The sequence below is a fragment of the Oricola cellulosilytica genome, assembly GCF_019966575.1.
Classification (GTDB): domain Bacteria; phylum Pseudomonadota; class Alphaproteobacteria; order Rhizobiales; family Rhizobiaceae; genus Oricola; species Oricola cellulosilytica.
Window position 1 is genome coordinate 56,701 of record NZ_JAINFK010000005.1, and the last position, 114,596, is coordinate 171,296.

The 114,596-nt window shown below is 59.1% G+C and carries 116 protein-coding genes and 2 tRNA genes (2 of these 118 only partly in view); 45 read left to right on the forward strand and 73 right to left on the reverse strand.

What is annotated here, in order from left to right:
* Positions 1–166 carry the 3' portion of a preprotein translocase subunit SecG gene (gene secG, locus LC298_RS12640; RefSeq protein WP_131570163.1) on the forward strand. 227 nt of this gene lie to the left of the window's left edge, so 166 of the gene's 393 nt are visible here — the last part of the coding sequence; its start codon lies beyond the left edge, outside the window; the stop codon is at positions 164–166.
* A gap of 95 nt (positions 167–261) precedes the next feature.
* The gene (gene pyrG, locus LC298_RS12645) at positions 262–1,890 is read left to right on the forward strand and encodes a CTP synthase (protein ID WP_131570161.1); all 1,629 of its coding nucleotides are present in this window, start codon (positions 262–264) and stop codon (positions 1,888–1,890) included.
* Positions 1,891–1,924: 34 nt separating this feature from the next.
* Here the strand turns inward: pyrG and LC298_RS12650 are convergent, their stop codons facing one another.
* The 3 genes from LC298_RS12650 to LC298_RS12660 form a co-directional block, all read right to left on the reverse strand.
* Positions 1,925–2,446: a hypothetical protein gene (locus LC298_RS12650; RefSeq protein WP_131570159.1), complete on the reverse strand. Its 522-nt coding sequence runs from the start codon at positions 2,444–2,446 to the stop codon at positions 1,925–1,927.
* 111 nt (positions 2,447–2,557) lie between these two features.
* Positions 2,558–3,025 (reverse strand): hypothetical protein, encoded by a 468-nt coding sequence (locus tag LC298_RS12655; RefSeq protein WP_223385655.1) that lies wholly within the window; start codon positions 3,023–3,025, stop codon positions 2,558–2,560.
* Between the two features lie 56 nt (positions 3,026–3,081).
* Entirely contained in the window at positions 3,082–4,020 is a 939-nt protein-coding gene (locus LC298_RS12660) for an endonuclease/exonuclease/phosphatase family protein (protein ID WP_131570157.1), read from the reverse strand.
* A gap of 71 nt (positions 4,021–4,091) precedes the next feature.
* On the opposite strand from LC298_RS12660, the gene LC298_RS18035 reads away from it, so the two are divergent.
* On the forward strand, positions 4,092–4,220 hold the full coding sequence (locus tag LC298_RS18035) for a hypothetical protein (protein WP_263289184.1): 129 nt from the start codon (positions 4,092–4,094) through the stop codon (positions 4,218–4,220).
* A gap of 33 nt (positions 4,221–4,253) precedes the next feature.
* Here the strand turns inward: LC298_RS18035 and LC298_RS12665 are convergent.
* Positions 4,254–4,329 (reverse strand) — tRNA-Lys (locus LC298_RS12665).
* Between the two features lie 201 nt (positions 4,330–4,530).
* Here LC298_RS12665 and LC298_RS12670 point away from each other — a divergent pair.
* Positions 4,531–5,307, forward strand: a complete 777-nt coding sequence (locus tag LC298_RS12670; RefSeq protein WP_131570155.1) for a cytochrome c biogenesis CcdA family protein — start codon at positions 4,531–4,533, stop codon at positions 5,305–5,307.
* On the opposite strand, the gene LC298_RS12675 is transcribed toward LC298_RS12670, so the two are convergent.
* Positions 5,260–6,231, reverse strand: a complete 972-nt coding sequence (locus LC298_RS12675; RefSeq protein ID WP_131570153.1) for a DMT family transporter — start codon at positions 6,229–6,231, stop codon at positions 5,260–5,262. The two genes, LC298_RS12670 and LC298_RS12675, sit on opposite strands and share 48 nt — an antisense overlap.
* Positions 6,232–6,358: 127 nt before the next feature.
* Between LC298_RS12675 and glmU the strand changes: the two genes are divergently transcribed.
* Positions 6,359–7,711: a bifunctional UDP-N-acetylglucosamine diphosphorylase/glucosamine-1-phosphate N-acetyltransferase GlmU gene (gene glmU, locus LC298_RS12680; protein WP_131570151.1), complete on the forward strand. Its 1,353-nt coding sequence runs from the start codon at positions 6,359–6,361 to the stop codon at positions 7,709–7,711.
* On the opposite strand, the gene recG is transcribed toward glmU, so the two are convergent.
* Entirely contained in the window at positions 7,708–9,816 is a 2,109-nt protein-coding gene (recG, locus tag LC298_RS12685; protein WP_131570149.1) for an ATP-dependent DNA helicase RecG, read from the reverse strand. The genes glmU and recG overlap by 4 nt on opposite strands.
* A 102-nt stretch (positions 9,817–9,918) precedes the next feature.
* On the opposite strand from recG, the gene LC298_RS12690 reads away from it, so the two are divergent.
* Together LC298_RS12690 and mfd are read left to right on the forward strand one after the other, a co-directional pair.
* Entirely contained in the window at positions 9,919–10,227 is a 309-nt protein-coding gene (locus tag LC298_RS12690) for an FAD assembly factor SdhE (protein WP_131570147.1), read from the forward strand.
* Positions 10,228–10,277: 50 nt separating this feature from the next.
* The gene (gene mfd / locus LC298_RS12695) at positions 10,278–13,760 is read left to right on the forward strand and encodes a transcription-repair coupling factor (RefSeq protein WP_428977564.1); all 3,483 of its coding nucleotides are present in this window, start codon (positions 10,278–10,280) and stop codon (positions 13,758–13,760) included.
* 49 nt (positions 13,761–13,809) lie between these two features.
* Here mfd and LC298_RS12700 read toward each other — a convergent pair whose 3' ends face one another.
* Positions 13,810–14,430, reverse strand: a complete 621-nt coding sequence (locus LC298_RS12700; RefSeq protein WP_131570143.1) for an invasion associated locus B family protein — start codon at positions 14,428–14,430, stop codon at positions 13,810–13,812.
* A 235-nt stretch (positions 14,431–14,665) separates the two neighbouring features.
* Here LC298_RS12700 and LC298_RS12705 point away from each other — a divergent pair, with 235 nt between their 5' ends.
* Together LC298_RS12705 and LC298_RS12710 are read left to right on the forward strand one after the other, a co-directional pair.
* Positions 14,666–16,480, forward strand: coding sequence for an extracellular solute-binding protein (locus LC298_RS12705; RefSeq protein ID WP_131570141.1), 1,815 nt, complete (start codon positions 14,666–14,668; stop codon positions 16,478–16,480).
* Positions 16,477–17,154 carry a DsbA family oxidoreductase gene (locus tag LC298_RS12710; RefSeq protein WP_131570139.1) on the forward strand — a complete coding sequence of 226 codons (678 nt, stop codon included), beginning with the start codon at positions 16,477–16,479 and terminating at the stop codon, positions 17,152–17,154. The genes LC298_RS12705 and LC298_RS12710 overlap by 4 nt, the downstream gene beginning before the upstream one ends.
* Positions 17,155–17,165: 11 nt before the next feature.
* Here LC298_RS12710 and hspQ read toward each other — a convergent pair whose 3' ends face one another.
* Entirely contained in the window at positions 17,166–17,498 is a 333-nt protein-coding gene (hspQ, locus tag LC298_RS12715) for a heat shock protein HspQ (protein WP_131570137.1), read from the reverse strand.
* A 128-nt stretch (positions 17,499–17,626) separates the two neighbouring features.
* Here hspQ and LC298_RS12720 point away from each other — a divergent pair, with 128 nt between their 5' ends.
* A complete protein-coding gene (locus LC298_RS12720) occupies positions 17,627–18,595 on the forward strand; it encodes an AEC family transporter (RefSeq protein ID WP_131570135.1) in 969 nt (322 codons plus the stop codon).
* Here LC298_RS12720 and LC298_RS12725 read toward each other — a convergent pair.
* Positions 18,537–19,790 carry a UbiH/UbiF family hydroxylase gene (locus tag LC298_RS12725; protein WP_131570133.1) on the reverse strand — a complete coding sequence of 418 codons (1,254 nt, stop codon included), beginning with the start codon at positions 19,788–19,790 and terminating at the stop codon, positions 18,537–18,539. The two genes, LC298_RS12720 and LC298_RS12725, sit on opposite strands and share 59 nt — an antisense overlap.
* A 224-nt stretch (positions 19,791–20,014) precedes the next feature.
* Between LC298_RS12725 and LC298_RS12730 the strand changes: the two genes are divergently transcribed.
* From LC298_RS12730 to LC298_RS12745, 4 genes are all read left to right on the forward strand, one after another.
* Positions 20,015–21,616, forward strand: coding sequence for an ABC transporter ATP-binding protein (locus tag LC298_RS12730; protein ID WP_223385657.1), 1,602 nt, complete (start codon positions 20,015–20,017; stop codon positions 21,614–21,616).
* Positions 21,613–22,704: an ABC transporter permease gene (locus LC298_RS12735; protein ID WP_131570131.1), complete on the forward strand. Its 1,092-nt coding sequence runs from the start codon at positions 21,613–21,615 to the stop codon at positions 22,702–22,704. The genes LC298_RS12730 and LC298_RS12735 overlap by 4 nt, the downstream gene beginning before the upstream one ends.
* 12 nt (positions 22,705–22,716) lie before the next feature.
* Positions 22,717–23,631: an ABC transporter permease gene (locus tag LC298_RS12740; RefSeq protein WP_131570288.1), complete on the forward strand. Its 915-nt coding sequence runs from the start codon at positions 22,717–22,719 to the stop codon at positions 23,629–23,631.
* A 69-nt stretch (positions 23,632–23,700) separates the two neighbouring features.
* Positions 23,701–24,771, forward strand: coding sequence for a BMP family ABC transporter substrate-binding protein (locus tag LC298_RS12745; RefSeq protein WP_131570128.1), 1,071 nt, complete (start codon positions 23,701–23,703; stop codon positions 24,769–24,771).
* Positions 24,772–24,817: 46 nt separating this feature from the next.
* Here LC298_RS12745 and LC298_RS12750 read toward each other — a convergent pair whose 3' ends face one another.
* From LC298_RS12750 to LC298_RS12765, 4 genes are all read right to left on the reverse strand, one after another.
* Positions 24,818–26,035 (reverse strand): glycosyltransferase family 87 protein, encoded by a 1,218-nt coding sequence (locus tag LC298_RS12750; protein WP_131570126.1) that lies wholly within the window; start codon positions 26,033–26,035, stop codon positions 24,818–24,820.
* A gap of 104 nt (positions 26,036–26,139) precedes the next feature.
* A complete protein-coding gene (gene ggpS, locus LC298_RS12755; RefSeq protein ID WP_131570124.1) occupies positions 26,140–27,642 on the reverse strand; it encodes a glucosylglycerol-phosphate synthase in 1,503 nt (500 codons plus the stop codon).
* 4 nt (positions 27,643–27,646) lie between these two features.
* On the reverse strand, positions 27,647–28,375 hold the full coding sequence (locus LC298_RS12760; protein WP_244596596.1) for an HAD family hydrolase: 729 nt from the start codon (positions 28,373–28,375) through the stop codon (positions 27,647–27,649).
* Between the two features lie 487 nt (positions 28,376–28,862).
* On the reverse strand, positions 28,863–29,933 hold the full coding sequence (locus LC298_RS12765; protein WP_131570122.1) for an alpha/beta fold hydrolase: 1,071 nt from the start codon (positions 29,931–29,933) through the stop codon (positions 28,863–28,865).
* 142 nt (positions 29,934–30,075) lie between these two features.
* Between LC298_RS12765 and LC298_RS12770 the strand changes: the two genes are divergently transcribed.
* Positions 30,076–30,771 carry an HAD family hydrolase gene (locus LC298_RS12770; protein WP_131570120.1) on the forward strand — a complete coding sequence of 232 codons (696 nt, stop codon included), beginning with the start codon at positions 30,076–30,078 and terminating at the stop codon, positions 30,769–30,771.
* Position 30,772: 1 nt separating this feature from the next.
* Complete coding sequence (locus LC298_RS12775; protein ID WP_131570118.1) at positions 30,773–31,729, forward strand: sugar-binding transcriptional regulator; 957 nt, start codon at positions 30,773–30,775, stop codon at positions 31,727–31,729.
* Positions 31,730–31,800: 71 nt separating this feature from the next.
* Here the strand turns inward: LC298_RS12775 and LC298_RS12780 are convergent, their stop codons facing one another.
* Positions 31,801–32,205 (reverse strand): universal stress protein, encoded by a 405-nt coding sequence (locus LC298_RS12780; RefSeq protein ID WP_131570116.1) that lies wholly within the window; start codon positions 32,203–32,205, stop codon positions 31,801–31,803.
* Positions 32,206–32,267: 62 nt separating this feature from the next.
* Complete coding sequence (locus LC298_RS12785) at positions 32,268–33,293, reverse strand: LacI family DNA-binding transcriptional regulator (protein ID WP_131570114.1); 1,026 nt, start codon at positions 33,291–33,293, stop codon at positions 32,268–32,270.
* Between the two features lie 119 nt (positions 33,294–33,412).
* Between LC298_RS12785 and LC298_RS12790 the strand changes: the two genes are divergently transcribed.
* From LC298_RS12790 to LC298_RS12835, 10 genes are all read left to right on the forward strand, one after another.
* Entirely contained in the window at positions 33,413–33,640 is a 228-nt protein-coding gene (locus LC298_RS12790) for a hypothetical protein (protein WP_131570112.1), read from the forward strand.
* On the forward strand, positions 33,640–34,791 hold the full coding sequence (locus tag LC298_RS12795) for a TRAP transporter substrate-binding protein (RefSeq protein WP_131570110.1): 1,152 nt from the start codon (positions 33,640–33,642) through the stop codon (positions 34,789–34,791). Before LC298_RS12790 ends, LC298_RS12795 begins: the two co-directional genes overlap by 1 nt.
* 106 nt (positions 34,792–34,897) lie before the next feature.
* On the forward strand, positions 34,898–35,413 hold the full coding sequence (locus tag LC298_RS12800) for a TRAP transporter small permease (RefSeq protein ID WP_131570108.1): 516 nt from the start codon (positions 34,898–34,900) through the stop codon (positions 35,411–35,413).
* 10 nt (positions 35,414–35,423) lie between these two features.
* Positions 35,424–36,755: a TRAP transporter large permease gene (locus LC298_RS12805; RefSeq protein ID WP_131570106.1), complete on the forward strand. Its 1,332-nt coding sequence runs from the start codon at positions 35,424–35,426 to the stop codon at positions 36,753–36,755.
* A 9-nt stretch (positions 36,756–36,764) separates the two neighbouring features.
* The gene (gene hisD / locus LC298_RS12810) at positions 36,765–38,072 is read left to right on the forward strand and encodes a histidinol dehydrogenase (protein ID WP_131570104.1); all 1,308 of its coding nucleotides are present in this window, start codon (positions 36,765–36,767) and stop codon (positions 38,070–38,072) included.
* A gap of 10 nt (positions 38,073–38,082) precedes the next feature.
* A complete protein-coding gene (locus tag LC298_RS12815) occupies positions 38,083–38,841 on the forward strand; it encodes an SDR family NAD(P)-dependent oxidoreductase (protein WP_131570102.1) in 759 nt (252 codons plus the stop codon).
* Positions 38,838–39,833 (forward strand): alcohol dehydrogenase catalytic domain-containing protein, encoded by a 996-nt coding sequence (locus LC298_RS12820; protein WP_131570100.1) that lies wholly within the window; start codon positions 38,838–38,840, stop codon positions 39,831–39,833. The genes LC298_RS12815 and LC298_RS12820 overlap by 4 nt, the downstream gene beginning before the upstream one ends.
* Positions 39,834–39,849: 16 nt before the next feature.
* Complete coding sequence (locus LC298_RS12825; protein WP_131570098.1) at positions 39,850–40,140, forward strand: UxaA family hydrolase; 291 nt, start codon at positions 39,850–39,852, stop codon at positions 40,138–40,140.
* A gap of 12 nt (positions 40,141–40,152) precedes the next feature.
* Positions 40,153–41,334, forward strand: coding sequence for a UxaA family hydrolase (locus tag LC298_RS12830; RefSeq protein WP_131570096.1), 1,182 nt, complete (start codon positions 40,153–40,155; stop codon positions 41,332–41,334).
* A 62-nt stretch (positions 41,335–41,396) separates the two neighbouring features.
* Positions 41,397–42,404, forward strand: a complete 1,008-nt coding sequence (locus LC298_RS12835) for a YeiH family protein (protein ID WP_131570094.1) — start codon at positions 41,397–41,399, stop codon at positions 42,402–42,404.
* Between the two features lie 408 nt (positions 42,405–42,812).
* Here LC298_RS12835 and LC298_RS12840 read toward each other — a convergent pair.
* Positions 42,813–42,902: transfer RNA gene (locus LC298_RS12840), tRNA-Ser, on the reverse strand.
* 476 nt (positions 42,903–43,378) lie between these two features.
* On the opposite strand from LC298_RS12840, the gene LC298_RS18130 reads away from it, so the two are divergent.
* The 8 genes from LC298_RS18130 to mazG all read left to right on the forward strand — a co-directional run bounded on the left by LC298_RS18130 (position 43,379) and on the right by mazG (position 51,681).
* Entirely contained in the window at positions 43,379–44,248 is an 870-nt protein-coding gene (locus LC298_RS18130) for a septal ring lytic transglycosylase RlpA family protein (protein WP_280176624.1), read from the forward strand.
* A 96-nt stretch (positions 44,249–44,344) separates the two neighbouring features.
* Positions 44,345–45,514 carry a D-alanyl-D-alanine carboxypeptidase family protein gene (locus LC298_RS12850; RefSeq protein WP_131570090.1) on the forward strand — a complete coding sequence of 390 codons (1,170 nt, stop codon included), beginning with the start codon at positions 44,345–44,347 and terminating at the stop codon, positions 45,512–45,514.
* Entirely contained in the window at positions 45,501–46,268 is a 768-nt protein-coding gene (tmk, locus tag LC298_RS12855) for a dTMP kinase (RefSeq protein ID WP_223385659.1), read from the forward strand. The genes LC298_RS12850 and tmk overlap by 14 nt, the downstream gene beginning before the upstream one ends.
* A 4-nt stretch (positions 46,269–46,272) precedes the next feature.
* The gene (locus LC298_RS12860) at positions 46,273–47,331 is read left to right on the forward strand and encodes a DNA polymerase III subunit delta' (RefSeq protein WP_158284787.1); all 1,059 of its coding nucleotides are present in this window, start codon (positions 46,273–46,275) and stop codon (positions 47,329–47,331) included.
* An 81-nt stretch (positions 47,332–47,412) separates the two neighbouring features.
* Positions 47,413–48,957 carry a methionine--tRNA ligase gene (gene metG / locus LC298_RS12865; protein WP_131570084.1) on the forward strand — a complete coding sequence of 515 codons (1,545 nt, stop codon included), beginning with the start codon at positions 47,413–47,415 and terminating at the stop codon, positions 48,955–48,957.
* A 5-nt stretch (positions 48,958–48,962) separates the two neighbouring features.
* On the forward strand, positions 48,963–49,757 hold the full coding sequence (locus LC298_RS12870; protein ID WP_131570082.1) for a TatD family hydrolase: 795 nt from the start codon (positions 48,963–48,965) through the stop codon (positions 49,755–49,757).
* Positions 49,750–50,583, forward strand: coding sequence for an MBL fold metallo-hydrolase (locus LC298_RS12875; RefSeq protein ID WP_131570080.1), 834 nt, complete (start codon positions 49,750–49,752; stop codon positions 50,581–50,583). Before LC298_RS12870 ends, LC298_RS12875 begins: the two co-directional genes overlap by 8 nt.
* A gap of 264 nt (positions 50,584–50,847) precedes the next feature.
* On the forward strand, positions 50,848–51,681 hold the full coding sequence (gene mazG / locus LC298_RS12880; RefSeq protein ID WP_131570078.1) for a nucleoside triphosphate pyrophosphohydrolase: 834 nt from the start codon (positions 50,848–50,850) through the stop codon (positions 51,679–51,681).
* A 4-nt stretch (positions 51,682–51,685) separates the two neighbouring features.
* Here mazG and hflX read toward each other — a convergent pair whose 3' ends face one another.
* The 10 genes from hflX to dusB all read right to left on the reverse strand — a co-directional run bounded on the left by hflX (position 51,686) and on the right by dusB (position 64,593).
* Positions 51,686–52,990: a GTPase HflX gene (gene hflX, locus LC298_RS12885; protein ID WP_428977563.1), complete on the reverse strand. Its 1,305-nt coding sequence runs from the start codon at positions 52,988–52,990 to the stop codon at positions 51,686–51,688.
* 62 nt (positions 52,991–53,052) lie between these two features.
* Positions 53,053–53,304 carry an RNA chaperone Hfq gene (gene hfq / locus LC298_RS12890; protein WP_131570076.1) on the reverse strand — a complete coding sequence of 84 codons (252 nt, stop codon included), beginning with the start codon at positions 53,302–53,304 and terminating at the stop codon, positions 53,053–53,055.
* Between the two features lie 95 nt (positions 53,305–53,399).
* Positions 53,400–54,263 (reverse strand): D-amino-acid transaminase, encoded by an 864-nt coding sequence (locus tag LC298_RS12895; RefSeq protein ID WP_131570074.1) that lies wholly within the window; start codon positions 54,261–54,263, stop codon positions 53,400–53,402.
* 10 nt (positions 54,264–54,273) lie between these two features.
* A complete protein-coding gene (locus tag LC298_RS12900) occupies positions 54,274–55,755 on the reverse strand; it encodes a potassium transporter TrkG (RefSeq protein WP_131570072.1) in 1,482 nt (493 codons plus the stop codon).
* 31 nt (positions 55,756–55,786) lie between these two features.
* Positions 55,787–57,163, reverse strand: coding sequence for a Trk system potassium transporter TrkA (gene trkA / locus LC298_RS12905; protein ID WP_131570070.1), 1,377 nt, complete (start codon positions 57,161–57,163; stop codon positions 55,787–55,789).
* 26 nt (positions 57,164–57,189) lie between these two features.
* The gene (ntrX, locus tag LC298_RS12910; protein ID WP_131570068.1) at positions 57,190–58,551 is read right to left on the reverse strand and encodes a nitrogen assimilation response regulator NtrX; all 1,362 of its coding nucleotides are present in this window, start codon (positions 58,549–58,551) and stop codon (positions 57,190–57,192) included.
* Complete coding sequence (locus tag LC298_RS12915; protein WP_223385681.1) at positions 58,548–60,875, reverse strand: sensor histidine kinase NtrY-like; 2,328 nt, start codon at positions 60,873–60,875, stop codon at positions 58,548–58,550. The genes ntrX and LC298_RS12915 overlap by 4 nt, the downstream gene beginning before the upstream one ends.
* Positions 60,876–60,972: 97 nt before the next feature.
* A complete protein-coding gene (gene ntrC, locus LC298_RS12920) occupies positions 60,973–62,427 on the reverse strand; it encodes a nitrogen regulation protein NR(I) (protein WP_131570064.1) in 1,455 nt (484 codons plus the stop codon).
* Between the two features lie 7 nt (positions 62,428–62,434).
* Positions 62,435–63,568 (reverse strand): two-component system sensor histidine kinase NtrB, encoded by a 1,134-nt coding sequence (locus LC298_RS12925; protein WP_131570062.1) that lies wholly within the window; start codon positions 63,566–63,568, stop codon positions 62,435–62,437.
* Complete coding sequence (dusB, locus tag LC298_RS12930) at positions 63,568–64,593, reverse strand: tRNA dihydrouridine synthase DusB (protein WP_199223314.1); 1,026 nt, start codon at positions 64,591–64,593, stop codon at positions 63,568–63,570. The genes LC298_RS12925 and dusB overlap by 1 nt, the downstream gene beginning before the upstream one ends.
* Positions 64,594–64,743: 150 nt before the next feature.
* Here dusB and LC298_RS12935 point away from each other — a divergent pair, with 150 nt between their 5' ends.
* Entirely contained in the window at positions 64,744–66,015 is a 1,272-nt protein-coding gene (locus LC298_RS12935; protein ID WP_131570058.1) for a bifunctional 2-C-methyl-D-erythritol 4-phosphate cytidylyltransferase/2-C-methyl-D-erythritol 2,4-cyclodiphosphate synthase, read from the forward strand.
* Positions 65,996–66,514: a CinA family protein gene (locus LC298_RS12940; protein ID WP_131570056.1), complete on the forward strand. Its 519-nt coding sequence runs from the start codon at positions 65,996–65,998 to the stop codon at positions 66,512–66,514. The genes LC298_RS12935 and LC298_RS12940 overlap by 20 nt, the downstream gene beginning before the upstream one ends.
* Here LC298_RS12940 and LC298_RS12945 read toward each other — a convergent pair.
* From LC298_RS12945 to LC298_RS13005, 13 genes are all read right to left on the reverse strand, one after another.
* The gene (locus LC298_RS12945; protein ID WP_131570054.1) at positions 66,506–66,973 is read right to left on the reverse strand and encodes a type II toxin-antitoxin system RatA family toxin; all 468 of its coding nucleotides are present in this window, start codon (positions 66,971–66,973) and stop codon (positions 66,506–66,508) included. The genes LC298_RS12940 and LC298_RS12945 overlap by 9 nt on opposite strands.
* Positions 66,974–66,987: 14 nt before the next feature.
* Positions 66,988–67,950, reverse strand: coding sequence for a lipoyl synthase (gene lipA / locus LC298_RS12950; protein WP_131570052.1), 963 nt, complete (start codon positions 67,948–67,950; stop codon positions 66,988–66,990).
* A 125-nt stretch (positions 67,951–68,075) separates the two neighbouring features.
* A complete protein-coding gene (locus tag LC298_RS12955) occupies positions 68,076–68,339 on the reverse strand; it encodes a GlsB/YeaQ/YmgE family stress response membrane protein (RefSeq protein ID WP_131570050.1) in 264 nt (87 codons plus the stop codon).
* A 137-nt stretch (positions 68,340–68,476) separates the two neighbouring features.
* Positions 68,477–69,922: a dihydrolipoyl dehydrogenase gene (gene lpdA / locus LC298_RS12960; protein WP_131570048.1), complete on the reverse strand. Its 1,446-nt coding sequence runs from the start codon at positions 69,920–69,922 to the stop codon at positions 68,477–68,479.
* Between the two features lie 84 nt (positions 69,923–70,006).
* Complete coding sequence (locus LC298_RS12965) at positions 70,007–70,270, reverse strand: HP1242/YdcH family protein (protein ID WP_131570046.1); 264 nt, start codon at positions 70,268–70,270, stop codon at positions 70,007–70,009.
* 74 nt (positions 70,271–70,344) lie between these two features.
* On the reverse strand, positions 70,345–70,983 hold the full coding sequence (locus LC298_RS12970) for an SGNH/GDSL hydrolase family protein (RefSeq protein WP_131570044.1): 639 nt from the start codon (positions 70,981–70,983) through the stop codon (positions 70,345–70,347).
* Between the two features lie 10 nt (positions 70,984–70,993).
* Positions 70,994–72,382 (reverse strand): pyruvate dehydrogenase complex dihydrolipoamide acetyltransferase, encoded by a 1,389-nt coding sequence (locus tag LC298_RS12975; RefSeq protein ID WP_131570041.1) that lies wholly within the window; start codon positions 72,380–72,382, stop codon positions 70,994–70,996.
* Positions 72,383–72,394: 12 nt separating this feature from the next.
* A complete protein-coding gene (locus LC298_RS12980; RefSeq protein WP_131570039.1) occupies positions 72,395–73,807 on the reverse strand; it encodes a pyruvate dehydrogenase complex E1 component subunit beta in 1,413 nt (470 codons plus the stop codon).
* Positions 73,808–73,819: 12 nt separating this feature from the next.
* Positions 73,820–74,860, reverse strand: a complete 1,041-nt coding sequence (gene pdhA, locus LC298_RS12985) for a pyruvate dehydrogenase (acetyl-transferring) E1 component subunit alpha (RefSeq protein ID WP_131570037.1) — start codon at positions 74,858–74,860, stop codon at positions 73,820–73,822.
* 134 nt (positions 74,861–74,994) lie between these two features.
* The gene (locus LC298_RS12990; protein WP_131570035.1) at positions 74,995–75,315 is read right to left on the reverse strand and encodes an FtsB family cell division protein; all 321 of its coding nucleotides are present in this window, start codon (positions 75,313–75,315) and stop codon (positions 74,995–74,997) included.
* Positions 75,316–75,402: 87 nt separating this feature from the next.
* Entirely contained in the window at positions 75,403–76,677 is a 1,275-nt protein-coding gene (eno, locus tag LC298_RS12995; RefSeq protein WP_131570033.1) for a phosphopyruvate hydratase, read from the reverse strand.
* Positions 76,678–76,816: 139 nt separating this feature from the next.
* Positions 76,817–77,680, reverse strand: a complete 864-nt coding sequence (gene kdsA / locus LC298_RS13000; RefSeq protein WP_131570031.1) for a 3-deoxy-8-phosphooctulonate synthase — start codon at positions 77,678–77,680, stop codon at positions 76,817–76,819.
* Positions 77,680–78,588 carry a VOC family protein gene (locus LC298_RS13005; protein WP_131570029.1) on the reverse strand — a complete coding sequence of 303 codons (909 nt, stop codon included), beginning with the start codon at positions 78,586–78,588 and terminating at the stop codon, positions 77,680–77,682. Before LC298_RS13005 ends, kdsA begins: the two co-directional genes overlap by 1 nt.
* Before the next feature lie 94 nt (positions 78,589–78,682).
* Here LC298_RS13005 and LC298_RS13010 point away from each other — a divergent pair, with 94 nt between their 5' ends.
* Positions 78,683–79,108: a DUF4864 domain-containing protein gene (locus LC298_RS13010; RefSeq protein ID WP_131570027.1), complete on the forward strand. Its 426-nt coding sequence runs from the start codon at positions 78,683–78,685 to the stop codon at positions 79,106–79,108.
* 9 nt (positions 79,109–79,117) lie between these two features.
* On the opposite strand, the gene tgt is transcribed toward LC298_RS13010, so the two are convergent.
* The 8 genes from tgt to gyrA all read right to left on the reverse strand — a co-directional run bounded on the left by tgt (position 79,118) and on the right by gyrA (position 87,215).
* Positions 79,118–80,254 (reverse strand): tRNA guanosine(34) transglycosylase Tgt, encoded by a 1,137-nt coding sequence (tgt, locus tag LC298_RS13015; RefSeq protein WP_131570025.1) that lies wholly within the window; start codon positions 80,252–80,254, stop codon positions 79,118–79,120.
* Complete coding sequence (queA, locus tag LC298_RS13020; RefSeq protein WP_131570023.1) at positions 80,251–81,336, reverse strand: tRNA preQ1(34) S-adenosylmethionine ribosyltransferase-isomerase QueA; 1,086 nt, start codon at positions 81,334–81,336, stop codon at positions 80,251–80,253. Before queA ends, tgt begins: the two co-directional genes overlap by 4 nt.
* Before the next feature lie 30 nt (positions 81,337–81,366).
* Complete coding sequence (locus LC298_RS13025; protein WP_131570281.1) at positions 81,367–81,873, reverse strand: peptidylprolyl isomerase; 507 nt, start codon at positions 81,871–81,873, stop codon at positions 81,367–81,369.
* 38 nt (positions 81,874–81,911) lie between these two features.
* Positions 81,912–82,511, reverse strand: a complete 600-nt coding sequence (locus LC298_RS13030) for a peptidylprolyl isomerase (RefSeq protein WP_428977561.1) — start codon at positions 82,509–82,511, stop codon at positions 81,912–81,914.
* 27 nt (positions 82,512–82,538) lie between these two features.
* Positions 82,539–83,033, reverse strand: coding sequence for a pantetheine-phosphate adenylyltransferase (gene coaD, locus LC298_RS13035; protein WP_131570021.1), 495 nt, complete (start codon positions 83,031–83,033; stop codon positions 82,539–82,541).
* A 66-nt stretch (positions 83,034–83,099) separates the two neighbouring features.
* Entirely contained in the window at positions 83,100–83,516 is a 417-nt protein-coding gene (locus LC298_RS13040) for a hypothetical protein (protein WP_131570019.1), read from the reverse strand.
* Positions 83,517–83,725: 209 nt separating this feature from the next.
* Positions 83,726–84,295, reverse strand: a complete 570-nt coding sequence (locus LC298_RS13045) for a LysE family translocator (RefSeq protein WP_131570017.1) — start codon at positions 84,293–84,295, stop codon at positions 83,726–83,728.
* Positions 84,296–84,413: 118 nt separating this feature from the next.
* Positions 84,414–87,215: a DNA gyrase subunit A gene (gene gyrA, locus LC298_RS13050; RefSeq protein WP_223385661.1), complete on the reverse strand. Its 2,802-nt coding sequence runs from the start codon at positions 87,213–87,215 to the stop codon at positions 84,414–84,416.
* A 270-nt stretch (positions 87,216–87,485) separates the two neighbouring features.
* On the opposite strand from gyrA, the gene LC298_RS13055 reads away from it, so the two are divergent.
* On the forward strand, positions 87,486–88,112 hold the full coding sequence (locus LC298_RS13055; protein WP_131570014.1) for a MarC family protein: 627 nt from the start codon (positions 87,486–87,488) through the stop codon (positions 88,110–88,112).
* 131 nt (positions 88,113–88,243) lie between these two features.
* Here LC298_RS13055 and LC298_RS13060 read toward each other — a convergent pair whose 3' ends face one another.
* Both LC298_RS13060 and ssb read right to left on the reverse strand, forming a co-directional pair.
* Positions 88,244–88,495 (reverse strand): hypothetical protein, encoded by a 252-nt coding sequence (locus LC298_RS13060; protein WP_223385662.1) that lies wholly within the window; start codon positions 88,493–88,495, stop codon positions 88,244–88,246.
* A gap of 60 nt (positions 88,496–88,555) precedes the next feature.
* The gene (ssb, locus tag LC298_RS13065; RefSeq protein WP_131570012.1) at positions 88,556–89,032 is read right to left on the reverse strand and encodes a single-stranded DNA-binding protein; all 477 of its coding nucleotides are present in this window, start codon (positions 89,030–89,032) and stop codon (positions 88,556–88,558) included.
* A 251-nt stretch (positions 89,033–89,283) separates the two neighbouring features.
* On the opposite strand from ssb, the gene uvrA reads away from it, so the two are divergent.
* The 3 genes from uvrA to LC298_RS13080 all read left to right on the forward strand — a co-directional run bounded on the left by uvrA (position 89,284) and on the right by LC298_RS13080 (position 93,748).
* Positions 89,284–92,205, forward strand: a complete 2,922-nt coding sequence (gene uvrA / locus LC298_RS13070) for an excinuclease ABC subunit UvrA (RefSeq protein WP_131570010.1) — start codon at positions 89,284–89,286, stop codon at positions 92,203–92,205.
* 179 nt (positions 92,206–92,384) lie between these two features.
* Positions 92,385–92,876, forward strand: coding sequence for an Hsp20/alpha crystallin family protein (locus LC298_RS13075; protein WP_131570008.1), 492 nt, complete (start codon positions 92,385–92,387; stop codon positions 92,874–92,876).
* A gap of 53 nt (positions 92,877–92,929) precedes the next feature.
* Positions 92,930–93,748 carry a DUF72 domain-containing protein gene (locus LC298_RS13080; protein ID WP_131570006.1) on the forward strand — a complete coding sequence of 273 codons (819 nt, stop codon included), beginning with the start codon at positions 92,930–92,932 and terminating at the stop codon, positions 93,746–93,748.
* Here LC298_RS13080 and LC298_RS13085 read toward each other — a convergent pair.
* Positions 93,729–95,252 carry an NAD(P)H-hydrate dehydratase gene (locus tag LC298_RS13085; protein ID WP_131570004.1) on the reverse strand — a complete coding sequence of 508 codons (1,524 nt, stop codon included), beginning with the start codon at positions 95,250–95,252 and terminating at the stop codon, positions 93,729–93,731. The genes LC298_RS13080 and LC298_RS13085 overlap by 20 nt on opposite strands.
* A 211-nt stretch (positions 95,253–95,463) precedes the next feature.
* Here LC298_RS13085 and LC298_RS13090 point away from each other — a divergent pair, with 211 nt between their 5' ends.
* The 4 genes from LC298_RS13090 to LC298_RS13105 all read left to right on the forward strand — a co-directional run bounded on the left by LC298_RS13090 (position 95,464) and on the right by LC298_RS13105 (position 99,539).
* Positions 95,464–95,802 (forward strand): P-II family nitrogen regulator, encoded by a 339-nt coding sequence (locus LC298_RS13090; RefSeq protein ID WP_131570002.1) that lies wholly within the window; start codon positions 95,464–95,466, stop codon positions 95,800–95,802.
* Between the two features lie 52 nt (positions 95,803–95,854).
* Positions 95,855–97,261: a type I glutamate--ammonia ligase gene (glnA, locus tag LC298_RS13095; protein ID WP_131570000.1), complete on the forward strand. Its 1,407-nt coding sequence runs from the start codon at positions 95,855–95,857 to the stop codon at positions 97,259–97,261.
* Between the two features lie 199 nt (positions 97,262–97,460).
* Complete coding sequence (locus LC298_RS13100) at positions 97,461–97,889, forward strand: FKBP-type peptidyl-prolyl cis-trans isomerase (RefSeq protein WP_131569998.1); 429 nt, start codon at positions 97,461–97,463, stop codon at positions 97,887–97,889.
* A gap of 57 nt (positions 97,890–97,946) precedes the next feature.
* Positions 97,947–99,539: an MBL fold metallo-hydrolase RNA specificity domain-containing protein gene (locus LC298_RS13105; protein WP_223385663.1), complete on the forward strand. Its 1,593-nt coding sequence runs from the start codon at positions 97,947–97,949 to the stop codon at positions 99,537–99,539.
* A 20-nt stretch (positions 99,540–99,559) separates the two neighbouring features.
* On the opposite strand, the gene LC298_RS13110 is transcribed toward LC298_RS13105, so the two are convergent.
* The 23 genes from LC298_RS13110 to rpsQ all read right to left on the reverse strand — a co-directional run.
* Positions 99,560–100,570, reverse strand: coding sequence for an RluA family pseudouridine synthase (locus LC298_RS13110; protein ID WP_131569994.1), 1,011 nt, complete (start codon positions 100,568–100,570; stop codon positions 99,560–99,562).
* Positions 100,567–100,941, reverse strand: a complete 375-nt coding sequence (gene crcB, locus LC298_RS13115; protein WP_131569992.1) for a fluoride efflux transporter CrcB — start codon at positions 100,939–100,941, stop codon at positions 100,567–100,569. Before crcB ends, LC298_RS13110 begins: the two co-directional genes overlap by 4 nt.
* 41 nt (positions 100,942–100,982) lie before the next feature.
* The gene (locus LC298_RS13120; protein WP_158284786.1) at positions 100,983–101,537 is read right to left on the reverse strand and encodes a flavodoxin domain-containing protein; all 555 of its coding nucleotides are present in this window, start codon (positions 101,535–101,537) and stop codon (positions 100,983–100,985) included.
* Positions 101,538–101,616: 79 nt separating this feature from the next.
* Positions 101,617–102,444 (reverse strand): aspartyl/asparaginyl beta-hydroxylase domain-containing protein, encoded by an 828-nt coding sequence (locus LC298_RS13125; protein WP_131569988.1) that lies wholly within the window; start codon positions 102,442–102,444, stop codon positions 101,617–101,619.
* A 13-nt stretch (positions 102,445–102,457) separates the two neighbouring features.
* A complete protein-coding gene (locus tag LC298_RS13130; RefSeq protein ID WP_131569986.1) occupies positions 102,458–103,783 on the reverse strand; it encodes a replication-associated recombination protein A in 1,326 nt (441 codons plus the stop codon).
* Positions 103,784–103,791: 8 nt separating this feature from the next.
* Positions 103,792–105,306 (reverse strand): DegQ family serine endoprotease, encoded by a 1,515-nt coding sequence (locus LC298_RS13135; protein ID WP_223385664.1) that lies wholly within the window; start codon positions 105,304–105,306, stop codon positions 103,792–103,794.
* Between the two features lie 96 nt (positions 105,307–105,402).
* Positions 105,403–105,834, reverse strand: coding sequence for a 50S ribosomal protein L17 (gene rplQ / locus LC298_RS13140; RefSeq protein ID WP_131569982.1), 432 nt, complete (start codon positions 105,832–105,834; stop codon positions 105,403–105,405).
* 38 nt (positions 105,835–105,872) lie between these two features.
* On the reverse strand, positions 105,873–106,883 hold the full coding sequence (locus tag LC298_RS13145; RefSeq protein ID WP_131569980.1) for a DNA-directed RNA polymerase subunit alpha: 1,011 nt from the start codon (positions 106,881–106,883) through the stop codon (positions 105,873–105,875).
* A 90-nt stretch (positions 106,884–106,973) separates the two neighbouring features.
* Complete coding sequence (rpsK, locus tag LC298_RS13150) at positions 106,974–107,363, reverse strand: 30S ribosomal protein S11 (protein WP_131569978.1); 390 nt, start codon at positions 107,361–107,363, stop codon at positions 106,974–106,976.
* A gap of 91 nt (positions 107,364–107,454) precedes the next feature.
* Complete coding sequence (gene rpsM, locus LC298_RS13155; protein ID WP_131569976.1) at positions 107,455–107,823, reverse strand: 30S ribosomal protein S13; 369 nt, start codon at positions 107,821–107,823, stop codon at positions 107,455–107,457.
* A gap of 221 nt (positions 107,824–108,044) precedes the next feature.
* Positions 108,045–108,695, reverse strand: coding sequence for an adenylate kinase (locus tag LC298_RS13160; protein WP_131569974.1), 651 nt, complete (start codon positions 108,693–108,695; stop codon positions 108,045–108,047).
* Positions 108,692–110,032, reverse strand: coding sequence for a preprotein translocase subunit SecY (secY, locus tag LC298_RS13165; RefSeq protein ID WP_131569972.1), 1,341 nt, complete (start codon positions 110,030–110,032; stop codon positions 108,692–108,694). Before secY ends, LC298_RS13160 begins: the two co-directional genes overlap by 4 nt.
* A gap of 163 nt (positions 110,033–110,195) precedes the next feature.
* Entirely contained in the window at positions 110,196–110,672 is a 477-nt protein-coding gene (rplO, locus tag LC298_RS13170) for a 50S ribosomal protein L15 (RefSeq protein ID WP_131569970.1), read from the reverse strand.
* 18 nt (positions 110,673–110,690) lie between these two features.
* The gene (gene rpmD, locus LC298_RS13175) at positions 110,691–110,891 is read right to left on the reverse strand and encodes a 50S ribosomal protein L30 (protein WP_131569968.1); all 201 of its coding nucleotides are present in this window, start codon (positions 110,889–110,891) and stop codon (positions 110,691–110,693) included.
* A gap of 63 nt (positions 110,892–110,954) precedes the next feature.
* Positions 110,955–111,524: a 30S ribosomal protein S5 gene (rpsE, locus tag LC298_RS13180; protein ID WP_131569966.1), complete on the reverse strand. Its 570-nt coding sequence runs from the start codon at positions 111,522–111,524 to the stop codon at positions 110,955–110,957.
* Positions 111,525–111,567: 43 nt separating this feature from the next.
* On the reverse strand, positions 111,568–111,930 hold the full coding sequence (rplR, locus tag LC298_RS13185) for a 50S ribosomal protein L18 (protein WP_131569964.1): 363 nt from the start codon (positions 111,928–111,930) through the stop codon (positions 111,568–111,570).
* Positions 111,931–111,942: 12 nt separating this feature from the next.
* Positions 111,943–112,476 (reverse strand): 50S ribosomal protein L6, encoded by a 534-nt coding sequence (gene rplF, locus LC298_RS13190; protein WP_131569962.1) that lies wholly within the window; start codon positions 112,474–112,476, stop codon positions 111,943–111,945.
* A gap of 44 nt (positions 112,477–112,520) precedes the next feature.
* Positions 112,521–112,919 (reverse strand): 30S ribosomal protein S8, encoded by a 399-nt coding sequence (rpsH, locus tag LC298_RS13195; protein ID WP_131569960.1) that lies wholly within the window; start codon positions 112,917–112,919, stop codon positions 112,521–112,523.
* Positions 112,920–112,931: 12 nt separating this feature from the next.
* Positions 112,932–113,237, reverse strand: coding sequence for a 30S ribosomal protein S14 (gene rpsN, locus LC298_RS13200; protein ID WP_131569958.1), 306 nt, complete (start codon positions 113,235–113,237; stop codon positions 112,932–112,934).
* Between the two features lie 28 nt (positions 113,238–113,265).
* Positions 113,266–113,823 (reverse strand): 50S ribosomal protein L5, encoded by a 558-nt coding sequence (rplE, locus tag LC298_RS13205; RefSeq protein WP_131569956.1) that lies wholly within the window; start codon positions 113,821–113,823, stop codon positions 113,266–113,268.
* Positions 113,816–114,127, reverse strand: coding sequence for a 50S ribosomal protein L24 (rplX, locus tag LC298_RS13210; protein ID WP_131569954.1), 312 nt, complete (start codon positions 114,125–114,127; stop codon positions 113,816–113,818). The genes rplE and rplX overlap by 8 nt, the downstream gene beginning before the upstream one ends.
* An 11-nt stretch (positions 114,128–114,138) precedes the next feature.
* Positions 114,139–114,507, reverse strand: a complete 369-nt coding sequence (gene rplN, locus LC298_RS13215) for a 50S ribosomal protein L14 (protein WP_131569952.1) — start codon at positions 114,505–114,507, stop codon at positions 114,139–114,141.
* A 67-nt stretch (positions 114,508–114,574) separates the two neighbouring features.
* Positions 114,575–114,596, reverse strand: partial view of a 30S ribosomal protein S17 gene (rpsQ, locus tag LC298_RS13220; RefSeq protein ID WP_131569950.1) — the end only. It continues 221 nt past the right edge of the window; the window shows 22 of its 243 coding nt (coding positions 222–243); its start codon lies beyond the right edge, outside the window — the gene reads right to left on this strand; it ends in the stop codon at positions 114,575–114,577.

The window sequence follows — 114,596 nt, forward strand, 5'->3', positions numbered from 1 at the left end:
GAACCCGAGCGACATCCTCAATCGCGTTCCCGCGCAGGTTCAGCAAGGTGAAAGCGGCGAGCAGCGCACCGGGGGCGGCGTCCTCGATCTTCTCGGCGGCCAGGACGAGGCCCCGCAGTCCGGTGGCGTCGAGCAACCGGCAGCGCCGGCGGTCCCGAACAACTGACCTGAGACAGACAGATCGCGCCTCGTGTGGGTAAAACCATGCGGGGTGTTTTTTTCTTTGCCTATTTGAAACCGAACCGATAACCGTCAGGTCCCATGGCACGGTATGTATTCATCACTGGTGGCGTGGTTTCCTCGCTTGGAAAAGGCATTGCTTCCGCGGCGCTTGGCGCTCTTCTTCAGGCGCGCGGCTACAGCGTTCGGCTGAAGAAACTCGACCCCTATCTCAACGTCGACCCCGGCACGATGTCGCCATACCAGCATGGCGAGGTTTTTGTGACGGACGACGGTGCGGAAACGGATCTCGATCTCGGCCACTACGAACGGTTCACCGGACGTTCGGCCAACCAGAACGACAACATCACCACCGGCCGAATTTACCAGAACATCATCGCCAAGGAGCGCCGCGGCGATTACCTCGGCGCGACCGTCCAGGTGATTCCCCACGTCACCGACGAGATCAAGAATTTCGTCATCGAGGGCAATGAAGGCTACGATTTCGTTCTCTGCGAAATCGGCGGCACTGTCGGCGATATCGAGGCGATGCCCTTCATGGAAGCGATTCGCCAGCTCGGCAACGACCTGCCGCGCGGCAACGCAGTCTATGTGCACCTGACCCTGATGCCTTACATTCCGGCTGCCGGCGAGTTGAAAACCAAGCCGACGCAGCATTCGGTCAAGGAACTGCGCTCCATCGGCATCGCGCCCGACATCCTGCTGGTGCGCGCGGATCGCCCGATCCCTGAATCGGAGCGAAAGAAGCTCTCATTGTTCTGCAACGTTCGCGAATCGGCGGTCATACAGGCGCTCGATGTGAGCTCGATCTACGACGTGCCCAAGGCCTATCACGAAGAGGGGCTGGACGAGGAGGTTCTGGCCGCGTTCGGCATCGATCCCGCGCCGCAGCCGCGCATGGGCGTGTGGACGGACGTCTCCGACCGTATCCACAATCCCGAAGGCACGGTCACGATAGCGGTGGTCGGGAAATATACCGGCCTCAAGGACGCATACAAATCGCTCATCGAGGCGCTGCATCACGGCGGCATTGCCAACCGGGTCAAGGTCGACATCGAGTGGATCGAGTCGGAGGTCTTCGAAAACGAGGATCCGGCGCCGCATCTGGAGAAAGTGCACGGAATCCTGGTGCCGGGCGGATTTGGCGAACGGGGTTCGGAAGGCAAGATCGCGGCGGCGAAATTCGCCCGCGAACGCAAGGTTCCCTATTTCGGCATCTGTTTCGGTATGCAGATGGCGGTCGTGGAAGCGGCCCGGTCGCTGGCGGGCGTCGAGAATGCCAGTTCGACGGAATTCGGTCCGTCAAAGGAGCCGATCGTCGGCCTAATGACCGAGTGGTTGAAAGGCAACATGCTGGAGAAACGCACCCAAGCGGGAGATCTCGGCGGCACCATGCGTCTCGGCGCCTACAAGGCGCACCTCAAAGCGGGAACGCGTATAGCCGACATCTACGGCGAAACGGACATTTCGGAGCGCCATCGTCATCGCTACGAGGTCAATATCGATTATCGTCAGCGGCTTGAGGATTGCGGGCTGGTCTTCTCCGGGCTTTCACCCGATGGCGTCCTGCCGGAGACAATCGAATACCCCGACCATCCGTGGTTCATCGGCGTTCAGTACCATCCCGAACTGAAATCGAGGCCGTTCGAACCGCATCCCTTGTTCTCCAGCTTCATAGAAGCCGCGCTGGAGCAGAGCAGGCTGGTCTAGAAGGCCGGCCCCAGGCCGAAGCGGAGCGGTTGCCCTAGGGCAGATCGTCGAGAAGCTGTTCGATTCCGGCTATCGGATCGGTGGATGCGGCGTTTTCCGAGTACAGGGTTGAAAGTGCGGTCACCAATTCGGGTTCTGTGCCCGACTGTCCGTCGGCAGCCGCTTCCTCGGCGCCTGCTGGGTCGGAGGTGTTTCCTGCCGCGCCCACGTCGTTGCCGGATGTCTCGCCGGTTTCGCCGGGCGGAATTGGGTCGCCCGCACCGGATACCGGTTCAATGGCGGTCTCCGGTCCATCGGTTGGCGCATCCTCCGGCGGCGCCGGCGCGAGCAGTGGGGAGAGATCGACGTCACTGCCAAACCGCGCAATAGCCGAAGCGACCTTGCCCTGAATATTTGAAGGCAGGTCGGGGTTATTCGCATCCGCAATCGCGGCCTTCGCCATGTGTCCAACGCTCTCGCCGCTCTTGCCCTTGCCGGATTGCAACGGCTCAACCGCCGGCTGTGGCGTCTGGTAGCTGATGCGAACCGAAGTGGATGAGGCGATTAGAGATACCATTTTCTGGGATTCCGCGTTTGCAATCAGTTAACCATGGAGCTGATTCCCTTGCGCAAACCTTAACGAACCGCCTTTCCGCGGCCGCCCACGTTCGTCACAGCCTCGCTGCAATCAGGGCGCGCGTTCCAGACCTTTCTCTCCGCATACATGTCGGCGGGCCAGCCAGACGACCAGAGGCGGAATCGCCAGCCATTGCAAAAGCGGGCTCAGGCCGGTGCCGAAGGGTGGAACGAGCGGCATGAGCTCCGAGTAGGTCCAGCGCAGGCTGACATTCGTGTAGTAGTATTCGAACCCGACGGTGAGCATGATTCCCACACCGAGAAAAACCAGCAATTGTGCGGTTTTCGGCCGGAGATACCAGTGGCGCGATCGTGCCAGCGCGCTGGTTGTCCAGAATGCGATGAGCGCAAACCCGACATCACCGAACGTCGCGGAGGTGCAGACTTTGACGCCATCCCAGTGATTCAATTCTGCCATGCCGGCGTATGTCGGAACCTGCAGAAATTCCCACACGAAATGCAGCAGAAACGAGAACACCGCGATTCCGAATTCCGGTAGTCTGCTGATCTTTCCCATCATCGAACCTGACACCCATCTTTTCAGGCCGTCTGATAACGCCTTCAGTAAGGGGAAGGTCAACCGTTCGGCAGCGAAAGTTCCACTGCGAGGGCGGCGTGGTCGCTGGCGTGCGGACGGTCAACTCCAACCTCTGACAGGCGCTTGCCGGTGAACCGCGTGGCTACGTGCGGCAGTCCCTGGCGGAAGTAGGCCGGCTCCGCTTCCGGATTGAGCCTGGCAAGCGCCGGTGAGGCCAGCAATGCATCCGGACGGGAGTAAATTCCAGCCGATGCCATATGATGCGACCAGCGCCGGCCCGCCGGAACCCGCTCCACTAGGTCGATCGCAAAATGCTCCAGCAGCGGCGCAATGGCGCGTTCATCCGCCACCTCGGTCCGGGGTTCGTTCAGATCGCCGAGGATCATCCAGTATGCGTTGGCCGGATGCGGAAACCGCTGCTCGATGATGCGCCGGACCGCCAGCGCCTCCAGCCGGCGGGTCTCCCAGGCATCCGCCGCGTCGGGGTAGGGCGCCTTGAAATGGCATATGAACAGCGTAAGGCCTCCAATCGACGCTTCAAGGCAATCGCGCCGAAAGACCGGCTCGTCGGCCGACCGGCCGGAGGCTGGTTCAAGCTTCAGATCGCGCGCGGTCGTCGCAGCGTGCGACCTGATGTCGCTCGGCGGAAGCCGGCTCATCAGCGCCACATCGAAACCGCGTCCGTCATTTCCGGGCAAGCAGATGCGATGCGGATAGGGCGCCGTGCCTGTCGGAACCAGAAACCGGTCATGAAAATAATCGAGCGAGGCCCGGTCGAATACTTCCTGCAGCGCGATCACGTCAGCATTGGCAAGCGCGATGATCTCCGCCGTGAGGCGGCGGTCGAGCATGTCGAGCGCGGCGCTGGACGGTCGTCCGTCGTCCGGCACGTCCATGTCCCGGGCGCCGTGCATCGCCACGTGGCCATCCTCCCTGAGAAGGCGCAGATTCTGAACGTTGAAGGTGGCGATTCGCATCGCTCATGCCTTTTCGGATCGGCAACCGCCGGTCGGTTCTCCAAGTGCGCGGTCGATGGTACAATTATTGAATGAAGTTGCTACTTGCTATCGGCGCCCTGGCAATTCTCATTGTCTGGGACCACACGCAAAACAGCGGCGAACTGACCCGATGGGTCATCGGCTGGATCATCGGCCTTGTACGCTCGTCAGGCGTTTAAACGGTCCGGCAAGGGAACGGTGCTTGAAACGATTGGTGAGCGCGCAGGGGCTCGAACCCTGGACCTACTGATTAAAAGTCAGTTGCTCTACCAGCTGAGCTACGCGCTCCCAGACGGCGGGCGCGGCCTGCCGTGAAAACGCGACGTTCATACGTACGCCGCCAAAACCGGTCAACCTCAATTCGTCCCCATTTGTCCGAAAAGTTCGGCGGGCAAACCGCGCGATTTGGTGATTTTGTCGTGAGGCGCTTATGTCATATGAAACTACGGAAACATCTGTCCGTATCAAAAACCGGGATCAGCAGCAGGAATGGCAGTCGATATTTCATATTTGAGCGCGTTCGGTGCCGGGGCCATCTCGTTTCTGTCGCCCTGCGTGCTGCCGCTGGTGCCGCCCTATCTCTGCTATATGGCGGGGGTCTCCGTGGAACAGTTCCGGGGACAGCCCGCCGCGGTGGGGGCAGCTGCGGTCGGAACAGCGCCCGCGGGCTTTGCGGGAGCTCGGCTGCCGTTATTGATCGCGGCGTTTGCCTTCGTCGCCGGGTTCTCGACGGTTTTCGTTGCCCTCGGGGCCGGCGCGAGCACGATCGGCGCGTTGTTGCGCTCCTACCAGGATATCCTCGCCATGATCGCCGGTCTGGTGATCATAGCGATGGGTCTGAATTTCCTGGGTGTGTTCCGGATCGGACTGCTTTCTCGCGAGGCGCGGTTTCAGACGCGCGGCGCTCCCGCCAATCCATTTGCCGCCTATGTCATGGGGCTCGCTTTCGCGTTCGGCTGGACCCCGTGCATCGGACCGGTTCTGGGCCCGATCCTGACGCTTGCCGGTGCACGCGAAAGTGTCGGCGAGGGTGCGTCTCTGCTCGCTGTCTATTCCGCCGGTCTCGGTATTCCATTCCTTCTTGCGGCGCTCTTTTCCGGCGCGTTCATGCGGTTCATGCAGTCCTTCCGGACGCATCTCGGCGCGGTCGAAAAGGTGATAGGCGGGTTTCTGGTGCTGGCCGGCATTCTGTTCCTCACCGGGGGCATGCAGGCCATGTCATTCTGGCTGCTTGAGCGGTTCCCGACTCTGGGAGCCTTGGGCTAGAGCGTTTTTTCTGCCGAGCAGACCCCGGGGAAAAGTTGCGGTAATCACGCCCACCGTCACCAGTGCGATTCCGGCGGCGTGAAAGGGTTCGAAAGCCTCACCGAGAAAAACAATTGCCATCAGCACGCCGTAGGGCGGAAGCAGATACATGAACACCCCGGCAACGGCGGCGCCGAGTCGGCGAACGCCAAACTGATAGGACGAAAACGCCAGCAGAGAGGAGATCAGAATGATCCCGGCTATGGCTGCCCAGCTTTCCCGGCTCTGCGGCATAGCACTTCCCGAAACGAGCTCCAGCGCTGCGATCGGGAGGTTTGCCAGCGCACCGAAAATCGCAACCAGTCCGAAAAGTGGAAGATTGCCGATCCGGCGTAACGGTTCGGAGCGGTAGAGGATCGAATAGCCGGCCCAACTCGCCGCGGCCAGCAGCACCAGCAAATCCCCGACATTCAAGGCAAGCGCCATCGCGTTTTCCAGCGACCCGCGCAGAACGATTGTCGCGACTCCGAAAAAGGCGACCGCGGTTCCGACAATCTCCCGTTTGCTGGTCCTGCGGCCGGCAAAGACCCGCTCAAGTAGCAGGATGAGCACCGGAGAGGTCGTATAGATCAGCGTCGCATTGGTCGCCGTGGTGTGCCGCAAGGCAAGATAGATGCCGCCGCCGCAAACCCCCATTCCCAGAAACCCGAGCACGCTCAGAAGCCTCCAATGCCGCCGCAGCAACTCGGCGGCCTCGTGTCTGGCAGCCAGGAGGACAGGAAGCAGAATCAGCGCCACTGCACTCCAACGCAGAAACGCCAGCAGGAACGGCGCGACGTCGCCCGTCACATAACGGCCGAAAATCAGGTTCGACGAAAAGAAAAGAGGGGCCACCGTCATGACGAGACCGGCGACGAGCGGTGAGGATATCTGTTTGGACGACATACCGCGCCATAGAGCCTTGCCGATTCGCGTGCAAGCACGCGAATCGCACGGTCGCTGCGTGTGGCATCCGGACACGAAACCGGCTATGCGCTCGCTGACACGTGGCGAAGGTTCCGGAGGTTTTTTCATGGCGCGAAGCTGTCTCACCATCATCCTGGCCGCCGGGCAGGGCACGCGCATGAAGTCGCCCCTGCCGAAAGTGTTGCATCCGCTTGCGGGGAAAGCGCTCGTGCAGCATGTGGCCGATGCTGCGATCTCGGCCGGGACGACGAAGATCGCCATGGTGGTCGGCCACGGCGCGGACGAGGTCCGGGAGGCGCTGAACGGGCAATTCGACCAGATGAATTATTTCGTTCAGGATCGGCAACTGGGAACCGGTCACGCCGTGCTGGCCGCGAGATCCGCGATCGCGGAGGGATACGATGACGTTGTGGTCCTTTTTGGCGACACGCCGCTGGTTCGGCCGATAGTTCTTGAGGCAGCCCGCCGGCGGCTTGCGGATGGCGCCGACGTTGTCGTCGTCGGCTTCCGGCCGGAGGATCCGACCGGGTACGGACGCCTGATCGAAAAGGATGGACGCCTCCGCGCAATCCGCGAGGAAAAGGATGCTTCACACGAAGAACGCCTTATAACCTTTTGTAATGGCGGCATAATGGCGTTCTCTGGAACAAGAGTCCTGTCGCTTCTCGATGCCATCGGCAACGACAACGCGAAGGGCGAGTTCTACATGACCGATGCCGTTGAGATCGCCGGTGGACGAGACCTCAAAGTGATGGCGATCGAGGCTTCCGTCGAGGATGTGATGGGGATCAATACGCGCGTCGAACTGGCGGCGGCGGAAGCGGCCTGGCAGCGCCGGCGGCGCGAGGAACTGCTTCTGGAGGGCGTATCGATGACGGCGCCGGAGACGGTATTCCTTCATCACGATACGCAAATCTCCGCTGATGTGACCGTAGAGCCCAACGTCGTATTCGGGCCGGATGTCGAAGTGCGCACCGGTGCGCGCATCCGGTCTTTTTCACATCTGGAGGGCGCGCTGGTGGGCGAGGGCGCCGAAGTCGGGCCCTTTGCACGACTGCGACCGGGCGCCAGTCTCGGCGCCAGGTCGAAGGTCGGTAATTTCTGTGAAGTCAAGAAGGCCGACGTGGGCGCCGGCGCGAAAATCAATCACCTGAGCTACATCGGAGACGCCGTCATCGGCGCTGGCGCCAATATCGGCGCGGGTACGATCACATGCAATTATGACGGCTTCGGCAAGCACCTGACCGAAATCGGCGAGAACGCCTTTGTCGGTTCCAATTCGGCACTGGTCGCGCCGGTCAGCGTGGGAGCGGGTGCCTACATCGCATCCGGCAGCGTCATTACCGCGTCGGTGCCGGCCGATGGCGTGGCCTTCGGAAGGGCGCGTCAGGAGAACAAGGAAGGCCGCGCTCCGGAGCTTCGTGCTCGCTTCGCGGCCGCCAAGGAAGGAAAGAGCTAGCCGGCGCGCAACAGCCGGATCGCCGCGTCACGCTCGAACAGATAGAGCAGAGTCCGCAGTGCCTGTCCGCGCTCCGACGTCAGTTGCGGGTCCTTCTCGATGATCAGGCGGGCATCGTCCCGGGCGATCTCCAGCAAATCGGCGTGATCGGCGATCGAGGCGAGCCTGTATCCCGGCGCGCCGGACTGGCGGGTGCCGAGAATTTCGCCTTCGCCGCGCAGCCTCAGGTCTTCCTCGGCGATACGAAATCCATCCTCCGTCTCTCGCATGATTGCCAGTCGCGCCCGCGCCGTCTCGGCCAGCGGCTCCTTGTAAAGCAGCAGGCAACTGGAAGCGTCCGTGCCGCGCCCCACACGGCCGCGAAGCTGGTGCAGTTGCGCGAGGCCGAACCGTTCGGCGTGTTCGATCACCATGATCGTCGCGTCCGGCACGTCGACCCCCACCTCGATGACCGTCGTGGCGACGAGGATGCGGGTTTCGCCGGATTTGAAGGCATTCATGGCCGCGTCCTTCTCGGCGCCGCTCATGCGGCCATGCACGAGCCCCAAGGGCGCCGTAATCTTGCGGCGCAGGCTGTCGAACCGTTCCTCGACCGACGTGACGTCAAGGTCCTCGCTTTCCTCCACCAGCGGGCAGATCCAGTAGACCTTCCGGCCGTCCTCGATCGCATTGCGCATGCGTTCGACGACCTCGTCGAGACGGTCGAGCGCGACGGCAACTGTCCTGATCGGCTGACGGCCGGCAGGCTTGGAATCCAGCCTCGAGACATCCATGTCGCCATAGGCGGTCAGCACGAGCGTCCGCGGGATCGGCGTCGCCGTCATGACCAGCATGTCTGCGGCCTGGCCCTTGGACGAAAGCAGCAGACGCTGATGCACGCCGAAGCGGTGCTGCTCGTCAACGACAGCGAGGCCGAGATCGCGAAAGGTGACGTTCTCCTGAAACAGCGCGTGCGTGCCGATAAGAACGTCGATTGCACCGCTCCGCAGGTCTGCGAGAATTGCGTCGCGCGACTTGCCCTTCTCGCGACCTGTGAGAATCTCCACCCGCAGACCGGCCGCCTCGGCCAAAGGCCGTATCGAGGCGAGGTGCTGGCGCGCAAGGATTTCCGTCGGCGCCATCAAGGCGGCCTGGGTTCCGGCCTCGATTGCAGTTGCGATCGCGGCAAGGCCGACGACCGTTTTCCCGGACCCGACGTCACCCTGGAGGAGCCGCAACATCCGCTCGGGCTTGGCCATATCGGCCTTGATCTCGGCGATCGAGCGTTCCTGAGCCTCTGTCAACGGATACCCGAACGCATCGCGGATGCGGCTCTCGCGCGCGCCGTCTCCGCGCAGAACCCGGCCGGTCGTCTTCTTCATCTTCCGCCGCATCAGTCCGAGCGCGAGCTGCCCCGCCAGTAGTTCATCATAGGCGACGCGCCGGCGCGCCGGATTTCGAAGATCCACGTCAGCCGCGTCACGCGGCGAATGCAACTGGCTCAATGCATCCTTGAAGGGGAGAAAATTTTCCCGGTCAACGACCTGCGAGTCGATCCACTCCGGCAAGTCCGGGACACGATCCAGCGCTGTGTTTACCGCGCGGCGGAGCACTTTCGGTGGTACGCCGGCGGTCAGCGGATAGACCGGTTCCACCAGCGGCAAATTGGCTGCGTTCGCCTCGCTGACGATGTGATCGGGATGAACCATCGTCGGCCGGCCGTTGAACCATTCCACCCTTCCACTGACGATCATGGCCTCACCGACTGGCATCGACTTTTCCAGCCATGCCGGTTTGGCGTGGAAAAAGACAAAACCGATTTCGCCGGTCTCGTCGTGAGCGAAGACGCGATAGGGGACGTTGCCGCGCCCGCGTGGCGGAGGCTGATGCCGATCGATGCGAACTTTCAGTGTAACGATAGAGCCTTCCGGCGCATTTGCGATGCCCGGCTGCTTCCGCCGGTCGATGATTGCGTGCGGCAAATGAAATGCCAGTGCCAGGATCCGCGGTTCATCAACCTGATCCGGGATTGGAAGCAGGTTGCCCAGTGAAGCGGCGATGCGCGGTCCGATGCCATCCAGCACATCTACCGGCGCGAACAGGGGATCGAGGATCGTCGGGCGCATGGAGGCATCTTTATGCGGCGCCGACGGCCATTCAAGGCTGACATATACCCCCCTTGGCGCTATATCCGCTTCAATCCTTCACAGCACGCAAAGAACACCCTCATGACGCTGTCCGCACCGGAGACAGAACTCGATCTGAACGCACGGCGCCGACGTGCGATATTTCGCGCATGGCACCGCGGAATGAAAGAAATGGATTTCATTCTCGGCCGCTATGCCGATGCCCATGCCGATTCGATGTCGGTCGAGGAGATTCGGGAATTCGAGAGGCTGATGGACGTACTCGACCGCGATCTGTTCAAATGGTTTACGGGCGAATGCACGGTGCCAACCGAGGAAGATACACCGCTTTTCCAGTCGATTCTCCGGTTTCACCGCATCGAACTCAAGACAGGACATCACGAAGAGTGAGCGCCAAGTCAAATAGCAAGGCGAAGAACGCCTGGCTCGACGTTCCGAACATTCCATCGGATGCGGGCAGGGTGACGTTTTCAGAAGTTGCCGCGGGATCCGAGCCATTCGTCCTGAACGCCTTGTTCGGAAAGGAGGCAGCCGCCGGACGGCCACTCGTCTATGTCGCGCGCGACGGCGCGCGCCTCGGTGAACTGGAGCAGGTATTCTCGTTCCTGGCGCCCGATATCCCCGTTCTGACCTTTCCCGCCTGGGACTGCCTTCCCTACGATCGTGTATCGCCGTCCTCGGATGTTTCCGCGCGGAGGCTTTCGGCACTCTCCCGATTTGCCGAACTTGCAGATCGACCGGAGAGCGTACTGGTTCTCACCACCGCCAATGCGGTCTTGCAACGAACGCCGACGCCGGAATCCATAGCGGCGCAGACTCTGCATGTGCGTCCCGGTCATCAGATACGAATGGACGATATCGCCATCACGCTGACGACGGCCGGCTTCGAGCGGGTCCCGACCGTCCGCGAGATCGGCGAGTTCGCCGTCCGTGGCGGCATCCTCGACCTGTTCGCACCGGGCGACGAGGAAGCCATCCGGCTCGATTTCTTCGGCGACACGCTGGAAAGCATACGCTCGTTCGACCCGGCGACCCAGCGTACCACGGGTCAGCGAAAGGAATTCACCCTCAAGCCGGCGAGCGAGATCTCTCTGACTGAAGAAAACGTTGCGCGCTTTCGGCAGGGCTATATCTCCACCTTCGGAGCGCCGACGCGCGATGATGCGCTGTATTCATCGGTCACCAGTCAGCAGCGCTTTGCCGGAATGGAACACTGGCTGCCATTGTTCCACGACAGACTTTCTTCCCTATTCGAAGCCTTGCCCGACGCGCCAGTCATCTTTGAAAGCCTGACCGCCGAAGCAATCGCCGAACGGCGCAAGATGATCGAAGATCACTACGAGGCCCGCAAGGAACACTCCAGCAGCAGCCTCGGGGGGGAGGGCGCGCCGTATAAACCGTTGCCCCCCGACCAACTTTATCTATCTGCCGACGAGGTGATGAATCGCGCATCTACGCGCCTGACGATTGACCTGACGCCGTTCGACGTCCCCGAAACCGCGGGAAAACCGGTCTTTGGTCTTGGAATTTCGTCCGGCCGGAATTTCTCCCTCGAACGCGCCGAGAAGGATGCCAACGTTTTCGAAGCCGCGGCCCGGCACATCGCCGATCTGCGTGCGTCCGAAAAACGTCTGCTCTTGGCCGGTTGGAGCGAAGGATCCCTGACACGCCTGATCCAGATTCTGGAAGAACACGATCTCGAGGGAATTGAACCGGTCTCGAAGGTCGGTACGGCACTGGCGCTGAACCGGACACGCATTCCCGCCGCGATCCTCTCGGTCGAGCATGGTTTCTCGACGCCGGAATTCGCGTTGATCGCCGAGCAGGACATTCTGGGCGATCGGCTAGTGCGTCGCCGCAAGCGCAAGGCTTCGGACTTCATCTCCGAGGCGTCGGCGTTGGCGGCCGGCGACATCGTGGTGCACGTTGATCATGGGATCGGGCAGTTTACCGGTCTGCGCACCATCGAAGCGGCCGGCGCGCCGCATGATTGTCTCGAAATTATCTACGCCAGCGATGGACGGCTTTTTCTTCCCGTCGAAAATATCGAGCTTCTGTCGCGCTATGGCTCCGATTCCAGCACGGCTGTGCTTGACCGCCTCGGCGGCGGCGCCTGGCAGGCCAGAAAGGCGAAGCTCAAGAAACGCCTTCTCGACATGGCTGGCCAGCTCATCAAGATCGCCGCGGCGCGCGAAACGCGAACCGCGCCGGTACTGCGTCCACCGGAAGGGCTCTACGATGAGTTCGCGGCCCGGTTCCCCTATGACGAGACCGAGGATCAGCTGGCGGCGATCGATGCCGCTGTTGACGATCTTCTGGCAGGCAAGCCGATGGACCGTCTGGTCTGCGGCGATGTGGGATTCGGTAAAACCGAGGTGGCGATGCGAGCAGCTTTCGTGGCGGCGTTAAACGGCTTCCAGGTGGCCGTCGTTGTGCCGACCACTCTTCTTGCACGGCAACATTTCCGCTCGTTCTCCGAACGTTTTCGCGGACTGCCCGTCAAAATCGCCCACGCCTCGCGATTAGCGGGCACCAAGGCCCTCGCGGAGGCGAAGAAAGGTATCGCCGATGGCACCGTCGATATCGTGATCGGAACGCACGCGCTGCTCGGGAAGAATGTCAGCTTCAAGAATCTCGGCTTGCTGATCGTCGATGAGGAGCAGCATTTCGGCGTCAAGCATAAGGAACGGCTCAAGGAACTCAAATCGGACGTCCATGTTCTGACGCTGTCGGCTACGCCGATCCCGCGGACACTCCAGCTTGCCCTCACGGGCGTACGTGAATTGTCGCTGATCTCCACCCCGCCGGTCGATCGGCTCGCAATCCGGACATTTGTCTCGCCATTCGACCCCTTGATTATCCGCGAGACCCTTTTGCGAGAGCGCTATCGCGGTGGCCAGAGCTTCTACGTCTGCCCACGCATTTCGGATCTTGACGACGTCAAGGCGTTCCTGGACGAGCACGTCTCCGAGTTGAAGGTGGCGGTCGCGCACGGACAGATGCCGGCCGGCGAACTCGACGACATCATGAACGCCTTCTACGACGGCAGTTACGACGTGCTGTTGTCCACCACAATCGTCGAGTCCGGCCTCGACGTGCCCTCCGCGAACACCATGATCGTCCATCGGGCCGACATGTTCGGTCTTTCGCAGCTATATCAGATCCGGGGGCGCGTAGGGCGTTCCAAAGTGCGCGCCTACGCCCTCCTCACGCTGCCGGCAAACAAGCTGCTTACCAAGACAGCCGAGCGCCGTTTGAAGGTCTTGCAGTCGCTCGATTCGCTAGGCGCCGGCTTCCAGCTAGCCAGCCATGATCTCGATATCCGCGGCGGCGGCAACCTTCTGGGCGAGGAGCAATCTGGACATATCAAGGAAGTGGGCTTCGAACTTTATCAGCAGATGCTCGAGGAAGCGGTTCTCGAGATGAAGGGCGAGATTGTGGATGGGCACGGTCAATGGTCGCCCCAGATCACGGTCGGCACGTCGGTAATGATCCCGGAGGATTACGTCAGCGACCTGCAACTGCGCCTTTCGCTCTACAGGCGACTGGGTGAATTGGAGGAAATTTCCGAAATCGATGCTTTTGGTGCTGAATTGACGGACCGCTTCGGACCGCCGCCGGACGAAGTCGGTCATCTTCTGAAGATCGTCTACATAAAAGCACTCTGCAGGAAAGCGAATATCGAGAAACTCGATGCGGGACCGAAAGGTGCCGTGATTCAGTTCCGAAACAAGGAATTCTCTGATCCGGCGGGACTGATCGCTATGATTGGCGAGCAGGGCTCGATGGCAAAGATTCGACCCGACCAGTCCGTGGTATTCTCTCGGGATTGGCCGACACCGGAAAAACGGCTGAGCGGCAGCGCGGTTCTTGCCACCAAGCTCGCGCGACTGGCAGACGCCGTCACGGCAAAGGCGGCATGAAAACGGGGCGTCGCCGCCCCGCTTATCTCTTGTCAGGTAGCTGAGGAGCCTAGTTGGCCTGCTTGGCCTTTTCCTGCTCTTCCTTCAACTTTTTCTGGAAGTCCGCGCGGCGCTTCTCGATCGCTTCCTGAAGCTGCTGCTGACGGCTCTCGACCTCAGATTGTTCCAGGGGCTCACCGTCGAAAGCGGCGGTGAAACCATCGAGCGACATGGAAATCGGATTGGGCTGATTCTGAAAGTTGATCGAGGTCAGCTTCAACTCACCGCCCCGCTTAAGGGAAGCTACAAATTCATCCGCAAGCGGCGCCTCTGCGATACACCGGTCCGGCAGACAGATCGCGTAGTCGATCTTTCTGGCCTGTCCGTTGTCGATCTGGAGCCCGATACCGGCCGGAATGACCCGTCCGGTCGGAACCGCAATCTGAAAAATGGCGCGATTCACCTTGCCGGTAATCTGAATGAGATTGACTGCCGTCAGAAGCTGACCGGTGTTCGCCGTCCGAATGTTCTGCACGTTGCAGATGTCGTTGTCTTCCTGCTTGGAGCACACCTTGAACCAACCCTGGGGGGGTTGCTGCGCCTGCTGCGCGCTGGCCGGGCTCGCCACAGCCAGGGAGCCGAGGCAAACGCCTGAAACAAGTGAAATGGATTTCCTGAAACTGGCGAGCATGAAGCTGCATCCTTTTCTTTGGTCTTTCGCGGTTCGGCGGAACCGGTGATGTTGAATTGCGGCCTTACCATGGCCACCGGAATGTGCCGCGTTTGATACACATGCTGGTAAGCGAATTCCAGCCCTCCCGCATCACTCATCAAAATGCCGTTGGCGCTGAATCCGCAAGCGGAGTGTGCTAATGCGTCGACTCGGGACGTGTAACGACTCCATGCGACAGAAAAGGGAGACCCGAATGCGCGACAAACTTGGCAAGGCAGCGCTCGTGGCGACGATTTTCTTTGCCTGGGCAGCACCCGCGCTTAATGCCGAGCCAATGCACGGGATCGCGATGCACGGCGAACCCGCGCTACCGGCGGACTTCGAGCATTTTCCCTATGCCAACCCGGACGCACCGACGAGCGGAGACGTCCGCTACGGCGTGCGTGGCACGTTCGATAGTCTCAACCCGTTTCTTCTGAAAAGCATCCGTACCACGGCACGCGGGATCATCGATCCCGAGTACGGCAATCTCGTTTTCGAATCCCTTATGCAGCGTTCGCGCGATGAGCCGTTCACCCTTTACGGACTCATCGCCGAGACGGTGGAAACCGACGACGAACGCACTTGGGCGGAGTTTGCGATTCATCCCGAGGCCAGGTGGTCTGATGGCGTGCCGATAACGCCCGAAGACGTCATCTTCACCTTCGATATTCTGACCGAGAAGGGCCGCCCCCCCTACAACACGCGAATGGACCGCATCGACGCGATCGAGAAGACCGCCGAGCGCAAGGTCAAGTTCACTTTCAATGAAAAGGCCGATCGGGAATTCGTGCTGCTGATCGGAATGATGCCCATTTTGCCGAAGCACGCGATCAACGCGGAGACCTTCGACCAGTCGCCATTAGCGGTGCCGGTCGGCAGCGGACCCTATCTCGTCGACCGGGTCGAGCCGGGTACACGCATCATCTACCGCCGCGATCCCGATTACTGGGGTCGCGACCTTCCCTCAAAGCGGGGATTCGACAATTACGAGTCGATCACCGTGGAGTATTTCCGCGACCAGACGGCTTTATTCGAGGCCTTCAAGAAAGGCATCGTCGACATCTATCCGGAGGGCGACCCGGTAAAGTGGGCGACCGCCTACGATTTTCCCGCAGTCGAGGAAGGTAAAGTCAAGAAGTCGAGCTTCATCTCGGCACGGCCGGAATCGATGTATGCTTTCTTCTTCAATACCCGCAGGGAAGTTTTCGCCGATCGCGACGTGCGCGAAGCACTCGCCAACTTGTTCGATTTCGAATGGGCGAACCGCAACCTGTTTCAGGGCCAGTACAGCCGCACTGCCTCCTTCTGGCAAAACTCCGAGGAATTATCGGCAATCGGTCGCGCCGCCGACGAACGCGAGCGCGCTTTGCTGGCACCTTTTCCAGATGCCGTGCTGCCCGATGTTATGGAAGGAACGTATTTGCCCAACGAGACGGATGGGTCTGGCCGCGACCGGCGAATGCTTCGCCGAGCATTGAAAAAATTGGGCGACGCCGGTTACGCGATTCAGGACGGAAAGCTGGTCAAGGACGGCAAACAGTTGGCCTTCGAAATTATGGTTTCCGGATTGGGCGAGGAAAAGATGGCGCTCGCCTACAAGCGCTCCGCGGAGCTCCTCGGCATTGCGGTGACCGTGCGCAGTGTGGATGACGCGCAGTTTCAAAAGCGCAGACAGACATGGGACTATGACGTTAGCGTCGGCAGCCTTTCTTCGTCGCTTTCTCCCGGAGCCGAGCAGTATTTCCGATGGGGTTCGCAGTCACGCGACGCGGAAGGCACGTTCAACTACTCCGGCGCCTCCGACCCGGCCATCGATGCGATGATCGATGCGATGGTCAACGCGCGCGAGCGCGAAGATTTCGCTGCCGCGGTGCGCGCTCTCGACCGCATCCTGATCTCCGGGCACTACGTTATTCCGCTCTATCACATCCGCGAGAAGTGGGTGGCGCACTGGGAGCACATCCAATACCCTGAATATACGCCCCTTTACGGCTATGAACTTCCGGTCTGGTGGTCGACGAAATGAACGAAATTCCAATCGACATTGTATCGGACGTCATGTGTCCCTGGTGCTTCGTCGGAAAACGCCGGCTGGAAAAGGCCGTGCAAATGGTCGGGACGGATGTCGACGTCCATGTGAACTGGCGACCATATCAGCTTGACCCCACGCTGCCAAAGGAGGGCAAGGATCGCGCAACTTATCTTGCCGAGAAGTTTGGCGGCGCCGACCGGGCAAGGACGCTTTACAGAAACATCGACGAGGCTGGCAAAAAGGACGGCATTTCATTCAGCTTCGATGCGATTACCCTGTCGCCAAACACGCTTGATGCCCATCGCCTCATTCGTTGGTCGCAAAATGCAGGTGCCGATGTTCAGGATCGAGTGGTCGAAAGGCTATTCGAACTTTATTTCATCGAAGGGAAAAATGTCGGCGACCACGCCGTGCTCATCGATGTAGCGAAGGAATGCGGAATGGACGCCGCTGTCGTATCGTCACTGCTTGCGACGGATTCCGACAAGGAGGAAGTAAGGAGGGAGATCGCGGTCGCCCAGTCCATGGGCGTCACGGGAGTCCCATGCTTCATCATCGGACAGAGATATGCTGTGATGGGGGCGCAGGACCCGCAGACGCTGGCGGAAGCGATCATGCGGGTGGCCGACGGATCCGGCGCGGCCGATGAGGCAGCCGCACCGCGATAGGATCGGACCTTCTAGTGCTCGAGACCCGGGCGGATCGCGTAACGCTTATTTTCCGGAACCCAGTCGAATACCTCGTCGACCTGCGGATGCCGGATCGGCTCCCCGGACTCGTCGTTGAGCAAATTCTGCTCGGAAACATACGCGACGTATTCGGTCTCCGCATTCTCGGCGAACAGATGGTAGAACGGCTGATCCTTGCGAGGACGGATTTCCTCCGGAATCGCTTCGTACCAGTCCTCCGAGTTCGCAAACTCGGGGTCCACGTCGAAAATCACGCCGCGGAACGGAAACAGACGGTGGCGAACGACCTCGCCAATGGCAAATCTTGCTGTAGCTGTTTTCATCTCTTGTCTTCCCATGCACATGATGTGTGACAGTATGCGATTGATTTCAAGGTCTTGCGCCGCATATTGACCCGCCCGCGCGCCGGCAATAAGCCCGAAGGCCGGAACTGGACCCGAACGGAGAGAAAATGGGCAACGTCGTCGGGTTGGTTTTGCCGTTTTTCGGGCTGATTCTGCTTGGCTATTTGGTCGCTAAAATAACGCGGCAGCCGCTGGAAGCGCTGGGCTGGATGAACACGTTCATCATCTATCTGGCGTTGCCGGCCCTGTTTTTCAATCTTCTGGCAAGAACCCCGGTGGAGCAACTTACCCAGTGGCGCTTTATCGTGGGGGCGACGTTCGGGACCTACATTGTGTTCTCGCTGATGTTCGTGCTCGCCGTATTGCGCTCAAGAGGGAATATCGCCGAGAGTACGATCAAGGGGTTGGCGGCGGCCTATGGCAATATCGGGTATATGGGACCCGGACTTGCACTTCTGGCCTTTGGAGAAGAGGCGGTTGTGCCCGTCGCACTGATCTTCTGCTTCGACAATACGCTGCACTTCGTGATGGCACCGCTGATGATGGCCTTGTCGGGCAAGGACGGTTCCAGGCAATCGCCGTTGCAACTGGCCGCCGGCGTTATCCGGCGTGTGTTCCTGCATCCGTTTATCCTGGCGACGATTCTCGGGGTTGCCGCGGCGATATTTTCATTCCAACCCCCGCCGCCTGCCCAAACGCTGCTGAACTATCTTGCGAATGCCGCTGCGCCGTGCGCCTTGTTCGCGATGGGCGTCACGCTCGCGTTACGGCCGTTGCGCCGCGTGCCGTCGGACATGATTTTCATCGTCGCGATCAAGCTCTTTGTTCATCCGGTTGTTGTCTATGTCCTGCTGAGTTGGCTCGGCGATTTTCCCGCTGTCTGGATCTTTTCCGCAGTGTTGCTAGCGGCCCTGCCATCGGCGACGAATGTCTTTGTAATTGCTCAGCAATATGGCGTCTGGGTGGAGCGAGCCTCGGCGTCGGTGCTGCTCACGACGGCCGCTTCGGTTATCTCCGTTACGGCGCTGCTTTACGCCATGAAGAATGGCTTGCTTTCGCCCGATCTCTTCCCCTGAGGCCCTTCTCGCCAATAAGCGCGCGCAGGCCAGATCCGGGTTCTATGCCCTCGCGCATGACAAGACCACGAAGGGGCGAGACGGCAGCCAGAATGCCAAGACCCGCTGACCGTCCCAGCTGCACCGGAAGAAAGCCGGTGAGAAGGGAGCGGTTCAAAAGATCGACAATGCCGGTGCGAGTACCGACATCGAGCCGGCGCATGCGGTTGTAACGGTCGGTGACTCGCGCCGCACCGGGATCGGCACCGGCATCCAACAGACAACGCCCCAAATCCATGATGTCACGCATTCCAAGATTCAGGCCCTGGGCCCCGATCGGCGGGAACACGTGCGCGGCCTGACCCGCAAGTACGAGACGTCTAGACGCAAAATGGTCAGAGATCATGCCTGACAGCGGCCATTTCTGTGGCCTTGACACATCACTGACCTCACCAAGGATCGAGTCCAGCCGGTGTTCAATTTCTTCCGCGATTGAAGTCGGGTCGAGCCCCGCGATACGGTCTGCATCTTCCGGCTTCACTACCCAGACAAGGCCTGATCGGCGTCCGCGCATCGGGACTTGTGTAAACGGACCGGTACGGGTGTGAAATTCCGTCGAGATGTTCCGGTGATCGCGCGCATGCGCGAAGGTCAGAACCACAGCGGTTTGCGGATAGGACCATTCGCGCACCGAAATCCCGGCTGCTTGGCGGACGACGGAATGTTTCCCGTCCGCAGCAATCGCGAGCTTTGCGCGAATGTTTTGGCCGTCGGCCAGCGCCACGGTGGCGGAACCTTCGTCGAAGGATGCCGAACTGGCCATTGCATCGATGCGTCGAATAGCGGGCGTTCGTTCAACTGCGGCGGCAAGCGATTGGTTGAGCGCCCCGTTTGGAATGTTGTATCCAAATGCATCGGCATCGATTTCACGAGCATCGAAAGTAACTGTAGGCGCTCGCAACAGCCGTTCCGAGGCGTCGATTATGCGCATTGTCGAAAGGGCGGTTGCAGAGGTTGAGAGACTTGGCCAAACCCCGAAATCCTTCAGCATTTCGATGGCGGGCATCATCAGCGCCGTGGTTCGGTGGTCGTCATCGGTGAAGGTTCCGGTTGGCGCAACCAGAATCACGTCATATCCGTTAGATGCCGCCTCGAGCGCCGCTGCGAGGGCGGTCGGCCCTGCGCCAGTGACGACAATATCCGTTTCAAGCGACATCGTTTTCGTCTCCAGTGTTCTCCAAGGACAATTGGTATCAAGATCGCCATCTGTCTAGTGCCGGCATCGGACGGGCGCCACTGAACGGTTCGCGAAACAACGCAGCGCGAGGACTTGCATCAAATCCAGTGAAAAATGCCGCATTCCCCATTAGCGCGTTTGCGCTTCGGTTTCGAATAAGCTTAGGCTTACGCCGACCTTTCTCAACGCCGGACAGCCTATTCGTGTCGGATACGGACGAGCCCCCAACACTGCAAAACACTCTTCTGAAGGTCGAGGGCATCACCAAGACTTTTGGAACACTCAAGGCAAACGACCGCGTCGACTTCGATATTGTGCCCGGTGAAATTCACGCCTTGCTCGGTGAGAACGGGGCCGGAAAATCCACGCTTGTGAAGATGCTTTTCGGTTCCCTGCAGCCGGACTCGGGAACAATCAAGTGGCGTGGCCAGCCGGTAACGATCTCCGATCCAATGGATGCGCGGGCGCTCGGGATCGGTATGGTTTTCCAACATTTCTCGCTTTTCGAGTCGTTAAGCGCGGCCGAGAACATCGCGCTCTCTCTCGGCGGCGAAGTCTCGCTTTCGCGCACCGCAGCCGAGGCTAAGCGCGTGTCGGATGAATATGGCCTTCCGATCCATCCCGATCGTCTGGTCGGAGAGTTGTCGGTGGGCGAGCGCCAACGCATCGAAATCGTGCGCTGCCTCCTGCAGCAGCCGGAGCTGATCATTCTTGACGAGCCGACGTCGGTTCTCACGCCTCAGGAAGCCGAGAAACTTTTCGCAACGCTCGAAAAGGTTCGCCGAGAAGGAAAGTCCATCCTTTACATCTCGCACCGGCTGGAAGAGGTGCAGCGGCTCTGCGACCGCGCAACGGTGCTGAGGCTCGGACGCGTTGTGGCTCACTGCGACCCGCGAGCGGAGACAGCCAAAAGCCTTGCGGCGATGATGGTGGGCGAAGATATCCATGACGTCGATCGCAGGAAGGCGGTCCCTAAGGAACCGGCAAAACAGCAGCCGGTTCTTGTGATTGACGATCTCAGTCAACCCCCGACAGGACCATTCGCTGTTGCGTTGAGAAATGTTGCGCTGGAAGTTTTTCCCGGGGAGGTGGTCGGCATCGCCGGCATTGCCGGAAATGGTCAATCCGAGTTTTTCGAAGCAGTCAGCGGAGAGCGCCTTCAGGACCGGCCCGAGCGCATCCGCATCAGGGGGAAGAATGCAGGTCATGACGGCCCGAGCGGCCGTCGACGGCTCGGCGCAGCGTTTTCGCCCGAGGAACGGCTGGGCCACGGCGCAGTTCCAGGATTCAGCCTGTCGGAAAATCTGCTTCTGAGCAGGCATGCGACCGACGGCAAGACGTACGTAGGCGCGCTCGGAACCATAAAGTCCCGCGCGCTCACATCCGCTCTCGAGCGGATCGTCCAGGCGCTCGACGTTCGGAAGTCAGAAGCAGACCCGCTTGCATCGTCGCTCTCTGGCGGAAACCTCCAGAAGCTCATTCTCGGTCGCGAGTTCGATCGTGCGCCGGCCTTGCTGATCGCAAATCAGCCGACGTGGGGGGTTGATGCCGGCGCGGCCGCGCACATCCGCCAGGAAGTAATTGATCTCGCCAGGGCAGGGTCCGGTGTTCTCGTGATCAGTCAGGATCTCGACGAACTGCTGGAGATGGCGGACCGCATCGCGGTCATGTCTGATGGCAGGCTCTCGGAAACCATCCCGACGGAAACCGTCACTCGTGAAGCACTCGGCCTGATGATGGGTGGTGCTGGGAACGGGGAGGCCAGCGCGAAGAACTCGCCCATGCTGCCGGAGGGAACGATTTGATGCGCGTCGAACTCGTCCGCCGCCCCCATCCGTCGGCGCTCTATGGCGCGTTGTCACCGTTCCTGGCGCTGCTGATTACCGCCACGCTCGGCGCAATCATGTTCGCAATCCTCGGCAAGGCGCCGCATCTGGCGCTGTATGCCTATTTCATCGAACCGCTGACTGAAGTCTGGTCTCTTCACGAACTCCTGGTGAAGGCGGCGCCTCTCATTCTTATCGCCATCGGACTCTCGGTCTGCTTTCTGTCAAACAACTGGAACATCGGAGCGGAAGGCCAGTTCATCATCGGTGCAATCTTCGGGTCGGTGTTGCCCGTCATGTTTCCGGAGTTTCGGGGTCCATTCGTCCTGCCGATCATGCTTTTGATGGGTATTCTTGGCGGAATGACCTATGCGGCCATCCCGGCGCTTCTAAAGGCGAAGCTCAACACCAACGAGATCCTGTCGAGCCTGATGCTCGTATATGTGGCGCAACTCTTTCTGGATTGGCTTGTACGCGGACCGTGGCGAAACCCTCAGGGTTTCAACTTTCCAGAAAGCAGGAATTTTCACGCCGATGCGGTGCTTCCGGAAGTCATCTCGGCGTCGGGGCGAGCCCACTACGGATTCGTCTTCGCGATCATCGCGGCGGTGGTGATGTGGTACATTCTCAATAGGACGCTCAAGGGCTTCGAGATTCGCGTGATGGGCCAAAGCCCTCGCGCAGGGCGTTTCGCCGGGTTCTCGAGAGCGGGCACGATACTGACAACCTTCCTCATCGCCGGCGGGCTGGCCGGGCTCGCCGGCATCAGCGAAGTCTCGGGTGCCATCGGTCAACTGCGCCCCGTCATTTCACCCGGATACGGCTTCACCGCCATCATCGTCGCGTTTCTTGGACGTTTGAATCCGCTTGGAATTGTCGCCGCGGGGCTTGTTCTGGCGTTGTCCTACCTGGGAGGCGAGGCCGCACAGATTTCGCTTGGCGTCTCCAACAAGGTCGCGAACGTATTCCAGGGGATCCTTTTGTTCAGCGTGCTGGCCTGCGACACGCTCATTCATTACCGCGTACGCATTGCCGGCCGGCCGTCTGCGGAAGGTCAGGGGGTTTAGGTGTCATTCGTGATGATAGAAGCGATCCTGCTGACGATCGCGACAGCTGCAACCCCGTTGTTGCTCGCAGCACTGGGTGAACTGGTCGTCGAGCGTTCAGGTGTCCTCAATCTGGGCGTTGAAGGCATGATGATCATGGGAGCGGTCGCAGGCTTCGGCGCGGCGCAACTGTCCGGCTCGCCATGGGTAGGACTGCTTGCGGCTGTTTGTGCCGGCGCACTGTTTTCAATGCTTTTCGGGTTTTTGACGCTCACCTTAGCGACCAATCAGGTCGCGACCGGTCTGTCGCTGACGATACTTGGCCTCGGACTTTCCGGGATGTTGGGGGAATCCTTTGTCGGCTTGCCCGGACTCAAGCTTCAAGCCTGGGCCATCCCCGGGCTTTCGGAAATTCCGTTGATCGGCAAACTTCTGTTCGCACAGGATCCGATCTTCTACATTTCGATCGCGCTAACGGTGGCCGTCTGGTGGTTCGTATTCTTCACGAGAGCCGGATTGACACTGCGCGCTGTCGGGGACAGTCACGTCTCCGCTCATGCGCTGGGCCTTCGGGTTATCCGTATACGCTATCTTGCCGTGCTGTTCGGGGGAGCATGTGCCGGAATGGCTGGCGGACACCTGTCGCTGGTCTACACGCCGCAATGGACGGAGAATATGACGGCAGGTCGCGGATGGATCGCGCTTGCGCTGGTCGTCTTCGCTTCTTGGCTGCCTTGGCGCCTTGTGGCCGGCGCGTATCTCTTCGGCGCAGTGACCATCGCCCAATTCCACGCCCAGGCCCAGGGAGTTGGCATTCCGTCTCAATTCCTTTCCGCATTGCCTTATCTTGCAACGATTTTCGTTCTGGTCTTGATTTCCTCAAACAGGCGGATGACGATGCGCAACACCCCGGCATCGCTCGGAAAACCGTTCGTGCCGGAGCGTTGAGAGCATTACGGCGTGATCGGCGGCAAAAACCGCGGAAGAGATTGGAACGCGTAAAAGGGAAGGCAACATATGCGTAACACCACCAAATTTGTGCTTGCCGCCGTGGCGGCATTCGGCCTCGCAGGACAAGCGTCGGCAGCCGAAGTCAAAGCTTGCTTTGTTTATGTCGGACCGATCGGCGATTTCGGCTGGTCCTATCAGCACGATCAGGGCCGCTTGGCAGTCGAGGAAGAATTCGGCGATAAGGTCGAGACGGCGTATCTGGAAAGCGTTCCCGAAGGCGCAGATGCCGAGCGCGCAATTGAACGGTTTGCCCGGTCCGGTTGCGACATCATCTTCACGACGTCGTTCGGTTACATGGATCCCACGAACAAGATCGCGGCGAAGTTCCCGGACGTGAAGTTCGAGCACGCGACCGGATACAAGCGGGAAACGCCGAATGTTTCGGTCTACTCGTCGAAGTTTTATCAGGGCCGCTACATACAGGGCCAGATCGCGGCGAAGGTGTCAGAGACCGGTGTCGCAGGCTACATTGCGTCGTTTCCGATCCCGGAGGTGGTGCGCGGCATAAACTCCTTCATTTTAGGCGCGCAGTCGATCGATCCGGACTTCAAGCTCAAGGTCGTCTGGGTGAACACGTGGTTCGATCCGGGCAAGGAAGCGGATGCTGCAAAGGCCCTCATCGATCAAGGGGTCGACATCATCACGCAGCATACAGATTCGACGGCTCCGATGCAGGTGGCCGCCGAGCGGGGGATCAAGGCTTTCGGACAGGCTTCGGACATGGCGAATTTTGGGCCTGAGACGCAGTTGACCTCGATCATCGACGATTGGGCTCCATATTATGTCGAGCGTGTGAAGGCAGTACTCGACGGAACGTGGGAATCCCAGGATGTCTGGCACGGTATGGCTGAGGGTAATGTGGTGATGGCCCCCTACGCCAACATGCCTGACGACGTGAAGGAGATGGCGCAAGAGACCGAGGCCAAGATCACCAGCGGCGAATTCGAGCCCTTCACCGGACCGATCAAGAAGCAGGACGGCTCCGAATGGCTCGCCGAAGGTGAGAAGGCCGATATCGGGACCATGCTCGGTATGAATTTCTACGTCGAGGGAGTCGACGACCAGCTTCCGCAATAAGTTAGCTGAAACATGCACTTACGGAAGGCGCCCCTGCGGCGCCTTTCTATTTGGCCGGTGCAGTGCTCTGCGTTGTGCGCACCGCTCTGGTTGACCCCGGGCTGAACGCGACATGGCCGAACAACAGGCAAAGCACGACCGGAGCGATTGATATTCCCCCGGCCATGAACAACAGAACGACGATCGGGAACAGATACGTCGCTGCCAACAGGGATAGACGGTAGGAAGGAAAGCCATTTCGAAGGCCATCGGATGCAAGAAACGCAACGGCCGGTGCCAACAGGAACAGGTCGTAATTAAGGCTGAACGGTGTGGCGAGAAGCGATCCGATCAGCAGCATGGCGGATCTCTCCTCATGGGAGAAACCCCCGCCGAACCGCCATGCACGAATGACGATCACCGCGACAATCGCACTCACAAGGAGTTGCACCGCCATCGCCGGGATGTCGGGCGCACCGGCCACCCGCATCATTGCGTAGACCGACACCATCTTTTCCCATGCGACATGTCCCTCGCGCAGTGTCTCCATCGCATAACTTCCCTGCGCGAGAAATGCGGAGAAGGTTTCGACGCCGAACAGGATGACCGAGGAGCCGGTAGCAAGCGCCGTCGTCACGGTGGCCGTTGCAAAGGCGCGCCAGTTTGTGGATGAGATGAGGGCGAGCGGAATCAACAGTCCGAGTTGCGGCTTGAAGGTCAGCAGGCCGATAAGGATGCCTGCAACGATCGGTCTCGTTGGCAGAAGCACCAGCGCCCCGCCGAAAAGCGCGGCGGACAGGAATGCGTTTTGCCCGTGCGCGATGGTGAGAAACGTCACCGGAAAGGCAAGCGCGATCAGGATCACTTCCCACCGGTAGCCGGTGATCCGAACAAGCGTCCAGAGCGCCGTTGCGAAGGTCAGCCCCAACCACAAGAAGAGTGACGGGAAATAGCTAAGTGTCCCGAAGGGAACCAGGTAAGCGAGATAAGGCGGGGGATAGAAAAATGCATAGAAGTTCCCGTCGCCGAACACCGCGTTTTGCGCCTGCGCGAAAAGCGGCATCGAATAAGGTACTTCCGGACGCCCGGCGAGAACCTCGCGCGCGGCGACCCAGAAACTGACGTAGTCCGATCCAAATGGCGACCCATTCGGCAAGGCTCCATTGTTGGCGAGGATCACGTATCCTGTCGCAAAAAACGTGACCGCCAGCCCGAGTAGCGGATAGGTTACCAACCTGTCCCTATTAACCCATGCGCCCGATCTGACCGACTCCAGTACCCGCATTGCCCTGCCTGCTGTTTCACACGGATGCTATCCGGTCAGGTTTTAGGCCAAGTTAACTTGGAGGTTGGCCAATATCGGACCCCATCCTTACCCCTCGGAAGCGGTCAGGCGGCAGAGCGTGACTTCTCCGGCCCGCGCACCTCGTCGAACAGACGCTGCTGTTCCCGCGCCCACGCCCTGAGATCATACTTTGAAATGGTTGAGCGGAGTGCCTTCATTCGCTCCTGTCGCTCTGCTGGCACCATCGCAAGAGCCTGATCGATTGCCGAGTCCATCGAGCGGGTCGAGAAAGGGTTGGTGATAACCGCCGACGACATCTCGACCGCCGCGCCAGCGAACTCCGACAAAACAAGGATCCCATCCAGATCAGTTCGGCTGGCCACATACTCCTTCGCCACCAGATTCATTCCGTCGGCCAACGGCGTAATCCAGGCAATGTCTGCCGCCCGGTAATATGCGACGAGGTGCTTGAACGGTACGGCCGTCGAGATCAACGCGAGCGGTTGCCATTCAAACGAACCATATCGGCCATTGATCCGACCCGCGGCCTGTTCAATCTCGTTCTGAATACTCTCATAGGCTGTCATGCTGCGATTTGCGCTGACGGAGACGTGCATGAGCCTGATCTTTCCGTGCAACTCCGGCCGTCTCTCGAGCAGCCGTTCATAGGCGAGAAGCTGATCGATCCCGCCTTTGGTGTAGTCGGTCCTCGAGACGGAGAGGATTAAACGGGAGTCACCCAGCTCGCGCCTGATGACATCGACTTTCTTTTCCGTCTCACGACTGTCGGCCCGCTCGCCGATATAGTCCACATCAACGCCAACCGGGGAGGCGCTGACCGCGATGTGCCTGCCTCGGTGTTCTATCTCGGTGGGTATCGAGCGTTCGACCAACGCCGTGCCGTCCGAGATGAGTTCGGGGGCGACTTGCTCACGTTTGGAAACATTCACATCGAACAGGGAACGGGCCACGGAAACGAAGTTCGCCGCGTAACGCGGTATGTGAAAGCCGACAATGTCTGAAGCAAGAAGGCTTTCGACGATCTCCCGCCGCCAAGGCAACACGTTGAACATGTCCGCAGCCGGGAAAGGGGTATGGTGGTAAAACGATATCCGAAGGTCCGGCCGCAATTGCCGCAGATAACCCGGCACGAGCCACAGATTGTAATCGTGCACCCAGACCATCGCCCCGTCAGACGCTTCCGCGGCTGCAGCCTCGGCAAAGGCCCAGTTCACTTCTCTAAATGTTGGCCAATCGACTGGATCGTAATTGTACTTCTCCTTGAAGGAATGGAGAATCGGCCAAAATGCCTCTTTTGAGGTCACGTGATAAAAACTGGATATTTGTTCGGGAGTTAACGGCAACCGCGAGACACTGTAACGTCCGAAACTGTCGTCGATCTCTACCGTTCGCTGAAAGTCCGGATTGGCCGGATCCTTGGCCTCTTTCCACGCGATCCACGCACCCTTATCGACATTCCCGAAGAAACTCTTCAGCGTCGGTACGATACCGTTTGGACTCTTATTCTCGTGGAATACGGTCTGGCCATCTTTGACGACTTCCTCATAGGGCTGGCGGTGATAGACGATAACGAGATCGGAGGGCATATTCCTATCCTTTCGGAGTCGAGTGCATGCCGAGGGCAGCAACAGCTTCAAGTATTCCGGCGGCGCCAATCGCCTCTGCTTTGTAGACGTGGTCGAGATCGGCGATTTCTTTGAGCAGGGCTTGCTCAGCGCCTCCGACCGCCACGGCAGGCAATCCGCAGGCGAGCATGCTGAGGTCGTTGAGCGTGTCGCCCGCAGCGAGAACCTTTCGCTCATCGATTTCCAGATGGGCGACCAATTTCTTCAGGGAAGGGCCCTTCGAAATACCTTGCGGCAACACGTCAAAGAACCGGCTGTCGGAGATAATGTGATCAAGGCCGAGTTCCGCAATCAGGGCCCCGGCGCGATTGTCGTATTCCGGCATATCGAGATCGTAGCTGACCCGGTATCTGAAGTTTGTCGGCTGCAATGACAGTCCCGGATGATCCCGTAGCGTCTTCCGGACGCGGTCCCCACTGCCGTTCCAAAGGTCGGCAATCTCACGCTCAAGCTCGATGATTGGCTTTATGCCTTCATCAGGGGAGACTTCGGCAATGGTCGTACCAACATCGCCGATCACATATTCAGGCCAGGGCACTCCGCCGGCGCATAAGTCCTCGATGAATTCCGGATCGCGGCCGGTGACGAAAATCAGTCCGACACTAAGCCTGTTTTCCTCGATCCAGTCGTACAGTTCGGCGCGTTCCTTCTCGTTTCCGCCGAGAAATGTTCCGTCGAGGTCGGTCGCGAGCACGAATCGGCGATCCGCTAGCCGTGGCGCGGTATCAGAAGACCCGGAAATTTTCACGTGATTGTCTCCCGAAGCACCGCGACGGGATTTGGGTTCGCCGGACGAAGCGTGATGCCGGAAGGGTATCTCTGCTGGGGTCTTCGCTTCCGGATCTCACGAACGACACTAGCGTTGCGGCCCCAAATGGGGGGATTATTGAGCCCAGCGTTTGTTGCAGCACAAGCCTGCGCGGCCCTCACACCTCCAGAACCTAGCGGAGCGACACTGCCACACGCGGAGCTGGAACCAAAATTCCTCTTCAAGTCTTTGATATTGTTCTCCCATTCCGAACTGAATTTGTCGCGACTGTCCCGCGAGGGTTCTGGCGGTTCTGGCGAAAACCTGCACGCAAGGCCAGCAGAGTCAGTCGCGTCCGCAGGACGTCGGCAATTTGCGGTCATTCATTGTGCATTGCAGCATTATCGCCGAATTCCGGGAATTTGTAAAATGCTCACCCGCACGGCACGCTTACTCGTCCGGGGGCGGGCTGAAGTGAACGCCCAAGTTGCCCAATCAGATCTGCGATATCCCGCCCCCGCGGATCCAACGGTTCAACTTCGGGCGCATGGCGGTTTATCTCTCCCGATGGCTGAATCAGGTTCCGCAACAACTCAGGCGTTTCGATCATTGGCAGATGCCCCGCATTGCAGAGGACGGCATTCGCATTCCTGAGTTCCCTAAGAAGCGTCAACTGATCCTTCGGATCGACGACGCGATCATTCTGCGACACAACAACCGTGACCGGGGTATCGATCCTTGGAAGTTCGGAGGTGACGGAAGTTTTGGAAAGCCATGCAACGACTTGCCTGAGAGCTTCCGGATCGCTTCTGCGAAGATCCCACATCATCGACCTGTCACGGCCGCTGGCTTCAGATTGCGCATCGGCGGCCATCGCGGTCGAAAGCCCGTATCGGTAGGTGGATTCGGAATTCAGCCAGATCTTAAACAGCGTGGAGAACAACGGCGCGCCGATGAGGGGAGCGATTACACCGCGTGCCATCGGGCTGCGTGCAACCGCATTTCGGCCACATGGAAAGGCACCCAGCAGAGTCAGTCTGGAAACAACCTCCGGATAACGCGCCGCAAGCTTGAGAGCGGCGATCGCTCCCGTCGAGTGGGCAATGAGATGCACCGAGCCATGGGCGTGCGCCAAGATGGCATCGCGATAGCTCTCGATGAAGCCGAAATCCTTGAGCAACCGTGCGGTTTCTGTTGCATCTGTCGTCCAGGGATGGTGACCGGGAAGCGGAAGCGCGAGGAAGCGCTCTCGCGGCATGGACCGGATCAGAGTGCGCCAGAGAGATATCGAAGAGACAACGCCGTGAAGCAGAACCGACCCGACGGGTTTCTCGGAATTACCATAAGACCGAACGGGTACGGCGCTGTTCCAAACCGGCACGGGAGGACATGTGACGCCGCTTTTTCCCGACATGACACCAGCGGTCACATCGGCATCACGCGGATTGGAACGCCCGTAAGCCTCAGTTATATTTGCGATTTTCGCGTTCTTAATGTCAGGCATCGTGTTCTTGCGTTAGTAACGTCTGCAGAAGCAAGGCGTCAGGAAAGAAATGGTTCCCGACGCACACGTAGACCGGCTGAACGCACACGTGGACCGGCTGAGAACATATTGACGGAAATCAAAGTCACGAGCATATCGGTGCATGAAGAAAAATGACATTCAGCTTGTGATCTTCGATTGCGATGGGGTTCTCATCGACAGTGAGGCGATCAGCGCAAGAATTCTCATCGAACAGTTGGCGGGCGTCGGCATCGATGTCGATGCGGCGTATGTGCAGCAGAATTTCCTTGGACGCAGTTGGGCCAAGGTTGCTTCCGAGGTGCGATCTGCTCACCATCTCGATCTTTCTTCCGACTTCGAGGAGCGTTACCGGCGCGAGCTGATGACCGCGTTTGAGAACGAGTTGCGGAGTGTGGACGGCGTGGAAACGGTTTTGAACGAGCTGGCGGTTTCCTGCTGCGTCGCTACCAGCAGCAGTCCAAAGCGCGCATTACGCTCACTCGAAATGACAGGATTACTGCCTTATTTTGGCAAGCGCCTCTTCACCGCCTCGGAGGTAGCCAACGGAAAGCCCGCGCCGGATCTGTTTCTACTGGCCGCCGCCTCCTTGGGCTTCCAACCGCAGAACTGCCTTGTGATTGAAGACAGTGTTCCTGGCGTCCAGGCGGCGCGGGCAGCCGGGATGCATGTTTACCGGTTTCTCGGGGGAAGCCATCTGAGAGGCACCGCACCGCCGGTTCGGACGATGCCGGCCGATGTTGTGAATTTTGACAATTGGCGCGATTTCTACGAAATGGCGCCTCAATTGCGAAAGACTGCGAACGTGATCGCGAACTGACATGGCAAGCCGGACAGAAACCGATATCGCGAGGCTCGACGACGCGGCGCGGGCAGGCTGGCTGTATTACGTTGCTGGCAACACACAAGATGAGATTGCGAAGAAGCTCGGCGTTTCGCGCCAATCCGCCCAGCGACTGGTGTCGCTTGCAGTGAGCGAGAAGCTCATCAAGGTGCGGCTTGATCACCCGATCGCCCACTGTATGGAACTCGGCCACCGCTTGAGGGACGAATTCGGTCTCGCTCACTGCGAGATTGTGCCAAGCGATCCGGATGCTCCCTCGTCGATTGTGGGGATTGCGCAGGCGGGCGCCGCCGAGATGGAGCGGCATCTCAAGTCCAAACACCCGAAGATCATCGCCATCGGCACCGGACGGGCGCTCCGCGCATGCGTGGAACAATTGTCGCCGATGGACTGCCCCCAGCACTCGATTGTTTCCCTGCTCGGCAACATGATGTCGGACGGCCTCGCCACTGCCTACAACGTGGTCATTCGAATGGCCGAGCGCGTCAATGCGCGACACTATCCTATGCCGCTTCCGGTTCACGCACGTTCGATCGAAGAGAAGCGCATTCTCCACAATCAGGAACCTGTCCGCAACATCCTGGAGTTGATCCGGCAGGCCGACGTCACCTTTGTCGGCATCGGAAATCTGGATCTCAACGCCCCGATCTTCATTGACGGTTTCCTGAAGCGCGACGAGATCCGCGCCTTGAACGAGGCGGGCGCCGTAGGTGAGATCACGAGTTGGGTTTTCGACAGGGAGGGACACCTGATCGAAGGACTCGCCAACGATCACGTCAACAGCGCGCCGCTTGTGCCGAATTCGCCCAATCCGGTCTTCGGGATAGCCGCCGGCGAATCGAAAGTTGCGGCCATTCGAGGCGCGCTTGTCGGCAAGCTCATTAACGGGCTCATCACGAACGAGCACACGGCGGAGCTTCTGCTGAAAAAGTAGCCCTCGTGTCGCAGTCTATCTAGCGCCGTTGGGAGACAGGTGAAGACCTGCATGGCACGGTCGCTGCCGGCTCACCGCAACACGTGAACGGAACAATGCGCGTGACGGACGATCCGCGCGGCCGTCGAGCCTAGCAGGAAATCGCGAAGACCCGGCTTGTGGGATCCGATGACGATGCAGTCGGCCCCGACATCTTCTGCATATTCCGCCAGCGTCTGACCGGCATGACCTTCGAGCAGAACCGGCGTGACCCCGGGATGGTTTTTCACCCGCTCCTTCAAGATCGATTCGGTCTTGTTGCGGGCCGTCCGCAGATCGTCTTCCGAAAGGTGGAAACGGACAGAGCCCTGCAGGGGCTCGTAGATGTGGACGGCGAGGATCTCGGCTCCGTCATCGGCGAGAACGCTGGCCGCCTCGAGCGCCCGCTCCGAAATTCCATGCTCGAGCGAAAGGGCCACGATTATTTTCTTGTACATCGTCTTTTCCTTTTTGGAGGGTGCGGTTTACGGGACAGCCTGTCGCCCTCCGCCCTTGAATCTCATGGCGTTGTGCCGGGCGGCGGGCCAAGCGAGCCGCGCATGACGATCTCGACGCCGATTTCAACGCGCGGTTCGACGGGTTCGTTCGCGATCAGCCGAAGCAGCACCTGCGCCGCCGCGCTTCCCATGCGCCGGTGCGGTACATGAACTGTCGTCAGCGCAGGCTCCACGAAACTCGCGATATCGATGTCGTCGAAGCCCGTAATCGAGATGTCGCCGGGAACGCCGAGCCCGAGCGCCTTTGCCCGGCTGATCGCGCCGACCGCCAGCACGTCATTGCCGCAAATCACCGCGGTCGGACGCGGGGTTCGTCTTACGAGCCTGTCGAAAGCGGTCGCTCCGTCTTCAAACGTGTAGGGCGCCTCGATGACATCGAACGACTTCACCTCCGATATAGCGCGGCGCATGGCGGATCTAACGCCCTCGACGCGATCGGCGGCCCTGTCGTTCATCGAGGTGACGCCGGCGATCATGGCGATATCGCGGTGTCCCAGTTCGATCACCTTCGATGCTATTTCGGCCGCCGCCCTGAGGTTGTCGAAACCGATGAAATGGTCGGACGTATCGCCCAAATTCCACGCCAGCACATAGGGCGTGCCGCGCTGGCGCAGATAATCGTAGGTTGCCTGGGGGCGGGCCAAACCGATCAGCAGGAGGCCGTCGGCGCCGCGGCCGACAAGCGCCCGGACCTGTTCGGCCTCGCGTTCCGAATCGTAACCCGACCCGGCGACGAGCAGCGTCACGCCGGCTTCCGAGAGCGTTTCCTGGAAAGCCTGCAATCCGCGCGCGAAGATGGCGTTCTCCATCGTCGGAATGACAGCGCCGACTGTCTTGGTGCGCCGGGACGCCAGCGCGCGACCGCCGAAGTCCGGCGTGTAGCCGAGGTCCTTGACAGCACGCATGACCCGTTCGCGGGTGGCGGGGACCACGCGATCCGGCTCGTTCAGGCATCGCGAGACCGTGGCGGTCGAGACGCCAGCGGCCCGGGCGACATCGTTGAGCGTCGGTCGAAAGGTCTCGTTCATTGTCGGAAATCTGCCCTCTTTCGACAATCATGCCGAAAATCTGCCTTTTCACAAATGTAATCGCTTGCATCCTGTCATGTAAGCGCTTACAAAAAGTTTGTCACGTATGGGAGGAACATATGAAGCTTGGAGAAAAGCTGGCGTTCGTCGTGGCCAGCATTCTGTTCGCGATCTTCCTTACCAATGTCATCCTTGGTGCCGCGCGCTTTGGTGTGGTCCTAAGCGATGTGGGCGAAATGCTGGCGCTCTTCGGCGCCTGCATCTTTTTCGTGATCGCCGTGCTTGGGCTGGAGCGCAGGCAGCGTGAATCCGGTCGGACCATTTCCAACCAGGGAGGAGATACCTGATGACTGACAAGAACCCGCGCGAGGCGCTGAAGTCCGCCGAGCGCCGCAACTTTCTCAAGCTCACAGGGCAGGGCGCCTTTACAGCCGCGCTCGTCGCCGGCGCCGCTGGGACGCTGTGGTCGGACGAGGCTGTGGCCCAGACCGCCAAAGAAGAAAAGGAGCGCGAGGCGGCGGCAGCGCACACGATGACGATCGCGACGGCATATGTGCTTGGCGCGTCGCGCAGCTACCCCATCATGCAGCTCGACTTCAAGGAGAACATCCAGAACGCCACTAGCGGTAAGGTCTACGTCAAGCTTGCGCCGGGCGGTCAACTCGGTGCCGGTGGCGCGCTCGCCCAAAAGGTGCAGGGCGGCACGATCCAGGTGGCGCAGCATTCCCTATCGAACTTTGCTCCATTCGCGAGCGCTGTCGATCTTATCAATATGCCGTATTTCTGCGGCTCCAATCAGAGATTTACCAACCTCGTGACCTCCGGCGCCTGGAAGAGTGAGGTACACCCTAAGATCGAGGCCTCTGGTTTCAAGGCGCTGTTCTACGTTGTCATCGATCCGCGGGTCGTCGCTGTTCGCCGAGGCGGCAACAAGGTGCTCACCCCGGGTGACCTCGCGGGGGTCAAGTTCCGCGTTCCGGGGTCCAAGATGCTGCAGCAGTATTACCGGATGGTCGGCGCCAACCCGACGCCAGTCGCGTGGGGCGAAACGCCATCGGCCATCAAGCAGGGCGTCGCCGATGCGCTCGATCCGTCGGTCGGTGCGCTTTACGTGTTCGGGTTCAAGGACATTCTGAGCCATGTGACCTTCACGCAGGCCGTACCCGACAGTCAGGTCTATTCGTGCAATCTCGAATGGTTCAATTCGCTTCCCGGCGACGTGCAGGAAGGGATCGAGTTCGCAAGCGCCATCACGGCCCAGCAGAACCTCGCAAAGGTTCCGGCGGCACGCGCCTATGCGATGGCTGAACTGAGAAAGTCGGGCGTGGAATTCCATACTCTGTCGGACGACCAGCTTGCTGAATGGCAGGAGGCCGGTGGTTATCAGCGCACCGAGTGGGACGAGTTCAAGGTCGAACTGGCCGGGTCTATGGATACTTTTGCCAAGCTCGAGGAAGCGGCCGGCACAATGGGCCGCTACTACGTTCACGACGCCTGACCCACGCCGGGGCCGGCATTGGGCCGGCCCGCAATTTGGACGGATTAAACCCATCGGCCTCAGACCGGCCGGCGCCTGACCGCCCATAGCGGGGGAGGAAGCAGCCATGCCTGGAATTCTCGACGCACTGAACCGAAATGCCGAGCGCTGGGCGCTTCTGGTGTTCTACGTGATGCTGGTGGTGACCATGTTCATCGAGGTCGTTCGCCGGGAGGTGTTCGCCTACTCGTCGATTTGGGGCGAAGAGATCGTCCGCTACTCGTTCATCTACCTCGCGTGGATCGGCGCAGCCGCAGCGGTGAAGGAAAGAGGCCATATCCGGATCGACGTGCTCATGCATTATGTCGGCCCGCGCATCAAGGCTACGCTCTACATCTTTGGCGACCTTGTGATGATGGGCGTCGCCTTGGTCGCGCTCTACTGGTCGTTCGAGACGGTGATGGTCTCGGCCAAGTTCGGCTCGGTCAGCCACGGGCTCCGGGTTTCGATGGTCTGGTTCCTGGCGGCGGTGCCGATTGGATTCGCCCTCGTGATCTTCCGGCTCCTCCAGTCGCTCTTCCGCGACATAAACGATCTTCGTTTCGGCCGCCCCGCGTTCGAAGGCGACAAGCTTTTCGACTGAGGAGACAGGCATGCTCTGGAACCAACTTCAGAACCAGGGCGTCGACCTCGGCTGGGACTTCTACGGCCCCGTCCTGATTTTCGTTGCCCTCGTCGCCTTGGCCGTTCCCGTCTGGGCTGCGATCGGCGCTGCGGCGATCGCGATGCTGGTCTTCTCGCAGGCGCTGCCGCTCAGCCTGGTCGGCGAAAGCCTGTTCGACGGAATCGACGCCTTCGCGCTAACTGCGGTGCCCCTGTTCATCCTCACCGGCGACGTTCTGGTCCGGACCGGCCTGTCGCGGAAGTTCCTCGACGTGGCCGAGGCGCTGACGTGCTGGACCAAAGGCGGCTTCGGATCGGCTACGGTGCTTGTCTGCGGCATGTTCTCTGCAATCTCGGGCTCCGATGCTGCCGGCGCCGCCGCTGTGGGTAGGATGACCATCGACCGGCTGGTCGAGTCGGGCTATCCGCGGCCCTACGCCTGTGCGCTGGTCGCCGCCGGAGCCTGCACCGGCATCCTGATTCCGCCGTCGATCGCCTACATCATCATCGGACTCGTTCTCGGCATCTCGGCGTCGACCCTCTTCCTGGCAGCGCTGATTCCCGGCCTCGCAATCCTCGTCTCGATCCTCGTGACCAACCTCATCATGAACCGGATCTATGCTTGGGAGGGCGGGGGCCAGATGACGTTATCGGAATGGCTTGCCCAATTGGGTCGGGCGCTGAAATCCGGCTGGTACGCGTTCATCGTTCCGGGGATCATTTTCTACGGCATCTTCTCCGGTCGGCTGACGCCCACCGAAGCTGGTGCGACGGCCGTGGTGGTCACCATTATCATGGGGTTCATCCTCAAGACGCTGAAGCTCTCGGACTTCCCGTCTATGCTCGTCAGTTCGGCGAAGGTGAATGGGGTTATCTTGCCCATCATCGCGTTCTCGCTGCCGCTTGCCCAGGCGCTTGCGATCCTTGGTGTGCCGCAGGGCTTCGTCTACTCGGTTACCTCGATAACCGAGAACCCGGCGATCTTGATACTGCTGATGATCTTGATCTTGATCGCGGCGGGCTGCGTGATGGAGACGACACCCAATATCGTGATCCTCGCCCCGATCCTGAAGCCCCTGGCCGATAACATCGGCATGAACGAGATTCAGTTCTGCATTATGATGATCACCGCGCTCGGTGTTGGGTTCATCACGCCGCCTCTGGGCCTCAATCTCTTCGTGGTCTCCGGCCTGACCGGGGAATCGATCCTGAAAATAGCCTACCGCGCCTTTCCCTTCGTCATCTTCATGCTCTGCGTGACGCTGCTGATCGCCTACATCCCGGCGATTTCGACCACGCTCCTGCCTGACATCTACCGCTAGGAGAATTTCATGTCCCGCACCTACCTCAAGAAGGCCGAAAAGACATCGACAAGCGATGCGAGCTCCGTAACCGAGATCGTTCAGAACATTCTGAACGAGATCGAAGCGGGCGGCGAGGACGCGGCCACGCGGTTCGCTGAGAAATTCGATCGCTATACCGGGAACCTGGTCGTGACCCGCGACGAGATCGACGCCGCGTCATCTCAACTGTCGCAAAAGCTGAAGGACGACATCCGCTTCGCGCACGACAATGTACGCAAATTTGCGGAGGCGCAGAAAAAGACGCTCGGCGACGTCGAAGTCGAGATCGTTCCGGGCCTCGTTGCCGGGCAGAAGACGATTCCCTGTCAGGCGGCCGGCTGCTATGTGCCCGGCGGACGCTATAGCCATGTCGCTTCTGCGATCATGACCGTGACGACGGCCAAGGTCGCTGGATGCGATCATATCGCGGTCTGTTCGCCGCCTCGTCCGGATGTAGGCGTTAACCCGGCAATTCTCTATACCGCTGACCTTTGCGGGGCAGACGCGATCCTCGCGATGGGCGGCGTGCAAGGGGTCGCATCCATGGCTTGCGGTCTGTTCGGCTTACCCTCGGCTGACATTCTCGTCGGGCCAGGCAATCAGTTCGTTGCCGAGGCAAAACGGATACTCTTTGGCCGCGTCGGGATCGATATGTTCGCGGGACCGACTGACAGCTTGATCCTTGCGGATGCAACCGCAGACGCGGAGATCGTCGCGGCTGATCTCGTGGGGCAGGCGGAACACGGCTATAACTCCCCCGTCTGGCTCGTGACCGACAACGCCGATCTCGCAAATGCTGTGTCGCTGGCCGTACCGCGCCTGATCTCGACCCTGCCGGATCTCAACCGCGAGAACGCCGAGGCTGCATGGCGCGATTACGCCGAGGTGATCCTTTGCGGTAACCGCGAGGAAATGGCGGCCACCGCCGACGAATACGCGCCCGAGCACTTGAGCGTTCAGGCCGACGATCTCGACTGGTGGCTCGACCGCCTGCAGTGCTATGGCTCGCTGTTTCTCGGTGAACAAACCACGGTCGCGTTCGGTGACAAGGCGTCGGGCACCAACCACGTCCTGCCCACGTCGGGCGCGGCGCGGTACACCGGCGGCCTTTCGGTGCACAAATTCATGAAGATCGTCACATGGCAGCGCGCTACTGCCGACGGTGCGAGACCGGTCGCCGAGGCAACCGCCCGCATCTCCCGCCTCGAGGGAATGGAGGGCCACGCCCGTACGGCAGACATCCGTCTGCACAAATACTTCCCTGGTGAAGTCTTCGACCTGACGGCGACGGAGTAAGGATCCGATCGTGCCAACTCCCTCACTCTTCGATCTGGACGGTCGCGTCGCGTGCGTGACGGGAGCAAGCAGTGGCCTCGGGCGAGCCGCTGCAGCGATGCTCGCGGCAGCCGGTGCGAAAGTGGTCGGCGTTGCGCGCCGGCAGGATGCGCTCCACGAATGGCGGCACGAGACCCATGGTGAAACTGCCGCGTTGGCTGCCGATCTTGGTGACCGGGCCGGTCTGGATAGGATCGCGCAGAGTGTGACCGTACTTTTCGGTCCTCCGGACATCCTAATCAACGCTGCGGGAATAAACATGCGCCAGGCTGCGGACGCCGTGACACCCGACGGGTGGGATTTGACGCTGCATCTCAATTTGACCGTGCCGTTTTTTCTCGCACAGGCCTTCGCCGGCGCGATGAAGGATAAGGGGTGGGGACGGATCGTCAATTTCGCCTCCCTGCAATCGCGCCGGGCGTTTCCCGGAGGGATCGCTTACGGGGCGTCCAAAGGCGGGATAGAGCAACTGACGCGCGCCATGGCGGAGGCGTGGTCGCCGCACGGCATTAACGCCAATGCGCTCGCGCCGGGCTTCTTTCCCACTGAACTTACGGGGCCGGTATTTTCCGATCCCGACCTTGCAGATCGTAATGCGCGTCAAACCTGCATCGGACGCAATGGCGAACTCTCTGATCTCGAGGGACCCTTGCTGTTCCTGTGTTCGAAGGCGTCGGATTACGTCACTGGCCAGGTGTTGTTTGTCGACGGGGGGTTCACGGCCAAATGAAAGCACTCGTCTACACAGGGCCGGAGCAACTCGAATATCGCGACGAACCCGAGGCGTCTCCGGGCGATGGGGAAGTGATGGTGCAGGTCGATGCGGTTGGAATCTGTGGGTCCGACATGCATGCCTATCTCGGGCATGACGATCGCCGTCCGGCGCCTCTGATCCTCGGGCACGAAGCAGCGGGTGTCGTCGTCTCCGGTCCCGATACGGGGCGGCGCGTCACGATCAATCCGTTGGTGACCTGCGGCCAATGTCAGGCGTGCCGGTCGCGGCGCAACAACCTCTGCCCCGATCGCCAGATCATTTCCATGCCACCGCGCCCGGGGGCATTCGCGCAGTTTGTCTCGATGCCCGCTCAAAATCTGGTGACCGTTCCGGACGGTTATTCGTTGGAAACCGCGTCCATGGCGGAGCCGCTGGCATGCGGCTGGCATGCGGTGCGCATGGCGGAATCGGCGTCGGTTATCCCCCTGGCGGAAGCGAAATGCCAGGTGATCGGAGGCGGAGCGATCGGGCTCGGCGCAGCCTTGGCGCTTGTTGCGATGGGTGCAACCGATGTCGCCATCGGCGAGACCAACACGCTCAGGCATCCTGCACTCGAAAACGCGGGGCCCGTCAAGATCTACAATCCACGGAGCGAAGCGGCGGTCGGCGATGGCGAAGCGGATATCGTCATCGACGGCGTCGGTTTCGCCGCGACCCGCGAGGCAGCTTGCCGGTTGGTTCGCGGGGGAGGCGTCATCGTCCATATCGGGCTCGGCGAAAGCACGGGCGGCCTGGATATCCGGCGGGTGACTCTGCAGGAAGTCACATTCATCGGTACTTACACCTACACGCCGGACGATTTCCGCGAAACGACCGACGCCATGTTCGACGGTCTTCTCGGAAAACTGGATTGGGCCGAGACGCGTGCCCTTGCCGACGGCGTGGGCGCTTTCGCCGACATCCGCAGCGGACGCGCCGCGGCGCCGAAAATCATTCTGAAACCCTAATCGAAAAGGAAGAAAAATGGCTGAAATACCGCAGCTGCTGGTTCACGACCACGACGATAATGTCGGCGTCGTGGTCATCGAAGACCTGAAGGCGGGTACGGACATGCTGGTTTGCGTCACCCATGACAATTCCACCTTCCGCCTGACGTCCAACATGGATGTGCCCATCGGCCACAAGGTCGCCCTGAAAGATCTGAAAACCGGTGATACGGCCATGAAGTATGGCGAGGATATCGGCAAGATCATCGCAGATATCAAAAAGGGTGATCACGTTCACACCCACAACTGCAAAACGAAACGCTGGTAAGGAAACTCGACCATGACATCCGATCCATCAACCCGGACCATCAACGCCTGGCGCCGTGAAAACGGCCGCGTCGGCGTCCGCAATCATGTCCTGATCCTTCCGGTAGACGACATCTCCAACGCCGCCTGTGAGGCGGTGGCCAACAACGTGAAGGGCACGATGGCGATCCCTCACGCTTATGGCCGTCTGCAATTCGGCGAAGACCTTGAATTGCATTTCCGCACCATCATCGGCATCGGCGCCAACCCGAACGTCGCCGCGGTCGTCGTGATCGGCATCGAGCCGGAATGGACGAAGGTCATCGTCGACGGAATCGCGAAAACCGGAAAGCCGGTCGAGGGTTTCTCGATTGAGCAGAAGGGCGACTTCGAGACCATTCGCCAGGCGGGCTGGACAGCCAAGGAATACGTGCATTGGGCCACCGAGTTGCAGAAAGAGGAATGTGGCCTCACCGAGCTGTGGGTCTCGACCAAATGCGGTGAAAGCGACACCACCACCGGCCTGTCATCCTGCCCGACCGTCGGCAACATGTATGACAAGCTGCTGCCGCACGGCCTCTACGGATGTTTCGGCGAAACCTCGGAGATAACCGGCGCCGAGCACATCTGCGAGAAACGCGCCGCCAATCCGGAAGCGGCCGAAAAGTTCATGAAGATATGGAAGGCTTATTCCGAGGACGTGATCTTCGCGCACCAGACCGACGATCTGTCGGACAGCCAGCCGACCAAGGGTAATATTTTGGGTGGGCTGACAACGATCGAGGAAAAGGCACTCGGTAACTTGGAGAAAATCGGCCGGACCTCGCAATACATCGACGCCATCGGCCCAGCGGAAACGCCGTCCAAGGGTCCCGGCCTGTACTTCATGGACAGTTCGTCGGCAGCGGCGGAATGCGTCACCCTGATGGCGGCGGGTGGCTACGTCGTCCATACATTCCCGACCGGACAGGGCAACGTTGTCGGCAATCCGATCGTTCCGGTGATCAAGATTTCCGGCAACCCCCGCACGTTGCGAACCATGTCGGAACATATCGACGTAGATGTGACCGGTGTCCTGACCCGCGAGATGACGATAGACCAGGCCGGCAACGCGCTGATCGAGATGATCGCTCGCACCGCCAACGGTCGCTTCACCGCAGCAGAGGCCCTCGGTCACCGCGAATTTTCGATGACAAAACTATACCGGAGCGCCTGATCGAGGGCTCTACCCGCCGCCCGGCATCCCTCGCCGGGCGGTCTCGCCTTACCGGAAACTTGATGCCAAATCTCTCCGTAAAATCAATCGGTTCACGCATGTCCGAGCTGTTTCCCGGGCTGTTGCTGGCGTTGACGGTGGCCACTGCAGCCAAGTTCCTGTCCGAGCATTACGGCGCGCCGGTCATGCTTTTCGCGCTGCTGATCGGAATGGCTTTCAATTTTCTCGCGCTGGATTCGCGTACGAAGCCGGGCATTGATTTCGCATCCAGAACGCTCTTGCGCACAGGTATCGTGCTTTTGGGTACGCGCATCACTTTCGGTGACATCGCCTCCATCGGCCTGACCAGCTTTCTTACCGTGATCGCCCTGATCGGGCTGACGATCGGCAGTGGTTTCGTTTGCGCCCGATTGTTCAATCGCGGCTGGCGTTTCGCGTTGCTGACAGGCGGTTCGGTGGCCATCTGCGGTGCCTCGGCCGCGTTGGCGATAGCATCGGTCATTCCCCACAATGACAAGACCGAACGAAATCTGCTGTTCACGGTGGTTTCCGTCACCACGCTCTCTACGATTGCGATGATCTTCTATCCGATCATTTTCCAGTTGATCGGACTTTCCGACAGCCAGAACGGCTTCCTTATTGGCGCGACCATTCACGATGTCGCCCAGGTCGTCGGCGCCGGTTATTCCATTTCGACGAAGGCGGGGGATGTGGCGACGATCGTCAAGCTGTTGCGCGTTTCCATGCTCCCGGTCGTGCTGATCGCCATCGTTTTCACCATGGCGAGCGCGCAGGGCAGCGGAAGCAAGGTGCGCTTGCCCCTGTTTGTGATCGGGTTCGCCGCGTTGACGGCAGCCAACAGTGTCGGCCTCTTTCCGGGGCCGGTTGCCGCCGGCGCGGTCAGCCTCTCGTCCTGGCTGCTGGTGGTCGCGATATCGGCGCTCGGCGTGAAGACCAACATGAAGGCAATGCTGGAATTGGGCTGGCGACATGTTGCAGTGGTGGTCGTTGAAACTCTTCTTCTTCTTGCGCTAGCCTTCGCCGCGCTCAAGACCGGCCTCCTACTTTGATCGAATTCGCGCTTCGGTCTGCCGGAATCTTCAAATCTCCTCGCCAGAGCATCGCGATACTTCTGCACGCGGGCACATGACGGCGGGACATCGACGCTGCAGGGACTCGTGACTTGTTCACGCTGCGCTGAGGCAATCGAGTTCTTGCGCGAAGAGTGCAGGCTCGGCGGCCGGGGCTCTGCTGGCCGCGGATGCGGGGTTGAAACGGCGTCCTTACTGGCCGAGCGACGGCATTCGAGGGTTATCTCCGCTGCGTACGGACCGAAGACAGCAGGGCTGTGTAGGCTCGTGACAAATATAGTTAAGAAATGGTTAATATTGTGATAGGGAAACGATGAGGTGGATTTGCAAGCACCAAGTATATTTATTAAATATCAATGACTTATTGTAATGAAAATCAAATCTCTGTGGCGGAGAGGGTGGGATTCGAACCCACGGTACGGTCGCCCGCACGCCGGTTTTCAAGACCGGTGCCTTAAACCGCTCGGCCACCTCTCCGGAAGCGCCTCTCTTGACATAAAATTCTCGCGACGCGCAACCAATTTCCAGTTTTTCGTGTGCCACACAGAAACCGGCAAAAGAGGGGTACGTTTTCCTAATAGGACGTTCTGACATGTTATCCATTCATAAGGTCAGAAATTTTCAATCTGGTACAAAGGCATGGCAAGCTGCTTCAAGCTCGAACCGACAAGTGAAAGGACCTTGAAATGAAGTCGCGATGAAGGACACCAAGGGACAGCACGGATCGAATGTTGATCCGCGTGCGATGAGGCGGCGCGATTAACACAAACCTAACAGATTGCGGGCAAGTTCGAACGGCGGTCCCAAGAACGGGATTAGCCTCGAGCGGGATTATGTGTAACTCGTCTTCCGTCATGTCCATCGTCACAAGCAAAACCAGTCCTTCAACCATGGTACTCTGTGCCATCGCACTTCTTGTCGCAGGTTGCTCCGCGTCGACACCGAAGGTGGGTTTGAAGTCCCCCAAAGGTATCTATGCCGCAAACGGGGCCACCGCAGGGCCTGAGTATTTTTCGGCCGCGACTTACGGTGTCGCGGCCAGCCCGCGTGTCGCGACAGGGAAACGGCTGCCGCGCGGAGGCGGACGCGACCAGATCGGCAAGCCTTATACAGTGCGCGGTAAGACCTACCGTCCGACCGCCACGCCGAAGGAACAGGAAATCGGCAAGGCGTCATGGTACGGCGCCGCATTTCACGGCCGATTGACTGCGAACGGCGAAGTCTACGACATGGATCACTTGACGGCCGCGCACAAGACGATGCCGCTACCAAGTTATGCGCGGGTCACGAATATGGACAATGGCCGGTCGGTTATCGTTCGCGTAAACGATCGCGGCCCCTTCGCCGATGACCGGATTATCGATCTTTCGAAACGCGCCGCCGAGATTCTCGATTACACCAGCCGCGGCACCGCCCGGGTGAAGGTCGAATATGCGGGGCGTGCGCCTCTCCACGGCCGCGACGACGCCTTTCTTCTTGCCTCGATTCGGGGGGGCGACGGTGGACCAGCCTCGGACCGGTTTGGCGACCCTGCTTCCGATGTCCTGGTGGCCATGAGCGGGCCTTCGCCGAATCTGCGGCCCGCACCTCCGCAACCATTGCACCCATTGGGCGCCAACGCATTGACGACCGGCGGACCGGTGATGGCAAATGCAACGAACAAAAATGCATTCGTCGCGCCCGCGAACATTCCTGTTCCGGACAACCGCCCTTCGGTCTCTCTGGCCGGCGTCGCCATATCTGCCTATGCTGACATGCGGGTTGCGAGATCGTTTCGGTTCCTCGAGCCCGTCACGGCATCTACCGGTTGGAAGACCCGCTAATTTTCACGGCAGTGATACCGGATTTACGACCTGTTCGTTGCCTCGGCGTCCAAAAGTTTTATATCCGTGATGCATGAAAATTAGGTGGTGGAGCCGATGACGACGCGTATTCTTGCACAGATAGTATTGCCCGCTCTGTTCGGCTTGGTGAGTCTGCTCGCCGCATCTGGTCAGTCAAATGCGCAACTGTTTGAAACGCGAGCGCAACAGGCGGTACTGCTAGACGCCAACACAGGAACAGTTCTGTATACGAAGAACGCTGACGACACCGTCCCGCCCGCGTCACTCGCAAAAATGATGACAATGGAGGTTGTGTTCAACGCGCTCAAGAGCGGTCGCCTCAACATGGATGACGAGTTTCTGGTAAGCGAGTACGCGTGGCGGACCGGCGGAGCGGTTTCCGGCGGCTCGACCATGTTTGCCGAATTGAACTCCTCGATACGGCTGGAGGATTTGATCAAGGGCGTCATTGTCCAATCAGCAAATGACGGTTGCATAATCATCGCCGAAGGGATGGCCGGGTCGGAGGATAACTTTGCACGCCTCATGACAGAACGAGCGCGCAACATTGGTTTGGAAAAATCGGTGTTCAAGAATTCAACGGGCCTGCCGGCCGAGGGCCAGGTCGTGACGATGCGGGAACTTGCCAAGCTCGCGAACTACCTTCAGCGCGAATACCCCGATCTGTATAAGCTCTATTCTTTGCGAGAATTCACCTGGAACAAGATCACTCAGCGAAACCGCAATCCGCTATTGGCCATGGGGATTGGCGCGGATGGGGTAAAGACGGGCTTTACAGAGGAATCAGGCTACGCGATTGTCGGCTCGGTCAAGCGCGATGGAAGGCGGCTGATAGCTGCTTTGAGTGGTATGACGGATGAACGCACACGAGCCGAAGAAGCGCGCAAGATTCTCGACTGGGGCGTCCGAGCATTTGAGTCCTACGAATTGTTCAAGAAGGATGAGCTGATCGGCAATGTTCGCCTCTATGGCGGCGAAATGCTTACGGTTCCCGTAACGGTGAGGGAAGATCTCGAGATTCTGCTGCCGATCACGGAGCGGGACCGAATGAAAGCGCGTGTCGTGTATCAGGGGCCCGTGAAGGCGCCTGTACGCGCGGGCGATCAGATTGCGGCCCTCAAAATATGGATCGGGGACGATCTATCGCAAGAAACCCCGCTTTATGCAGCAGAAAGTGTGGGCAAGGGGCCAATTCACCGCCAGGCGCTGGACGCGATGTCGGAGCTGGTTCTTGGTTGGTTCTAGCGCGCGACCGGAAACTGGAAGGTCGTCTGGGTTCTTCATCACTTTCGAGGGCGGCGACGGCTCCGGCAAGTCGACACAGATTCGACGGCTCGCCAGAAGGATTCGAAAGTCAGGCCTCGAGGTGACCGTTTCACGGGAGCCGGGTGGTACTCCTGGCGCTGAAGCCGTGCGGCACGTTGTTCTGGATACCGGTGCGGCAGAGCCATTCGGTCCGTATCTCGAGGCCATTCTTTTCGCTTCGGCACGCAATGATCACGTAGAGCAACTGATCCGCCCGGCACTCAAACAGGGGAGGGTGGTGTTGGTCGACCGCTTCATGGATTCAACGCGGGTTTATCAGGGTGCAGGGGAGAACCTCGATCCGGATTTCGTGGAAACCCTGGAGCGGGTTGCCGTTGCCGGCCTTGTGCCGGATCTCACCCTGATTCTCGATCTCGATCCGGAAGAGGGCTTGAAGCGTGCCCACGCACGGCGCGACGAAACGGTTCCCGCCGACAGGTTCGAGAAGGAGGATGTCGCCGCGCATCTTGCTCGCCGTCAGGCGTTCCTCGCGATAGCGGCTGCCGAACCGGAACGATGCAGGGTGATAGACGCCTCAGGCGACGCCGAGCGGGTTGAAAAGCGGATTTGGGACACGGTTCGTTGGGTCATGGAAGAGCGCGCAATGCCAACGCAGAAACCCGCGAGAAATGGCGACAGATCCCCGTCAGAGGTACCCTCGGCCCACGATCGCCTGCTGGGATTCCGGGAGTAGGGATATGAGTGACCTCGAAGCGCCTGAAACGCATGACTCTCTTGAAGGGATCACCCCGCCGGTGATGACGCTTCGCGTGGAGGGGCACCTCGAGGAGCGGAAATTCCTGGCCAATGCGGTGCGTGAGAAACAACTCCACCACGGCCTGATTTTCGAAGGCGAACGCGGCGTCGGCAAGGCGACGATCGCGTTTCATCTCGCCAATCTACTCTTGACCGGGGATGGCGGTTCGGTGGGTCACGATCTTCCCTCACCCGACGTCAACGCGTCGGGCTTCCGGCAGATCGTCCAAGGGTCACACCCAGGTTTGCTCTATCTTTCGCGTCCGCGGAACGAGCAGAAGACGGGGTACAAATCAGCGATTACGATCGACGAAATACGCCGCGTGCAGCGTTTCTTCTCAATGACTGCCGCCCAGAACGATGCGTATCGGGTGGTCGTCATCGATCCAGTAAATGATCTGAACCGCAACGCGGCAAACGCACTGTTGAAATTGCTGGAGGAACCGCCGGCGCGCGCCGTTTTCATTCTGATTGCGCACGGCACGGGCGGTTTGCTGCCGACAATCCGCTCGCGTTGCCAGATATTGAAGTTTGCTCCGTTATCGGACGTCGATGTCGGCACGATCGTCAGGAGACAGTTGGGCAATGTTGAGAACGCTCAGGCGGACCGCACTGCAGCTCTCGGCGGCGGCAGCGCGAGACGCGCTCTTGTGTTCGCGCGTTTCGGCGGGCTGGAACTCATGGAGGCATTAAGGACATATCTGGACACTCCGCTCCCCGATCCCCGCAAAGGGCATAAGCTTGCAGAAATAGCTGCAACGCGTGGGAGCGATATCCATCGCGACATTCTCCGAGAACTCTTGCTTGAGCGACTTCATGCCGAGGCAATGAGCGCGGCTCGACGCGGCAACTTGCCTGCGGCGGAAGCGGTCGCCGGCGCGGACATCGCTTTTCAGGAACGCATGCGTCTTGCCGATGCCTTCAATCTTGACCGCAAGCAGGAATTTCTGACCCTTCTGTCCGATATCCACGATATCCTCCGCAGTGCACGCGCCGCATGATTTTTGTCCGGTGCGGCTTTTCTTTGCGGCGCGAAATCGGATAGAGCAGGGCACCGCTCGAACCACTTCAAACGAGACTTCATGTCCGCGAAAGAACGCTTCTATATCACGACGCCGATTTTTTATCCCAACGGCGTTCCGCATATCGGGCACGCCTACACGGCGATAGCAACCGACGTGCTCGCCCGCTTTGCGCGCCATGACGGCAAGGACGTGCTTTTCCTGACCGGAACTGACGAACATGGCCAGAAAATGCAGCAGACAGCGGAGAAGGAAGGCATCAAGCCGATCGAACTTGCCGACCGCAACGCGGCGGTCTTTCAGTGCATGGTTGAGGCGCTGGGCTGCTCAAACGACGATTTCATCCGCACCACGGAAGAGCGCCACAAGCGGTCCGTCCAGGAACTCTGGCGGCGCATGGAGGCGAACGGCGACATCTATCTGGGCAAGTATGGCGGCTGGTACTCGGTGCGCCAGGAAGCATATTTCGACGAGAGCGAAACGACAGTCGGTGAAGACGGGGTGCGCCGTGAGCCGCTCGGCTCCGAGGTCGAATGGGTGGAGGAGGAGAGCTACTATTTCCGCCTCTCCGCCTATGGCGACAGGCTACTCGAACTCTACGACAAGAACCCGGATTTCGTGTTGCCCGCCGAACGGCGCAACGAGGTAGCGAGTTTCGTCAAGAGCGGTCTGAAGGATCTGTCGATCTCACGCACGACCTTCGACTGGGGCATCCCCGTTCCCGGAAACGACGCGCATGTGATGTATGTCTGGGTCGATGCGCTCACGAACTACATCACCGCCGCAGGTTTTCCTGACGAGAACGCGGAGCGGTGGGCCTACTGGCCGGCCACGCACATCATCGGCAAGGACATCGTGCGCTTCCACGCCGTCTACTGGCCGGCCTTCCTGATGAGCGCCGGGGTCGAACTGCCGAAACGCGTCTTCGCGCACGGCTTCCTGTTCAACAAGGGCGAGAAGATGTCGAAGTCGGTCGGAAACGTGGTCGACCCGTTTGCGCTTATCGACGCCTACGGCCTCGATCCGGTGCGCTACTTCTTCATGCGCGAGGTGCCGTTCGGCAATGACGGCTCTTACAGCCACGAGGCGATCGTTAACCGCATCAACGCCGATCTTGCCAACGGTCTTGGCAATCTTGCCCAGCGCTCGCTGTCGATGATCGCCAAGCACTGCGACGGTAAGGTGCCCGACAATTCGCGCCTGACGGAGGACGACCGCGCACTGTTCGGGAAGACCGAGGGGATTCTGAAAGACGCGCGCGACGCGATGGGGAGGCAGGCGATCCACCGGGCGCTCGAATCGATCTTCACGCTCGTCGCCGACGCCGACCGTTACATCGACGCTCAGGCGCCTTGGGCGCTACGAAAGACCGACCCCGAGCGCATGGCGACAGTGCTCTACACTGTCGCCGAGACGGTCCGCCGTATCGCGATCATGGTGCAGCCGTTCATGCCGGCCTCCGGCGAACGATTGCTCAATCTTCTTGCGGTAGGCGAGGGTGCCCGGGATTTCGCAAGCATTGACCGGATGCTTGTTTCGGGTACCGAGCTACCGGCGCCCGTCGGCGTATTCCCGCGATATGTCGAGAAAACTGACGCGGCATGAATTCGATGCCGGTACTGATCGACAGCCACTGTCACCTCGACTTCCCCGATTTTGAGGAAGAGCGCGATCAGATCGTGCAGCGTGCGCGCGCGGCAGGGCTCGTGCGGATGGTCACGATTTCGACGAAAGTGCAGGAATTTTCACGCATTCAAAAAATTACGGCTGCCTATGACGATGTTTATTGTTCCATCGGAACTCATCCGCACCACGCCGATAAGGAACTCGACGTCAGCGCCGATGATCTGGTCCGAATAGCTGAAGGCAAGAAGGTTGTGGCGATCGGTGAAGCCGGTCTCGATTATTTCTACGATAATGCGCCACGCGAGGCACAGGCAGAAGGGTTCCGCCGCCATATCGATGCCGCTCGTCGAACAGGGCTGCCACTCATAATCCACGCACGCGACGCAGATGAAGATGTTGCTGGCATATTGAGGGAGGAAGTCGAAGGAAAGGGGACGTTCCCCTTTGTCCTGCACTGCTTCTCCTCAGGACGGGCACTCGCGGAAGTCGGGATTGCGCTCGGTGGGTACGTATCCTTTTCCGGAATCCTGACTTTCAAGAAGTCTGAGAAACTTCGCGCAATTGCACGCGATCTACCGTCGGAACGTATTCTTGTGGAAACCGACGCTCCTTATCTCGCGCCGCAGCCGTACCGCGGAAAAAGGAACGAACCGGCCATGGTCGAACACACCGCCGCGACCCTAGCTGACGTGAGAGGGGTCGATCTCAGGGAGATCGCCCAGATGACGACCGAGAATTTTTATAGTCTGTTCTCCAAGGTGCCACGCCACGATGCCTGAAAGCTCATCGGCAATGATGAGATATACCGTGCTGGGATGCGGTTCATCGCCGGGAACACCACGCCTGAATGGTGATTGGGGAAACTGTGATCCTACCAATCCGAAAAACCAGAGGTCGCGCGCCTCGCTTCTGATCGAGCGCGTTCGTCCGGGGGGAGAAAGAACTTGCGTGGTCGTCGACACTGGTCCGGATTTCCGCCAGCAGATGCTATCCGCGAAGGTTAGGCAGTTGGATGGCGTCGTCTACACCCACGCCCACGCAGACCACATCCACGGTATCGACGATCTCCGGACGTTCGTCTTATGGCAGAAGCGGCTCATGGATATCTGGGCGGATGTGCCCACTCACGACCGCCTCGTGGAAGGGTTCGGGTACTGCTTCGAGACACCGCCGGGCAGTTCATATCCACCGATACTTCGTACCAACTTGATCAGCCACGACACCCCAATCGAGGTCCCTGGACCTGCAGGACCGGTCCGGTTCGAGCCGCTCGTCCAAATTCACGGCTCGATCCTCTCGCTCGGCTTCAGAATTGGCGATTTTGCGTACTGCTCGGATGTCAGCGAATTTCCCCAATCGACGCTCGAACGAATGCACGGGCTGGATATTTTAATCGTGGATGCGCTCCAGTACCGTCGGCACCCAAGCCATCTGTCGCTTGAGGAAACTTTGGAAATCATTGCGACGTTGAGACCCAAACGCTCATTTCTGACGCACATGCACATACCGCTCGACTACGAAACCGTGATGCGTGAGACGCCCGAAAACGTGGAACCGTGCTACGACGGGCTGGTTCTAGAGCTTCCGGATACATTCCCGGGATGACGGAGATTGTTCCGAGGCCCGGTTCGCTCATAGCGCGCGCGACCAAGCATGCATGCAATTCCAGATGCAGACACCGGCGCGCTCGCGCCGCTGTCGGATTTAGGCGCACATGAGCCGATATCGTATAGATCTTAAAGACTTGCGGGCGGCGCGTCGCATCCACCTGCACACGTTATCCAGTTCCATAATCTATCTTATGCAACAATCGCTCGTAACGAAACAAGCGGCGTTCGAAGTGCCCAAAGCTCAAAGGATACCGAGATCATGACACCCTCACGCGATATTTCGCGCCTGTTGGAAATCATGGCTGCATTGCGCGATCCAGAGTCAGGGTGTCCGTGGGACGTCGAACAGACATTCGCAACCATCGCGCCCTACACAATCGAAGAAGCTTACGAGGTCGCCGACGCGATCGAGCGCAACGACATGGTCGATCTTGCCGACGAACTTGGCGACCTCCTCCTGCAGGTGGTTTTTCACGCGCGGATGGCAGAAGAAGCTGGCGAGTTCTCGTTCGGAGATGTTGTCGAAGCAATCACGCGCAAAATGGTTCGTCGTCATCCTCATGTTTTTGGCGACGAAACGGTTCATGGCCACAAACTGGCGAAAGGGATGTGGGAGAAGATCAAGACGGAAGAAAAGGACGAGAAGGCTGCACTGCGCGCCGGCAGCGGCCCATCGAACGGAGGAGAGACCCGCGTCCCTTCCCTGCTTGACGAGGTGCCACGCGCCCTACCCGCTTTGATGCGTGCTATCAAGCTTCAGAAACGTGCGGCGCGCGTCGGCTTCGATTGGGACACTGCGCCGCCGATTCTTGAAAAGATCGAGGAAGAGATAGGCGAACTCAAGGAGGCCATGGACGCCTCCGCAGTTGAGAGGATCAAGGAAGAATACGGAGACCTGCTCTTTTCTATCGTCAATCTCGGCCGTCATCTGGATCTCGAGCCCGAGGCGGCCTTAGAGTCGGCCAATCTGAAATTTCTGACTCGTTTCAAATTCATAGAAACACGGCTTGCGGCGACCGGACGGACTACGGAAGACGCAACGCTCAGTGAGATGGAAGCGCTCTGGCAGCAGGCGAAAACCGCCACAAACTGACCGATCAGTCCGAACGCTTTTCGAACTCCAGGGCAGCATCCGCGGTCATTTCGACATCGACGAAGATCGTGCCGTCATCGGCCGTTTCGCGGTTACGAACGGAGGCGTGGTCGTAAAGCCATGCGATATCGGCATAACGGTCGGGCGCAATTGTGTACCGTCGCTCGACCATGGCGCCCATTATCCGCTTCTCGATCTCCCGCAGCAATTCGTCGGTCCCCTCACCCGTCAGCGCGGAAACCGGAACAGCGACAGGACTCTCATCACTGGTCCGCCCCATCGGCGGGCCATCGCGATCAGGTCGGAGAAGATCTACCTTGTTCCACACTTCGATGATGCGCCGGTTGTCTTCCGGGTCGATGCCTAGCTCGCGAAGTATCTCAGTAACATCGGAGGCCTCTTCGCGAGACGCTTCGCTGGAAATGTCGCGCACATGCAAGATGACGTCGGCCTCCTGAACCTCCTCCAGCGTGGCGCGAAATGCAGCAACGAGATGGGTCGGAAGATCGGAGATAAAGCCAACCGTGTCGGACAGGATAACCCATGACCCGCCCGGCAGTTCCAGCCGTCTCAACGTAGGATCAAGTGTCGCAAACAACATATCCTCGGCGACCACCTCAGCGCCGGTCAGGCGGTTGAACAAGGTGGACTTCCCAGCGTTCGTGTAACCGACCAGCGAAACAATTGGCAACGGCACCTTTCTTCGCTGCGAACGATGGAGGGTGCGTGTGCGACGAACCGCCTCAAGTTCTCGCTCCAAGCGCTTGATCTTACTTTGTAAAATTCTTCGGTCTGCCTCGATCTGTGTTTCACCGGGCCCGCCCAGGAACCCGGCACCGCCTCGCTGCCGCTCGAGGTGCGTCCAACTGCGCACAAGGCGTCCTCGCTGAAAGTTCAGATGCGCAAGCTCAACTTGCAACGAGCCTTCTTTAGTCTGAGCCCTTCGACCGAATATCTCCAGAATTAGGCCGGTTCGATCCAGAACCTTCGCGTTCCAGGCCCGTTCCAGATTCCGCTGTTGCACGGGCGTGAGCGCGTAATCGACGACCACGAGCGCTGCCTCGCTGTCTTTGACAATCGCGGAGATTTCCTCGACGGTTCCGGAGCCCAGAAGCGTCGCCGGCTGTGGCTTTGAGACCGGCAAGATCGCCCCATGGACAATCTCGAGGTCGATAGCACGCGCGAGTCCCTCTGCTTCGGCAAGCCTGTCGCCGGCGGAGCGCCTCGCATGCCCGTCGCGAGGCGCTCTTTCAACACCGCGTGCCTTGAGTTCGGGCTCCAGGACAACGGCGCGCGTCGGCGTCGCAATTTGCTCTGCAGCAGAGGTCTTGCGCGCGCGGTGCGCTTCGCGATGTGTCTCCAGATTTTCGGTCAATCGGCCTTCGCAACCGCTTCTTCGTTTTCGAACATGTTCACAGGTTGACTGGGCATGATCGTGGATATTGCATGCTTGTAGACCAGCTGGGCGTGACCATCTCGGCGAAGCAGAACACAAAAATTATCGAAGGACGTCACTACCCCTGTCAGTTTCACGCCGTTGACCAGAAATATGGTCAGAGGAATTTTCTGCTTGCGGACGGCGTTAAGGAACTGGTCTTGCAAGTTCTGGGAGCGTTCTGCCATGTTATTTCCGTTTTTTCTTGCCGCTTACCAGATAATCAGCTTCGGCTTTCGCTGCAATGCATCTAGCGGAAAAACCTCCGACATCTCACGGGCGCTTAAGCAAATGTCTTCTCGGCCTCATCAAAAAACCCTTCGCGCAAGGCGAGTGCGGTTGACCCGGGGTGACCATTTGCGACAGGCGTCCCGTCTATTGCGATCACAGGCATGACGACGGTGGTGGCGGCGGTGATAAACGCTTCGCGGGCGCGCTTGGCTTCGTCAACCGAAAAGCTGCGCTCTTCGACCTTCAAGCCCTGCCGCTTCGCCACCTCCATGACCACGGCGCGCGTTATCCCACGTAAAATGCCGAATTCGGCCGGACGCGTTACCAGTGTTCCCTCAGCCGTCACGATCCAGGCATTGGTGGCCGCGCCCTCCTTGACGTGACCATCGTCATCGACGAACCAAGCCTCCGCTGCGCCCGCCAGCCTGGCAGCCTGGCGCGCCATGACATTCGGAAGTAACCCGACCGTCTTTATGTCGACGCGCTCCCATCGGTTCTCCCGCACTGTGATTACGGAAATTCCCTTCTCTGAATTCGTCTGGGCGGCAGTGGGGTTGTTGCGGCGAGCGGTTACCACCAGCGACGATTTGGTGTCCGGTGGCGGAAACACGTGATCGCGGCGCGCCACCCCGCGCGTCACCTGCAGATATACGAGCCCGTTGTGGACGCGATTGCGCCGCACAACTTCCTGGACAATCAGTTGCAACGCCCGCCGCTCCGTTGGCCAACTCATCTGAAGCTCGCGCAAAGACCGGTCGAGCCGGTCGAGATGGCGGCGCAAGTCCATGATGTGTCCTCGCGCAACCTCGCAGACCTCGTAGACGCCGTCAGCGAATTGATACCCGCGATCCTCCACATGGACAGATGCATCACGATGCGGCAGGTAACGTCCGTTGACGAAGGCAATGCGGCTCACGTCCAACCCCCTAGCGACTCACCCAATACTTTAGGTTGAGAATTGCAAATACGGCGACGAATTCCAGTCTGCCGAGGATCATGATTACACAACTGACGCCTTGCTCGAATGCGGTAAATTCGCGAAACGACGGCCACGTTTCTCCAGTTGCGGCGACAGGCGCGTAAGCCTCGTAAAGTGGCCCGGCGTTCAACAACAGGGCCATGGCCGAGAGCATGGATGCCTCAAATCCGCCTGCCCCTCCAGAAAGGGCAAAGAGGGCAACCGCCATGACCGCGAGTAGCAACACTAGGACTGGCCAGGATTCGATAATTATCCGTTCGTCATAGCGCGCCTTTGCGATGCGCGTCGGGATCACGGAACTGGGATAGATCAGCAGGCTCAATTCGCGATAGCATTGAACGAGCATTGCTCCCAGTCGGTGGACCTTGAGGCCGGAGGCAGTGGAAAACACCCCGGCACCAACAAATGCGAGCGAAAAGACGAAGACCTCTGGAAGCAGTTCGATCACGCCTGGCCGTGGTTCATGACCGGAAGTAGAGATAACCGACGCGGCGGCGAGAAAACTGTCAGTGATCGAAGTGGTCGTGAGCCAGGATCGAGCACCACTCACCGAACCAAACGCTACGATATAGCAGCCTGTCAGGATTGCTATGAACAGGAAGACCCACCATGCTTCTCTATTTTGCATCACGCGTCTGAATGGATTCGACAGTTCGTAGCGTTGCCAGAGAAGGCTGGTAGCTGAAACCGCGAGCACGCATGCCATTACCACGAGTGTTGCGCGCCCATATCGAGCTTCGAATTCGGTTTCATACGGGTTGAACCCTCCCGTCGAAATACCCGTCATCGTCAAATACGCGGAATCAAGGCTATCGGCTCCACTGGCCACAAAGGCAAAATATACCAGCACCGATGCCGCGCAATAATAGGTTAGAAGCGGAAAATAACGTTTCAGATGCTCCATCCCGGCGTCGCGGTCGCCGGTCAGTTCCATTTGCCACTCTGCGGCGCTCGTTCTTCTCGGAACTCCGCCAATCGCCATTGGTGACAGCACCAGAAACAGCGTTGCCAATGTCAGAAATCCGCCTATCCATTCCAACTGTAGGCGCCAGAACAAGATCGCGCGTGGAAGTGATTCGCGTCCGCTCAGGACCGAAGCTCCGGTCGTAGTCAAGCCAGAGACACTCTCGAAATAAGCTGCTCCGAAAGGCATTTCCCCCGCCACTGAAAGCGGTATTGCCCCCAGAATGGTCATGCCGAGCCAGACGAGTACCATGGTCAATATGAGCCGTGTGTGTGTCAGGCCGTGCCGATACCCCATCGTTGCGGCAATGCAGACGCCGGCGATGAACACCCCCACGGAGCCGATGACCGTCAGACGAACCACTTGCTCTGTTTCGCCATAAGCGAGCCCGATTAAGATGGGAGCTACCAGCGAAGCCAGAAACATCGCGGAAGCAAAGGCAAGCAGTAGAATTACAGTCCGCATGACATGCCCCTGTGGGGAGGTCCGTAAGACATTAAAAGAATTCGAGGCTTACACGGAACATCTGCTCTACCTGCCGGACCGCGGACGACATGGCGAAGATAACCACGCGGTCCTTCGCCTTGATGACGGTCGTGCCATCCGGCTTAATCACCTTTCCATCGCGAAACACTGCCCCAATACGGATGTCCTCAGGGAGATCGAGTTGTTTTAAGGGGGAACCGACGAGCGGCGATGTTTCCAGGGCTTCAGCCTCGATGACCTCCGCTGAGCCCTTCTGGACGCTGTGAACCTGGCGAATCCGGCCGCGACGCACGTGTTGAAGCACCCGGGAGATCGTCACTGCGCGTGGGTTCAGCTGAGCGTCGATTCCAAGGGTATTCGTAAAGCCTTGGTAAACCGGATCGTTTATGAGAACGAGCGTCGAGTTACAGCCAAGGCGCTTCGCCATGACCGACGACAATATATTCACCTGATCATCGTTGGTTAGCGCGACCATGAGATCGCTTTCTTCGATGTCGGCCTCAATGAGTACCTGCTGATCCAGCGCACTACCGTTCAACACCACTGTTCTGTGCAACTGGTCGGCCACCGCCACTGCGCGCGAATGATCCGCCTCAACGATCTTCACCTTGGAACGCGATCCTCGGGCTTCAAGTTGTGACGCGACATAGAGACCGATATTACCGCCGCCAGCGATGATAATGCGCCGCGCCTCCGTCTCGTCGTGCCCGAAAAGACTGAGTGTCCGCTTCACCTGATCGCGATGCGCTATGACATAAACCAGATCCCTTGCGAGAAGTTGGTCGGCTGAGTGAGGAACAAAGAGATTCTCGTTTCGCCAAACTCCCACGACCGTTGCCGAGAGATCGGGAAAAAGTTCTGTCAACTGACTGAGCGGCGTATTGATGACGGGGCAATCGTCGCGGCACTCGATCGCCATCATCGTGACCTTGCCCTCGGCGAACTGCACGATGTCCGTTGCCCCGGGAGACGCGATACGACGCAGCACCACGTCGCCGACTTCGCGCTCCGGCGAGATGATGACATCGATCGGGAGGTGATCGCGCGAGAATAGGTTGTTGTAGTGAGCAGCCAGATAACTTTGGGCCCGAATCCTCGCGATCTTGGTCGGCACATCGAAAAGCGAATGCGCCACTTGGCAGGCCGTCATGTTCACCTCGTCATACAAGGTGACCGCAATAATCATGTCAGCCTGCTCCGCTCCCGCCGCGGCCAGAACGTCCGGATGACTGCCGTGGCCGACAAACCCACGCACATCCAACGTATCGCGAACCCGCTGGATCAGCGTTGCTGACGTGTCAATTACCGAGACATCGTTCGCCTCCGCCGCAAGTCGCTCAGCAATGCCGTATCCGACCTGCCCTGCCCCGCAAATGATGACTCGCATTCAGTTTCCTGTTCGTCCCATCTGGTTCAGACCCCAAGCGACTTCAGCTTGCGGTGCAATGCGGAGCGCTCCATACCAACGAATTCGGCAGTACGCGAGATGTTTCCGCCGAAACGTGAGATCTGGGCCAATAGATAGTCACGCTCAAAACGCTCCCTCGCCTCCCGCAGTGGCAGTGCCATGATATGCGAATCGTCGGCGGTCGGCGCCCGCGGCAGATTTTCGCCGATCTCCGCCGGAAGCATATCCACACTGATGGTAAGGTCGTCAGGCTCGTCGCGCGTGAGGATCATCAATCGCTCGATATTGTTCCGCAATTGGCGGATATTTCCCGGCCAGTCGTGAGTCTGCAAGACCGCCATGGCATCCTCGCCTATCATCTTTGGCTTGATCCCGGTCTGATCACTGATCTGTGTCGTAAACGTCTGTACGAGTAGAGGGATATCTTCCCGTCGTTCGGCAAGAGGCGGGACGGCGATTGGTACCACAGCAAGCCGATTCATGAGATCGCGTCGAAAGCGGTTTGCCTCAATAAGTTCCTCCAGATCGAATGCGGTGGAGGAAATGATGCGCACGTCAACCTTGACCCGGCGAACACCACCAACGCGCTCGAATTCCTGATCAACTAGGACGCGCAAGATCTTCATCTGAGTTTCAAGAGGCATATCTGCAACCTCATCAAGATAGAGAATGCCGCCATGTGCCTGTTCAAGCGCGCCTACTTTACGTTCACCGCCATTCGGCTCTGTGCCGAACAATTCCGTCTCCATCCTGTTCGGAGTGATTGCGGCCGCATTGATCACGACGAACGGCCCCTTTGCCCGGGACGATTCCGCATGGATGGCGCGCGCGACCAACTCCTTGCCCGATCCGGACGGGCCGGTTATCAAGATCCGGCTATTGGTCGGCGCTACTCGTGAGATCGTCTGGCGTAGTCCATTGATTGAGCTAGAACTTCCGATCAATTCCGTGCTCTCATTCGAGCGTTTCTTGAGATCCTGGACCTGCATCTTGAGTGTCGACATCTCCAATGCACGCTCGGCAACCAGAACAAGGCGGTCAGCCTTGAAGGGCTTCTCGATATAATCGTAGGCGCCGCGCTTGATCGCTGATACGGCAGTTTCGATATTGCCGTGTCCCGAAATCATCACGACCGGCATACCGGGGTGAATCGTTTGAATTTCGTCCAGCAGCGCCAAGCCATCGAGTTTGCTGCCCTGCAGCCAGATATCGAGAAACACCAGCCTCGGAACCCGGTCGGCAATAGCAGCAAGCGCGCTCTCGCTATCTTGTGCGGTTCGCGTCTCGTACCCCTCATCTTCCAGGATCCCGGCAACGATCTCGCGGATGTCCTGTTCATCATCGACGATCAGAATATCAGCCTTCATGCCGTTTGCTCCGTTTCAGAGTAGTGCTCGACAGCCGTAGTTTCGGCAACATTGGGCGCTTCGGAATTAGCGGTCGACGCCGGGAAGACTAGGCGAACAAGCGCACCGCGCCCCCCATGGATATCCGCCGGCGCATCGTGGAGCTCGAGATTTCCGTCATGGTCTTCCATAATTTTCTTGACGATAGCTAGACCGAGGCCGGTACCCTTTTCGCGCGTCGTCATGTAGGGCTCGAGAAGTTTTGCCCGGTTCTGCCGCGGCAATCCCCGTCCGTTGTCGATCACATCAACTGAGATTTGTCCGTCTGCATTCCGGTAAGCGCGCACGAGTATATGTCCTTCCTCGCGCTCCTCGGGATCATCCGACGCCTGAAACGCCTCCACCGCTTCGGAGGCGTTTTTTACAATATTTCCAACAGCTTGGCCAACTAGTCTGTCATCGTATCTGCAGATGAGTGGCTCGTCGCCAAAATCGCGCTCGAACCGGATATCGTTCCGGCTGACTTCGACCAGAAACGTAGCTTCCTGTAACGTTTGCCGAAGATCGCGTCGCGCCATCACCGGCTTGGGCATGCGGGCGAACGAAGAGAACTCGTCAACCATACGGCCGATATCTCCTACTTGTCGTATGATGGTTTCGGTACACTGGTCGAAAACTTGCCGATCGTCGTCGATCACATTTCGATAGCGCCTCCGCAACCGCTCGGCGGAAAGTTGGATCGGTGTAAGCGGGTTCTTGATCTCGTGCGCAATCCGCCGCGCCACATCGGCCCAAGCCGTAGAGCGCTGCGCTTCGACGAGATCCGATATGTCGTCGATGGTAATCACATGCGTATGCGGAGCGTGGCCCGTGTCATCCATCCCGAGTTCGTGACCTTCTCTCTCCATGTCGCGATCCATCGTAACCTGGATATTCAGCACTCTTTCCCGTCCACCGCGATCAAGGAATGTAATCTGCTTCCGCGCGTCGGGCCGATCACTGCCCTTGACCTCGGCAAGCGCGGTGGCGACATGCGGCGACACATCTCGAAGTGGGGTTCCCGGCTCGATTGAGCCGTTTGCACCGAGAATGACTGCAGCTGACCGGTTGGCGACTGTGACACGACCTTCATCGTCCACGCCCATCACCCCCGCGGAGACGCCTGACAGAACCGCCTCCGAAAAGCGGCGCCGTTGGTCGATCAGGTCGGTTGCAGCAAGAATCTCGTCACGCTGCGCCTTGAGCTGTCCAAGCATCGCATTGAAAGTTTGACCCAAGTGTCCGACATCCCCATCGGAGGCCCGAACCGGCACACGCACGTCCAGATTACCTCCGGAGACCTCGTCGGCGGCGTTAATCAACTGGCGGATCGGTCTTACCAGCCTGTTGGCGACTGCAAGACCGGTCCAGATCGCCGATAACAGCATGATCAGCGCGAGGCCGAAATAGAGGATTGCGAAAGCCAGCTGCACGTTAAAGCGATTGTCTTCCAATCCCGTATATTCGGCCCGGTTCTGTTGCATCAGTCCGACGGCGTCCAGCACATCGGCATCGACAGTACGGACCGTGTAAAGAAGCACGTTCGGAATCTCGCGGAGTTCCATCACGCCGCCCACAAGGTTGGTAACGCCCGGCGGAATGATAACGGGCCGCCCGTCGGCAGCGGACGCCAATGCATCGTTCGGTGGCAGCGGAAGGGGCCGCTCGACCTCGATATCTGCACTATGAACGACATCGCCATTCGGGCGGATTACGAACGCCCCCAACATGCCGCGCGCACGCGCTTGCTGCGTCAGGAACTGACGAAAGCCGCCAGCATCGAGACTATAGAGACGGCGCTGGCTATCGAGCGCAAAGGCCATGTTGATGGTGGCATCGCGAAGATTGAGTGCGTTCTCGTTGATGTAAGATTCGGCAATCTGCAACGAGGAGTCGACGATGGTCTTCGTTCTAATCTCGAACCACCGGTCCAAGCCAAGATCGAGCGTTATACTGGCGACGATCGCGATCGCAATCGCAGGGACTGCTGCAATCAGAGAAAACAGGCTGACGATGCGGACATGCAGACGCGAGGCCGCCTTTCCGGACTTCCGCGCCTGATATATCCGGCGGAGCTCGATCCCGATCAGCAACAGGATCGCAAATACGAAAAACCCGTTTATCGCAATTGCTGCGAGAGTCACTCGGCTATCCGGCTGAATAGGCGTCAGCCCGATCAGGACGGTGAAAGAAACACCAGCCGTCACGAGAGCGCACACGACGACAAGGATACCGCGTATCTGCATGGCGCGGGCGCTTCGCCGGTCTCGCAAACCGAGATCCATAGCGCCCTCGCCTCTCTGCATCGCCGTCATGTGAGAAAACGTCCCAGATTGAGATCAGCAGTCACAAACATGCAACAGAATGTGGCGATTTTGCAACAGCCACTCCGCATCATCAATGCTATGGCGGTCCTTTGAAGACGTTGAGGTCGTGCTCTTTGATCTTCTTTCTCAAGGTGTTCCTGTTCAATCCGAGAACTTCCGCCGCCTTGATCTGATTGCCGCGCGTCGCCGCCAAGGTTGCCAGGATCAGTGGCGGCTCCAGTTCGGCTAACATACGATGGTAAAGGCCGGATGGCGGAAGGTGTTCGCCAAATGACCTGAAATATTGCTGCATGTTCTGCTCGACCGCCTGCGAAACGGTAATTTCCCCGGCAAGTATGTCGCTCGCCGTGGTCTTGCCTCCGTCGCCCGAATCGAGTTCGGCCGCCACGATTTCGGCGGTAATTTCCTCTTGCGGATAAAGTGCGCTCAAACGGCGTATTAAATTTTCAAGTTCACGCACGTTGCCGGGCCACTGATAGCGCGTCATCAATTGCAGCGCGTCGGGCAGTACGCGTTTTGCTTCGAGCCCTTCGCGCTGGACCATCGCCAGGAAATGGGTGACAAGATCACCGACGTCTTCGAGCCGCTCGCGCAGTGGCGGCATACGCAGCGGAACAACATTAAGACGATAATAGAGGTCCTCGCGAAAGAGGCCTTGGTTGATCAGTGATCGAAGGTCTTTATTCGTCGCGGCAACAATCCGCACATTCGTCTTGATCGGTGTGCGACCGCCTACGGTCATGTACTCGCCCTGCTGAAGGACCCGTAGCAATCGGGTCTGGGCCTCCATCGGCATGTCGCCAATCTCGTCAAGAAACAACGTGCCACCTTCCGCCTGCTCGAAACGCCCACTCGATCTTGCCTGCGCGCCGGTAAAGGCGCCCTTCTCATGACCGAACAACTCCGACTCGATCAGGTCCCGCGGAATAGCGGCCATGTTGATGGCGACGAAAGGCCCACTCTTGCGCTTGCCGTATTCGTGCAGCGCACGTGCGACTAATTCCTTTCCCGTACCGGATTCTCCGTTGATCAGAACCGTCAAGTCAGATTGCATCATCCGCGCAAGCACGCGGTAGATGTCCTGCATGCTTGCGGAACGGCCGACCAGCGGCATTCCTTCCGGTTCAGATTGTGCGGGTGCGCTCTTGCCATCCTCGGACTTGCGCCGCGTCTCGGTCAACGCGCGCCCGACGATCGTCGTCAATTCGATCAGATCGAACGGTTTTGGCAGGTACTCGTAGGCACCCTTCTCCGACGCGCGGATGGCGGTCATGAACGTGTTCTGTGCGCTCATCACAATAACCGGAAGTTCCGGCCGCACCTTCTTCAAGCGAGGTAGGATATCAAAAAGGTTATCGTCCGGCATGACGACATCGCTCACCACGACATCGCCCTCGCCGGCGGCGATCCATCGCCAGAGTGTCGAAGCGTTCGACGTGAGCCGGACCTCGTAGCCAGCGCGTGAGAGCGCTTGGCTCAGCACCGTGCGAATGGCTGCGTCGTCGTCGGCGACGAGTACGGTTCCTTTCATGACTCCCTCACTCCGGCGGATATAATTCACCGGCAACATGCGATCGAGGAGCCGCCGGCATAAGGATTCGGAAGATCGTCTTGTTGGTCTGCGAGTCGCATTCGATCACTCCGCCGTGGTCGCCGACCGTCTTCGCGACGAGCGCGAGGCCCAGACCCGATCCATTTTGCTTCGTGGTGATGAAGGGATCGAACATGTGCATCTGAATGTCTTCGGGAACGCCTGGCCCATTGTCCTCGATGCAGAATTCGAGCGGCAACGCGACGCGCTCGTTGGCCCCCGGAATCGACAACCGGACTCCTGGACGAAACGCAGTGCGAAGCTTGATCTGAGCGTTTTCGCGGCTCCGGCATGCTTCACTCGCGTTTTTGACTAGGTTCAGGAAGACCTGGATTAACTGGTCCTTGTTGCCGAGGACTGAGGGAAGCGAGGGGTCGTACTGCTTGACGAATTCGATGCCCCGCGCAAAGCCTGAAGTAGCGATCGTATGCACACGGTCGAGAACGACGTGGATGTTGACGGCCTCACGTTCGATCGGCCGCTCGTCGGAAAACACTTCCATGCGCTCAACAAGCGATACGATCCGATCGGTTTCATCACGAATTAAACCGGTCAGGGCACGGTCCTCATCGCTCACGACCGCTTCGAGCAATTGCGCCGCACCGCGAATACCCGAGAGCGGGTTCTTGATCTCATGACCGAGCATCGAAGCAAGGCCGGTCACCGAACGCGCCGCGCCGCGATGGGTCATCTGCCGATCGAACTTTTCGGCCATTGAGCGTTCGCGGAAAACGATGACCATCGCTCCCGGCTCCTCCGATACCGGCGTGACGTGGACGTCCACAATACGATCTGCCCCCAATCGCGGAGACGACAGGTCTACGCGATATTCGTTGATCGGCGACTGATCCCCGCGAACCTGGGCGATCAACGCCAGGAACGGACTGGAAAACGGAACGAAGTCCTGGATCTTCGATTTGGCGAGTTGGCCCTGCGATGAAGAGAAGAAGTATTCCGCCTCAAGATTGGCGAAGGCAATCATATCGTTGTTGTCGATCATAACGACAGGATCGCGCAGCGTATCAAGCACCTGGAGTGCTCTGGAACTATTGTTGGAATTCTTCCGCGCCTCAAGCGACATCACGCTGCTTTCGCATTCAATGCCGGCCTGAAGGGTTCAGCGAATGCGTCCGCTATGAGGTCAAGCACGTTCCGCGGGTCCGTTCCGGTCATGATACCACGCCGCAGCCGCTCGAAGTCCGGATGGTCAGCTGTGTGTTTATCAAGATACCAATTAAGGTGCTTGCGGGCGTGGCGCAGGCCGGGTTCAACGCCATAGTGGGCCAACATGTCCTCATAATGGGCTGCAACATAGCCGCCGAGTTCCGCTCTCTCTGGTACTGCCTCGGCACACGAGTCACAAAAGCCGGATTCCCTCGCGATCTGGCCGGCGACCCATGGCGCGCCGTAGCTTGCTCGTCCGATCATCACTGCATCGGCACCTGATTGTATAAGTGCCAAGTCCGCGGTCTCACGCGATTTAATGTCACCGTTGATGACCAACGGAATTGAGACGGCTGCCCGCACCTCCGCAACGCGCGCCCAATCCGCCGTTCCGCGATACAGTTGCTCGCGTGTACGACCGTGAACCGTGATCATCTGAACGCCCGCATCAGCCGCTCTGCGCGCGAGTTCCGGCGCGTTGATGGAGTTGTGATCCCATCCGAGCCGCATCTTCAGCGTCACTGGCACCCTCACGGCGGCGAGTGTGGACTTAATAAGCGACATTGCATGGTCGAGATTTCGCATGAGCGCTGAGCCCGAGAGGCCGCCCGTCACCTTCTTGGCGGGACATCCCATGTTGATGTCGATGATGTCGACACCCTCGTCTTCGGCGATACGCGCTGCTTCCGCCATCCACTGGGCCTCGCGGCCGGCGAGCTGTAACATTCGCACCGGAATTGTACCGGACTCGGCTCGCTTGCGGCTCTCCCGGCGCGCGCGGCAATACTCTTGGCTTGCGATCATTTCCGAAACCACCAACCCAGCACCATGACCATATGCGCGTTCGCGGAAGGGCAAATCGGTGACCCCCGACATGGGCGCGACAAACACGCGATTGCGCAATTTGACCGGTCCGACCGTTAGCGGCTGCGTGATGTTCATATTACTTTGTGAACGTTTGTTATGCATCTGGCCATTCTGCCCAAATGTTAGCCACGGTTCATCGGTTGTGCAATCGCCGCAGTGTGTTAAAGGAGCGCCACTATCACGAAATTTGGCATTTTAAAGCTATTGCCGCTCCCGTTGTCCAAAATGCAGCAAAGAGAATCGCCGCAAGTCACATTTGGTGTGGTAATTGTCGCAGCGGGTCGCGGTGAACGGGCGGGTCTGTCTGATCTTGGCCCAAAGCAGTATCGATATCTGGCTTCAATCCCGGTCATCGCCCGAACGTTGGAAGCGATCCGCGCCTGGAGCGCCACCTGTCCAATCATCATCGTGCGACACGCAGACGATGGCGACCTTCTCGAACGAGCAATCGGCACCCTACTAGCGGAAACGCATGTAGTAGTCGGAGGCGTCACCCGGCAAGCTTCTGTTCGCGAAGGTCTTCTCGCGCTGACCTCCCTACCCTCGCCGCCAACCCACGTTTTCATCCATGACGCCGCACGGCCCTTTGTATCGCAAAGAATGTTGACCGACATGGTTGCTGCGATTTCGAAGGCTCCGAGCCATGGGGTCGTTCCCGCCCTCCCTATTGCGGAGACTATCAAACATGTCGATAGTAACGGACGCGTCCTCAAAACCGTCACCCGAGACGGCCTGTTTACGGCGCAAACGCCGCAAGGTTTCCATCTCGATGCGATTGTGGACGTACATCGCCGCGCTGCGCAGATATCCGATGAGCGTTTCACCGACGATGCCTCACTATTCGAGTGGGCCGATTTGCCGGTAACCATCGTCGTCGGCGATAGCCGCAATGTTAAGCTGACTTATCAGCAGGACTTCGAGGACGCTGAACGCATGTTGCTCGCCGATAAGCAACCGAAATTTCCGGACATTCGCGTTGGGCATGGTTACGACACCCACCAACTCGTGGGTGGCACTCATATCACCCTATGCGGCGTCAGTATTCCGCATCACAGGACGCTGGCCGGCCATTCCGACGCCGATGTTGGATTGCACGCGCTGACTGATGCGCTGCTTGCGAGTGTCGCCGCGGGCGATATTGGCACCCACTTCCCCCCATCCGATCCTCAATGGAGAAACGCGGCATCGCATGTTTTTCTGACCCGCGCAGCCGAACTCGTATCGGAACGTGGCGGCTGCATCACCCATTGTGACGTAACGCTCCTTTGCGAGACACCGAAAATCGGCCCGTATCGGGATGCCATGCGAACGGCGATCAGCAAGATTTTGGAGCTTGAAACCAACCGCATCTCCGTAAAAGCAACGACCAACGAAAAGATCGGTTTCGTCGGACGAGAGGAGGGTATTGCCGCGATGGCAACGGCGACCGTTGCGTTCGCAGGCTCGATAAACGCGCGGGAGGAGCAGCAAATAACGGATGACCGCCGTGGACATTGAAGCCAGATTGGAAGCCTTGCTTGCGCTTTGCAATGAGAAAGCGGTTGTGATTGCGACAGCCGAGTCGTGCACCGGCGGTCTCGTAGCCGCCACCCTGACCGATATCGCGGGGTCGTCGGCCATGGTCGATCGCGGTTTTGTTACCTACTCCAATCCTGCCAAGACGGAGATGCTTGGCGTCCCAGGGGAATTGCTCGATCGGCATGGGGCCGTTTCTGGCGAGGTTGCGAGCGCAATGGCAGAAGGCGCCCTCGCCCGCTCCAACGCCGATGTCACCATATCTGTGACGGGTATTGCTGGCCCGGATGGAGGAACAGATCTGAAGCCGGTCGGCCTTGTCTGGTTTGGCTGCGCTGCCGCGTGGGCGCCCACCTTTGTCCATAAGACGGTCTTTCCGAACAACGGCCGCGGATTCGTACGGGAGGCTGCGGTGATGGCGGCTGTGGAGATCCTGACTGAAACGATCCGGCTCGCGCCAAACGTCGAGTCCTCAGCTTAATACAGCCGGGACCTCGCCATAGATTGCATCGGCACGCTTTTGAAAGGCGTTCGAAAACATTCGAAATGCTCTCTCGAACATCGCCCCCATCAACAGGCTTAACGCACGACTCTTGAATTCATACTCGATGTAGAACAGGACATCCGACCCGCCGTCCGCCCGGTCCTCGAAACGCCATCGATTGTCCATGAACCTGAAAGGGCCCTCGACGTAGGTAACGTCGATCGCTTTTTCCTCGGGCTTCAAAAGAACCTGGCTGGTAAACGTCTCACGGATCATCTTGTAGCCAACAGTCATGTCGGCGATGAGCATAGTCTTGCCGTTGCGCTGACGCCGGTCCCGCACCTTCAGCGCCTCGCACATCGGCAGAAACTCCGGATACCGCTCGACATCCGCCACGAGGGCGAACATTTCCTCGGCAGTGTGGGGAACAGCGGTTCTGTCCTCGAATTTTGGCATACTGACGAGCGGACCTAAGCTGCCCGCAGTTTCGCGGCTCGGGCCTCTCGAAGGCGCGCAAAATCATCGCCGGCATGATGCGAAGATCGGGTCAACGGGCTTGCCGATACCATAAGAAAGCCCTTCGAGTAGGCGATTGTCTCCAGTGACTTGAACTCCTCCGGCGGCACAAAACGCAGAACTGCATGGTGCTTCTTCGTCGGCTGTAGATACTGCCCAATTGTAAGAAAGTCGACATCCGCAGACCGAAGGTCATCCATAAGCTGAAGGATCTCGTTGCGCTCCTCGCCCAAGCCGACCATGATCCCCGATTTGGTGAAAATCGTTGGGTCGATCTCCTTCACTTGCTGCAGCAGGCGGATCGAATGGAAATAGCGCGCTCCTGGCCGTACGGTCAGATAGTTGGAGGGAACCGTTTCCAGATTGTGGTTAAAAACGTCGGGCTTCGCCGTAACGACCGTCTCCAACGCATTTTCCTTGCGCAGAAAATCAGGCGTCAGGATTTCGATGGTCGTTCCCGGCGACTCGCTGCGGATTGCCTTGATCACCTCCACGAAATGTTGTGCACCGCCGTCATCGAGATCATCTCGATCGACTGAGGTGATAACGACATGTTTCAACCCCATCTGCCGGACCGCGAGCGCGACATTTTGCGGTTCGTCCGCATCGAGAGCTGACGGCCTGCCGGTCGCCACGTTGCAGAAAGCGCAAGCCCGTGTGCAAATCTCGCCCATGATCATGAATGTTGCGTGCTTCTTCTCCCAACATTCGCCGATATTGGGGCAGCCCGCCTCTTCGCAGACCGTCACAAGGTTATGCGATTTGACGATTGCTTGGGTTTCCGAATAGCCGCGGGAGGTCGGAGCCTTCACGCGAATCCAGTCCGGCTTCTTATGTACTGGCTGATCGGGCCGATGCGCCTTTTCCGGATGGCGCGTCTTCCTCGTCGTTTGTACAGTGTCCAGTATCGTGACCATCTTAATTGTCCGCGTATCGGCCCCACCGGCCGCGATCAACAGTTGAGACTCGCATGCTACATAGCAACGGCCAGGCGGAAATGCGAATTTCCACCTGGCCAATCATGTCAGTCAGGTTTCGGCAGTCAGGTGCGCCCGCGCACGAGCCGAACAACAAAAATCAGAAGGCAGGCACCGATAAAGCCGGTGATCAGATAAGCGATCCAGCCGGTGCCGAGAATTCCGATACCTAGAAGAGCAAGCAGCGCGTTCAGCACAACCGCTCCGGCAATGCCGAGCAGAATGTTCATGAGCAAGCCCATGTCGCTCTTCATGACTTTTTCCGCAAGCCACCCGGCAAGACCGCCGATTATGATGGCCGCAAGCCAACCCACTCCATTCAATTCCATGTCCGAGTCTCCAAAGTCTCTTTTCACGCTTCATGACGCAGAACGAAAAAGCGTCATCGAGTGAAAGCGCAGAGTTGTTTAAAGGTTCCAGCGCCAAGATACCAATTAACTTGCTACGGCGTGGCATAGCAAATCGATCAAGCATTCAAGACACGCCCATAGGCATCCAGAACACTCTCTTTCATCATTTCAGAGAGAGTAGGATGCGGGAAGACGGTGTGCATCAACTCTTCCTCGGTTGTCTCAAGGTTCATGGCCACCACAAAGCCCTGGATCAATTCCGTGACTTCGGCCCCCACCATGTGCGCGCCCAGCAATTGGCCCGTCTTCTTGTCGAAAATTGTCTTGATCAGGCCCTGATCCTCGCCAAGCGCAATTGCCTTGCCATTGGCGCCGAACTGAAAACGACCCACACGCACGTCATATCCCGAGTCCTTCGCCTTCGCTTCCGTTAGACCAACAGACGCGACTTGCGGATGACAATAGGTACAGCCCGGAATCTTGTCTTTTTCTATCGGATGCACCCCCGGCACGCCTGCAATTTTCTCGACGCAGATCACCCCTTCATGCTCAGCCTTGTGGGCGAGCATCGGCGGTCCGGCAACATCGCCTATGGCGTAGATGCCATCCACATTTGTTCGGCCGTACCCGTCGATCACTATGCAGCCACGGTCGGTCTTGACGCCAGTATCCTCGAGGCCGAGATCTTCGATATTGCCCTGCACCCCCACCGCAGATATCAGCCGGTCGGCCTCTATCGTTTCGGTCTTGCCGCCCTTCATCTCGATCGTCGCCCTGACCGAGTTGGAACCTTTTTCGACTTTGGTCACCTTGGCATCGGTGTGTATTTTCAATCCGTGTTTTTCAAGGCGTTTGCGGGCGAATGCGGAAATCTCCGCATCCTCGACCGGCATGACGGTCGGCATCAGTTCGACGACGGTGACGTCGCAGCCCATGGAATTGTAGAAGCTGGCAAATTCTATGCCGATCGCGCCGGAGCCCATCACGATCAGTTTTTTCGGCAGTTCCTTCGGCACCATCGCTTCGAAGTAAGTCCAGATCAGCTTTCCGTCCGGCTCGATCCCCGGCAATGCTCGCGGGCGCGCGCCCGTCGCGACGATGATGTGTCTTGCGGTGTATTCGCCCTCTCCCTTGGTGCCCTTCGGCGCGGGATGCTGTGGCTCCATTGGCTTCTTGGTGGGCTTGCCGACCGAAATCTTGCCCTTTCCGGTGAGCTTGGCCTCACCCCAAATCACGTCGACCTTGTTCTTCTTCATCAGAAAGCCCACGCCGCCATTCAACCGCGCGGAAACGCCTCGCGAGCGATCGACGACCGCCTTCACGTCCGCCGACACACTGCCTTCCAGCTTGAGACCGTAACTCTTTGCGTGAGAAGCGTAATCCATCACCTCCGCGGAGCGGAGAAGCGCCTTGGTCGGAATACAGCCCCAGTTTAGGCAGATGCCGCCCAGGTGCTCGCGCTCTACGATCGCGGTTTTCAATCCAAGCTGTGCGGAACGAATGGCGGTCACGTAACCGCCCGGGCCGGATCCAATGATGATGACGTCATAATTCTCGGCCATGGGGCTTCCACTCCTTGCTTGTCCTCATGCGGTCGCCACGCGAACCGCCAATGGGCTGCGGGAGCGGTAGGCCCTGGTGTCCCTTCAGCCGATATCGTCGGCGGCGGGCTCGGGTTTCATCAGCATCCCGTAAATCTCGTCTTTCAGCGCCATCCGGCGCTTTCTCATCTCAGTCATGCGGCTGTCATCGCATGGTTCGATATCGGTCTCGGCGCGATGAATTTCCCGGTTGATTTCGTGATAATCGTCCGTGATCCGGTGAAAGTGACCATCCGTTTCACGCAGATGCTGGATATGGCTCACGAGTTCCGGGAATTCCTCTGCCAATTCGTGCGGGACATGAGACATTAATGAACCTCCGTTTTTCGAGTGTTTCATCAAGCCTAGTACCGCCTGTTCATGCCTCCTTGATCCGTATCAACCTAAAGACCGAGCATCAGAGAAACGACCGGCGCAAGCGCCTTACCGATCGCCTTGGTATTGTCTGCGTCGAGATGAATTCCGTCGAGGGGCGTGGTTTTCGCCACAGTCGATGCATCGAAGAATCCACATTCCAGTTCGTCCGCGAGGTCACCAAACATCGATCCGAGCATGCGCGACTCCTCGACCTTCCCGGCGAACATCGCCGCGAAGTCCGGATTGGCGGTCTCACAGAATGGCGGCGGCGCAACGATCAATATCTCCGGCGTGCCGACCTCGAGCGACCAGTCGTGTCTCCGAACGAGACCGACCAGTTTCGCCATACCCTGTTTCGCGGCGATCGCCTGACCGGCAACAGCCGGCTTCAGGTCGTTTGTGCCGAGCAGGACGATGACGAGATCGATTGGCTTATGCGTTGTCAGCAGCGTCGGCAGCACACGCGCACCGTTTCGGTCTGCCTCGCCGAGATAGTCGTCAAACGCCGTCGTGCGTCCGTTCAACCCCTCGGCCGCGACGTCCACCCTTCCGCCAAGCGCCTGAGCCAGCGCAACAGGCCAGCGGTTCTCGCGCTTGTGCCGCGCGAGTGTCTTCGCGTCGTACCCCCAGGTGAGTGAGTCGCCAAAGGCCAGTACGGTCTTCACGCCGCCATCCCTAGACCAGCATGCTCATCGGGTTTTCGATATACGACTTGAACGCCGCCAACAGTTCCGCGCCAAGCGCCCCGTCGACGCAGCGATGGTCTGTCGAGAGCGTCACCGTCATCACCTGAGCGATGGCCAGTGCCCCGTCCTTCACCACCGGACGCTGCTCGCCAGCGCCTACCGCGAGAATGGTCGCATGGGGCGGATTCACGACCGCCGCAAAGTCCTTCACGCCCATCATTCCCATGTTGGAAACCGCCGTCGTGCCGCCCTGATATTCCTGCGGCTGCAGCTTGCGCTCCTTTGCGCGCTTGCCCAAGTCCTTCATCTCGTTGGAAATGACAGAGAGCGGCTTCATCTCTGCCTGCCGAATGATCGGCGTGATCAATCCACCCGGGATCGAGACGGCGACGCCGACATCGGCGTGCTTGTGCCTGACCATCGCCTCGTCCGTCCAGGAAACATTCGCGTCCGGCAAGTCGCGCAGCGCCAGCGCAAGCGCCTTGATGACCATGTCGTTGACCGACAGTTTGTACGACGGCTTGTCGTCTTTCTTGGGGGCCGCCGAGTTGAGCTCGCCGCGAAGCTTCAGCAACGCGTCGAGTTCGCAATCGACCGAGACGTAGAAATGCGGGATCGTCTGCTTGGACTCGACCAACCTTTTGGCGATCGTCTTGCGCATAGCGTCGTGTTTGACGAGTTCGTAGGAGCCCTCCTCGAACAATTTGAGGACTGCGTCTGTCGATGGTCCCGTGGCAAGCGCCGGTGCGAGTGCCGCTTCCGCTTTGGCTGCCGCGGCTGGCGCTTTTGCGCCGCCATCCGCAATCGCAGCCTCGACATCGCGCTTGACGATCCGGCCTTTCGGGCCGGACCCCTTCATCGCGGTAATGTCGACGCCTTCTGCTTTCGCGATCCGGCGCGCAAGCGGCGACGCAAAGACCTTCTCTCCCTCCTTCGTTGGCACCGGACCAGCCCTCACGTCGTCCGGAACCGGCTTGCCGTGGGCTGCACCCGTGTCCGTAGCCTTTTCGGCCGGCTTGGGCGTTGCTTCGGCGGCGGGTGGCGCTTTTTTCGCTTCCGATGTTTCGGCCTTGGCGGTCTCGGGTATGGCTGCCCCGTTTCCACCGCCGGCTGCTGCGGCATCGCTAACATCCTCGCCCTCGCCGGCGAGGATCGCGATGACCTCGTTCACCTTCACGCCTTCCGCACCCTCCGCGACCAGTATCTTGGCAACGGTGCCCTCATCAACCGCTTCCACTTCCATTGTCGCTTTGTCGGTCTCGATCTCGGCGATCACATCGCCCGAAGAAACCGTGTCTCCCTCCTTGACGAGCCACTTGGCGAGATTGCCCTCCTCCATCGTTGGGGAAAGCGCGGGCATCGTAATATTGATCGGCATAATGCTCTCCCCTTAGGCGGAATAGGTAACCGCTTTGACCGCGTCGATGACCTCGCCGACATTCGGCAGCGCCAGCTTTTCCAGATTCGCGGCATACGGCATCGGCACATCCTTGCCCGCGATGGTGATCACCGGCGCGTCCAGATAATCGAATGCCTGCCGCTGAACCTGATTAGAGATGTAGTCACCGACGGAACATTGCGGAAAGCCCTCCTCTACCGTGACAAGTCGGCCGGTCTTTTTCACGCTGGCGATTACGGAAGGCAGGTCCATCGGCCGGATTGTGCGAAGATCGATGACCTCGCATTCGATCCCCAGGCCCGCCAACTCCTCTGCGGCCTTGATGGCGTAGGTCATGCCGATTCCGAATGACACGATCGTGCAGTCGCCGCCCTTGCGATGAATGCGCGCCTTGCCGATCGGCAGAACGAAGTCGTCCATTTTCGGCACGTCGAAGGTCTGCCCGTACAGGATCTCGTTCTCGAGGAAAATGACCGGGTTCGGATCGCGGATGGCGGCCTTGAGAAGGCCCTTTGCATCCGCCGCCGTATACGGCTGGATGACCTTCAGGCCCGGCACATGGCTATACCATGCGGCATAATCCTGGCTGTGCTGCGCGGCAACGCGAGCAGCCGCGCCGTTCGGGCCCCGGAACACCATCGGCGCGCCCATCTGGCCACCAGACATATACAGCGTCTTGGCGGCAGAGTTGATGATTTGGTCGATTGCCTGCATCGCGAAATTGAAAGTCATGAACTCCACGATCGGACGGAGGCCTGTCATCGCCGCACCGACCCCCACGCCGGCAAAACCGTGCTCAGTGATCGGTGTATCGACCACGCGCTTCGCACCGAACTCGTCTAGCAAACCCTGAGTGATCTTGTAGGCGCCCTGGTATTCGGCAACCTCCTCACCCATGATGAAGACATCGCCATCGCGCCGCATTTCTTCCGCCATCGCGTCGCGCAACGCCTCGCGTACCGTCGTCGGCACCATCTCGGTCCCCTCCGGAATGTCCGGATCGCTTCCGACGTCTATTGCTTCCGGTTCGGGATGGACCTTTCCCTCTGCAGGCACTTTGCGGCTTTCCATCTCATCGGCCGGCGTTTCCGCTTTGGCTTCTTCCCCCTTGGCACCGCCGTCCGCCTTTGCAGATTCGGCGTCGATATCATCGGCGCTTTCGCCGTCCTGAAGCAGCACCGCGATACGGGTATTGACCTTCACGCCTTCAGCACCCTCGGCGATGAGGATTTTTCCAATCACTCCTTCATCGACGGCTTCCACTTCCATCGTGGCCTTGTCGGTTTCGATTTCGGCGATTACATCGCCGGATGTCACAGAATCCCCCTCTTTTTTCAACCACTTGGCCAGGTTTCCTTCTTCCATGGTCGGTGAGAGCGCAGGCATGAGAATATCGATCGGCATGTCCGCTCTCCCTTAAAGCAAGATGTCTGTGTAGAGCTCGGAAACGTCCGGCTCTGGGTTTGTCTGGGCAAATTCGGCCGCGTCACTCACGATCTCGCGAACCTCCTTGTCGATGGCCTTCAAGGCATTCTCATCAGCAAATTTCTTCTCGATAATGCGCGCCTTCACCTGCTCGATTGGATCGTGTTCCGAGCGCATCTTCTGGACCTCGTCCTTGGAACGGTATTTCGCCGGATCTGACATCGAGTGTCCGCGATAACGGTATGTTTGCATCTCCAGGATGACAGGTCCTTTCCCCGATCGCGCATATTCCAACGCCACCTCAGCGGCCGATTTCACGGCCCGTACATCCATCCCGTCCACCTGGAAGCCCGGAATTGAGAAGGAAGCACCGCGTTGCGAGAAGTCAGTTTGCGCCGACGAGCGAGTCACCGAAGTCCCCATCGCATAGCGGTTGTTCTCGACGACATAGACGACCGGAAGCTTCCATAGCGCCGCCATGTTGAAACTTTCGTAGACCTGCCCCTGGTTGGCTGCGCCATCGCCGAAATATGTGCACGAAACATTGCCGTTCTCTCGGTAGCGGTTGGCGAAGGCTAGCCCCGTGCCAAGCGACACTTGGGCGCCAACGATCCCGTGGCCGCCGTAGAAGTGCTTCTCCTTCGAGAACATGTGCATCGAGCCGCCCTTCCCTTTGGAATAGCCGCCGCGCCGCCCCGTCAGCTCCGCCATAACCCCGCGAGACTCCATCCCGGTCGCGAGCATGTGGCCATGGTCTCGATATGCAGTGATGACCTGATCGCCTTCGATCATCGCCATTTGCATGCCCGTGACGACTGCTTCCTGACCGATATAGAGGTGACAGAATCCACCAATGAACCCCATGCCATAAAGCTGGCCGGCCTTTTCCTCGAAGCGCCGGATGAGCAGCATGTCACGATAAGCTTTGAGTTCTTCATCCTTCTCGAACTCTGCCGGAGGCGGGGCTGTCAGGGATGCGCCGGATTTCCCCTTCGCCGAACCGGCAGGGGCCTTTTTGGCTCGCGTAGCCATACGTTCACTCCCTAGCTTTTGTTATTTGCCATAGGGTAGCGTAAGGAAACGTGTTGGCAACATGAAAAACAGCATGACAGCCATGCCGTAACTCACTCAAAAATATCAGTGAATAGCGATTAACCAAAATTCAGTTAAGTGGCGCCGTCGTGCAAGATTACTATCTCGGACGACCGTGTAAGTCCGAGCAAACGACGCGCCTGCTCGTCTATCATGTCACGCTCCAGCGAACCGTCGCGCAGCATGGCTGTCTTCTTTTCCAATTCACTACGACGCTTTTCTAGCATCTGCAACTCGGAACTGAGCTGCGTAATTTCCTCCGTGTAGCGTTGCTGCGAGGCGAGGCCCAGCGAGCCATTCACTGCATGATGGCTGAAATAGGCAAGAACGCCAAAAGCAAACACTGGCAGCAGCAGGTGGCGCAGAGGCGAGCGTCTATGGTGACGGGTCCACATTGAAAAGCCCCCAAAAGGTCCTCCGGGACCTTAGGGGCTCTTGGTTAAGCGGCTCTGAACAGGGCGCAGCAATTCACTGCCGTGTCGTCACGCGCGCAGGATTCCGGGCCCGGCGTAGTGCGCTAGCCTACCAAGTTCTTCCTCAATACGGATGAGCTGGTTGTATTTCGCAAGCCGATCCGAACGTGCGAGAGAACCCGTCTTTATTTGTCCGCAGTTTGTAGCCACCGCGAGATCAGCGATCGTCGCGTCTTCGGTTTCGCCGGACCTGTGGGACATCACTGCAGTGTATCCCGCCTTGTGTGCGGTTTCGACAGCATCCAGCGTTTCGGTCAGCGAGCCGATCTGGTTGACTTTCACGAGAATTGAATTTCCAACACCCATCTTGATGCCGTCACGCAACCGCGCCGTGTTCGTTACGAACAGATCGTCGCCTACCAATTGGCATTTCGAACCGATCTTTTCGGTCAGGATTTTCCAGCCGTCCCAGTCATCCTCGTGCATCCCGTCTTCGATGGAAATGATCGGATAATTGTTCACAAGTTCTTCAAGATATGCGGCGTTTTCTTCCGATGATAAGGATTTTCCCTCTCCTGAAAGTTCGTATCTGCCCTTCCTGTAATACTCCGAAGCGGCGCAATCGAGTGCCAGCCGGACGTCCTCGCCGGGCGTAAAACCCGCCGATGAAACGGCCGACATGATGAAGTCTAGCGCTTCGTTGGTTGAACGCAGATTAGGAGCAAATCCGCCTTCGTCACCGACGCCGGTATTGTGGCCCGCCTTGTTGAGTGCGGATTTCAGCGTGTGGAATATCTCGCTGCCCATTCGTACTGCATCGGTCAGGCTCTCCGCCCCGACCGGCATTATCATGAATTCCTGGATATCGATCGGATTGTCCGCATGCGCCCCACCATTAATGATGTTCATCATCGGCACGGGAAGAATGTGCGCGTTGGTTCCGCCGACGTAGCGGTAGAGAGGCATGCCACAATAAAGAGCGGCTGCCTTGGCCACAGCGAGGGAGACGCCGAGGATCGCGTTTGCGCCCAGTGAAGCCTTATTCGGTGTCCCGTCGAGTTCAATCATGGTCGCATCGATTTTCGACTGTTGTGTCGCGTCCATCCCGCCAATGGCATCGAAGATCGCACCATTGACCGCGTCCACGGCCTTGCTGACACCCTTGCCCTTGTAGCGGTCGCCACCATCCCGCAGCTCAACAGCTTCATGGGCGCCCGTTGAGGCACCGGATGGCACTGCCGCCCTCCCCATCGTTCCATCATCGAGCACCACGTCCACTTCAACGGTCGGATTGCCGCGGCTGTCGAAAATCTGACGGCCAATGATGTCAACGATTGCACTCATGCGAAAACTCCTGCTCGGGAAAATGTTACGGTGGTTGCCTTAGCGGAGCCTCTTGAAAAGTGAAACCGACTCGCATGACAAATTCATCCGTAATGATTGCGACCGACCAAATTCGCCATGCTTGCCGCGCGGGGATCGATCAGGGGCTGGATCGTTTGGCGACCTCGTCGAACGCCCTCAGCGTATCAATGAGACGTGGCATGTCGGCGAGGTGCACCATGTTGGGTCCATCAGACGGAGCATGGTCGGGATCCTGATGGGTTTCGATGAACACGCCAGCCACACCTACGGCAACGGCGGCGCGAGCGAGCGTTTCGACAAATCGGCGATCGCCGCCGCTCGATCCGCCCCGTCCTCCGGGCTGCTGAACGGAATGGGTCGCGTCGAAAATCACCGGCGCCCCGAACCCAGCCATGGTTGGCAAGGAGCGCATGTCCGAAACCAGAGTGTTATAGCCGAACGAAGTTCCGCGCTCTGTCAGGAGGACGTTCGGGTTGCCGCTATCGATGATCTTGGCGAGCACATTTTCCATGTCCCAAGGCGCAAGAAATTGCCCTTTTTTCACATTGACTACCCGGCCGGTGCGGCCGGCGGCCAGCAGGAGATCGGTCTGACGACAGAGGAAGGCCGGAATCTGCAAGATGTCCACGACTTCGGCAACTGATGCGCACTGCTCCTCCTTATGAATGTCGGTCAGCACCGGCAGGCCGAGTTGGCTCCTGATATCTGCAAACACCGGCAGTGACTGCTCAAGCCCAAGGCCGCGTTTGCCGGACAGGGAGGTACGGTTCGCCTTGTCGAAGGATGACTTGTACACCAGTCCGATGCCAGCCTTGCCGCACATCTCGTTCAATGCGCCGGCAATGTCAAAGGCATGATCCCGGCTTTCCATCTGGCAGGGTCCGGCGATCAGCGCCAGCGGGGCGGCGTTGGAAAAGCTGACATCGCCGGCTTGAACGACGCTGTTGGCGGGAAAAGGTCCGCCATTCGTTGCGGTGTTCATCAGCCTTTGTGCTCCCTGAAAGCGATAAAGCTGCCCTGTCCCGGCGCGACATCAACGATGATATCGATGCTCGACGATCGGTAAGAAACCTCATTTTCGTCGAGTACGCGCTTCGCGGCGTCCAATGACGGAACGCTCAGCACAAGCCCCTCGAACCGCAATCCTCGTTCGACGCTCTTCCGCGAAACCCCGAAGTGCACCCTCAGGCCTTCCGGTGTCATCACATTCAGTTTGCGTCTCGAAGTTTCAACTTCCAGTCCGAAAGAATGCGCTTCTGTCGTCCTGTTGCCGCTGACACACTGAAGAAAATACTGAAAATCTGTGGGATTTTGCTCACTCAGCACGACCTCGACCAATCTTGTCGCACCGTTTGGGTGGGTTTCCAACGCTGTGTAGTCGACCTCCGGGACTTTGAGGCGCTCGCAGGTAAAAAAGAACGCATCGGGACTGCGGAGATCGGCGGCAAATGCCAACAGGAACCTCGCCTGACCAGCCTCCCCCTTGCGGGTCACTACTGCGCGGGAGAAAGCGAGCAATTCACCGGCCGAGACACCCGATCTCGCAAATATGTCGTGGTCACCCTTGGCGTCTTCGGTTGCGAAGGCGACCGCTGAAAAGCCGTCCTCGCCATTGCGGAAACGAAATGCCTGGTCGCGCGCGGTGAAAACATTGCCTTCGCGGGCAGACGCCTCGCAGTCCTCGCGCTGTGCGACGGCAAGCGGCTCCAGAAACGTTCCGTCCGGGAAATAGACGCAGGCGTTTTCCGTTCCGAACGGGTGCCGCCCATCGGGTGCAACCGTGAATCCAAGCGCGGTCAAACGGTTACGCGCCGTTTCGAGGTCGACGGCGGGGAGGACGACGTGGTCGATCGTCCGTACGGGGTGCACTGAGTTCGCAGAGTCTGACATGGTGGCGTGATGTGCACGAATTGCCATATTCGTTCAAGCGTTGGTTGCCGCACGCCGCTCGCCGCCCACCTTAAGACCTGGTGTAGGAGAACCCATGCCCAAAGCATCAGGACTGATCTCAACTGCGTTCGCGCTGTTTTTTTTTGCGATCGGCGCGGTCGCGCAAGTCAACAGTCAAGCAGAAGCGCAAGACGTCATCACGCGCCAACTTGAGGCCTTTCTTTCCGGCAATTTCGACGAGGCGTACTCTTATGCCTCTCCCGATATCAAACGCATTTATCCCTCGCTGGAGGGCTTCATGTCGATGGTTAAGCGTGGTTACCTGCCTGTTCTGCGACCTGGAAATTATGCATTCGGACGCACCGAGCAGCTCGCCGACGGACGTCTCGTCTGGGAGGTCCTGATCCGTGCGCCGGACGGCAGCGACCACACTGCGGTCTATTTCATGGAGCGCCAGGAGGATGGAACGTGGAAGGTCGATGGGGTTAGTCTGCGCAGGGGCGCAGCGGGAATGACCTGAGGCAGCCGATCACAGCGGCAGCGGTGGAAGGTCGCCGCGTTCCCATTCGCTCTCCGTTCGTGCGGAAAACTCCGGGAAATTTTCCGCCTCGATCGCCTCCCGAATGCCCTGCATGAGTTGTTGATAATACGCAACGTTGTTCCAGCTCAGCAACATGCCCCCCAACGCCTCGCCGGATCGCACGAGATGATGAAGATAGGCGCGGGAATAATCGCGCGCTGCCGGGCAATCGGACTCTTCATCCAGTGGGCGAAGATCTTCGGCGTGACGAGCATTCTTCAGATTGACGCGCCCGCGCCGCGTGAACGCCAGCCCGTGACGTCCCGAACGGGTCGGCATCACGCAATCGAACATGTCGATGCCCCGCGCGACGGAGCGCAGAATATCCTGCGGTGTCCCCACTCCCATGAGATAACGTGGTTTATCGCCGGGCAGCAATGGACAGGTGGCATCGAGAACGGCGAGCATGACGTCTTGCGGCTCGCCCACAGCAAGTCCGCCGATAGCATAGCCTTTCAGGTCGAGCGCGGTGAGGGCCTTGGCGGAGGTCTCACGCAAGCGCGCGTCGTCTCCCCCCTGGACGATACCGAACATCGCCCGCGATGGCTGATTGCCGAAAGCGGTCTTACACCGCTCCGCCCAGCGAACCGAAAGTTCCATAGCCCTACGGATGGCATCCGGGTCGGCGGGCAGTGCCACGCACTCGTCGAGCTGCATTTGGATGTCCGAACCGAGGAGTCCTTGGATTTCAATCGAACGCTCCGGGGTCATTTCGTGGCGTGAACCGTCGATATGCGACTGAAAGGTCACGCCTTTTTCGCTCATGGTCCGAAGTCCCGACAGCGACATGACCTGGAATCCGCCCGAGTCTGTCAGGATCGGATGCGGCCAGCGGATGAACTCATGCAGGCCGCCTAGCCGCGCCACGCGTTCAGCCCCCGGCCGCAGCATCAGGTGATAGGTGTTGCCGAGAATGATATCGGCGCCGGCGTCGCGTACCTGGTCGAGATACATCGCCTTGACCGTTCCTAAGGTACCGACCGGCATGAAGGCAGGCGTCCGGATGTCACCGCGCGCCGTATGGACGACGCCGCGCCGGGCTGCGCCATTTTCACCCAAAAGCTCGAAAGAAAATTCCCGGCTCACAACCGCTCGTCCGTGGCCGGGAAGATCATGCTGGCATCTCCGTAGGAATAGAAACGGTACCTGGCATCGATTGCATGCTGGTACGCCCCGCGCATCGTCTCCAGACCGCTGAATGCGGCGACAAGCATGAACAGCGTTGAGCGCGGCAGATGGAAATTGGTGATTAGAATGTCGACCGCCTTGAACCGGTAGCCCGGAGTTATGAAGATATCGGTCGGCCCGGCCCAGGCTGCAACTGACCCGTCGGCACGAGCCGCGCTTTCAAGTAAGCGCAGCGAGGTCGTGCCCACCGATACGACACGTCCGCCATTCGCCCGAGCTTTGTTTAACATGTCCGCCGTTTCGGTGTTGATCTCGCCGATCTCCGCATGCATGCGATGGTCTTTCGTGTCATCAGCTTTAACGGGAAGAAATGTTCCTGCGCCGACGTGCAGCGTCACGAATGTCCTGATAATTCCGGCTTGGTCGAGCGCCTCGAACAGACGCTCCGTAAAGTGCAACCCGGCCGTCGGCGCGGCGACCGCACCTTGTTCGCGCGCATAGATCGTTTGGTAGTCCTCCCGGTCGCGATCGTCATCATCGCGTTTCGAGGCGATATAAGGCGGCAACGGAATATGCCCGAATACAGCGAGTGCCGCATCAAGATCCGCTCCGGTTCGATTGAAAGCGATCTCTGCTTCGCCATCCTCTCCTTTCGCATGCACCACGCCATCCAGCGTTTCGTCTTCGGCGGCCTCCCTGGCGTCGAACGTTATCCGGTCGCCGGTCTTGAGCTTCTTCGCGCCGCGAATGAAGGCCTTCCAACGATCCGGCGCGGTTCGCAGGTGCAGCGTCGCACCGATCCGTGCGGTTCCGCCGTCCGACCGTGTGCGAACACCTTCGAGCTGCGCCGGGATCACCTTGGTGTCGTTGAAGACCAATACGTCGCCCGCGCGCAGCAGCTCCGGAATTTGCAGGACCGTCGAATCGGAGAGCGCCTCGCCCGGCTTTACAACCAGCATGCGTGCCGAATCGCGAGGAACCGCCGGTCGAACGGCAATCCGCTCATCCGGGAGCTCGAAATCAAAGGAGTCGACGCGCATGGAAGTCTTCTTGCGGGTCTGCGCCGAAGGTCAGAGGTCTGCGGCAACTTTCATCGACACGATCGAGTCCGGATCTTTGACGGGCTCACCGCGCTTGATCTGATCGACATTGTCCATGCCTTCGACGACCTTGCCCCAGACCGTGTATTGCTTGTCCAGAAAAGATGCGTCCTCAAAGCAGATGAAGAACTGCGAATTGGCCGAATTTGGGCTCTGCGCGCGGGCCATGGAGCAGGTTCCGCGGGAATGATTTTCATCGTTGAATTCGGCCTTGAGGTCCGGCTTGGACGAACCGCCCATGCCGGCGCGTGAGGGATCGAAGCTCTTGGAGTTCTGGCCGCCGAAGCGCACGTCGCCCGTCTGTGCCATGAATCCATCGATCACCCTATGAAACACGACACCGTCATATTCCCCGGCGCGCGCCAGGTCCTTGATCCGGTCGACGTGATTGGGAGCAAGGTCGGGCCGAAGCTCTATGACCACAGTTCCTTTGGTTGTCTCCATCACGATGGTGTTTTCCGGATCGTCGTTAGCCATGAGATCGCGCCCTTCCAGTTTTGTCATGCCCGCGCCACTTATTGCGTGTCCGCCGCAATGACAACCTTCATCATGCGATCCGGATCCGCAACCGCGCCATTGTCGGCCTGTGTCCCCTTCTTGATTTTATCGACATTTTCCATGCCGCTGACGACCTCGCCGACAACTGTATATTGACCGTTGAGGAATTCCCCGTCGTCAAACATGATGAAGAATTGGGAATTCGCGGAGTTGGGATCCTGCGAACGCGCCATGCCGACAACACCACGCACAAACGGTTCGCCGGTAAATTCTGCTCGGAGGTCAGGCAGGTCCGAACCTCCAGTTCCGGCCCGGCGAGGCGCGAAGCCATCTTCCATATCGCCGAATTTCACGTCGCCCGTCTGTGCCATGAAACCGGGTATCACGCGATGAAATGCGACATTGTCGTATGCCCCGTCACGAACCAGCGTCTTGATCTGCTCGACATGCTTCGGGGCCAAGTCGGGACGGAGCTTGACGACGACTTCACCGCTGGAAAGTGAAATCACCATCGTGTTCTCGGGATCGGTCTCTTGTGCGGTCGTTATCGGAACCGCCAACGAAAAGCCGACAACGGCCGCAGCCAAAGTCATAAAGACGCGCTTCGTCAGGTTCATGGAAAATTCCTCGGTGAATAAATTGGTTCAGTCGAACTTGTTCGTGAGGGCGCGCTGAACTGCTGCCGGCACGAATGACGTCGTGTCGCCGCCCATGGACGCGATCTGACGCACTAATGTGGCGGTAATTGTACGAACCGATGGACTTGCCGGTAGGAAGACTGTCTGCAACTCCGGCGCCATCATCTCGTTCATGCCGGCCATCTGCATTTCGTAATCGAGGTCCGTCCCATCCCGCAGACCACGCACGATAGCCTTCACCCCGCACTTTCGGGCGGCGTCGACAAGCAGTCCATCGAAACTGATGATCTCAACTGCTGAAGCCTTTATGCCTTCATCTTCAATTACTTGTCGGATTAACCTCTCGCGCTCTCCGAAGTCGAAAAGCCCCTTTTTGCCGGGATGCGTACCGATGGCGACCACTGCCCGGTCGAAGATCGACAGCGTGCCTCTTAGGACATCGAGATGCCCGTTGGTGATAGGGTCGAATGACCCGCCATAGATCGCGACGTGTTCAGACATGGGCAATGCCTGTATCGCAGTTTCTCCGTTCGCGAAAGCCGTTGGGGTCAACGGAACATTATACGATCAACCGTTCTCGCACTGCACCGGGAACACGGAGACGTCTTCGAAAGAAAGAACGCCGGCCTCGGCGAACGACTTGTCGCCAGACGACTGAAAAAGCCTCAGCGAAACAACGATACCTTCGACATTCGGATCGGTGAAATCCACCAGCACTTGCCGGTCGTCCATAAATCCCTGGCCGACAATGAACGGCCGTTCGCTCCCGCTTGCGCTTGTTGACCAGGTCTCAGCGCCATCGGTCGCCGTTGCGCTGATAATCGCAAGAACAGGAAGCCTGCCGATGCCAATGTTGATCGAAGCGCCCGACCCGTCGGTCGCTGTGCACAATATGTCGCCGGTCGCACGAGCATACGAGTTGAATGCAAGAATCAGCGAGAGTGCGGAAGACAAAACCAATAGGTGGTTCGTGAAGGGCCGCATGTGTCATCTCCCGTTCATATTGCTCCCTGTAAACAATGACACGGTGTGAAAGATCGCACATCCCTCATTGCTGACATGGGGTCATATCGAAACGCCAAAAAATGGAGAGTCCGAACATGATTGCCATTTTCGCCATGACCATGATGATCGCCACTGCGGCCTTCGCCATCCCGGCTCTGTTGCCCAAGCAGGCCTCGGCCAAATAAATCCTAACCTATTCGCCGTGAGGCGAGCATCCAGAGCCCCCCGCCGATCAGGCAACTGCCCGAGATCCTTTCCACCAGTCTGATATTGCGCCGGTTCAGCCACCCGCCCGTGTGCCCGGCCGCAAATGCGTAAAGACTGTCAAACACAGTTGCGACAACTGCGAACGTCAATCCAAGAAGGACCGTCTGGAGAGCCGGATGACCGGCTGTCGATACGAACTGGGGAATGAAGGCGCCGAACAGAAATAATGCCTTGGGGTTGGACCAGATGATAATGAAACCCTGCCAGAAGTAGCCTTGCGCCGACCGCACGGGCACTGCTGGATGCACCTCCCCAAGCGCGCCGTCAGAACGCCACATCCGGATTCCGAGCCATATGAGATAGAGCGCGCCGGCGATCTTGAGATAGACGAACGCTTCACCGACAAGCGCGACTACGGTATTGAGACCGACCGCCAGAATGGCAATCATGGTGAAGAGACCGGCCTGTGTGCCTGCAACGTTCATCAGCCCCGCGCGACTGCCGGACCGCAGCGAGTTGGCTATGATTACCGTAACCGATGGCCCCGGCACGATGAACGATCAGAAAGCTTGCGAATGCAAAGGCGATCCATGCGGTGGGCTCGATCATGGCGAGGCGCATCCCTAAAATGCAAGGTCGCAAAACCAAAGCATGTCGAAAGCGTTCTTGTCACTCCTTATCGGGCTCGCCCGGACCTTCTGTATCGGGAATTTCAGAATCTCCGTTCCGGAAATCCTCATCACCATTATCGTCTGGCTCGCGAATGCGCTCCACCGAGACTACACGCTCCCCTTCAGCCGTGTTGAAAATTGTCACGCCTTTGGTGGCACGGGATGCGAACCGGATACCTTCGACAGGAACCCGGATGACCTGGCCGGAATTTGCGACGAGCATGATTTGATCTGCATCCTCAACCGGAAATGTCGAAACCAGTGGGCCGATCTCCGCGGCCTTCGAGGTATCGGTCGCCCGGATTCCCTTGCCGCCTCGTCCAGAAACCCGGAAGTCATAGGACGACGAACGCTTGCCGTACCCGAACTCGCTTACCGTCAGAACAAACTGCTCGCGCTGCGCCATTTCGGCGAACCGGTCGTCGGAAAGCACAAAGCCGGCTTCCACCGCCTCCTCCGTGGCTTCATCCGAGGGGGCAACCTCCTCTGTTTCAGAGTCGCCCTGCCGTCGAAGGGCCGAGGCCTGGCGCAGATAAGCGTTGCGCTCGTCGGCTGACGCGTTGCTGTGCCCCAGAATTGCCATGGAGATAACGCGATCACCTTCAGCCAGGGAGATACCCCGAACGCCCACCGAGTTTCGGCCCGCAAAGACCCGGATACCGGTGACCGGAAAGCGGATGCACTGCCCCAACGCAGTGGTCAGCAGCACGTCATCGCTTTCCGAGCACGTCGCGACGTTCAGGATTTCGGAGCCTTCATCATCCAGTTTCATCGCGATTTTGCCGTTGCGGTTTACCTGGACGAAGTCGGACAGCTTGTTTCGCCGAACGGTTCCGTTGGTCGTTGTGAACATGACGTCCAGCTCTGACCAACTCTCCTCGTCTTCCGGAAGGGGCATGATTGTCGTGATGCGCTCGTTGGCCTCGAGCGGCAGCATGTTGCGCAGGAACTTGCCGCGCGACTGAGGCGTGCCGATCGGCAGCCGCCAGACCTTCTCCTTGTAGACGATGCCTCGCGAGGAGAAAAACAGGATCGGCGTGTGGGTATTTGCCACGAAGAGGCGCGTCACGAAATCCTCGTCCTTGGTAGACATGCCCGATCGGCCCTTGCCGCCACGCCGCTGTGCCCGGTAGGTCTGAAGCGGTACGCGCTTGATGTAGCCCTCGTGACTGAATGTAACGACCATGTCCTCGCGGGCGATGAGATCCTCATCGTCCATGTCCGGACCGCCCTCGCCCAGTTCCGTGCGCCTTGGCGTGCCGAACTCGTCGCGCACCGCGATCAGCTCGTCTTTCACGATGCCCTGGATCCGTGCGCGAGAGGACAGAATGTCGAGAAAGTCGCGGATTTCCGCGCCGATCTTGTTCAACTCGTCAGCGATCTCGTCGCGACCCAGCCCGGTAAGGCGCTGCAGTCGCAGATCAAGAATTGCTCGCGCTTGCTCCTCGGACAATTTGTAAGTGTTATCGTCAGGATCAATGCCGTGACGTGGATCGTCGATTAGCGCGATCAACGGCGCAACATCCATTGCAGGCCACCTGCGATCCATCAACTGTTCGCGGGCTGTCGCCGGGTCCGGCGCATTGCGGATGAGATGGATAACCTCATCAATATTCGCGACCGCGATCGCAAGGCCGACCAGGACATGCGCCCGCTCCCGTGCCTTGCGCAGAAGGAACTTTGTCCTGCGGCTGACGACCACTTCGCGGAAGGCGACGAATGCGCGCAGCATATCGAGCAGATTCATCTGCTCCGGCTTGCCACCGTTCAGCGCAACCATGTTGGCGCCGAAGGAAGTCTGCAGCGGGGTATAGCGATAGAGTTGGTTCAAGACGACGTCAGCAACCGCATCCCTCTTCAACTCAACCACGACGCGGTAACCTTGGCGGTCGGATTCATCCCGAATATCGGAAATGCCCTCGATGCGCTTCTCGCGCACCAAATCGGCCATTTTCTCGATCATCCCCGCCTTGTTCACCTGATAGGGGACTTCGGTGATGACAACCGCTTCGCGCTCATTGCGGATTTTCTCGATCGATGCGCGCCCGCGCATGACAATCGAACCGCGCCCCGTCTCGTACGCCGACCGGATTCCTGCACGTCCGAGAATGATGCCACCGGTCGGAAAATCGGGACCTGGCACGATTTCCATCATCTGGGGAAGGCCGATCGCTGGATTGTCGATCAGTGCGATACATCCGTCGACAACCTCGGAAAGGTTGTGCGGCGGTATGTTCGTCGCCATTCCGACGGCGATGCCCCCCGACCCGTTGACCAGAAGGTTTGGAAACCGGGCAGGAAGAACCACTGGCTCTCGTTCGGAGGCGTCGTAATTGTCCTGGAAATCGACCGTTTCTTTGTCGATGTCTTCAAGAAGTTCGTGCGCGACTTTGTCCAGTCGGGACTCGGTATACCGCATGGCCGCCGGCGGATCGCCATCGATCGAGCCAAAGTTGCCCTGTCCGTCAACCAGCGGCACACGCAGGGACCAGTCCTGCGCCATGCGCACCATCGCGTCATAGATCGCCGAGTCGCCATGCGGGTGATATTTACCCATCACGTCGCCGACGATGCGTGAAGACTTCACATATTTGCGATTCCAGTGAAATCCGCCGACCTGCATCGCATAGAGAATCCGTCGGTGAACGGGTTTCAGACCATCGCGTACGTCAGGCAGCGCCCGGCTGACGATTACGCTCATCGCGTAATCGAGATAGGACCGTTGCATTTCTTCCAAAATGGAAATCGGCTCGATCCCGGACCCGCTGCCGGAACCATCAATAGGTGTTTCGTCGCTCAAGGATCTTATTCTTTTTTGTTGAGAATCACGGGGTTGAGACTAGCGGAATGGTCCGTCAAAAGCGAATTTTGGAGTTGTTTCCCTAGCCTTTCCAACGATTTTCCGGCGGATCGAGACTCGGGTGTTCGTGGCAGGCCGAATACCTTTTCGAGACAAAACCGGTTCTCCCGGAAATACAGGCCGGATATAGGCGGAAATTTACCGGATTTCCAGCGCAAGACACAGAGATTCGCGCTTGCTGGCAACAGCCTGACACTGCTAGGCAGCGGCATGAATTATGATCTCCTCGTCAACGCTGTGGTCACGCTGTTTGTGACAATCGATCCGCCCGGACTGGCGCCTCTGTTTCTCGCGGTGACAACCGGCATGAATCGCACCGAGCGCCGCCAAGTTGCGTTTCGGGCAACGACGATCGCTTTCGGCGTGTTCGTAGTCTTCGCGCTGGCGGGGACGCTGATCCTCTCGCTTTTCGGTATCACCCTGCCGGCCTTCCGGGTCGCGGGCGGTCTTCTATTGTTCTGGATCGCGTTCGAGATGGTATTCGAGCGTCGTCAGGAACGCCACGAGAACACGGCTAAGCGGGCCATCACGCAGGACGAGATCCACAGCGTATCGGTATTTCCCCTGGCAATTCCCTTGCTGGCCGGTCCAGGAGCGATATCGGCCACGATCCTCTTGTCGGGGGACTTCAATGAACCGATTCAGCGCACGGCACTGATCGCAATCATCTTCGGTATAATTGTCGTGACGTACGGCGTCTTCCTGATCGCGGAACGGGTTGACGGGCTGCTTGGCGAAACCGGACGGACCGTATTGACCCGCCTGCTCGGGGTCATACTGTCGGCGCTGGCTGTCCAGTTCGTCGCCGATGGCATCAAGGCCTTGATTGAGGCGTAGACCTAGCGAAGCAACTGGAGGTCCACCGCCACCGACGCGCAACCCAACCCGTGGACGCTGTCCTGCGCCCGCAGGGTAACGGTGTCGATATTATCGGGAATGCGAACGCCATCGAGCGTCCGTATGCAGGGCTATTCGGTGACATGCGGATGCGCTAGCACGCGCTTTCCCAATATTGTGCCATCCGGTCCAACCACGTCCCATCGATCGGCATAATGATCCCAACCTTCATCGTCATGCCGTACGGTGACGTCGAAGCGCCACGAACCGCCCTCCGATAGGTGTGCCACGACGTCGGTAACGTCGGCTTCGCCGGCAAATATCTGCGTCAGTGAAATGAAGATCGCGAACAAGCTCACGACGGCGACATGGAATGCCGTCAAGTCGACCCCGTATCCCGCTCGCCCGCGCGCCATCCTTACGGTCTCTCACCCCGATATGTCCTAGAACGGAATTTCGTCGTCCATGTCGCGAACGAAATCATTGCCGCCCGACGATGGATGGGTACCTCCGCGCGATCCGCCACTCATGCGCGGCTGACCGCCACCATAAGCGCCCTCGCCTTCGCCGCGACTGTCCAGCATCTGCAGTTCGCCCCGGAAGCGTTGCAGCACCACCTCGGTCGAATATTTGTCCTGGCCATTCTGGTCTGTCCATTTGCGCGTCTGCAATTGGCCCTCGATGTAAACCTTCGAGCCCTTTTTGAGATAGCTTTCAGCCACCTTCGCGAGGTTCTCGTTGAAGATCACGACACGATGCCATTCGGTCTTTTCCCTGCGTTCGCCACTGTTCTTGTCGCGCCAGCTCTCGCTGGTGGCGACGGACAGATTAACGACAGGCTCCCCCGAGTTGAGCCTACGTATCTCTGGGTCCGCGCCCAGATTGCCGACGAGAATAACCTTGTTCACACTGCCAGCCATGACGCTGCTCACCCTTACTTGATTTTCTGCGTTTGAGTTTGACCCTAGCCAAGCGAACCCCTTCGCTCCACACTGACCCAGGATGTCCACAAGCTCTTTTTGTTCTTGTAATGTTCTAGTATGCTGCTATCGATGAAGTCAAGGATCATTTGCGAGGCGGCTGAAAGTCAGCAGAGTCCCCGCCCATCCCTCGACATCGGCCTGTCATTGCTTAAATGAAGGGACTTGGCGGACGGCCGCGGACAGAATTCATGACAGACCAGAAATACATCTCCATTCGCGGCGCGCGCGAACACAATCTCAAGAACGTCGATCTCGATCTCCCGCGTGACAAGCTGATCGTGATGACCGGTATGTCCGGATCGGGCAAGTCGTCACTGGCGTTCGACACGATCTATGCGGAAGGCCAGCGTCGTTACGTCGAAAGCCTGTCAGCCTACGCGCGTCAGTTTCTGGAAATGATGCAAAAGCCGGATGTGGACCAGATCGACGGGCTCTCGCCAGCAATTTCCATCGAGCAGAAGACCACGTCGCGCAACCCGCGCTCGACGGTCGGCACGGTCACCGAGATCTATGACTACATGCGTCTTTTGTTCGCACGCGTGGGCATCCCCTATTCGCCCGCCACCGGGCTGCCGATCGAGAGCCAGACGGTCAGCCAGATGGTCGACCGGATTCTTGCTTTCGACGAGGGAAGCCGGCTCTTTATCTTGGCGCCGATAGTGCGCGGCCGGAAGGGCGAGTACCGCAAGGAATTCGCGGAACTCATGAAGAAGGGCTTTCAACGGGTCAAGGTCGATGGCGCCTTCTACGAAATCGCAGATGTTCCGGCCCTCGACAAGAAATACAAGCACGACATCGACGTCGTGGTCGACCGTGTCGTGGTGCGCGATGATATCGCGGCACGCTTGGCCGATAGTCTCGAAACTGCGCTGAGGCTTGCCGACGGTCTGGCGGTCGCGGAGTTTGCTGACAAGCCCCTCTCGGCAGATGAGACCGGGCCCGATGCCGTCAACAGATCGAAGAACGATACGCACGAGCGCGTCGTGTTTTCTGAAAAATTCGCCTGCCCGGTATCGGGCTTCACGATCCCCGAGATCGAGCCGCGGTTGTTCTCGTTCAACAATCCCTTCGGTGCCTGTCCAGCTTGCGATGGGCTGGGCGTGCAGAAGACGATCGACCGTAATCTGGTCGTGCCGGACCGGTCGGCAGCGGTGCATGACGGCGCCATAGCCCCTTGGTCGAAATCGAGTTCTCCCTATTACCGCCAGACGCTCGACGCGCTCGGCAAGGCGTACGGCTTTAAGCTGACGGACAAGTGGTCGACGCTTCCTGACCAAGCCCGCGAAGCGATCCTTTACGGCACCGGGTCGAGGCAGATCGATTTCGTCTATGATGACGGGCTGCGCTCCTACAAGACGACCAAGACGTTCGAGGGCGTCATCCCCAATCTCGAGCGCCGGTGGAAGGAAACCGACTCATCCTGGGCCCGCGAGGAAATCGAGCGCTACATGTCAGCCACGCCTTGCGAGGCCTGCAGCGGCCATCGTCTTAAGCCGGAAGCGCTTGCCGTGAAGATCGGCGGCAAGCACATTTCGCAGGTCACGCAGTTTTCGATCCGAAATGCGGCCAAATGGTTCGACGAGATCGAAGGCGCCTTTACCGAACAGCAATCGGAAATTGCCTATCGCATCCTCAAGGAAATACGCGAACGCTTGCGCTTTCTTAATGATGTGGGTCTCGATTATCTCACGCTTTCACGCAATTCCGGTACGCTTTCGGGCGGCGAAAGCCAGCGCATACGGCTCGCCTCGCAGATCGGTTCGGGACTCACCGGCGTTCTCTATGTACTCGACGAACCGTCCATCGGGCTGCATCAGCGGGACAATGCCCGCCTGCTGGAGACACTTCGTCATTTGCGCGATCTTGGCAACACGGTGATCGTTGTCGAGCATGACGAGGACGCGATCCTGACGGCCGATCACGTGGTCGATATCGGTCCGCATGCGGGCGTCCATGGCGGGCGGATTATCGCATCCGGAACCCCCGGCGATGTTATGGACAACCCGGCTTCACTGACGGGACAGTATCTTTCCGGCGTGCAGGCGATACCCGTCCCTGCCGAGCGTCGAACGGTGAAGAAGGGCCGGGCGATCAAGGTGACGGGGGCTCGGGGCAATAATCTCCAGAATGTGACATCCTCGATTCCGCTCGGCACGTTCACCTGCGTGACCGGTGTTTCCGGAGGGGGAAAATCCACCTTCCTGATTGAAACCCTTTACAAGGCCGCCGCCAGGCGCATCAACGGCGCCCGCGAGATACCGGCCGAGCATGACAACATCGAGGGACTCGAAAATCTCGACAAGGTGATCGACATTGACCAGTCGCCCATAGGCCGCACCCCGCGGTCCAATCCGGCGACCTATACCGGCGCTTTCACACCGATTCGCGACTGGTTCGCGCAATTGCCGGAAGCTAAGGCGCGCGGATACCAGCCGGGCCGATTCTCGTTCAACGTCAAAGGCGGCCGCTGCGAGGCATGTCAGGGCGACGGTGTCATCAAGATCGAGATGCACTTTCTGCCCGACGTTTACGTGACCTGCGATGTATGCCACGGGAAGCGCTACAACCGCGAAACCCTTGAGGTCCACTTCAAGGGCAAGTCGATCTCGGACGTTCTCGACATGACAGTCGAGGAAGGGGTCGATTTCTTTTCCGCCGTTCCGGCCGTACGCGACAAGCTTGTGACGCTCGATCGCGTCGGCCTCGGCTACATCAAGATCGGACAGCAGGCTACGACCTTGTCGGGCGGCGAGGCGCAACGCGTGAAGCTCGCTAAGGAACTGTCGCGCCGCGCAACCGGCCGCACGCTCTACATTCTCGACGAGCCTACGACCGGCCTGCATTTTCATGATGTTGCCAAGCTTCTGGAAGTCCTGCACCAGCTTGTCGATACCGGCAACACCGTTGTGGTGATCGAGCACAACCTCGAAGTCATCAAGACTGCCGACTGGATCATAGATCTGGGTCCCGAAGGCGGCGATGGTGGCGGCGAAATCGTGGCCGAGGGCCGGCCGGAGGATGTGGTGGAGGAGCCGCGCTCCTACACCGGGCATTTCCTGCGCGAACTCCTTGAGCGGCGGCCACAAAAGCGCGCCGAAGCGGCAGCGTAAGCAGCCGCGAGGGGTGAGACCCCCCTCTAATGGACGCACCGTCTGCTGCATTATTTGCCATCTCAGCCGACAAGAACGAGCGCGCCATATCCTGGAATTGACGCTGATCAAGGACATTTCCTGCGCCCCGCCGCACATTTCCGGCCATCGTGAATTTCAGGAAGTTTGAGGAGCGAGTCATGGCTGAACCACGAAAATCCAATGTCCCCTCCATGTGGTCTTCTGCAGGTATGTTCGAGGATTTCCGCAAGGAAATGGATGGTCTCATCAACGGCTTCTTCGGCAGCGGACGGCAGTTTCCGGAGCGGGAAAAGCTTTGGGCGAACCTGCCGGCAGGCGTGATGAGCCCGGCCATCGACGTCAGCGAGAACGACGAGACGATAAAGTTGACTGCTGAACTGCCGGGCCTCGCCGAAGAGGATGTGGATCTGACGGTGCGCGACGGCGTCCTGACGATTCGCGGGGAGAAAAAACACGAACTTGACGAGGAAAAAGACAACGTTCACGTGACGGAGCGTGCTTATGGCTCGTTCCAGCGATCCATGCCGGTGCCTGACCGGGTGAAGGTCGACGACATCAATGCCCGCTTCGACAAGGGCGTGCTGATTGTGACCATGCCCAAGAAGGCGGAGGCTGTCACCTCCCCGCGAAAGATCGCAATCGATAAGTGACCCGCCGCATCGTATAAATCTCCGAAATGCGTTCTCGCAAGTTTGGAGGCAGGATGTCGGAGCAGATTGGCGCCATCCGCGCAGGAATGGGCGGATGGACTTTCGAACCGTGGAACAAAGCGTTCTATCCGAACGGCCTGCCGAAGAAACGGCAACTCGAATATGCCAGTCGGCAGGTGCCGGCGATAGAGATCAATGGCACCTACTACCGAACCCAAAAGCCGGCCACGTTTGCCGGGTGGGCCGCGGCCGTGCCCGAAGACTTTGTCTTCACGCTCAAGGGCACACGCTTCATCACCAATCGTCGCATATTGGGCGAAGCAGCCGAATCTATGGAGAAGTTCATTACGTCCGGGATCGCGGAACTCGGCGAGCGGCTCGGGCCGATCCTTTGGCAGTTTGCTCCGACAAAGGCGTTCGATCCGGATGACTTCCGCGCGTTCCTGGAATTGCTTCCCGCTTCGGAAGCCGGTGTGAGGCTGCGGCACGCTGTCGAGGTCCGTCATCCGTCATTCGCTGTCCCCGAATTCATCGAACTGGCAGAAAGGTACGGCGCCGGGATCGTCAATGCAGATCACGAAACCTATCCCGCAATCCCCGATATAACCGCCGATTTCCTGTATTGCCGCTTGCAGAACGGCCGCGACGAGGTCGAGACGGGATATCCGAAACAAGACCTCGAAGCTTGGGCAGGCCGCGCCGTCGCTTGGGCCAAGGGGCGCCAGCCTGACGATCTCCCGCTGATCGCACAGGATCGCGATCCGAAAGTGCTTCCGCGCGACGTCTTTGTCTTCTTTATCCGCAGCGGAAAGGTCCGCGCGCCTCTTGCCGCCCAGACTTTCATGAAAGTCGTTACGCAGCCCGCCAACTAGAAATTCGCGTGAATGGCCGAAGGACGTCGACCAGATCCTCGGCCACCGCATGGCCGCCCGCCGCCCTCCCGGCTTCGCCATGCACCCACACGGCGGCGCAGGCTGCTTCCCAAAGCGGCATACCCTGACAAACGAATCCGGCAACCAGCCCCGCCAGGACATCCCCCGAACCGGCCGTTGCCAGTGAGGGAGTGCCGTTGACGTTGATCGCTGCGCATCCATCCGGCGAAGCAATCACCGTATCGGATCCCTTGTAAACGACGACCGCACTGGACCTCTCGGCAGCCTTCAGTGCCTTGCCCAGCTTCGACAACTGCCCATTATCGGCGAGATCGGGAAATAGCCTTGCGAACTCACCCGCATGCGGTGTGAGGATCAGACGGCTCTGCCCCGGCTTGCGCGCCGCTTCGAACAGTTCGGAAGGCGCATCCGAGAAAGCGGTGATGCCGTCGGCGTCCAGAACGAGCACGGGAGGTTCTCCGAGAACACCGAGCGCGAGCCGCCGCGCTCTGCCTTCATTCCCGAAGCCGGGGCCGAGCACGCAAGCTCCGCACCGTTTCAATCGCAGCAGTTCGTCGAGGCCGTCGTCATGCGAGGTCTCGCGCAGCATGATTGACGTCACATGCGCCGCATGGATATCGAGCGCAGCAGCATCGCCGAGAATCGTCACTGCGCCTGCGCCTGCCCGCTGAGCCGCCATCGCAGAGAGCCGCGCAGCGCCCGTGGCATACCGCGGGCCGGAGAAGACCGCGACATGCCCGCGGGAATATTTGTGCTGATCTTCCTTGGCGCGCGGAAACGTTTTCTGCCACAGGTCTGGTCCGTTTTCGAAAAGCATTGGCTTTTCGATATCGAAAAACCGACTTGGTATCCCGATATCGGCTATCGTGATGGCTCCACACAGATTGCGGCCGGGAAGCAGCAGATGGCCTGGCTTCTTTCGGAAGAATGTCACCGTCTCGTCAGCCCCTACCGCACCGCCGAGATTGATGCCGCTGTCCCCGTTGACGCCGCTAGGCAAGTCGACTGCGATGATACGGCACCGTGCCGCCACAGCTTTCTCCAAGGCCTTGATCGCCACGTCTGGAAGGCGGCGCGTCAGACCTGCCCCGAATAGCGCGTCGATTACCACATCACCGTCTTCCGGCGTGAAATCAGCGACCGGTCGGAAACGTGCGGAACAGGCGGCCTTGGCAAGAGCGGCATCGCTTTCTGGCCGGGGTTCCCCAAGCGACCATACCCTCACATCGCATCCGACTTCCTTCAACAAGCGTGCAGCCGCAAAGCCGTCGCCACCATTGTTTCCTGGTCCACATAACACGTGGACGACCCGGACCCCGGGAAAACGGGCGAGCGTCACGTCGCACACCGCCGTCGCCGCATTTTCCATCAGTCGGATTCCCGTCTGTCCGCCATGTCGAATCGCCCAGTTATCGGCCTGTCCCATGTGGCCACAGGTCAGCACTGCTATTCGGTGAGGAACGGGTTCGCGCTGGTTTGACATTCAACTTCCACCATGCCCATTTTATAATCAGACTGCATAAATAGTTGGCAGAAACCTATGAACCGGCGCCCAGTTTAGTGGGTCTATCCAGTTGGGCGCATGCCAGATTGTTCGCGGAAGGGACGGTTGTCCATCGCCGCCGCTCACATTGGTCATCTGGCACGCCATCTGCTTGTATTCGTCCGACAAATCCGTGGAGGCACGCCTATACATGAAAAAGATCGAAGCGATCATCAAACCATTCAAGCTCGACGAAGTGAAGGAAGCGCTGCAGGAGGTGGGCCTTCAGGGCATCACCGTAACCGAAGCCAAGGGCTTCGGTCGTCAAAAAGGCCATACAGAACTCTATCGCGGCGCCGAGTATGTTGTCGACTTTTTGCCCAAGGTGAAGGTGGAGGTCGTGGTCGGTGACGAAATGGTGGAAGCAGCGCTGGATGCAATTCGCAACGCCGCCCAGACCGGGCGTATCGGAGACGGCAAGATTTTTGTTTCCAGCATCGAGGAAGTGATACGCATCCGAACCGGTGAGACCGGTGCCGAAGCTATCTGATTTTCCTCCTATCCCCATCCATTTTTGACGGTTTACTGAAAAGGGAAGACCCATGAGTGCCAATGACATTTTGAAAAACATCAAGGATAACGAGGTCAAGTTCGTCGATCTGCGATTTACCGACCCGCGCGGCAAGCTTCAGCACGTGACAATGGACACCTCCGTGGTGGACGAGGACATGTTCGCCGACGGCGTGATGTTCGACGGCTCCTCGATCGCCGGCTGGAAGGCAATCAACGAATCCGACATGACCCTGATGCCCGACACCGAGACAGCTCATATGGACCCGTTTTACGCGCAGTCCACCATGGCGATCTTCTGTGACATTCTCGATCCAGTCTCCGGTGAGGGATATAACCGCGATCCCCGCGTTACCGCCAAGCGCGCCGAGGCGTTCGTCAAATCCGGCGGATTTGGAGACACCGCCTATTTCGGTCCTGAACCCGAGTTCTTCATATTCGACGACGTCCGCTTCTCCACTGACATGTATAATACCGGCTTTCAGGTCGATTCGGTCGAATTGCCCACCAATAACAATGCCGAATACGAAACCGGCAACCTCGGTCACCGTCCACGCGTCAAGGGCGGCTACTTTCCTGTGAACCCGGTGGACAGCGCGCAGGATATTCGCTCCGAAATGCTGACCGTGCTTGGCGAAATGGGCGTTAAGATCGAGAAGCACCATCACGAAGTGGCGGCTGCCCAGCATGAGCTTTCGATGCTCTTCAACACGCTGACTCGCAAGGCGGACGAAGTGCAGCTCTATAAATACGTGGTTCACAACGTGGCCCACGCCTACGGCAAGAGCGCGACTTTCATGCCGAAGCCCGTTTATGGCGACAACGGCACCGGCATGCACGTCCACCAGTCGGTTTGGTCAGACGGCAAGCCGACCTTTGCTGGTGACGGCTATGCTGGCCTGTCGGAGACTTGCCTTTATTATATCGGCGGCATCATCAAGCACGCCAAGGCCCTCAACGCGTTCACCAACCCGTCCACAAACTCTTACAAGCGCTTGGTTCCGGGTTTCGAAGCACCGGTTCTGCTCGCATATTCGGCTCGCAACCGATCGGCGTCGTGCCGCATCCCGTTCTCTAATTCGCCCAAGGGCAAGCGCGTGGAGATTCGCTTCCCCGATCCGATGGCGAACCCGTATCTTTCGTTTGCCGCAATGTTGATGGCGGGCCTGGACGGCGTGAAGAACAAAATCCATCCCGGTGATCCGATGGACAAGGACCTTTATGACCTGCCGGCAGAGGAACTGGCCGGCATCCCGACAGTTTGCGGCTCCCTGCGTGAAGCAATCGAAGCGGTTCGCGAAGACAACGATTTTCTCAAGGCGGGCGGTGTTTTCGACGACGATCAGATCGAGGCGTATCTCGAACTGAAAGAAGAAGAAAACATCCGCTTCGAGCACACCCCGCATCCAGTCGAATACGACATGTATTATTCGCTCTGATCCGTCGGCTGGCGGAACCTTCGAAACGGCGGCCCATGGGCCGCCGTTTTGCTTTCTGAACGGAGAATTTGCGTTGAGGTCGTTTACATCGCTGGCATGATCCCTATCTTTCAGGAAACCTCCGCGCCACGCTCGCGGGCGACCATTGGGCATTGGTCGAAGGGCCGCCCAGAACCTTCCCAGATACAAGAGAATTTTGATGTCCGAAGCACAACACGGCGACACCGTGCATATTCACTACACCGGCAAACTGTCCGACGGCACGGTGTTCGACACCTCAGAAGGCCGCGAGCCCCTCAAATTCGAACTGGGAGCTGGGCAAGTAATTCCCGGTCTCGACAAGGCGATGCGTGGCATGGAGGTCGGCGCGACGAAAACAGTAACCATCGAAGTTGACGAAGCGTATGGTCCGCATCACGAGGAAGGCGTGCATGTCGTGGAGCGCAGTTCCTTGCCGCCGGAGGTCGAAACGCAGCCCGGAACGCAACTCCAGGCGTCGTCGCCGGACGGAAACGTCATCAATCTGACGGTAGTCGCGGCGGATGACAAAACAGTCACGATGGACGCCAACCACCCTCTGGCAGGCAAAGACCTGACATTCGATATCAAGTTGGTCGCGGTCAGCTGATGTAAACCTCCTCCCCTTGCTCCTTTCCTGATGATTTGCAACACAGGGAGGAGCTTTGTGGGAGACAGGATCATCGCAGCGCTTTCGTTCTTCGGTGCGGCCGGCACGGTAACCGGCTCCTGCTCCATGCTGGAGCTCCCGAATGCCCGATTCCTCGTCGATTGCGGTATGTTCCAGGGCAACAAGACCGTCAGGGAACTCAACGACAAGCCCTTTCCATTCGACCCGGCCGCGGTCGACTTTCTTATTCTCACCCACGCACATATCGACCATTCAGGGTTATTGCCGAAGCTGGTCAAACACGGCTTTTCAGGCCCAATCTACGCGACGCCGCCGACCGCTGACCTTTTGGCGTTCATGCTTCTCGATTCCGCCAAGATCCAGAAATCGAACGCAGAGCGTCTGAACCGAAAGCGTCAACGCAAGGGCGAGGCGCCAATTGAGCCCACATACACCGAGAAACACGCGCACCAGACCTTGGGTCTTCTGACGCCCAAGGGATACGATTTTTGGTTCGAACCGAAGCCGGGCGTCCATGCGCGGTTCTGGAACGCCGGTCATATGCTCGGCTCCGCTTCAGTTGAGATCCGTTGTCCCGACCACGAGGACGGCGCAACGATGCGTCTGATGTTCTCCGGCGATCTCGGCCCGGAAGAGAAGGTTTTTCACCCGGAGCCAAACGCGGAGGCCGGCTTCGATTACATCGTCTGTGAGAGCACATATGGTGATCGTGATCGCGATGACTATACGCTCGAGACACGCCGGGAGATGCTCCGCAAGGAACTGGTGCGCGGCCTTTCCGGCGGCGGGAACGTGGTTATCCCGGCATTCGCTGTGGAGCGCAGCCAGGAATTGCTGCACGATATCGGCGTCCTGCTGGCACAGGGAGACATCCCGCATACGCGGGTCTTCCTGGATTCACCTCTTGCCAAGGCCGTCACCGAGATTTTCATCAAGTATGCCCACACCCTAGACGATGTGGAGCTGGACGAGCGGGAACTGTTCCGCGATCCACGATTTCATCTCGTCCAGGATGTCGAGGAAAGCAAGGGAATCAACCAGATAACAGGGGGCGCAATCATCATCTCGGCCAGTGGCATGGCCGATGCCGGGCGCATTCAGCACCACATCAAGAACAACATCTGGCGATCGAACGCGACCATATTGTTCGTCGGGTACCAGGCACCGGGCACCCTCGGCCATTACATCACCAGCGGGGAGCCGGTGGTGCGCATCCATGGGCGCGAATATGCCGTCAAAGCCGAGATACGACAGCTTGGCAACTATTCCGCCCATGCGGACCAGGGCGAATTGCTTGAATGGGTAATGGAGCGCGCTCCCGTCGCCGGAAAGCTCTTTCTCAACCATGGCGATGACGACGCCCGCGAGGAGATGGCCCGCCTGTTGATCGATCGGGGGATCGACCCGGAAAAAATTGTGCTGCCACAAATGGACGAGACCTTCGAAATTGTCGCCAGGGACGCAAAATCGAAAGGCCGCCTACCCGAACGTATACCCCGCAACGAGCTCCTCACTGACTGGAACAACGATTATGCGGCGTTCCTCGTTGCGCTCACGCAGCGACTGCACGACGCCGAAAGCGACGAGCAGCGGCGAAGGCTCATATCGAAACTTCAGCAAGCGCTTTGACAGAACGTCGCTGAGATCGCTCACGCCGGGTCTTCCGCACTGGTTTCGTCGAAACCCAGAAGATTCCAGCTCTGCACCATATGCGGGGGTAGCGGCGCCGTTACATTGATAACCCCGCCATCGAGATGCGGAATCACTATCCGGCGGGCATGAAGATGAAGCTTTTTCTGGATTCCGCCCGGAAAATCCCAATTTGGATCGTCATCGAAATATTTCGGATCGCCGATGATCGGGCATCCGAGCGAGAGCGCATGGACGCGCAACTGATGCGTGCGGCCGGTATAGGGCTCCATTTCCAGCCATGACATCTGCTGGCCCGCCGTCTCGACCACGCGATAATCCGAGATCGCGTGATCGGCATCCGGTTCGCCATGCGCCACAGCGCGCATTTTGTCGCCGTCGGACGTCTGCTCTTTCACCAGCCACGACGAAACACGACCTTCGCGCTTTTTGGGAACACCTTTTACGAGCGCCCAGTAGGTCTTCTTCGTGTCGCGCTCGCGAAAGGATGCGGTTAGTTTCTGTGCCGCGCCGCGGGTCCGCGCCACGACGAGAATCCCTGACGTGTCGCGGTCAATGCGGTGCACCAGCCTCGGTTTTTCGCCCTTCTGGTTGCGCATTGCTTCGAGCATGCCGTCAACGTGGCGGACGAGGCCGGATCCGCCCTGAACGGCGAGCCCGGCGGGCTTGTTGAGCACGATGACCTTCTTGTCCTCGAACAGGATCATCTTGCGCAGCACATCCAGATCGGGCAGGTGACGCATGGTGTTCGCTGTGATGGGTCTGCTGTCGGGCTTCGCACTGGTCGCCTGCGGCGGGATCCGGATCGTCTGCCCTGCCTCGAGGCGGGTATCGGACTTTACCCGGCCGCCATCGACCCGAACCTGTCCGGTTCGCAGCAACTTCTGAACGGCGCCAAATCCGAGGTCTGGATAGTGGACCTTGAACCACCGGTCGACGCGCATTCCTGCCTCGTCTCCCTCAACCGTTACCTGCTCGACGTTCCTTTTACGTTCGCTTGCCTCACTCATGCGGCCCGTACCATCGTCAGCCCAGCGAACAGGGCGAGGATCGAGAGCGAGACGCTTGCCGCGAGATATGCCACGCCGGTCCATTGCTCGCCGCGCTCCCACAAGGATGCGAAATCGAGAGAAAATGCTGAAAAAGTGGTGAATCCGCCCAACACGCCGGTTGCCAGGAAGCTGCGGACTTCCATCGACGTTCCGGTTCTTCTGGCCAGTCCCGCGATCAGCAGTCCCATCGCGAACGAGCCGGCGATATTCACGAACAGCGTTCCCCAAGGAAAATTCGGACCGCCGATCCGCAACGCGACCAGGTTTGCAAGATGGCGGGCTGACGCGCCGATTGCGCCGCCGAGCGCGACAAGGAGCAGATGTGACATCGCCACTCCCTACTCCATGGATTCAGGCCGCGAAACCCCCGTCAGATCTTTCCGGCCAGGACCGGTGCCTGTTCCACGAATTCGATCGCGAACGCGTCGAGCTTCGGCCAGGCGGTGAATTCGTAGTCGCGGCTCGTGTCGGTCGGGCCGCCTTCCTTTGCCGATATGCGCTTCAACATCCAGCGCCGGAAGAAGTCATACTCGGTGTATTTGAGAGCTCCCGCAGCGTGATGGATCGAAACCGGCCACCATCCCGTCTCATTGCTGAATGCCTCGACCATATCGCCAATCTCGTCCAGTTCGGAAGGATCGTCGGAAATCGCCGACAAGGACACCGAGATAAAGGCGCCTGGACGCGCCATGAGGGTCTTGGCGGCACCTTTGATGATTCGGCGCAACGTCGACGGAAAAGTCCCGGCATGGACCGGAGCGGCAACAATCACCGCGTCGAACGTATCGGCGGCGGGGACGTCTTGCGATACCGTTGCATCGATCGCGCTCACGCGATGCCCCTCGCCTTCCAGCGTTGCCTTCAGATGGTCGCCGATCTTTCGGGTCTGGCCTTCGATCGTTGCGTATATGATGAGCACATTCATGGTCGCCTCCGATGTGGAGGCATGCTGCCGCGTCGCGCGCATTCAAACCTTGATGCTGGTCAAATGCAGACAGCGTCATTCACGAAGCCGCGCCCGCTTTCCTGCCGCCGAGCATCGTCCAGTTCTTGTAAAACAACGACTTCATCTGCTCGGCGATGGCCGAAACCCCGGACAACAGAAATGACAGGAAACCCGGAACCGGCGAAGGGCGCACCACGTCCATGAACACGTTATAGCGGCGCGCATCGACCTCATTGACCGAGCGGTGGAACAGCGTGTCGTCGAAGATGAACAGCGGATCGTCGCGCCACAGATGCTTTCGGCCGTTGCACTCGATGAAAACCCGGTCGGAATCGGCGGGCATCAAATTCAGCAGAACCCGTAACGACAGCCGCAAAGGTCCGTAGTGCCAGGTTGTCGATTCCTTGCCACTGAATACCGAAACCGCAATCGTCTTCACATATTTGAAGTCGCGGTTGAACTCCGCAACGTTATCGACGTGCTGTTTGCCATACCACCGGTAGACATACATGCCGCGCCGCCCCTCCCCGAATTCACGATCGATATCGGCGATGATTTCATCCTTGCGGGCGCGAAACGTATCGAGCACATGTTCGATCTCGGCACGGTAGGCGGCCGGAAAATCATCCAGAGTGTAAAGACCCGGATTTCGATACGAAAGGAGATCCGCCAGAAGGTTGAACGGTGCCAGCAGCCAGGTGAGGATGCCGTTTCCAAGAAAGTAACGGCTAAACATGAGGCCGGTCTTTCCCTTGTTGCGCATGACATCGATGATCCCGGCGACAAGCCAAATCACGCTGAGAACAGGAATGAAATAGAACAACAGCGCAAAGACTGGAACGGCGATTGCGACGCGGCGAATCGCCTTTTTGGTAGATCGTTTCATCGGATATCCGTTGTCAGCCGGGGGATTTCTGCCTCTCCTGGCGCAAGGCGGACCAGTACTCGAGACGCCTGCGGATGTCACGTTCAAATCCCCGTTCAACCGGCTCGTAGTATGTCTGTCGCCCGAGCTCTTCAGGAAAGTAGTCCTGCCCCGAAAAAGCATCAGGCTGGTCATGATCGTAGCGGTACCCCGAACCATACCCCTCGGCCGACATCAGCTTGGTCGGCGCGTTCAGAATGTGCTTCGGCGGAAGGAGCGATCCGTTTTCCTTCGCCGACCGCATCGCCGCCTTGAACGCCGTGTAGGCGGCGTTCGACTTTGGTGCGGTTGCCAGATAGAGACACGCTTGGGCAAGCGCCAGTTCCCCCTCCGGCGAGCCCAGATAATCATATGCGTCCTTCGCGGCCAAAGCGATAGTCAGCGCCTGCGGGTCGGCGATGCCAATTTCTTCGCTTGCCATGCGCACCAGACGCCGGCCGATGTAGAGCGGGTCTTCCCCCGCGTCGAACATCCTGCAGAGATAGTAGAGCGCCGCGTCAGGATCCGAGCCACGCACGGACTTGTGCAGGGCGGAGATCAGGTTGAAGTGCCCATCCTGACTCTTGTCGTAGATCGGAGCCCGCCGCTGCAGAATTGCGCGTAAGCCCTCTTCATCGAGCGTCTCACCCGTTTTCGCGGCACGAAAAACCTCCTCGGCAAGCGTAAGGACCGCGCGGCCGTCCCCGTCAGCCATCATGATCAGGAGGGACCGCGCATCGGCGGTGATTGGAAGCGCACGTCCCATCATGGTCTCCGCGCGGCCGAGCAGCAGCGCAAGATCATCGGCCTCCAGGCGGCGCAGCGTCAGCACCCGCGCGCGCGAAAGGAGAGCGGCATTGAGTTCGAAGGAAGGGTTTTCAGTCGTCGCCCCCACGAGGATGATCGTTCCGTCCTCGACGACTGGCAAAAACGAATCCTGCTGCGCACGGTTGAAACGGTGGATCTCGTCCACGAACAGCAGCGTGCGCACGCCGTTGCCGAGACGTAGGCGCGCCGCCTCAAATACCTTCTTCAAATCTGGGACGCCGCTGAAGATCGCCGATATCTGTTCGAAATGAAGCCCCGTCGAGCCGGCCAAGAGCCGAGCAATCGTGGTCTTTCCTGTTCCGGGCGGTCCCCAGAAGATGATGTTGCCGAGGCTGCCGGCCGCAATCATCCGCGTCAGTGCTCCGTCCCTGCCGGTCAGATGTTCCTGACCGACAACGTCATCAAGTGCGCGGGGCCTCAGCCGGTCGGCCAGCGGCCGACTGTCATTTTCGGTCGGCGCGGTGGGAACGGCTGGTGCAAAAAGATCCGCCATCGAGGCCCCTAACCGCGAAAGAACTGGCGGATCATGGCGCCTCCGCGATTGATCTCGAAGCTCCACGAGCGACCACCGTTCCGGGTAACATCGATGACGTCCTCGACCGCCCCCAGTTCTCTACGGTTGATGCGGAGCAGTACGTCGCCCGGCCGGAAGCCGGCACGCGCGGCCGGGGATCCGCGCAACACCTCTGTTACGATCACGCCATTCCCCCGATATCGGATACGCAGGCGATCGAGGATACGCGGCGAAATGTCCGCAATAGTTGAACCTGCGAGCGGGCTCCGCCCGGAAATTTCAACTTCGCGCCCCCCAGATGCCCTCCCGGCACGCTCCAGCAGAATATCGACCGCGACGCGGCGCCCGCCCGACAGCAACACCAGCGTCACGGTCTTGCCCGGTCCGGCCGTGGCCAGCCGATAGCCGAGCGCATCGGGATGTTCGATCATCTGTCCATCCATGCTCAAAATGACATCGCCCGGCCTGAGACCGGCTCTCGCGGCTGGGCTATCGCGGTCGACTTCCGTGACGATCGCACCAAGCGGCCGTTTCATACCGAGGCTCTCGGCAATCGACGGCGTAACCAGATCGAATGTCGCGCCTAGATACGGCCTCTCGAACGCATCCGCGCCGCCTCGCGCCTGGTCGATGACGGCGCGTACCATGTTCGAAGGAATTGCGAAGCCGATACCGTTTGAGCCGCCCGAGCGGGTATAGATCGCAGTGTTGATACCAATCAGCCGGCCGGACATGTCAATCAGCGCGCCGCCCGAATTACCGGGATTGATTGCGGCATCCGTTTGGATGAAGAAGCCGAAATCCGAGATCCCGACGCGCGTACGCGCAAGTGCCGAGACAATTCCCGAGGTGATCGTCTGCCCCACTCCAAACGGATTGCCGATCGCAAGCACGAGATCACCGGTTTCGACTGCGTCCGAATTCGCCAATTCCAGCGCCGGCAGGGTGCGCCGGGCGTTGATACGGAGAACCGCCAGGTCCGAACGCTCGTCGCGGAGCACTACCTCGCTGGGGAATTCCTCGCCGCTGGCCAGCGCCACCTTGATCTCGTCCGCGTCCCCGATCACATGCGTGTTGGTGACGATCAGACCGGAAGAATCGATGATAACGCCGGACCCGAGAGAAGACTCCATGCGCGGCCGCGACGGCCCGGTAAACCCGCGTCCGAAGAACTGCTCGAAAAACGGATCGCCTTCGAAGGGCGACCGCTGCTGTTGTACACGACGGGCGGCGTAGACGTTGACGACCGAGGGCGCCGTCGTTTTGACGAGCGGCGCGAACGACAACTGCATTTCGTCTCGTCCCAGCGGAACACGTCGTCCGATGTTCCCGCCAGCCGCCGGTCCGTCCGTCCTGCCCTTCTGGTCAGCCTTCCCGTTGAACAGATCGAGCAGGATGTCGCCGATAGCATCACCTGCGTCCTGCGCCCGCGCGGGTGCACCTGCGATGCCGGCCAGCAGGAAAATGACGAAGACAAGACGCACGACCCTGACAAAAAACATTATGGACATTTCCTTGATCGTCCCGAATTCGCGTCACCATAACGAAAAAAAGGGGCCGCAAAAGGCCCCTTCACAGATCGTCCGTTTCGGACTGATTTAGGCTGCTTCTTCCTCGGCAACCTGATCTTCCGCTTCAATGCGGGCGCGGTCGGCAGCGCCTTTCGCATCGACGTCACGGTCGACGAACTCGATCACAGCCATGGGGGCATTGTCGCCATGCCTGAACCCGGCCTTCATGATCCGCAGGTAACCGCCATTGCGATCCGCGTACCGGGTCGCGATGGCGTCGAAGAGCTTGCGGACCTGCTTTTCGTCGCGGATCGCGGAAATCGCCTGGCGGCGTGCGTGAAGATCGCCGCGCTTTCCAAGCGTCACGAGCTTTTCGACAACGGGACGCAGTTCCTTAGCCTTCGGCAGCGTCGTGACGATCTGCTCGTGTTCGATCAGGGACGCCGCCATGTTCGCGAACATGGCTTTGCGGTGGCTGGCAGTGCGGTTCAGCTTGCGGCCTGATTTTCCGTGGCGCATGAGCCTTCTCCTTGGAGGTTATGCCGGTTAGCCGGCGATCAGTAGTGATCCTCGTAGCGCTTCGCGAGGTCTTCGATGTTTTCCGGCGGCCAGGCCGGCACTTCCATGCCGAGATGGAGACCCATGGACGCGAGCACTTCCTTGATTTCGTTCAGCGATTTACGACCGAAATTCGGTGTGCGCAGCATCTCGCCTTCCGTCTTCTGGATCAGGTCGCCAATGTAGACGATGTTGTCGTTCTTCAGGCAGTTCGCCGAGCGGACCGACAATTCCAGTTCGTCGACCTTCTTGAGAAGCGCCGGGTTGAAGGCAAGTTCCTGGACCTGCTCTTCCTGGACTTCTTTCTGAGGCTCTTCGAAGTTCACGAAGACGCCCAGCTGATCCTGAAGGATGCGCGCTGCGAATGCGATTGCATCCTCTCCGGTAACCGCACCATTCGTATCGATGGTCATTGTCAGCTTGTCGTAGTCGAGGACCTGGCCTTCGCGGGTGTTCTCGACCTTGTAGGACACCTTGCGAACCGGCGAATAGAGACTGTCCACCGGAATAAGACCGATCGGCGCGTCTTCGGCGCGATTGCGGTCGGCCGGAACGTAGCCCTTGCCGTTGTCGACGGTGAATTCCATGCGGATTTCGGCGCCTTCATCGAGCGTGCAGATCGTATGCTCCGGGTTCAGGATTTCAACGTCGCCCACCGTCTGGATATCGCCGGCGGTAACGACGCCCGGTCCCTGCTTGCGCACGACCATGCGCTTCGGCCCGTCGCCCTCCATGCGGATAGCGATTTCCTTGATGTTGAGAACAATGTCGGTGACATCTTCGCGGACGCCGGCGATCGACGAGAATTCATGCAGCACGCCATCGATCTGGACCGCCGTCACGGCCGCCCCGCGCAGGGACGACAGCAGAACGCGGCGCAGCGCGTTGCCGAGCGTCAGACCAAAGCCACGCTCGAGCGGCTCGGCGACGAGCGAAATCTTGTTCGCGCCGGACTGCTTGAACTCGACCTTTTTCGGCTTAATCAGTTCTTGCCAGTTCTTGTGTATCACGAGGTACCCTCAGCTTCCTTGCCACCATCCAATCGTGGCAACAGACTGAACTTGGGCGATGCAGGATCGGCAGCGCCCCCCAAAAAAATGTTAGACCCGGCGCTTCTTGCGCGGACGGCAGCCATTGTGCGGGATCGGCGTCACGTCACGGATCGACGTGATTGTGAACCCTGCGGCCTGCAGCGCGCGAAGTGCCGACTCGCGGCCCGAACCCGGACCGCTGACTTCGACCTCCAGCGACCGCATGCCGTGCTCCTGCGCCTTCTTGGCACAATCCTCGGCTGCCACCTGGGCGGCGAACGGCGTCGACTTGCGCGATCCCTTGAAGCCCTGCATCCCGGCAGACGACCAGGCAATCGTGTTGCCCTGCGCGTCGGTAATGGTGATCATGGTGTTGTTGAACGTCGAACTGACATGCGCCACGCCCGACGAGATGTTCTTGCGCTCACGACGGCGAACGCGTCCGGCATCTTTTGCCATCTTATTCCTTTCGATCTCTGCACCGCCGTAATTCCAGCGGCTACACCTGGGAGCGACCTGACGCGGTGGATACACCGCGTCGCCGCGTCAATTACTTCTTCTTGCCGGCAATCGCCTTCGCGGGTCCCTTGCGGGTGCGGGCGTTGGTGTGGGTCCGCTGACCACGAACCGGAAGGTTACGGCGATGGCGCAAACCACGATAGCAGCCAAGGTCCATCAGCCGCTTGATGTTCATCGAGACTTCGCGGCGCAGATCGCCTTCGACCTGATAGTCGCGGTCGATTGACTCGCGAATTCCTAGCACTTCGGCGTCGGTCAGTTCGTGTACGCGACGCTCTGCGGGGATATTGTTCTTCTCGACGATTTCCTGCGCGTACTTAGCGCCGATACCGTGAATGTATTGAAGCGCGATCACAACGCGCTTTCCAGTCGGCAGGTTAACACCGGCAATACGTGCCATCTTCTTCTCCATTTGGACCGGATACCCCGGTACGTTGTTTAGCCCGCGTCCGGTGGAGGCCGGCCCTTGCGGGTCTTCCATTCAAGCGGCAGCGCCCCAATTGGGGTCGACCGACCTAGGATTCAAGGAAGATGCGCCGCTATAATCTTGAGTCTCGAGCCTGTCAACCGCGTACAAGTAAAATTGCGCTGCGGCTGAGGTAAGCGGGCGCCTCGGCTCCATCAGATAGCGTCCAGGAGCTCATCTATCGCCTCAGCGACTTCGTCGATCGATTGTAGGCCATCGACGCTTTTGAGCATTCCTTTTGCGTAATAATACCCGATCAGCGGTGAGGTTTCCTTGTAGTAGGCCTGCAGGCGCGTCCATACCTTGTCGGGCTGATCGTCTGCGCGACGCTTGAACTCCGTCGCTTCGCAGCTGTCGCAGACTCCATCCTTTTCCGGCTTCCGCAGCGTATCGTGATACACCGCCCCGCACGCGGCACAGCTGTACCGGCCCGAAATCCGATCGACCAGGACATCATCGTCCACCTGCAGCTCGATCACGACATCGAGCGACAACCCCTTGGCGGCGAGCATCTCCTCGACCGCATCCGCCTGGACGAGGGTTCGCGGATAACCATCGAGGATGAAACCATTGGCGCAATCGTCCTGATCGATGCGCTCGGAGACGATCGCGTTGACGATGTCGTCCGAGACCAGCTTGCCGGCGTTCATCACCGCCTCAGCGCGGCGGCCCACTTCCGTACCCGATTTGACGGCTGCCCGCAGCATGTCGCCCGTGGACAGCTGGGGTATGCCGTATTTCGTGACGAGACGCTGCGCCTGTGTTCCCTTGCCGGCCCCCGGCGGTCCAAGAAGGATAAGTCTCATCGGCCGCGTCTTCCCCCACGCAATTTCGATTTCTTGATCAGCCCCTCATACTGGTGCGCGATCAGATGTCCCTGGATCTGCGCGACCGTATCGAGCGTCACGCTCACGACAATGAGCAACGACGTTCCGCCGAGATAGAACGGCACGCCGGCCGACGCTATTAGAAATTCGGGTAAGAGACAGACGAGCACAAGATAGATCGCGCCGACCACGGTGATCCGGGTCAGGACGTAATCAATGTATTCAGCTGTGCGCTGACCCGGACGAATGCCCGGAATGAAGCCCGAATGCTTCTTCAGATTGTCCGCCGTGTCCTGCGGATTGAAGACGATCGCAGTGTAGAAAAATGCGAAGAATGCGATCATCGCGGCATAGAAGAGCATGTAGAGCGGTTGGCCATGCCCCAGCGCTGCAAGCACGGTCGTCGCCCAGTCCGGCAGGGTTGTCGTGTCGGAGAAACCGGCAAGCGTTGCAGGCAGCAACAGGAGCGACGACGCGAAGATCGGCGGGATGACGCCGGCGGTGTTCAGCTTCAGCGGCAGATGCGAGGTATCGCCCTGGAACATCCGGTTTCCGACTTGACGTTTCGGATACTGAATCAGAAGACGCCGCTGCGCGCGCTCGACAAACACGATCACGGAGATCACCACGATCGCCAGGACCAGAATGGCGATGATCAGGCCGGTCGACATGGCGCCGGTGCGTCCAAGCTCGAGTGTTCCCCCGACAGCGGCCGGGAGGCCGGCGACGATGCCCGAGAAGATGATGAGTGAGATACCGTTGCCAATTCCGCGCGCCGTGATCTGTTCGCCGAGCCACATCAGGAACATTGTGCCGCCCACCAGCGTCACGACGGTGGACAAGCGGAAGAACCAGCCTGGATCCGTCACGATGCCGCTACCGCCTTCCAGCCCGACAGCGATGCCGTACGCCTGGAGCGTCGCCAGAAGAACCGTGCCATAGCGGGTGTACTGGTTGATGACCTTGCGGCCCTGCTCGCCCTCTTTCTTCAACTGCTCGAGCGTCGGGATGACAGACGTCATCAGCTGAATGGCGATCGAGGCCGAAATGTAGGGCATGATGCCGAGCGCAAAGATCGCCATGCGCTCCACGGCGCCACCGGCGAACATGTTGAACATGCCGAGAATGCCGCCCGACTGGTTGGCGAACGCCTGGGCGAAGGCATTCATGTCGAGGCCAGGAAGTGGAATGTAGGTGCCGAGCCGGTACACAAGCAGCGCACCGAGCGTGAACCAGATGCGTTTCTTCAGCTCTTCCGCCTTGGCAAAAGCGCCAAAATTCAGGTTTGCTGCAAGCTGTTCTGCTGCCGAGGCCATGAAGGGTGTCTCCGGTTTCGACTGGGCCGGTTCTCTGCCGGATCGCTCCCGGACCGGTCAACGCATTTCACTGCGGAGATAAGCGCCGTGCCGGAGAGACGCAAGCTAAGAAGCTGAGAATTGAAAAATGGCGGCGGGACGACCCCGCCGCCGTGATCTTCGATTATTCCGAAGCGGACTTTGCCGTCGGGACCGTCACCGATCCGCCGGCCTTCTCGATCTTCTCGACGGCCGACTTCGAGGCTCCGGCGACTTCGAGCGAAAGCTTCGCCTTGACATCGCCATCGGCCAGAACCCGCACACCGTCCTTGACCCGGCGGATCACGCCGGCAGCAGCAAGAGCGGCTGCATCGATAGTCTTCTTGGCGTCCAGCTTCTTGGCGTCGATCGCGGCCTGGATACGACCGACGGAAACGACGTTGAAGTCCTTGGCGAAGATGTTGTTGAAGCCACGCTTCGGAAGACGCCGGTAGATCGGCATCTGACCGCCTTCATAGCCGTTGATCGAGACGCCCGAACGGGACTTCTGTCCCTTGACGCCACGGCCACCCGTCTTGCCCTTGCCGGAGCCGATGCCGCGGCCAACCCGCTTGCGGGAATGGCGGGCACCTTCATTGTCGCGAAGTTCGTTCAAATTCATGATTCTATCTCCCGCCTATCAAGCCTCGTCGACGACGCGAACGAGATGCTGCACTTTGCGGATCATGCCACGCACGGAAGGGGTATCTTCCAGCGTGCGGCGGCGATGAAGCTTGTTGAGGCCCAGGCCGATCAGGGTCTTCTTCTGTTCGGCAGGCCGGCGAATGGGGCTGCCGATCTGTTCGACGGTGATCGATGCGCCCTTCTTCTTGTCAGCCATCAGTCAGTTTCCTTCCAGTGGCCCCTGTCCTTTCCGGTGAAAGGATGCGGGGGCTCGATCGAATTATTCGTCTGCACCGATCAGTTCGCGACGGCGCGACTGGAGGGTGGAGTACTTCAACCCACGCTGGGCCGCGACGTCCTTCGGATGCATCTGGTGCTTCAGGGCATCGAAAGTCGCGCGAACCATGTTGTACGGATTCGACGTGCCAAGCGACTTGGCGACCACATCCTGAACGCCGAGCGTCTCGAATACAGCGCGCATCGGGCCGCCTGCAATGATTCCGGTACCGGCCTCTGCCGCGCGAAGGAGAACCTTGCCCGCGCCATGACGCCCTTCGACGTCGTGATGTAGCGTACGGCCCGAACGCAGCGGCACGAAGATCATGTCGCGCTTGGCGGATTCGGTCGCCTTGCGAATGGCTTCCGGCACTTCGCGTGCCTTGCCATGTCCAAAGCCGACCCGCCCCTTCTGGTCGCCTACGACGACGAGTGCCGCGAAACCGAAGCGGCGTCCGCCCTTCACGACTTTCGCCACGCGGTTGATGTGAACGAGCTTGTCTACGAACTCGCTATCACCCTCATCGCGCGGATTTCGGTCGCGTCCGCGACCACCACGATCATGTTGTGCCATTTCCTTATCCTTCGTTTTTTTCCGGAAGCACGGGGGTTGATGATTAGAAAGTCAGACCTGCTTCACGTGCAGCGTCGGCAAGCGCCTTGACGCGGCCGTGGAAGATGTAGGCCCCACGGTCGAAAACGACCTCCTTCACGCCTGCCTTCACGGCACGCTCAGCGACTAGCTTGCCGACAGCAGCCGCCGCTTCCGCGTCAGCGCCAGTCTTGAGCGAGCCCTTAAGATCGCCATCGAGCGTCGACGCTGCCGCAAGGGTGCGACCGGCGGTATCGTCGATGACCTGCGCATAGATGTTCTTGGAAGAACGGTGCACCGAAAGCCGCGGACGGCCATTCGCGGCCTTCTTGAGCTGACGGCGGACGCGCTGCGCACGGCGCGTAATCGATTGCTTGGACGTAGCCATGGCCCGCTTTCCTTACTTCTTCTTGCCTTCTTTGCGGACGATGGTCTCTTCCGCATATTTGACGCCTTTCCCCTTGTAGGGTTCCGGCGGACGGTATTCGCGGATTTCCGCCGCGACCTGGCCAAGCTTCTGCTTGTCGATGCCATTCAGAACAATCTCGGTCGGCTTGGGGCAAGCCGCGGAAATACCTTCCGGAACCTGGTAGACGACTTCGTGACTGTAACCGAGCGAGAGCTGGATGTTCTTACCCTGCATGGCTGCGCGATAGCCGACGCCATTGATCTCGAGTTTGCGCTCGAAACCGTTCTTTACGCCTTCCATGATGTTGCTGATCATGGTGCGCGACATGCCCCATTTCGAGCGCGCGTCCTTGGACTGGTCGCGCGGCTGAACGGAGACGCCGCCCTCTTCCATCGATACCAGAACTTCGTCATTGACGACGTAGTTCAGCTCACCCTTGGGGCCTTTTGCCGTGACGGTCTGCCCATCCACGCTGGCGGTTACGCCCTCGGGAATTGCGACCGGTCTTTTGCCAATACGAGACATTTTTCAACCTGTCCGTTTACTGGGTTCATCGCCTGTGAGCCGCATCAGAAGATGCGGCACAGGAGCTCCCCGCCAATGTTCTTTTCACGCGCTTCATGATCCGCCATCACGCCCTGTGGCGTGGAGAGGATCGAAATACCGAGACCGTTCGCCACATGCGGGATCGACTTAACGCCCACATACACGCGACGGCCAGGTTTCGAAACGCGCTCGATCGTACGAATGACCGGAGCCCCGTCGAAATATTTGAGCTCGATTTCGAACTCCGCCTTACCGGTCGAGAATTCGACCTGCGAATAGTCGCGGATATATCCTTCGCTCTTCAGAACGTCGAGCACTCGGCCACGAAGTTTCGACGCCGGCGTTGAAACCCGGTCCTTCGAACGGTGAACGCCGTTGCGGATGCGAGTCAGCATATCGCCAAGAGGATCTGACATGGACATCTTTCTTTCCCCTTACCAGCTGGACTTTACGACGCCGGGAACACGGCCCAGCGAACCAAGTTCGCGAAGCGCGATACGCGACATTCTTAGTTTGCGGTAGTAACCGCGCGGACGGCCCGAAACCTCGCAGCGATTGCGAATCCGCACCTTCGCGGAATTGCGCGGGAGCTCGGCCAGCTTCAGAGTGGCCTTGAAGCGCTCCTCGATCGGCTTGGACCGGTCCATGACGATTGCCTTAAGTTCGGACCGTTTGGCTGAATACTGGCTCGCCAACTTGCGGCGGCGTTTGTTCTTTTCGACTGCGCTGACTTTAGCCATGCGTAATAAATCCTTCTAACGCTTGCCGTTACTGGCGGAACGGAAAATTGAAAGCCTTGAGCAACGCCCGGGCCTCGTCATCCGTCTTCGCAGTCGTACAAACGATGATGTCCATTCCCCAGATCTCGTCGACCTTGTCGTAATTGATCTCGGGGAACACGATATGCTCCTTCAGGCCCATGGCGAAGTTGCCGCGTCCATCGAAGCTCTTCGGGTTCAGGCCGCGAAAGTCGCGAACGCGCGGCAGCGCGATGTTGACCAGGCGATCCATGAACTCGTACATGCGCGCGCCACGAAGCGTGACCTTCGTGCCGATCGGCATTTCTTCACGCACCTTGAAGCCGGCGATCGAATTGCGGGCGCGCGTGACCACGGCCTTCTGGCCGGTGATCAAGGTCAGGTCTTCCGCCGCCGACGCGGGCTTCTTGGAATCGGCGGTCGCCTCACCGATGCCCATGTTCACCACAATCTTGGTGACGCGCGGAATTTCCATTTCGTTCGAATAGCCGAAATCCTCAAGCATCTGCTTGCGAACGGTCTCGTTGTATTGCGTCTTGAGCCGCGGCTCGTATTTTGCTTCAGCCATCGATCACTTCTCCGGAGCGTTTGGAAAAGCGGACCTTCTTGTCGCCTTCCATGCGGAAACCGACGCGGGTCGGCTTGGAATCCTTGGGGTCGAGCAGGGCAAGGTTCGACAGGTCGATCGACGCCTCTTTCGAGACGATGCCGCCTTCCTGGTTCGCCGACTGCCGCTGGTGGCGTTTCACCACATTGACACCAGCGACGAACGCACGGTTGTCCTTGGGCAGAACACGGGTGACTGTGCCCTGGCGGCCCTTGTCCTTGCCGGTGAGCACGACGACTTCGTCGCCTTTGCGGATCTTCTGCATCGTGTCTTTCCTTACAGAACTTCAGGAGCTAGCGAGATGATCTTCATGTGGCTCTTGGCACGCAGTTCGCGCGGCACCGGCCCGAAGATACGGGTGCCGATCGGCTCCCGCTTGGCGTCGACGATCACTGCCGCGTTTTTGTCGAAACGAATGACGCTGCCGTCGGCGCGGCGGATATCGCTTGCGGTGCGCACGACGACGGCTTTCATGACGTCGCCTTTCTTGACGCGGCCACGCGGGATCGCTTCCTTCACGGAGACGACGATAATGTCGCCAACCGAAGCGTACTTCCGCTTGGAACCGCCGAGCACCTTGATGCACTGAACACGACGCGCGCCGGAGTTGTCGGCGACATCGAGATTTGTTTGCATCTGAATCATGACTGGCTGCCTTTTAGTTCTTGTCCAGCTGGCCTCAACCGAGGCCGCATGTCTCTCGGGTTTGGGTTCAGGCTGCCGACTGGTCGCTC

Coding starts and splice junctions, on each gene's coding strand:
- LC298_RS13005 (WP_131570029.1), bottom strand. CDS start 78,588: ATGTCAGACTCTGCGAACTCAGTGCACCCCGTACGGACGATCGACCAC.
- metG (WP_131570084.1), top strand. CDS start 47,413: ATGTCCGCGAAAGAACGCTTCTATATCACGACGCCGATTTTTTATCCC.
- LC298_RS12650 (WP_131570159.1), bottom strand. CDS start 2,446: ATGGTATCTCTAATCGCCTCATCCACTTCGGTTCGCATCAGCTACCAG.
- LC298_RS12925 (WP_131570062.1), bottom strand. CDS start 63,568: ATGTCGCTTGAGGCGCGGAAGAATTCCAACAATAGTTCCAGAGCACTC.
- LC298_RS13110 (WP_131569994.1), bottom strand. CDS start 100,570: ATGAGTGAGGCAAGCGAACGTAAAAGGAACGTCGAGCAGGTAACGGTT.
- ntrC (WP_131570064.1), bottom strand. CDS start 62,427: ATGAAAGGAACCGTACTCGTCGCCGACGACGACGCAGCCATTCGCACG.
- LC298_RS12915 (WP_223385681.1), bottom strand. CDS start 60,875: ATGCAGAGAGGCGAGGGCGCTATGGATCTCGGTTTGCGAGACCGGCGA.
- uvrA (WP_131570010.1), top strand. CDS start 89,284: ATGACAGACCAGAAATACATCTCCATTCGCGGCGCGCGCGAACACAAT.
- rplX (WP_131569954.1), bottom strand. CDS start 114,127: ATGCAGAAGATCCGCAAAGGCGACGAAGTCGTCGTGCTCACCGGCAAG.
- LC298_RS13080 (WP_131570006.1), top strand. CDS start 92,930: ATGTCGGAGCAGATTGGCGCCATCCGCGCAGGAATGGGCGGATGGACT.
- rpmD (WP_131569968.1), bottom strand. CDS start 110,891: ATGGCTGACAAGAAGAAGGGCGCATCGATCACCGTCGAACAGATCGGC.
- LC298_RS12745 (WP_131570128.1), top strand. CDS start 23,701: ATGCGTAACACCACCAAATTTGTGCTTGCCGCCGTGGCGGCATTCGGC.
- LC298_RS12765 (WP_131570122.1), bottom strand. CDS start 29,933: ATGCCTGACATTAAGAACGCGAAAATCGCAAATATAACTGAGGCTTAC.
- dusB (WP_199223314.1), bottom strand. CDS start 64,593: ATGAACATCACGCAGCCGCTAACGGTCGGACCGGTCAAATTGCGCAAT.
- pyrG (WP_131570161.1), top strand. CDS start 262: ATGGCACGGTATGTATTCATCACTGGTGGCGTGGTTTCCTCGCTTGGA.
- LC298_RS12675 (WP_131570153.1), bottom strand. CDS start 6,231: ATGTCGTCCAAACAGATATCCTCACCGCTCGTCGCCGGTCTCGTCATG.
- rplR (WP_131569964.1), bottom strand. CDS start 111,930: ATGGCTACGTCCAAGCAATCGATTACGCGCCGTGCGCAGCGCGTCCGC.
- LC298_RS12975 (WP_131570041.1), bottom strand. CDS start 72,382: ATGCCGATCAATATTACGATGCCCGCGCTTTCCCCAACGATGGAGGAG.
- LC298_RS12835 (WP_131570094.1), top strand. CDS start 41,397: ATGCCAAATCTCTCCGTAAAATCAATCGGTTCACGCATGTCCGAGCTG.
- LC298_RS12775 (WP_131570118.1), top strand. CDS start 30,773: ATGGCAAGCCGGACAGAAACCGATATCGCGAGGCTCGACGACGCGGCG.
- LC298_RS12990 (WP_131570035.1), bottom strand. CDS start 75,315: ATGTGGACCCGTCACCATAGACGCTCGCCTCTGCGCCACCTGCTGCTG.
- rplF (WP_131569962.1), bottom strand. CDS start 112,476: ATGTCTCGTATTGGCAAAAGACCGGTCGCAATTCCCGAGGGCGTAACC.
- LC298_RS13120 (WP_158284786.1), bottom strand. CDS start 101,537: ATGAATGTGCTCATCATATACGCAACGATCGAAGGCCAGACCCGAAAG.
- LC298_RS12690 (WP_131570147.1), top strand. CDS start 9,919: ATGACGCTGTCCGCACCGGAGACAGAACTCGATCTGAACGCACGGCGC.
- LC298_RS12860 (WP_158284787.1), top strand. CDS start 46,273: ATGAGTGACCTCGAAGCGCCTGAAACGCATGACTCTCTTGAAGGGATC.
- LC298_RS13160 (WP_131569974.1), bottom strand. CDS start 108,695: ATGAGACTTATCCTTCTTGGACCGCCGGGGGCCGGCAAGGGAACACAG.
- LC298_RS12900 (WP_131570072.1), bottom strand. CDS start 55,755: ATGCGGACTGTAATTCTACTGCTTGCCTTTGCTTCCGCGATGTTTCTG.
- LC298_RS12725 (WP_131570133.1), bottom strand. CDS start 19,790: ATGTCGCTTGAAACGGATATTGTCGTCACTGGCGCAGGGCCGACCGCC.
- LC298_RS13090 (WP_131570002.1), top strand. CDS start 95,464: ATGAAAAAGATCGAAGCGATCATCAAACCATTCAAGCTCGACGAAGTG.
- LC298_RS12655 (WP_223385655.1), bottom strand. CDS start 3,025: ATGATGGGAAAGATCAGCAGACTACCGGAATTCGGAATCGCGGTGTTC.
- rpsH (WP_131569960.1), bottom strand. CDS start 112,919: ATGTCCATGTCAGATCCTCTTGGCGATATGCTGACTCGCATCCGCAAC.
- LC298_RS12830 (WP_131570096.1), top strand. CDS start 40,153: ATGACATCCGATCCATCAACCCGGACCATCAACGCCTGGCGCCGTGAA.
- crcB (WP_131569992.1), bottom strand. CDS start 100,941: ATGTCACATCTGCTCCTTGTCGCGCTCGGCGGCGCAATCGGCGCGTCA.
- rplO (WP_131569970.1), bottom strand. CDS start 110,672: ATGAATTTGAACGAACTTCGCGACAATGAAGGTGCCCGCCATTCCCGC.
- rpsM (WP_131569976.1), bottom strand. CDS start 107,823: ATGGCACGTATTGCCGGTGTTAACCTGCCGACTGGAAAGCGCGTTGTG.
- LC298_RS12780 (WP_131570116.1), bottom strand. CDS start 32,205: ATGTACAAGAAAATAATCGTGGCCCTTTCGCTCGAGCATGGAATTTCG.
- queA (WP_131570023.1), bottom strand. CDS start 81,336: ATGCGCGTCGACTCCTTTGATTTCGAGCTCCCGGATGAGCGGATTGCC.
- rplN (WP_131569952.1), bottom strand. CDS start 114,507: ATGATTCAGATGCAAACAAATCTCGATGTCGCCGACAACTCCGGCGCG.
- LC298_RS12770 (WP_131570120.1), top strand. CDS start 30,076: ATGAAGAAAAATGACATTCAGCTTGTGATCTTCGATTGCGATGGGGTT.
- LC298_RS12800 (WP_131570108.1), top strand. CDS start 34,898: ATGCCTGGAATTCTCGACGCACTGAACCGAAATGCCGAGCGCTGGGCG.
- lipA (WP_131570052.1), bottom strand. CDS start 67,950: ATGGTCACGATACTGGACACTGTACAAACGACGAGGAAGACGCGCCAT.
- LC298_RS18035 (WP_263289184.1), top strand. CDS start 4,092: ATGAAGTTGCTACTTGCTATCGGCGCCCTGGCAATTCTCATTGTCTGG.
- LC298_RS12700 (WP_131570143.1), bottom strand. CDS start 14,430: ATGCTCGCCAGTTTCAGGAAATCCATTTCACTTGTTTCAGGCGTTTGC.
- LC298_RS12670 (WP_131570155.1), top strand. CDS start 4,531: ATGGCAGTCGATATTTCATATTTGAGCGCGTTCGGTGCCGGGGCCATC.
- LC298_RS13125 (WP_131569988.1), bottom strand. CDS start 102,444: ATGAAACGATCTACCAAAAAGGCGATTCGCCGCGTCGCAATCGCCGTT.
- LC298_RS12660 (WP_131570157.1), bottom strand. CDS start 4,020: ATGCGAATCGCCACCTTCAACGTTCAGAATCTGCGCCTTCTCAGGGAG.
- rpsE (WP_131569966.1), bottom strand. CDS start 111,524: ATGGCACAACATGATCGTGGTGGTCGCGGACGCGACCGAAATCCGCGC.
- LC298_RS12945 (WP_131570054.1), bottom strand. CDS start 66,973: ATGCCAAAATTCGAGGACAGAACCGCTGTTCCCCACACTGCCGAGGAA.
- LC298_RS13010 (WP_131570027.1), top strand. CDS start 78,683: ATGCCCAAAGCATCAGGACTGATCTCAACTGCGTTCGCGCTGTTTTTT.
- LC298_RS12980 (WP_131570039.1), bottom strand. CDS start 73,807: ATGCCGATCGATATTCTCATGCCTGCGCTCTCACCGACCATGGAAGAA.
- LC298_RS12820 (WP_131570100.1), top strand. CDS start 38,838: ATGAAAGCACTCGTCTACACAGGGCCGGAGCAACTCGAATATCGCGAC.
- LC298_RS12825 (WP_131570098.1), top strand. CDS start 39,850: ATGGCTGAAATACCGCAGCTGCTGGTTCACGACCACGACGATAATGTC.
- LC298_RS13040 (WP_131570019.1), bottom strand. CDS start 83,516: ATGCGGCCCTTCACGAACCACCTATTGGTTTTGTCTTCCGCACTCTCG.
- secY (WP_131569972.1), bottom strand. CDS start 110,032: ATGGCCTCGGCAGCAGAACAGCTTGCAGCAAACCTGAATTTTGGCGCT.
- LC298_RS12805 (WP_131570106.1), top strand. CDS start 35,424: ATGCTCTGGAACCAACTTCAGAACCAGGGCGTCGACCTCGGCTGGGAC.
- LC298_RS13100 (WP_131569998.1), top strand. CDS start 97,461: ATGTCCGAAGCACAACACGGCGACACCGTGCATATTCACTACACCGGC.
- glnA (WP_131570000.1), top strand. CDS start 95,855: ATGAGTGCCAATGACATTTTGAAAAACATCAAGGATAACGAGGTCAAG.
- LC298_RS13135 (WP_223385664.1), bottom strand. CDS start 105,306: ATGTTTTTTGTCAGGGTCGTGCGTCTTGTCTTCGTCATTTTCCTGCTG.
- LC298_RS12740 (WP_131570288.1), top strand. CDS start 22,717: ATGATAGAAGCGATCCTGCTGACGATCGCGACAGCTGCAACCCCGTTG.
- LC298_RS13055 (WP_131570014.1), top strand. CDS start 87,486: ATGAATTATGATCTCCTCGTCAACGCTGTGGTCACGCTGTTTGTGACA.
- LC298_RS12965 (WP_131570046.1), bottom strand. CDS start 70,270: ATGTCTCATGTCCCGCACGAATTGGCAGAGGAATTCCCGGAACTCGTG.
- LC298_RS12720 (WP_131570135.1), top strand. CDS start 17,627: ATGGGCAACGTCGTCGGGTTGGTTTTGCCGTTTTTCGGGCTGATTCTG.
- LC298_RS13130 (WP_131569986.1), bottom strand. CDS start 103,783: ATGGCGGATCTTTTTGCACCAGCCGTTCCCACCGCGCCGACCGAAAAT.
- LC298_RS12870 (WP_131570082.1), top strand. CDS start 48,963: ATGCCGGTACTGATCGACAGCCACTGTCACCTCGACTTCCCCGATTTT.
- kdsA (WP_131570031.1), bottom strand. CDS start 77,680: ATGAACACCGCAACGAATGGCGGACCTTTTCCCGCCAACAGCGTCGTT.
- LC298_RS13085 (WP_131570004.1), bottom strand. CDS start 95,252: ATGTCAAACCAGCGCGAACCCGTTCCTCACCGAATAGCAGTGCTGACC.
- LC298_RS12875 (WP_131570080.1), top strand. CDS start 49,750: ATGCCTGAAAGCTCATCGGCAATGATGAGATATACCGTGCTGGGATGC.
- LC298_RS12710 (WP_131570139.1), top strand. CDS start 16,477: ATGAACGAAATTCCAATCGACATTGTATCGGACGTCATGTGTCCCTGG.
- LC298_RS12940 (WP_131570056.1), top strand. CDS start 65,996: ATGACCGCCGTGGACATTGAAGCCAGATTGGAAGCCTTGCTTGCGCTT.
- rpsN (WP_131569958.1), bottom strand. CDS start 113,237: ATGGCTAAAGTCAGCGCAGTCGAAAAGAACAAACGCCGCCGCAAGTTG.
- ntrX (WP_131570068.1), bottom strand. CDS start 58,551: ATGAAGGCTGATATTCTGATCGTCGATGATGAACAGGACATCCGCGAG.
- LC298_RS12750 (WP_131570126.1), bottom strand. CDS start 26,035: ATGCGGGTACTGGAGTCGGTCAGATCGGGCGCATGGGTTAATAGGGAC.
- hisD (WP_131570104.1), top strand. CDS start 36,765: ATGTCCCGCACCTACCTCAAGAAGGCCGAAAAGACATCGACAAGCGAT.
- LC298_RS12955 (WP_131570050.1), bottom strand. CDS start 68,339: ATGGAATTGAATGGAGTGGGTTGGCTTGCGGCCATCATAATCGGCGGT.
- hfq (WP_131570076.1), bottom strand. CDS start 53,304: ATGGCAGAACGCTCCCAGAACTTGCAAGACCAGTTCCTTAACGCCGTC.
- trkA (WP_131570070.1), bottom strand. CDS start 57,163: ATGCGAGTCATCATTTGCGGGGCAGGGCAGGTCGGATACGGCATTGCT.
- LC298_RS12935 (WP_131570058.1), top strand. CDS start 64,744: ATGCAGCAAAGAGAATCGCCGCAAGTCACATTTGGTGTGGTAATTGTC.
- eno (WP_131570033.1), bottom strand. CDS start 76,677: ATGAGTGCAATCGTTGACATCATTGGCCGTCAGATTTTCGACAGCCGC.
- LC298_RS12785 (WP_131570114.1), bottom strand. CDS start 33,293: ATGAACGAGACCTTTCGACCGACGCTCAACGATGTCGCCCGGGCCGCT.
- ssb (WP_131570012.1), bottom strand. CDS start 89,032: ATGGCTGGCAGTGTGAACAAGGTTATTCTCGTCGGCAATCTGGGCGCG.
- rplE (WP_131569956.1), bottom strand. CDS start 113,823: ATGGCTGAAGCAAAATACGAGCCGCGGCTCAAGACGCAATACAACGAG.
- rplQ (WP_131569982.1), bottom strand. CDS start 105,834: ATGCGCCACGGAAAATCAGGCCGCAAGCTGAACCGCACTGCCAGCCAC.
- LC298_RS13030 (WP_428977561.1), bottom strand. CDS start 82,511: ATGAACCTGACGAAGCGCGTCTTTATGACTTTGGCTGCGGCCGTTGTC.
- LC298_RS12790 (WP_131570112.1), top strand. CDS start 33,413: ATGAAGCTTGGAGAAAAGCTGGCGTTCGTCGTGGCCAGCATTCTGTTC.
- coaD (WP_131570021.1), bottom strand. CDS start 83,033: ATGTCTGAACACGTCGCGATCTATGGCGGGTCATTCGACCCTATCACC.
- LC298_RS12850 (WP_131570090.1), top strand. CDS start 44,345: ATGACGACGCGTATTCTTGCACAGATAGTATTGCCCGCTCTGTTCGGC.
- hspQ (WP_131570137.1), bottom strand. CDS start 17,498: ATGAAAACAGCTACAGCAAGATTTGCCATTGGCGAGGTCGTTCGCCAC.
- recG (WP_131570149.1), bottom strand. CDS start 9,816: ATGCGCCCGACGATCCTCGATCCCCTGTTCGCGCCGGTAGATGTGCTG.
- rpsK (WP_131569978.1), bottom strand. CDS start 107,363: ATGGCAAAAGATGCCGGACGCGTTCGCCGTCGTGAGCGCAAGAACATC.
- mazG (WP_131570078.1), top strand. CDS start 50,848: ATGACACCCTCACGCGATATTTCGCGCCTGTTGGAAATCATGGCTGCA.
- ggpS (WP_131570124.1), bottom strand. CDS start 27,642: ATGCCCTCCGATCTCGTTATCGTCTATCACCGCCAGCCCTATGAGGAA.
- LC298_RS12705 (WP_131570141.1), top strand. CDS start 14,666: ATGCGCGACAAACTTGGCAAGGCAGCGCTCGTGGCGACGATTTTCTTT.
- lpdA (WP_131570048.1), bottom strand. CDS start 69,922: ATGGCCGAGAATTATGACGTCATCATCATTGGATCCGGCCCGGGCGGT.
- LC298_RS13075 (WP_131570008.1), top strand. CDS start 92,385: ATGGCTGAACCACGAAAATCCAATGTCCCCTCCATGTGGTCTTCTGCA.
- pdhA (WP_131570037.1), bottom strand. CDS start 74,860: ATGGCTACGCGAGCCAAAAAGGCCCCTGCCGGTTCGGCGAAGGGGAAA.
- LC298_RS12795 (WP_131570110.1), top strand. CDS start 33,640: ATGACTGACAAGAACCCGCGCGAGGCGCTGAAGTCCGCCGAGCGCCGC.
- LC298_RS13025 (WP_131570281.1), bottom strand. CDS start 81,873: ATGGCTAACGACGATCCGGAAAACACCATCGTGATGGAGACAACCAAA.
- glmU (WP_131570151.1), top strand. CDS start 6,359: ATGGCGCGAAGCTGTCTCACCATCATCCTGGCCGCCGGGCAGGGCACG.